Origin of the sequence: Fictibacillus solisalsi, assembly GCF_900103485.1 — a bacterium.
Classification (GTDB): domain Bacteria; phylum Bacillota; class Bacilli; order Bacillales; family Fictibacillaceae; genus Fictibacillus_C; species Fictibacillus_C solisalsi.
On the sequence record NZ_FNHW01000001.1, the window covers coordinates 3335829 to 3451171 of the forward strand.

Annotated in this window: 98 protein-coding genes, 1 pseudogene and 1 other annotated feature (2 of these 100 cut by a window edge); of the genes and pseudogenes, 24 read left to right on the top strand and 75 right to left on the bottom strand. The window is 46.2% G+C overall.

Going from position 1 to position 115343, the window contains the following annotated elements:
- The 14 genes from BLT53_RS16780 to BLT53_RS16845 form a co-directional block, all read right to left on the bottom strand.
- Nucleotides 1-683, bottom strand: partial view of a lactonase family protein gene (locus BLT53_RS16780; protein WP_090236422.1) — the 5' portion only. It extends 370 nt beyond the left edge of the window; 683 of the gene's 1053 nt are visible here — the first part of the coding sequence; it begins with the start codon at nt 681-683; its stop codon lies off the left edge, out of view.
- Between the two features lie 130 nt (nt 684-813).
- Nucleotides 814-2895, bottom strand: a complete 2082-nt coding sequence (locus BLT53_RS16785; protein ID WP_244520444.1) for a M28 family peptidase — start codon at nt 2893-2895, stop codon at nt 814-816.
- Between the two features lie 256 nt (nt 2896-3151).
- A complete protein-coding gene (locus BLT53_RS16790; RefSeq protein WP_090236424.1) occupies nt 3152-4198 on the bottom strand; it encodes a dihydrodipicolinate synthase family protein in 1047 nt (348 codons plus the stop codon).
- Nucleotide 4199: 1 nt separating this feature from the next.
- Nucleotides 4200-5216, bottom strand: coding sequence for an NAD-dependent epimerase/dehydratase family protein (locus tag BLT53_RS16795; RefSeq protein WP_090236425.1), 1017 nt, complete (start codon nt 5214-5216; stop codon nt 4200-4202).
- Between the two features lie 152 nt (nt 5217-5368).
- Nucleotides 5369-6130 carry an alpha/beta hydrolase gene (locus tag BLT53_RS16800; RefSeq protein ID WP_139168419.1) on the bottom strand — a complete coding sequence of 254 codons (762 nt, stop codon included), beginning with the start codon at nt 6128-6130 and terminating at the stop codon, nt 5369-5371.
- A 294-nt stretch (nt 6131-6424) separates the two neighbouring features.
- On the bottom strand, nt 6425-7102 hold the full coding sequence (locus BLT53_RS16805; RefSeq protein ID WP_090236427.1) for a hypothetical protein: 678 nt from the start codon (nt 7100-7102) through the stop codon (nt 6425-6427).
- A 151-nt stretch (nt 7103-7253) separates the two neighbouring features.
- Nucleotides 7254-8657: a DHA2 family efflux MFS transporter permease subunit gene (locus BLT53_RS16810; protein ID WP_090236429.1), complete on the bottom strand. Its 1404-nt coding sequence runs from the start codon at nt 8655-8657 to the stop codon at nt 7254-7256.
- Between the two features lie 137 nt (nt 8658-8794).
- Nucleotides 8795-9589 carry an endonuclease/exonuclease/phosphatase family protein gene (locus tag BLT53_RS16815; RefSeq protein WP_170834379.1) on the bottom strand — a complete coding sequence of 265 codons (795 nt, stop codon included), beginning with the start codon at nt 9587-9589 and terminating at the stop codon, nt 8795-8797.
- Between the two features lie 25 nt (nt 9590-9614).
- Nucleotides 9615-10946 carry a GGDEF domain-containing protein gene (locus BLT53_RS16820; RefSeq protein WP_090236432.1) on the bottom strand — a complete coding sequence of 444 codons (1332 nt, stop codon included), beginning with the start codon at nt 10944-10946 and terminating at the stop codon, nt 9615-9617.
- 19 nt (nt 10947-10965) lie between these two features.
- Nucleotides 10966-11967, bottom strand: coding sequence for a zinc-dependent alcohol dehydrogenase (locus BLT53_RS16825; RefSeq protein WP_090236434.1), 1002 nt, complete (start codon nt 11965-11967; stop codon nt 10966-10968).
- Nucleotides 11964-13385: an extracellular solute-binding protein gene (locus BLT53_RS16830; protein WP_090236436.1), complete on the bottom strand. Its 1422-nt coding sequence runs from the start codon at nt 13383-13385 to the stop codon at nt 11964-11966. The genes BLT53_RS16825 and BLT53_RS16830 overlap by 4 nt, the downstream gene beginning before the upstream one ends.
- Nucleotides 13386-13412: 27 nt before the next feature.
- Nucleotides 13413-14225, bottom strand: coding sequence for a carbohydrate ABC transporter permease (locus tag BLT53_RS16835; protein ID WP_090236438.1), 813 nt, complete (start codon nt 14223-14225; stop codon nt 13413-13415).
- A 13-nt stretch (nt 14226-14238) separates the two neighbouring features.
- Nucleotides 14239-15117 (bottom strand): carbohydrate ABC transporter permease, encoded by an 879-nt coding sequence (locus BLT53_RS16840; protein WP_244520493.1) that lies wholly within the window; start codon nt 15115-15117, stop codon nt 14239-14241.
- A gap of 134 nt (nt 15118-15251) precedes the next feature.
- Complete coding sequence (locus BLT53_RS16845) at nt 15252-16517, bottom strand: sugar ABC transporter substrate-binding protein (RefSeq protein WP_090236441.1); 1266 nt, start codon at nt 16515-16517, stop codon at nt 15252-15254.
- A 391-nt stretch (nt 16518-16908) separates the two neighbouring features.
- Between BLT53_RS16845 and BLT53_RS16850 the strand changes: the two genes are divergently transcribed.
- Genes BLT53_RS16850 through BLT53_RS16860 form a run of 3 tightly spaced genes read left to right on the top strand, consistent with a single transcriptional unit; the run spans nt 16909 to nt 23351 of the window.
- Nucleotides 16909-18891 carry an NHL repeat-containing protein gene (locus BLT53_RS16850; RefSeq protein ID WP_090236442.1) on the top strand — a complete coding sequence of 661 codons (1983 nt, stop codon included), beginning with the start codon at nt 16909-16911 and terminating at the stop codon, nt 18889-18891.
- A 28-nt stretch (nt 18892-18919) separates the two neighbouring features.
- The gene (locus tag BLT53_RS16855) at nt 18920-21427 is read left to right on the top strand and encodes a hypothetical protein (RefSeq protein ID WP_139168420.1); all 2508 of its coding nucleotides are present in this window, start codon (nt 18920-18922) and stop codon (nt 21425-21427) included.
- Nucleotides 21428-21458: 31 nt separating this feature from the next.
- Entirely contained in the window at nt 21459-23351 is a 1893-nt protein-coding gene (locus BLT53_RS16860) for a glycoside hydrolase family 84 protein (RefSeq protein ID WP_090236445.1), read from the top strand.
- A gap of 175 nt (nt 23352-23526) precedes the next feature.
- Here BLT53_RS16860 and BLT53_RS16865 read toward each other — a convergent pair whose 3' ends face one another.
- A complete protein-coding gene (locus BLT53_RS16865; RefSeq protein WP_090236446.1) occupies nt 23527-26205 on the bottom strand; it encodes a S8 family peptidase in 2679 nt (892 codons plus the stop codon).
- Between the two features lie 335 nt (nt 26206-26540).
- Here BLT53_RS16865 and BLT53_RS16870 point away from each other — a divergent pair, with 335 nt between their 5' ends.
- A complete protein-coding gene (locus tag BLT53_RS16870; RefSeq protein ID WP_090236448.1) occupies nt 26541-27290 on the top strand; it encodes a sulfite exporter TauE/SafE family protein in 750 nt (249 codons plus the stop codon).
- A gap of 43 nt (nt 27291-27333) precedes the next feature.
- On the opposite strand, the gene BLT53_RS16875 is transcribed toward BLT53_RS16870, so the two are convergent.
- A complete protein-coding gene (locus BLT53_RS16875) occupies nt 27334-28632 on the bottom strand; it encodes a S8 family peptidase (RefSeq protein ID WP_090236449.1) in 1299 nt (432 codons plus the stop codon).
- 296 nt (nt 28633-28928) lie between these two features.
- On the opposite strand from BLT53_RS16875, the gene BLT53_RS16880 reads away from it, so the two are divergent.
- Nucleotides 28929-29600 carry a YetF domain-containing protein gene (locus BLT53_RS16880; protein ID WP_090236450.1) on the top strand — a complete coding sequence of 224 codons (672 nt, stop codon included), beginning with the start codon at nt 28929-28931 and terminating at the stop codon, nt 29598-29600.
- Between the two features lie 90 nt (nt 29601-29690).
- On the opposite strand, the gene BLT53_RS16885 is transcribed toward BLT53_RS16880, so the two are convergent.
- Together BLT53_RS16885 and fdhF are read right to left on the bottom strand one after the other, a co-directional pair.
- Entirely contained in the window at nt 29691-30179 is a 489-nt protein-coding gene (locus tag BLT53_RS16885; protein WP_090236452.1) for a helical membrane plugin domain-containing protein, read from the bottom strand.
- Nucleotides 30172-33117: a formate dehydrogenase subunit alpha gene (gene fdhF, locus BLT53_RS16890; protein WP_090236453.1), complete on the bottom strand. Its 2946-nt coding sequence runs from the start codon at nt 33115-33117 to the stop codon at nt 30172-30174. The genes BLT53_RS16885 and fdhF overlap by 8 nt, the downstream gene beginning before the upstream one ends.
- 498 nt (nt 33118-33615) lie before the next feature.
- Between fdhF and coxB the strand changes: the two genes are divergently transcribed.
- The 4 genes from coxB (at nt 33616) to BLT53_RS16910 (ending at nt 38261) form a co-directional block, all read left to right on the top strand.
- A complete protein-coding gene (coxB, locus tag BLT53_RS16895; protein ID WP_090236455.1) occupies nt 33616-34620 on the top strand; it encodes a cytochrome c oxidase subunit II in 1005 nt (334 codons plus the stop codon).
- Between the two features lie 31 nt (nt 34621-34651).
- Entirely contained in the window at nt 34652-36598 is a 1947-nt protein-coding gene (locus BLT53_RS16900; protein WP_090236456.1) for a cytochrome c oxidase subunit I, read from the top strand.
- Nucleotides 36599-37204 carry a cytochrome c oxidase subunit 3 gene (locus tag BLT53_RS16905; RefSeq protein ID WP_090236457.1) on the top strand — a complete coding sequence of 202 codons (606 nt, stop codon included), beginning with the start codon at nt 36599-36601 and terminating at the stop codon, nt 37202-37204. It begins immediately after the preceding gene.
- Between the two features lie 175 nt (nt 37205-37379).
- On the top strand, nt 37380-38261 hold the full coding sequence (locus BLT53_RS16910; RefSeq protein ID WP_090236961.1) for an LCP family protein: 882 nt from the start codon (nt 37380-37382) through the stop codon (nt 38259-38261).
- Between the two features lie 195 nt (nt 38262-38456).
- Here the strand turns inward: BLT53_RS16910 and BLT53_RS16915 are convergent, their stop codons facing one another.
- The 7 genes from BLT53_RS16915 to BLT53_RS16945 form a co-directional block, all read right to left on the bottom strand.
- Nucleotides 38457-39347: an SMP-30/gluconolactonase/LRE family protein gene (locus BLT53_RS16915; RefSeq protein ID WP_090236459.1), complete on the bottom strand. Its 891-nt coding sequence runs from the start codon at nt 39345-39347 to the stop codon at nt 38457-38459.
- Between the two features lie 5 nt (nt 39348-39352).
- Nucleotides 39353-40369 carry a Gfo/Idh/MocA family protein gene (locus BLT53_RS16920; RefSeq protein WP_090236460.1) on the bottom strand — a complete coding sequence of 339 codons (1017 nt, stop codon included), beginning with the start codon at nt 40367-40369 and terminating at the stop codon, nt 39353-39355.
- A gap of 26 nt (nt 40370-40395) precedes the next feature.
- Nucleotides 40396-41094, bottom strand: coding sequence for a DUF421 domain-containing protein (locus BLT53_RS16925; RefSeq protein ID WP_244520446.1), 699 nt, complete (start codon nt 41092-41094; stop codon nt 40396-40398).
- A 57-nt stretch (nt 41095-41151) separates the two neighbouring features.
- A complete protein-coding gene (locus BLT53_RS16930) occupies nt 41152-41364 on the bottom strand; it encodes a hypothetical protein (protein WP_090236462.1) in 213 nt (70 codons plus the stop codon).
- 357 nt (nt 41365-41721) lie between these two features.
- Complete coding sequence (locus BLT53_RS16935) at nt 41722-42831, bottom strand: GerAB/ArcD/ProY family transporter (RefSeq protein ID WP_090236463.1); 1110 nt, start codon at nt 42829-42831, stop codon at nt 41722-41724.
- Nucleotides 42832-42851: 20 nt separating this feature from the next.
- Complete coding sequence (locus BLT53_RS16940) at nt 42852-44066, bottom strand: Ger(x)C family spore germination protein (protein ID WP_090236465.1); 1215 nt, start codon at nt 44064-44066, stop codon at nt 42852-42854.
- Entirely contained in the window at nt 44063-45670 is a 1608-nt protein-coding gene (locus BLT53_RS16945) for a spore germination protein (RefSeq protein ID WP_090236466.1), read from the bottom strand. Before BLT53_RS16945 ends, BLT53_RS16940 begins: the two co-directional genes overlap by 4 nt.
- A 121-nt stretch (nt 45671-45791) precedes the next feature.
- Here BLT53_RS16945 and BLT53_RS25870 point away from each other — a divergent pair, with 121 nt between their 5' ends.
- Nucleotides 45792-46016, top strand: a complete 225-nt coding sequence (locus BLT53_RS25870; protein ID WP_090236469.1) for a YczF family membrane protein — start codon at nt 45792-45794, stop codon at nt 46014-46016.
- A 25-nt stretch (nt 46017-46041) separates the two neighbouring features.
- Here BLT53_RS25870 and BLT53_RS16955 read toward each other — a convergent pair whose 3' ends face one another.
- From BLT53_RS16955 to BLT53_RS16965, 3 genes are all read right to left on the bottom strand, one after another.
- Entirely contained in the window at nt 46042-50148 is a 4107-nt protein-coding gene (locus BLT53_RS16955) for a phosphodiester glycosidase family protein (protein WP_090236470.1), read from the bottom strand.
- Nucleotides 50149-50339: 191 nt separating this feature from the next.
- Entirely contained in the window at nt 50340-51014 is a 675-nt protein-coding gene (locus tag BLT53_RS16960; RefSeq protein WP_090236472.1) for a DNA alkylation repair protein, read from the bottom strand.
- Nucleotides 51015-51109: 95 nt separating this feature from the next.
- Nucleotides 51110-52018, bottom strand: coding sequence for a DUF4405 domain-containing protein (locus BLT53_RS16965; RefSeq protein WP_170834380.1), 909 nt, complete (start codon nt 52016-52018; stop codon nt 51110-51112).
- A gap of 117 nt (nt 52019-52135) precedes the next feature.
- Nucleotides 52136-52343, top strand: a binding site (T-box leader).
- 41 nt (nt 52344-52384) lie between these two features.
- On the opposite strand from BLT53_RS16965, the gene argS reads away from it, so the two are divergent.
- Nucleotides 52385-54073, top strand: coding sequence for an arginine--tRNA ligase (argS, locus tag BLT53_RS16970; RefSeq protein ID WP_090236474.1), 1689 nt, complete (start codon nt 52385-52387; stop codon nt 54071-54073).
- A 246-nt stretch (nt 54074-54319) separates the two neighbouring features.
- Nucleotides 54320-55684, top strand: a complete 1365-nt coding sequence (gene brnQ / locus BLT53_RS16975; RefSeq protein ID WP_280138812.1) for a branched-chain amino acid transport system II carrier protein — start codon at nt 54320-54322, stop codon at nt 55682-55684.
- A gap of 198 nt (nt 55685-55882) precedes the next feature.
- Here brnQ and BLT53_RS16980 read toward each other — a convergent pair whose 3' ends face one another.
- The 13 genes from BLT53_RS16980 to BLT53_RS17045 form a co-directional block, all read right to left on the bottom strand.
- Nucleotides 55883-56332: a hypothetical protein gene (locus BLT53_RS16980; RefSeq protein ID WP_090236476.1), complete on the bottom strand. Its 450-nt coding sequence runs from the start codon at nt 56330-56332 to the stop codon at nt 55883-55885.
- Nucleotides 56333-57160: 828 nt separating this feature from the next.
- Nucleotides 57161-58669: an argininosuccinate lyase gene (argH, locus tag BLT53_RS16990; RefSeq protein WP_090236477.1), complete on the bottom strand. Its 1509-nt coding sequence runs from the start codon at nt 58667-58669 to the stop codon at nt 57161-57163.
- A 21-nt stretch (nt 58670-58690) separates the two neighbouring features.
- The gene (locus tag BLT53_RS16995; RefSeq protein WP_090236479.1) at nt 58691-60376 is read right to left on the bottom strand and encodes an ABC transporter permease; all 1686 of its coding nucleotides are present in this window, start codon (nt 60374-60376) and stop codon (nt 58691-58693) included.
- Entirely contained in the window at nt 60373-61485 is a 1113-nt protein-coding gene (locus BLT53_RS17000) for an ABC transporter ATP-binding protein (RefSeq protein WP_090236480.1), read from the bottom strand. The genes BLT53_RS16995 and BLT53_RS17000 overlap by 4 nt, the downstream gene beginning before the upstream one ends.
- Before the next feature lie 25 nt (nt 61486-61510).
- On the bottom strand, nt 61511-62599 hold the full coding sequence (locus tag BLT53_RS17005; RefSeq protein ID WP_090236481.1) for an extracellular solute-binding protein: 1089 nt from the start codon (nt 62597-62599) through the stop codon (nt 61511-61513).
- A gap of 67 nt (nt 62600-62666) precedes the next feature.
- Nucleotides 62667-65174, bottom strand: a complete 2508-nt coding sequence (locus BLT53_RS17010; protein ID WP_090236483.1) for a PIG-L family deacetylase — start codon at nt 65172-65174, stop codon at nt 62667-62669.
- A 15-nt stretch (nt 65175-65189) separates the two neighbouring features.
- Nucleotides 65190-66392, bottom strand: coding sequence for an ROK family transcriptional regulator (locus BLT53_RS17015; RefSeq protein WP_090236484.1), 1203 nt, complete (start codon nt 66390-66392; stop codon nt 65190-65192).
- Between the two features lie 374 nt (nt 66393-66766).
- Nucleotides 66767-67777 (bottom strand): 4-hydroxythreonine-4-phosphate dehydrogenase PdxA, encoded by a 1011-nt coding sequence (pdxA, locus tag BLT53_RS17020; protein WP_090236486.1) that lies wholly within the window; start codon nt 67775-67777, stop codon nt 66767-66769.
- Nucleotides 67761-69062, bottom strand: coding sequence for a four-carbon acid sugar kinase family protein (locus BLT53_RS17025; RefSeq protein ID WP_090236487.1), 1302 nt, complete (start codon nt 69060-69062; stop codon nt 67761-67763). Before BLT53_RS17025 ends, pdxA begins: the two co-directional genes overlap by 17 nt.
- Before the next feature lie 34 nt (nt 69063-69096).
- Nucleotides 69097-70077, bottom strand: a complete 981-nt coding sequence (locus BLT53_RS17030; protein ID WP_090236489.1) for a 2-keto-3-deoxygluconate permease — start codon at nt 70075-70077, stop codon at nt 69097-69099.
- 159 nt (nt 70078-70236) lie between these two features.
- Nucleotides 70237-71937: a sigma-54-dependent Fis family transcriptional regulator gene (locus tag BLT53_RS17035; RefSeq protein WP_090236490.1), complete on the bottom strand. Its 1701-nt coding sequence runs from the start codon at nt 71935-71937 to the stop codon at nt 70237-70239.
- 101 nt (nt 71938-72038) lie between these two features.
- Nucleotides 72039-72941: an AEC family transporter gene (locus tag BLT53_RS17040; protein WP_090236964.1), complete on the bottom strand. Its 903-nt coding sequence runs from the start codon at nt 72939-72941 to the stop codon at nt 72039-72041.
- Between the two features lie 229 nt (nt 72942-73170).
- Nucleotides 73171-73515 carry a winged helix-turn-helix transcriptional regulator gene (locus BLT53_RS17045; RefSeq protein WP_090236492.1) on the bottom strand — a complete coding sequence of 115 codons (345 nt, stop codon included), beginning with the start codon at nt 73513-73515 and terminating at the stop codon, nt 73171-73173.
- 319 nt (nt 73516-73834) lie between these two features.
- Between BLT53_RS17045 and BLT53_RS17050 the strand changes: the two genes are divergently transcribed.
- The gene (locus tag BLT53_RS17050; protein ID WP_090236493.1) at nt 73835-75046 is read left to right on the top strand and encodes an MFS transporter; all 1212 of its coding nucleotides are present in this window, start codon (nt 73835-73837) and stop codon (nt 75044-75046) included.
- A gap of 46 nt (nt 75047-75092) precedes the next feature.
- Here BLT53_RS17050 and BLT53_RS17055 read toward each other — a convergent pair whose 3' ends face one another.
- The 3 genes from BLT53_RS17055 to BLT53_RS17065 form a co-directional block, all read right to left on the bottom strand.
- The gene (locus BLT53_RS17055; protein ID WP_090236494.1) at nt 75093-76031 is read right to left on the bottom strand and encodes a pseudouridine-5'-phosphate glycosidase; all 939 of its coding nucleotides are present in this window, start codon (nt 76029-76031) and stop codon (nt 75093-75095) included.
- Nucleotides 76016-77119 carry a carbohydrate kinase gene (locus BLT53_RS17060; RefSeq protein WP_090236495.1) on the bottom strand — a complete coding sequence of 368 codons (1104 nt, stop codon included), beginning with the start codon at nt 77117-77119 and terminating at the stop codon, nt 76016-76018. Before BLT53_RS17060 ends, BLT53_RS17055 begins: the two co-directional genes overlap by 16 nt.
- A gap of 215 nt (nt 77120-77334) precedes the next feature.
- The gene (locus BLT53_RS17065; protein ID WP_090236497.1) at nt 77335-77700 is read right to left on the bottom strand and encodes a sigma factor; all 366 of its coding nucleotides are present in this window, start codon (nt 77698-77700) and stop codon (nt 77335-77337) included.
- Between the two features lie 257 nt (nt 77701-77957).
- On the opposite strand from BLT53_RS17065, the gene BLT53_RS17070 reads away from it, so the two are divergent.
- The 3 genes from BLT53_RS17070 (at nt 77958) to BLT53_RS17080 (ending at nt 78671) form a co-directional block, all read left to right on the top strand.
- A complete protein-coding gene (locus tag BLT53_RS17070) occupies nt 77958-78173 on the top strand; it encodes a DUF1659 domain-containing protein (RefSeq protein WP_090236498.1) in 216 nt (71 codons plus the stop codon).
- A 46-nt stretch (nt 78174-78219) separates the two neighbouring features.
- Entirely contained in the window at nt 78220-78438 is a 219-nt protein-coding gene (locus BLT53_RS17075) for a DUF2922 domain-containing protein (RefSeq protein ID WP_090236500.1), read from the top strand.
- Nucleotides 78439-78533: 95 nt separating this feature from the next.
- A complete protein-coding gene (locus tag BLT53_RS17080; protein WP_090236501.1) occupies nt 78534-78671 on the top strand; it encodes a YvrJ family protein in 138 nt (45 codons plus the stop codon).
- Between the two features lie 67 nt (nt 78672-78738).
- Here the strand turns inward: BLT53_RS17080 and BLT53_RS17085 are convergent, their stop codons facing one another.
- The 7 genes from BLT53_RS17085 to BLT53_RS17115 form a co-directional block, all read right to left on the bottom strand.
- Entirely contained in the window at nt 78739-80346 is a 1608-nt protein-coding gene (locus tag BLT53_RS17085; protein ID WP_090236503.1) for a catalase, read from the bottom strand.
- A 129-nt stretch (nt 80347-80475) separates the two neighbouring features.
- Nucleotides 80476-81351 (bottom strand): ROK family protein, encoded by an 876-nt coding sequence (locus BLT53_RS17090; protein WP_090236504.1) that lies wholly within the window; start codon nt 81349-81351, stop codon nt 80476-80478.
- 116 nt (nt 81352-81467) lie between these two features.
- A complete protein-coding gene (gene manA / locus BLT53_RS17095; protein ID WP_090236505.1) occupies nt 81468-82424 on the bottom strand; it encodes a mannose-6-phosphate isomerase, class I in 957 nt (318 codons plus the stop codon).
- A gap of 154 nt (nt 82425-82578) precedes the next feature.
- A complete protein-coding gene (locus tag BLT53_RS17100) occupies nt 82579-83088 on the bottom strand; it encodes a M23 family metallopeptidase (RefSeq protein WP_244520447.1) in 510 nt (169 codons plus the stop codon).
- 198 nt (nt 83089-83286) lie between these two features.
- Nucleotides 83287-84741 carry a sodium/pantothenate symporter gene (gene panF, locus BLT53_RS17105; RefSeq protein ID WP_090236507.1) on the bottom strand — a complete coding sequence of 485 codons (1455 nt, stop codon included), beginning with the start codon at nt 84739-84741 and terminating at the stop codon, nt 83287-83289.
- Nucleotides 84738-85016 carry a YhdT family protein gene (locus BLT53_RS17110; RefSeq protein WP_090236508.1) on the bottom strand — a complete coding sequence of 93 codons (279 nt, stop codon included), beginning with the start codon at nt 85014-85016 and terminating at the stop codon, nt 84738-84740. Before BLT53_RS17110 ends, panF begins: the two co-directional genes overlap by 4 nt.
- Nucleotides 85017-85143: 127 nt before the next feature.
- Nucleotides 85144-85557 carry a CHRD domain-containing protein gene (locus BLT53_RS17115; RefSeq protein ID WP_170834381.1) on the bottom strand — a complete coding sequence of 138 codons (414 nt, stop codon included), beginning with the start codon at nt 85555-85557 and terminating at the stop codon, nt 85144-85146.
- A gap of 357 nt (nt 85558-85914) precedes the next feature.
- On the opposite strand from BLT53_RS17115, the gene BLT53_RS24770 reads away from it, so the two are divergent.
- On the top strand, nt 85915-86076 hold the full coding sequence (locus tag BLT53_RS24770) for a Spo0E family sporulation regulatory protein-aspartic acid phosphatase (protein ID WP_170834382.1): 162 nt from the start codon (nt 85915-85917) through the stop codon (nt 86074-86076).
- Between the two features lie 29 nt (nt 86077-86105).
- On the opposite strand, the gene BLT53_RS17120 is transcribed toward BLT53_RS24770, so the two are convergent.
- The 3 genes from BLT53_RS17120 to BLT53_RS17130 all read right to left on the bottom strand — a co-directional run bounded on the left by BLT53_RS17120 (nt 86106) and on the right by BLT53_RS17130 (nt 88558).
- Entirely contained in the window at nt 86106-86507 is a 402-nt protein-coding gene (locus BLT53_RS17120) for a thiol-disulfide oxidoreductase DCC family protein (protein WP_090236511.1), read from the bottom strand.
- An 18-nt stretch (nt 86508-86525) separates the two neighbouring features.
- Nucleotides 86526-87296: a VOC family protein gene (locus BLT53_RS17125; protein ID WP_090236513.1), complete on the bottom strand. Its 771-nt coding sequence runs from the start codon at nt 87294-87296 to the stop codon at nt 86526-86528.
- Between the two features lie 65 nt (nt 87297-87361).
- A complete protein-coding gene (locus tag BLT53_RS17130; RefSeq protein WP_090236515.1) occupies nt 87362-88558 on the bottom strand; it encodes a M20 family metallopeptidase in 1197 nt (398 codons plus the stop codon).
- 154 nt (nt 88559-88712) lie between these two features.
- On the opposite strand from BLT53_RS17130, the gene BLT53_RS25155 reads away from it, so the two are divergent.
- Nucleotides 88713-88874: a hypothetical protein gene (locus BLT53_RS25155; RefSeq protein ID WP_170834383.1), complete on the top strand. Its 162-nt coding sequence runs from the start codon at nt 88713-88715 to the stop codon at nt 88872-88874.
- Between the two features lie 56 nt (nt 88875-88930).
- On the opposite strand, the gene BLT53_RS17135 is transcribed toward BLT53_RS25155, so the two are convergent.
- The 7 genes and pseudogenes from BLT53_RS17135 to BLT53_RS17165 all read right to left on the bottom strand — a co-directional run bounded on the left by BLT53_RS17135 (nt 88931) and on the right by BLT53_RS17165 (nt 96840).
- Nucleotides 88931-89887 carry an ABC transporter permease gene (locus tag BLT53_RS17135; protein ID WP_090236517.1) on the bottom strand — a complete coding sequence of 319 codons (957 nt, stop codon included), beginning with the start codon at nt 89885-89887 and terminating at the stop codon, nt 88931-88933.
- Nucleotides 89862-90812, bottom strand: a complete 951-nt coding sequence (locus tag BLT53_RS17140; RefSeq protein ID WP_090236520.1) for an ABC transporter ATP-binding protein — start codon at nt 90810-90812, stop codon at nt 89862-89864. The genes BLT53_RS17135 and BLT53_RS17140 overlap by 26 nt, the downstream gene beginning before the upstream one ends.
- A gap of 168 nt (nt 90813-90980) precedes the next feature.
- Complete coding sequence (locus BLT53_RS17145) at nt 90981-92987, bottom strand: beta-galactosidase (protein ID WP_090236521.1); 2007 nt, start codon at nt 92985-92987, stop codon at nt 90981-90983.
- A gap of 146 nt (nt 92988-93133) precedes the next feature.
- A complete protein-coding gene (gene galE, locus BLT53_RS17150) occupies nt 93134-94126 on the bottom strand; it encodes a UDP-glucose 4-epimerase GalE (protein WP_090236523.1) in 993 nt (330 codons plus the stop codon).
- The gene (locus BLT53_RS17155) at nt 94126-95304 is read right to left on the bottom strand and encodes a galactokinase (RefSeq protein WP_090236524.1); all 1179 of its coding nucleotides are present in this window, start codon (nt 95302-95304) and stop codon (nt 94126-94128) included. Before BLT53_RS17155 ends, galE begins: the two co-directional genes overlap by 1 nt.
- A gap of 5 nt (nt 95305-95309) precedes the next feature.
- Complete coding sequence (gene galT, locus BLT53_RS17160) at nt 95310-96287, bottom strand: galactose-1-phosphate uridylyltransferase (RefSeq protein WP_090236525.1); 978 nt, start codon at nt 96285-96287, stop codon at nt 95310-95312.
- Nucleotides 96288-96454: 167 nt separating this feature from the next.
- A pseudogene (locus BLT53_RS17165) lies at nt 96455-96840 on the bottom strand (VOC family protein).
- Nucleotides 96841-96968: 128 nt separating this feature from the next.
- Between BLT53_RS17165 and BLT53_RS17170 the strand changes: the two are divergent.
- The 3 genes from BLT53_RS17170 (at nt 96969) to BLT53_RS17180 (ending at nt 100556) form a co-directional block, all read left to right on the top strand.
- Complete coding sequence (locus BLT53_RS17170) at nt 96969-98168, top strand: ROK family transcriptional regulator (protein WP_090236527.1); 1200 nt, start codon at nt 96969-96971, stop codon at nt 98166-98168.
- Nucleotides 98169-98288: 120 nt separating this feature from the next.
- Nucleotides 98289-99857, top strand: a complete 1569-nt coding sequence (locus BLT53_RS17175; protein WP_090236528.1) for a hypothetical protein — start codon at nt 98289-98291, stop codon at nt 99855-99857.
- Between the two features lie 6 nt (nt 99858-99863).
- Entirely contained in the window at nt 99864-100556 is a 693-nt protein-coding gene (locus BLT53_RS17180) for an OmpA/MotB family protein (RefSeq protein ID WP_090236529.1), read from the top strand.
- A 40-nt stretch (nt 100557-100596) separates the two neighbouring features.
- On the opposite strand, the gene BLT53_RS17185 is transcribed toward BLT53_RS17180, so the two are convergent.
- Complete coding sequence (locus BLT53_RS17185) at nt 100597-101142, bottom strand: PadR family transcriptional regulator (RefSeq protein ID WP_090236531.1); 546 nt, start codon at nt 101140-101142, stop codon at nt 100597-100599.
- Between the two features lie 102 nt (nt 101143-101244).
- Between BLT53_RS17185 and BLT53_RS17190 the strand changes: the two genes are divergently transcribed.
- The gene (locus tag BLT53_RS17190) at nt 101245-101736 is read left to right on the top strand and encodes a phenolic acid decarboxylase (RefSeq protein ID WP_090236533.1); all 492 of its coding nucleotides are present in this window, start codon (nt 101245-101247) and stop codon (nt 101734-101736) included.
- Nucleotides 101737-101756: 20 nt separating this feature from the next.
- Here BLT53_RS17190 and BLT53_RS17195 read toward each other — a convergent pair whose 3' ends face one another.
- From BLT53_RS17195 to BLT53_RS17205, 3 genes are all read right to left on the bottom strand, one after another.
- Nucleotides 101757-102266, bottom strand: coding sequence for a GNAT family N-acetyltransferase (locus BLT53_RS17195; protein ID WP_090236540.1), 510 nt, complete (start codon nt 102264-102266; stop codon nt 101757-101759).
- A gap of 108 nt (nt 102267-102374) precedes the next feature.
- Nucleotides 102375-103034, bottom strand: a complete 660-nt coding sequence (locus BLT53_RS17200) for a class D sortase (RefSeq protein WP_244520448.1) — start codon at nt 103032-103034, stop codon at nt 102375-102377.
- An 18-nt stretch (nt 103035-103052) separates the two neighbouring features.
- Nucleotides 103053-104108: a processed acidic surface protein gene (locus tag BLT53_RS17205; RefSeq protein ID WP_090236542.1), complete on the bottom strand. Its 1056-nt coding sequence runs from the start codon at nt 104106-104108 to the stop codon at nt 103053-103055.
- 323 nt (nt 104109-104431) lie between these two features.
- Between BLT53_RS17205 and BLT53_RS17210 the strand changes: the two genes are divergently transcribed.
- Nucleotides 104432-104704, top strand: a complete 273-nt coding sequence (locus BLT53_RS17210; protein WP_090236543.1) for a hypothetical protein — start codon at nt 104432-104434, stop codon at nt 104702-104704.
- A 175-nt stretch (nt 104705-104879) separates the two neighbouring features.
- A complete protein-coding gene (gene asnB / locus BLT53_RS17215) occupies nt 104880-106700 on the top strand; it encodes an asparagine synthase (glutamine-hydrolyzing) (protein WP_090236545.1) in 1821 nt (606 codons plus the stop codon).
- 41 nt (nt 106701-106741) lie between these two features.
- On the opposite strand, the gene BLT53_RS17220 is transcribed toward asnB, so the two are convergent.
- From BLT53_RS17220 to BLT53_RS17265, 10 genes are all read right to left on the bottom strand, one after another.
- The gene (locus tag BLT53_RS17220; protein ID WP_090236547.1) at nt 106742-106948 is read right to left on the bottom strand and encodes a hypothetical protein; all 207 of its coding nucleotides are present in this window, start codon (nt 106946-106948) and stop codon (nt 106742-106744) included.
- A 227-nt stretch (nt 106949-107175) separates the two neighbouring features.
- Nucleotides 107176-107604, bottom strand: coding sequence for a 3-hydroxyacyl-ACP dehydratase FabZ (gene fabZ, locus BLT53_RS17225; protein ID WP_090236549.1), 429 nt, complete (start codon nt 107602-107604; stop codon nt 107176-107178).
- 138 nt (nt 107605-107742) lie between these two features.
- Nucleotides 107743-108051, bottom strand: a complete 309-nt coding sequence (locus BLT53_RS17230; RefSeq protein WP_090236550.1) for a DNA-directed RNA polymerase subunit beta — start codon at nt 108049-108051, stop codon at nt 107743-107745.
- Between the two features lie 14 nt (nt 108052-108065).
- The gene (locus BLT53_RS17235; RefSeq protein WP_090236552.1) at nt 108066-108887 is read right to left on the bottom strand and encodes a flagellar hook-basal body protein; all 822 of its coding nucleotides are present in this window, start codon (nt 108885-108887) and stop codon (nt 108066-108068) included.
- A gap of 15 nt (nt 108888-108902) precedes the next feature.
- Entirely contained in the window at nt 108903-109721 is an 819-nt protein-coding gene (locus BLT53_RS17240; RefSeq protein ID WP_090236553.1) for a flagellar hook-basal body protein, read from the bottom strand.
- A 112-nt stretch (nt 109722-109833) separates the two neighbouring features.
- On the bottom strand, nt 109834-110835 hold the full coding sequence (gene mreB, locus BLT53_RS17245; protein ID WP_090236555.1) for a rod shape-determining protein: 1002 nt from the start codon (nt 110833-110835) through the stop codon (nt 109834-109836).
- A gap of 189 nt (nt 110836-111024) precedes the next feature.
- Entirely contained in the window at nt 111025-111291 is a 267-nt protein-coding gene (gene spoIIID / locus BLT53_RS17250) for a sporulation transcriptional regulator SpoIIID (RefSeq protein ID WP_026677325.1), read from the bottom strand.
- A gap of 345 nt (nt 111292-111636) precedes the next feature.
- Nucleotides 111637-112512, bottom strand: a complete 876-nt coding sequence (gene spoIIQ, locus BLT53_RS17255) for a stage II sporulation protein SpoIIQ (protein ID WP_486599177.1) — start codon at nt 112510-112512, stop codon at nt 111637-111639.
- Between the two features lie 152 nt (nt 112513-112664).
- Nucleotides 112665-113687, bottom strand: a complete 1023-nt coding sequence (spoIID, locus tag BLT53_RS17260; protein WP_090236558.1) for a stage II sporulation protein D — start codon at nt 113685-113687, stop codon at nt 112665-112667.
- 134 nt (nt 113688-113821) lie between these two features.
- Nucleotides 113822-115343, bottom strand: the 3' portion of a protein-coding gene (locus tag BLT53_RS17265; protein ID WP_090236560.1) for a M4 family metallopeptidase. The gene runs 140 nt beyond the window's last position; 1522 of the gene's 1662 nt are visible here — the last part of the coding sequence; its start codon lies beyond the right edge, outside the window; the stop codon is at nt 113822-113824.

Genomic DNA, 115343 nt, shown 5'->3' on the forward strand with positions numbered 1-115343 from the left:
CTGCCATTCTCAGCATTATAGGACAACGCGATTACTTCCGAACTGAACTCCGTCATGAGGTATGCGATTTTTCCGTTTGGATGGAACTCCAGGTGGCGGGGACCGCTTCCCGGTTTTATTGACAAACTGCTTACTTCCTCAAGCTCGCCATGCTGAAGCTTGTAGGTGATCAGCTTGTCGATGCCAAGATCAACCACTGCTACAAACTGTTCATCCGGGGTAAAACCGGCATAGTGGGTATGCGGCTTTTCCTGTCTTTTGTCCGGTCCAGACCCTTCATGGTGGACGACGGACGAAGCCTGGTGCACACCGCCTTCTTCATTATCTACCTCAAACCGCTCAACTGTTCCTTTGTGATAGTTCGCAGTCAGCACATTGCGGTTTTCGCGGTCCACACTCACATGGCATGGAGATGCTCCTTCTGTGAGCTGGCTGCGCAAGTGAGAAAGCCCTCTGGATTCATTGGTAATCTCATAAGCTGCCACTCCGCCCATATCCCCGTCTTTTCTTACGGCATACAAGTACTGGTTGTCCTCTGAAATCGTTAAATATGTAGGGTTCCCCAGCTTGGCCTCAACTTTAATATCTGTAATTTTCTGTGCTTCTGTATCAAGGGTAAACGAGTAAATGCCTTCACTGTCACCTTTTGTATAGGTTCCGATATATCCTGCATACTTTGTCATGAATAATTCCCCTTTCTTCTATCATGTTTCTTAGATTTTACCACACGACACCTTTCCTAAACCCATGAGAACCCTTAGTGTTTACATAAAAAAAACAAGGTATTCATGAGGAATACCTTGTTCTTCCCACTTATTCGACCGCTTCTTCCGCTGTCCAGGTTGCTTTTGTCAGAGATTTTTCGAGCTGTTTGACGGCTTTGGCGAAGGCAGCGGAATCATTGGCCTGCTGGGCTTCCACTAAAGCAGGCAATGGCTGTGCCGCATAGCCAGTTGTAAGACCCGGTGCGTAAATTTGGTGTTTGTACCAGCCTCTGGAGGCAAGGCCCTGCGGATTGATCAGGTCACGCTCCTGCTGGATGAGTGCTTTATTTAGCTGCTTAAGCTGGTTTGGTTTCACCTTATCTCCGGCAAGCAGGTCCTGGCTGTAGGTTTCAAGGTTCTTGGACGCTTCTTCCCATGCTTGTGCCTTAGCTTTTACATTGCTCAAATCCACACCCAGCGTTCCATCCTTCTCCACGTCTGCCAGCAGTTTTTGTACAGACTGAGCATACTCGGAGTACTGGAATGGAAGCACTTGCGAATTGGCAAGGCGAAGTGCCATAAGACCGGTAAATCGGCCAGCTGCTGCCTGGTGCTTATAGCCAGGGTCAAACAGCCGTTCCACAGAATCGGTATTGTCATATGCGCTGTGATACAGCCCGCCGGCCACGCCAAAACCAATATCCGCAGAAGGAACACCAAGATGCTGAAGGAAGGCTGTGTAATCGGATCCGCTGCCCAACTGGTCAATCTCCTGTTCTTCTCCATTATTGCGAACGAGCATATCATCATAAACCGACAGCCCGGACCGAGGCTCGGTTACATTTTTCGCCACATCATAAATGAGATCATTCAGAGACGGAACGGCTCCGGCACCAAAGAATTGTCCGGCAATGCCATCCATGTTGATGTAGGCAACCGCGTTTTTGATCAAATCCTTTTGATGCTGCTCCGCATATTCCGTAGATCCGAGCAGACCGTATTCTTCACCGTCCCAGCCCGCCAAAACGATGGTACGGTCAGGGCGCCATCCTTGTTCATACAGCTTGCCAAGTGACCGTGCGGTTTCCATGATGGTCGCCCAGCTGGAGATGTTATCGCTTGATCCATAGGTCCATGTGTCCCTGTGGCCGCCGATGACGACTTTTTCATTCGGATACTTGGATCCTTTAAACGTTACGGTGATGTCGTTAATCGGCTTCGTTTCATACTTAATGTCGAGGTTGATGCGGGCTTTGGAAGCGGCACTGCCAAGGTGGTATTTAAACGGAAGGCCGCCCTGCCAATCTTTCGGCGCTTCCTTTCCTCCCATGGCCTGAAGCAATCCTTTTGCTTCCCCGTATGAGATCGGAGTCGTTGGTATTCTTGGAAGGGAATCCGCGTTCTTCGCCTTGATGCGGTTGACTCCGTTCACTGAGGCTTTGCCTGGTGTCAGCGGATCACCGGGATAATTATAAATGTAGAGAATGCTGCCCCGCTGGATGGCATCGCTCGGACGCCACGGGCCATCAGGATAAACCGGTCCTTTTACATAGCCATCGTCCTTCGGATCAGAGTAAATGAGCACTCCTTTTGCGCCGTTCTGGGAGGCGAGGTCAGGCTTTACGCCGCGAAAGTTTTTACCATAACGAACAATGACAATTTTGTCTTTCACAGACACACCCTGCATTTTCAATGTTTCAAAGTCTTCTGGCGTTCCATAGTTGGCATACACCAGCTCCCCTTCTACATTTCCTGAAGGAGAGTACGCATTGTAGCCCTCGACGACTTCGTTTTTAAACGGGGTGTTCCTTTTCAGATTTTCCATGACGTTCAATTTTCGTTCAAATGGTGCGGTCTGGGTGACGGAAACGCTGTTGGGGTGGGAGAGGTAAACATCGTAGGTGTGGACTTTGGGATCCAGTCCTTCTTTTCTCAGCTGGTTAAGTGCGTATTTGACACCGGCATCATTGCCTTTTGTACCGACAAGTGCCGGACGCTTGCTTAATGCTCTGCTGTAGGTTTTGATCTTATTTTCCTTGATTCCATTCTTGAGCTGTTCCTCAAACTGCAGCTGCTTTTCGTACGTTCCTTTTGCAAAGCCTGTGAGATCCTGCTGCTTTGTTTCGGCGCTGGCATGAGTGAACGGCAATGCAACCGATGCCAGCAGGGCAAGCGCCATACTTCCTGCCATGTACTTCGTCCTAGAACTCCTGGATTTTTCATGTTTTCCCAATCATAAAACCTCCCTCGCTTTTTGACTATATTAGTAGAAGTCTGTAAATTCAGTCAATTTATTAAGTTCCATTTGAAGGAAAATGAATCTTTTGTCTTGTGTTCCTTTGATTAAGCTATTAAAGGACCTCTTTTCGGCACATGTCAAAAGGAGGAGGCTTGTTTTCCGGACATAAAGAAGGAATCCCTTGTGAAAAGGGATTCCTCCTTTTACTTTAGTAAGACTGCATGCATGCCTTAACGAACTCATCATCGTTTAAATCAGGATAGTCTCTATAAACCCTGTCGATTTCCGCAGACTGGCCGGGACTTAACTGCTCTTTTTCAAGCAGGCACCAATTGCCCTGTATGAGCCCCTGACGGGCGAGCACTTCATTGATGCCGGCAATACATCCTTTAAAACGATTTGCTGCATCAAAAAAAGCGGCATTCGCATCTGTAATTTCAAGGCTTTTCTGCAGCAGCGAAGCAGGAATACTGGCACTGTTACGCACCTGCTTGATCTCATCGAACAGTTCGACCGCCTTTTTCGTCCAAACTGCCCAATGTCCAAGCAGGCCGCCTGCAATTTCTTTTCTGACTGTCTGTCCTTCCACATTGATTTCATAGGAAGTGAGAAGGTCTTGAACGATATTATCATCGTTTCCTGTGTAAAGAGCGATCTCATCCCGCCTCTCGGAATGGCAGACCGCCCGGATCACATCCAGCGTCTGATATCGGTTGAAAGGCGCCATCTTGATCGCATGTACATTGGGAATGTCAGCAAACGCCCGCCAAAAGTCGTATGAAAAGACGCGGCCTCCAACAGAGGGTTGAAGATAAAAGCCAAACACCGGCAGAATCTCTGAAACCCTCCTGGCCCTCTCGAGCATCTCAGCCTCTGTTAAGTCATTCAGTCCGCCAGGGCTAAGCAGACCGAGATCATAGCCCATAGATCTTGCAATGAACGCCTCTCTCTCGGCCTGTTCGGTGCTACCGCAAATTCCGGCGACTTTGATAAACGGGTGCTGCAGTTCTCTTTTATCTACTTCTTCTGCCGCAAGCCGCAGCACTTTTTCATAGAGATTAAACATTGGATCCCTGATTTCAAATTGGGTCGTATGAACACCAACCGCTATTCCACCTGCACCGGAATCCATATAATAGTTTGTAAGTCTCCTCTGGCTCGTTTCATCAAGCTGACGGTTCCGATTCAGGGCCAAGGGATGGGCTGGAATGACCGTTCCATCCAACAAAAGCTTCTTAACCTTTGGCTCCAGCATATTAAAATGCTCCCTGCCTTTCCTGAAAATGGGTTGGTTTATCAATTGTCTGACCGTCCCCCTTTATCCAATCTGCGGTCCAGGCGATCATAGTATTTAAGGACACAGAAGGATATCCAAATAAGTGATGCGCCTTGGAAGAATTATTAAGCAGAGCTGTTGGCTGCTCTTCTCCGACAAAGGTGACCGGCTTGTTGAACCGTGCTGCAAATTGCTGTGCCAGCCAGCGGATGGACACCGTTTCAGGACCCGTGATGTTCAGAACAGCAGGTGGGCTTTCACTTAGAAGCAATGAACGAAGCGCATATTCGTTAGCGTCTCCCTGCCAAATCACGTTTACATGGCCCATCCTCACATCGACCGGCTTTTCTTGATATACCTGTTTGGCAATTTCCAATAGAACTCCGTATTTCATATCAATGGCATAGTTCAGCCGAAACAACGTAACCGGTGTGCCATTCTTGCGGGAGAAGTAGGAGTAAATTCGTTCTCTGCCAAGACAGGACTGCGCATACTCACCGACAGGATGGACAGGATGTGTTTCATCGCACCCTCCCTGTGCCAAGGGAACAAGGGGATATACATTTCCAGTGGAAAATACCACATGACGTGCATTGGGAAACCGCTCCGCCACACGGCCGGGCAAATACGTATTCATCGCCCACGTGTACTGTTCATTGCCGGTTGTGCCGAATTTATGGCCTGCCATATAAATCATGTTCTCCGCCTCTGGCAGCCTTAGCAAATCCTCTTCTCTCAACAGATCTGCACTGATGGTTTCAATTCCCGCCTCCTCCAGTTCCGTGCGAAGCGTGCCGGAAGAAAAGCGCGAGACACCGATTACACGCTTTGATAGATTTCCTGCGTCAATGGCCCGTTTGGCAAGCTTCGCCATTGACGGCCCCATCTTCCCTCCAATTCCTAAAATCATAATATCTCCATTAAGCTGTTTTATATCTTCAATCAGCCGCTCTGACGGCCTTGTCATCACTTCTTCCAGTTCCTGCATGGTATTCATGATTTCACCTCATTTTCAGTTTTAATTAGAGCGATAATATTCCTTCCATACTTTCATGATATAATGCACCATCCTGTAAAAAAACGACATAAATCCGTCCATAATTCATAAAAAAAGCCAGGCACCGCTTCATACGATGCCTGGCTTAAAATTTAATTTTTTAAAAAGAAACACAGTGCCCGCGGAAGGTCCTCTTTCCAAAAGACCCATCTGTGTTCCTCATCCTCGACATGATAATCGAGGGAAAGCCCCTTCTCCTCAAAAACCTCCATCATGCGCTGATTGCCATCGTAGATGTGGGCAATCTCTCCCGTCACCGGGGACTTGAAATTGTTTTCCCGCTGACCGACGACCTGATAGATTTTCCAGTCCGGGTGCACGATCTGCCGTTGCGCTTCCTCTGCCATTTCTTCATCAAATGCTGAAGACTGCAAAAGAAGGTGCGACCAGCATTCAGGTTTTTGCATGGCAAGGTATAAAGAAATAACCCCGGCCAGTGAATCACCAATCAGGCCCATCTTCACCACATTCATATTGATAGCTTTGAGCTTTTGCTGTACATCAGGAAGCACTTCTTCATAAAAGAATTCTGTGAAATCGTTAAAGTGCTCCCCATGCGGATGGTAAACCTCCCGCCGTTGTGAAGGAGAACCCGGACTGACGGTAACCATCACAAGGTTGGACGCCAGCTCAGGCTTTTCCTCCAATAACTTTTCAAACGTTTCCTGAAGCCCTCCGAGCTTCATGTAATAATACCCGTCCTGCACGAAGAGGAGCTGCACATCCCCTTCCTGCAGCTGGTCCGAAAACAGCCATTTCACCTCGATATCGCGGTTCAACTGTTTGCTGTGCATGCGGTTTTCATTGATTAACAGACTAATGGGTACCCCTCCTGACTGCTCTATGTTATCCACCGTTTATCATAGCATGAAAGAGTTACTCTTTTAAAATATCCTTTATAAGAACAGTCTAAATGGTATAACCAGGAAAAATGACAAAGGGTATAGAGGATGTTAATGAAAAAAGAATATACCTATTACAACACAGGCCCAGAAGACTTAGTCGTTCAATTTTTACCCATATCCATTGTGGTTGCTTGGTTCTGTTCGTCATATTTATCATTGGTTTTTTTATTAAATTTCTTCGAAAGTAAGAAAAGCATATGACCCTTATGGGTCATATGCTTTCGTTTATAGAAACTAATTGAATTAGCCTTCCCAACTAATCTTCCACTTTTTGATAATAGACTCCCCTTTTGCATAACTATAGGATTTATTTATTAATTTCTTTGTTGTACCTTTTGAAAAATTAAAGCTATATGTAAAAATGGTCCATTTGCCTGTATCATTATTGTAAGAAGCTAATTCATATTTATTCTTTCCAGCAATATGAGGCCTTTTTGTATACCAGAATTCTTTTTTTATTTTAGAAAGCTTTCCATTCTTTACATAATAAAAGGTTATGGATTCGAAGTTAGAGCTTCCTGTCTCCGCAAATCCAAATAAATCTGGCTGCCCTTTATATTTTGAGGGAATATAATAGATCATTTTTTTAGTTTTGTTGTAAATGTAATTGTTTTTATGAACCTTTGTATAGGATGGTTTTTTGTTGCCCGACTTTAAGTAAACTTTATAATTTCCTTTGTACAATTTATCTCCTTTATTGACCCCGGCCCAAGGACAATTCCAACTGCATTTATCATAGCTTCCCTTTTTAAAACTCTCCTTTGATGCCTTTATATAAATCCTATACTTTTTTCCTTTTGAGTCTAAAACCGTAAATGACATCCTACTGTTTTTTGTATTTACTCCTTTGGCTGAAACACTGCTGGCCATACATGTTACTGTGACTAGACAAACAATAAATAACAACAAGTACTTTTTCATTCGTTATCTCCCTTTTATAGAATCTTTCAACGAATGTAATATCGACTTATTAGTTTATATTTTTACTGATTTAAATTTAGAAAAACAAAAAAGCAAAACCCTTATAATTATGGATTTTGCTTCTTACTACTTTATACTGCTTGCAAGTTCCTTATCTCTCTTCGATCGGCTCTTCTGCCATGCTTCGGTCCTTAATGAAGAACGTCAGGGCAAGTGCAATCAAGGAAAGCGCAGAGATGACCATAAAGGCCATGTTGGCGCCATAAATGTCAGCATGCTTCACACCTGGTGCCGCATTCGACTCGGCTGTCGTCATGACGGTGACAAGGATAGCCGTTCCGACCGAAGCCGCAATCATCCGCATCGTATTATCCATAGCTGCTCCATGCGGAATGAGCCGTTTTGGCAGCTGATTCAGCCCTGCTGTGGAAGCTGGCATCATGACCATGGATAAACCAAACATCCGCACACTGTACAAAATGGTGATGTACATAAACGAGGTGGATGGATTCAAAAAGGACAATCCGAGAGAGGTGGCCGTAATAATCACCAGGCCGGTAAACGCCAGCCAGCGGGCACCGATCCGGTCAAAAATCCTTCCTGTTATCGGTGACATCAACCCTGAGATCAAAGCACCCGGCAACAGGGCAAGGCCTGCCTCAAACGCAGAGAATCCCCTCATATTTTGCATGAACAATGGAATGATCGTTTCCGAACCAATCAGCCCCATGAACGTGATTGCTCCAATCATTACCGTAAAAGGAAAAATCCCTTTCGTAAACACCCTGAATTCCAGCATGGGGTGGTTCATTCGCAGCTGACGTGTGATGAACAACAAGAGAGCAAGCGCCCCCAAAGCGAGTGATATGAGCGTAATTTGTGCCGACCAGCCGTTATTCCCTGCACTTGTAAATCCGTACAGCAAACCGCCAAAGCCGAGCGAGGAAAGAACAATCGACAGGACATCCACCTGCGGCTTCGTCACTTCGGTCACATTTTTCAAAGTAAAATAAGCCACAACGATATCGATCAGAGCGATTGGCAAAATGATAAAGAATAATACCCGCCATGAATAATGGGAAGTAACCCAGCCGGATAATGCAGGGCCGATTGCCGGCGCAAATGAAATGACGAGACCAATCAGTCCCATCGCGGCACCGCGCTTATTGACCGGGAAAATCATTAAAAATACGGTCTGCATGAGCGGCAGCATCACACCGGCTCCGCTCGACTGGATGACCCTTCCCAAGAGCAGCATCTCGAAATTGGGAGCCATACCTGCCACCAATGTGCCAAAAGCAAAAACGCTCATCGCCGTAATAAACAACTGTCTGGTTGTAAAACGCTGCAATAAAAAGGCGCTGACCGGGATCATAATTCCATTCACGAGCATAAACACAGTAGTCAGCCATTGCGCGCTGTTCGCTGTAATATGCATTTCCTCCATGACCGGAGGGATTGCCGTAATCATGAGCGTTTGGTTGAGAATCGCAATGAACGACCCCGCAAGAAGAAGTGTGACAATGGTAGACTGTTTGTAACTTGTAGTTTCCATCTATATTGACCCTCATTTCCTTTCTAAATTAATCCGATAAACCCCATATTACCTGAAAGAAAATGGGATAGCTAATGACGTGCCTCGAATTTCATTAGATTTTTTCATATAAAAAGGCTTGAACGGACCCAAGCCGCTCAAGCCTTTTGCTGTTCCAGATTCACAAACACCGGAGAATGATCACTTGCAAACCTTCCATTCATTCTGCCGTCCACAATCTCGGCACTTTTCACTTTCCAATGGTCGGTGACGAGCACCCAGTCGATCCGGTTTTCTTCCCCTCCACCTTTTTCATCTGTATAGTCCGTAAATGTCCCAAGACCACGGCCCTTCTTTTCTTCTGCCTCGGTCCAAGTATCCTTAAAGATACTGTTCTCTGTTAATATGCCGTAAGCCTCACTAGCGGGAGAGCTGTTAAAATCGCCAGTTAGCACCAAGGGAGCCTGTTCAGAAAGGGCACCTGCTCTTTCCAGCAACAGATGAGCCGCGTTTTGGCGTGCGTCCCCGGAGATATGGTCCATATGGGTGTTCAACACGTAAAAGGACTCTCTGGTGTCCCTGTGTTCAAGAAGAACCCAAGTTGCCATTCGCGTACAGGCGCTCCCCCAGGAAACCGATCCGATCACTTCCGGTGTTTCAGACAGCCAGAAATGGTCGTATGCCACCACTCTATATACGCTGCTTTTATAAAATATTGCCATAAACTCACCATTGGATCCGCCTTCCCGCCCAAGGCCTATGTATCGATAATCCGGCAGATCCTCCTCGAGCCCCAAAAGCTGGTTATATGTGCCTTCCTGCGTGCATAGCACATCCGGTGAATACTTCTGCAGCACCTTTTTCATGACGGGCCGCCGCTCCTCCCAGGCATGTTCTCCTGTATCATGCGGACCAGCAACCCTTATGTTATAGGTCATCATCGACATCGACATCTTCATCACCCCTTTGTCCCTTTCCTTACCCTTTTCCCGACAAATAATCCTCGATAAAATGAAAGGAGTAGATTTGTCTTGGCCGCCCTTTGGATGCCAGTTTTTCTTCCCCTACGATTTGAATCAGCCCCGCATCCAGACATTGTAAAAGAATGCGGTGTGCGCTTCTTATGGTAACCCCAAGAATATCCGCAATTTCTTGTGCGGTGTAGGTAATCCGCTCACTGCGTTTAATCTGGGCAAGCATTTTACCAAGATAGGCGGCGGTCATGCCTGTTTTTTCAGCCTTCAGAAGGAGTATAGAATCAGTCACCGATAAGCTGTAGATTAAAGGATTGGACATCTCCACCGGCCCGACCACACTTTTATCTTCGCGGACAATGAAGCACTGGTTACTGCCAAATTGCATGGACTGGCGCAGCGCAATCCAGGCATGATTCCCTGCATCCTTGGCTGATAATCCAAATCCAACGCCCACCGAAAGAGAAAGCTCCATATCGTCTTTTAAAGATTGAAGAAGCGGAATACTTTTATAGCCTTCGGATACGCGTTCGAAAATGCCTCTGGTGGTGACCAGTAAAAACTCATCCTCTCCTACACTCATGAGATGAGCTTCAAGTGCCGCTGAATAGTCGCGGATCAATTGACGGATAAAGGATTTTTTCTTTTGGATGCGGTGGCCGTCCAGCTCACATTTCTCCTCGAAGCAGGGGACGATTCTGATCCGGCCCATTACGATTTGCGAGTCTTTATTCTGCCTCTTTTTGCATGACAGCAATGCGCGTTCCATGGCGTTGATTATGTCCTGCTCAGTCGGCGTAATCCATTGATTGGGAACACCCAGCCTTTCAAGATCTTCAGCGATTTCTTTACTTCCCGTCAGCGCTCCTTGTGATTTCCCCTCAATAAAATACTGCTGATGCCGTTTGAGAATTTGGGAGGTGGTCTGGAACACCCTTTCCTCTTGGACAGGAATGACTGCGATCTCTTCTTCAACTTCCGAAAGGACATGGCTCACATCACGGACGGATAATGTGTCTACAGAGATTCCTTTCACCTCAGTATGTTTTCTCATCAGCCGGTAGAGTGCGCTGTATAGCCCTGAAGCTTTTAAAGGGATATAATGGGCGGGCACCTCAAAATCGATATGGTTCTTCACCAGCTTATAAACCTCATAGCTTGAAAATAGCAGAACGTCCACTTTATCTGCTAACTCCTTGGTGAGAGTGACGACATCCGACATATCCTCGGAGACTTGCAATACGAGCGTGAAGGTCGGAAACCCCTTGATCACTTTTTGAATCCTCCGGGCAATAACACTCGGTGCAATCACCCCGATAAAGATTTGCCCTGACATTGCTTTTTCACCTCCGTTTTCAGTTATATTCAATCACCTTCGTAAGTACACTTGTGTTTTCCTGCTGCAATTCCGAGTACGCTTCTGAAATATTGTCGAACAGGACCGATTCCTGAAAATAGGCATTCACCTGAATACGTTTTTCGCTGAGCAGCCTCAGGAACTCTCCCATATTACGGCCCTCTGTCCACCGGACATACGCATACGGATAATCGACTGCCGCTTTCTCATATACCGGGTCATATCTTCCAGGACCACCGGCCCGTGAAATTAATATCTGTGCTTCCTTGCCAAACATGAGACTTCGTTTGAAATGGGGCTCAACATCACCGACAATTACAATTTTCCCCTTGTCTCTCACCCATTCCAGACTTTCATTCGTAAGCGGTGAGTGGCCTCCCCCCGCACACAGCAGGACAGCATCAGCGCCAAGGCCGTTCGTCTTTTCTTCAATGCGTCTGTTCAGGTGTTCATTTGATGTGGCTACTTCAACACCTGTGAACGATTGGAACAATTGGGCCCGGCTCTCATTCACCTCATATGGAATGACATCATAGGCGCTTGCATGCGAAATCTGTGCGATAATCTGACCAAGCACACCAAGCCCTGCGATGACAACAGATTCACCAAATTGCAAATTGGCCATTCGGAGAGCGTGAATGGCTATAGCACCTACTCCCGCAAACGCTGCCTCCTTCGCCTGTACATTGTCAGGGACTGGGCTGCAAAGCGTTTTGGGAACAAGCAAATATTCAGAGTGTCTGACGTAAGGAACACCATAGCACGCGACCAGTTGGCCTTTTGTAAATGGCTTCGTATCACCGCCGCATTCCACAATCGTTCCGGCAGCACTGTACCCGAGATAAGCGGTGCGGTTTTGGCTGGAACGGATCACTGACAGCTCAGTTCCTGTACTGATGACGGAATGTGAGGTTTTCACCAGCAGATAATGCTCTTGAACCTTAGGGATTTCGCTCTCGATCATTGTTATTTTTCCTTCCTTTGCCGCTACACTTTTCATTGCTCTTTCCCCCTTTCACCAGCCATTAATGGAACAGCTCGCGACAGCTTCGTTTCTATTCTCTTTATGAGCAGTGATTCATCCAGCAGACCAGACAAATAAAGGCGAAGCTCATCACGAATTTCCTTCAGTTCTTTAAAGGACAATCCCAGGTCACTGTACAAACGGAAACTCGGCACAATTTCACGGAACATTTTAAAGCGGGATGGAAGACTGACGGTTTCGCCGCCCGTCTTTTCGGCTGTTTTTTTGGCAGCAGGAAGGCTTAACGTATTCCTGCGGATTCTTTCCTGGCTTTCCTCTGACCCCAGAAAGTCGACCAGCAGCTTAGCGGCATCCTTCTTCATGGATTGCTTATTCACTGCAAGCCCGATCATAAGGAGCATCGTCCGTGCATCTCCAGAATACGGAAGCGGAGCAATATCATATTCAATGGCTGAATCGATCATCTGATTCAAACTGAAATAAGAGCACATGATCATGGACGCCTTTCCCGCCTTAAACAGTGCTTCCGTGTCCTGGTCGCTGTCCGACAGATAGTTCACCCCCGCTTTTTGCTGCTCCACCACATGTTTAAACTGCTTGATGCTCCTGATAAAACGCACATGATCAAAATGTGTTTCCCCGCGTTCGCCCCATGAAAAGACCACCTGATTCTGAAGGAGGAAAATGGGCCATCTATTCAGGGATAGAGGATGGAAATAGAACCCGCAGCGTATCGCTTCTTCATCTCCCCCAGTGAGCCTCTCCGCCGCATCCAGGGCATCTTCCCACTGCCACCCGCTATCCGGCAGGGCAATTCCCGCCTCTTCAAAGTGTTTGACATTGTAGCAAAGAATGATCGGTGAAAACAGGAAGGGTCTTACATAAGTATTTTGTGCAGCAAACCCTTTATTCAGAAAGGGGTATACTTCATCATTTTCTGCCAGGGGCTCGAGCACTTCGTTGTGGCAGGGTTCTAAATCCAAAAAATCATTGTAGTTAACCGTAACCACGTCCACCATGTCATTTTGAAAAAAATCATAGACCGTCTGGCTGTAGTGATTATATGGAAGATTGATGGTTTGCACCTTGATCAATGGATATTTTTCTTCAAACCTCGCAATCAGCTCCTTCAGCACAGCTTCGTTTTGAATGCTGGGATAATAGCCAAACTTTAACGTCAGTGGCTCAAATGGCATGGCAGCGGCTACCATATTCCCGACCCTTGATTTTTTAACGATCAGTCCTTCCCTCACCAGCTGATCGAGTCCTCTTCTGACCGAATTTTTACTCAGGTCATATCGCTCGGCAAGTGTAAGCTCTGACGGCAAGTAATCACCCACTGCCCATACCCCATCCTTGATTTGCTGTTTAATGGAATCAACAAATTGGTCAAATTTTATTTTGAATTGCTCTCGGTTTGTTTTTTCGCTCATAATACGTCTACCATCCTCTGAAAAGTTTTACTTTAGTCCGGACAACGCAATTCCTTTAACAAAATAGCGCTGGAAGAAAAGAAAGATTAAGAAGGTTGGAATAAAGGACAGCACAGAGCCTGCCATCTCCACCCCGAAGTTTCCTTCCTTTGTCAAAAGAGAAGCCAATCCTACGGTTACCGGAAACATATCTTCACTTGTTGTAAAAATTAGCGGGGTCAAAAGGTCATTCCAGTTGGAGATAAAAGCAAAGGTCCCAACCGTTGCGATAACCGGCTTTGACATGGGAAGCATAATTTTAAAGAAGACGGTAAAATCGTTTGCGCCATCCATGTGCGCCGCTTCCTCAAGGTCTTTGGGCAACGTTTGCATATACTGCCGCACAAAGAAAACGCCAAGTATGCTCCAAATTTCCGGAACAATCAGAGGCCAGTATGTGTTGATCCAGCCAAATTCGCTGAACATAATGTACCTTGGAATGATCAGCAGCTGGCTTGGAAGCATGATGACTGCCATCATGACCCAAAAGATAATTTCCTTGCCCGGAAACTGCTTTTTCGCAAAGATATACCCAAGCACAGCGGCAAAAAACATCTGAGAAAATACCGGAATAATTGTAATGATCAAGGAATTGAGGATCCATTTTGTAAACTTCGCATTGACCAGAATGTACATAAAATTGGAGAGGGAAACGTGTTCCTCTGTTATCCATAAAAAAGGGTTGCCGCTGGGAACTTTCATGGGAATAAAGGAACCGCCCAGCATAATCAGAAAGGGGATAATAAACAATAGCCCCAGCAAGGCAAGAGGAACATATGTCCACCGGGAAACTTTATTCATGGTGCACCTCCTTTTATTTGTAGTTCACTTCTTTTCCTAATGCTTTCTTTTGGATCAAAGAGATGCCAAATACGATAAAGAACAGGATATAGGCCAGAACACTGGCATATCCCAGACGCAAAGAAGTGAATCCTTCCTGATAGAGATAATACACAATGGTAGTAGTTGAGAAGTTCGGCCCGCCGCTTGTTAATAGAAAAGCAGAATCAAAGATTTGGAATGAACCAATTGTCGTAATGATCGCGACATAGAAATGGATAGGCATCAATAGCGGAAACGTGATTTTCCAGAACAAATGCCATCTGGAAGCACCATCAATCCTTGCTGCCTCATAAAATTCATCAGGGACCGACTGCAGTCCCGCGTAATAATAAATCATTGTGCTGCCACACACTTTAAACACACTCAAACCGGCAAGCACCATCATCGCCTGTAGCGAATCGGACAAAAACAACTGGGGCTCGATACCGAATAAGCCAAGGAATGAATTGATAAACCCGCTATCGGTTCCTTTGAACAGCCACGCCCAAATACCGGAGATCACCACAAAGGATGTCACCACAGGCAAAAAGTAGATTCCCTTAAAAAATCCGGTTCCCCTTTTCCCGGTATTGATCAACAATGCCAAACACAATCCAAGCGCCATAGTCGGGACAATATAATAAAGTGAAAAGAGAATCGTGTTCCAGATGGCTTTCCACGCCAGCTGATCAGAGAAAAAGTTGATCCAGTTCTTCAAACCGATAAATTTCGGATCACCGATGATCGGCCAGTCCGTAAACGTGATGTACAAACTGAAAAGGATCGGAAACAGATGGAAGATACTAAAATGAACAAGGATGGGAACTAAAAAGATATAAATCATCGCGTATTTGTTCCAATGCTTTTTCATTTTAAAAGCACGCGTTGCCGGCCGGGCTGCTGGATGAGGAGCAGTACCGCTTACTGACAAGTTGGAATTTCCCATAAACTCACCTCCCGATTTAGAAAAAGCAAGGAGGGGAGAGATGCCTCCCCTTCCCTGCACTATTTATTCATCTCTTCCTGTATCGCCTTGGCAGCGCTATCTGCCGCCTGTTGCGGTGTCTTCTTCCCTTGCATCATTTCCTGAAGCTTAGCCTGTATTTGCGGCATGACCGAACGGGAAACAGGGTGAATTACGCCGGGCTTCGCGTACTTTGCATATTCCGTTAATATTTTCATGTCCTTGTCTTCATTGTAAATGGATGCTGCTGATTTTCTTGGTGGTACATATTTGGTCAGCTTGTTGAATGCTTTCAGGCTTTCCGTGCTTGTCATCGATTTGACGAGCTGTGCAGCCAGTTTTTTATTTTCAGAGTTGCCGGAAACAACGAACATTCCGGTTGTTCCAAAGGTTGCTATCTCTTTATTCTTAAGCGGTGAACCAATCGCATAGTCTTTAAATCCTTTTTCTTTCATCGTGGCAAGAGAAGCTCCGGTTCCCCAGTATGCCAGAGACTTTCCTTCCAAAAACAGTGGAAGGTGGTCGATGGTATTAATGGAATCTTTCGGGATCATCTTGTTTTTATACCAGTTATTGACCAGTTCAAATCCCTTGACGGCATCCGATTTGTTGATGGCGATTTTTCCATCATCGGTAATGACCTGACCGCCAGCCTGCCAGACATAAGGATAAAGCGTGGCATTTGGCGTATTTCCGCCTTCGTAGTTTCGTGCATAATATCCTTTCTTCACAGCCTTTTCAGCCAAAGCATTGAATTCATCCCATGTTTGCGGCAAATGGTTTGGATCCCCGCCAAGCTCCTTCAGGATCTTTGTATTGTAGAAGTAGGTTTGCACCTCTTTTAATAAAGGAAGACCATACATTTTATCTTTGTACGTAACCGCTTCCAATGACGTTTTGTCAAAATCGTCCTTGCCATAGTCGCCAAGCAGATCATCGATTGGGGCGAGCACGCCTTTGTCTGCAAACTGTGCCATCATGTCCGGAATGAGGTAAAAGACATCAGGACCCTGTTTCGCAGCGAGTGCGGTCAGGATTTTTTGCTCCCGGTTCGCCCATGGAATTTCTTCAAACTTTACTTTTACATTCGGATACTCTTTCTTGAACCGTTCACCCATCTCTTTGAATACTTCGTTTTGCTTGCTCTTCAGTTCATCACTCACGTACGGATGAATCCATACCGTTAATGTTGCTGATTGTTTCTTGTCCGTGCTTCCTCCCGATGCGGCCTCGTCCTTGGAACAGGCAGTAAAAAGTAATAGCAACGCACATAAAAGAACAATGACCCCGCTTTTTTTCCAGAACATCTCAACTTCCTCCCTTTTTCTGGTTCATAACTGGTACTCAAATTCAGAATAAGTGAGGTCTTTTTAAGTGTCAATATATTCTGTATTTTTGGACACTTTAAGGACATTGCCCAATAATTGGCATCTCCATTCCTCACGAAATCTCTCCTATTATTTATCGTCACATTAAAGACAGCCCCGAGTTTCCCGAGTGAAAAGGCATTTATCACCTGCACTGCCTGAATTCTTCGGCACTGTACCTATTGGTATATGAATGGAGTAAGTTTCTATTTAACTGAATTTTCTAAAATATTATTGGAGAAGGAGGGGTATTTTTGTATCATTAATAACGAACCAGATATGACCCAAATAAATACTGCTGTGTTTAATCCTTAAGAGGAGGTTTTTGCATGTGAAAAAGTGGTATATGAACCTGCTGCTCTGCTGTTTGCTTGCCGCGTGCCTTTTTCCATTTTCAATGCAAGCACATGCTGCCGGTCACACAGAAAGACTTGGAACGGCTCACTTTAACATCGGCATTCATTCAAGCGCTTATGGAAAAGGACCAGATGGAAACCAGGTCATCTATGCAGCGGCCAGCGGGACCCCGACGATGCTGAACATTATTAATCCTGTCGATGGTAAAAAAATAGCCAGTCATCCATTGAATGGTGCAGCTTCAGCCTGGGGAATGGTTGTTGATCCAAATGGACTTGTCTACATTGCGGGAGGTTCTTTTTTATACCGGTACGACCCCAAAACAGATACCGTAACCAACCTTGGAAAACCCGTTGAGAGTGAAACAGCGCTTTGGAGGCTGCAGAGTGACCATTTGGGACGCATTTTCGGCGGCACCTATCCAAACGGAAAAGTGTTCATGTATGACCCAGAAAAGAAGTCATTTACAGACTTCGGGCAAGTGGCCCAAGACCAGGGCTACACACGAAGTGTCGCTGTAGCCCAAAGACATGTATATGCCGGGACAGGTGTAAAAAAAGCGCAGTTGATCGAAATCATGCCGGAAACCGGAAAGAAGAACAACATACCGCTTCCCGAAAAATTTGCCAGCGAGCAGGATCTATATGATCTTGACGCCTATCGCGGTTTCCTTTTTGCCCGGCTTACCCCGTCCAACACAATGCTTGTCTACGATTTAAAGAAGAAGAAATGGGTGGATGAAATTGAAAATGTGAAAGGCTCTCGTGTGTCCCCTCCAGACGCTAAAGGCCTTGTCTATTTCAATATTGGAGATGAACTCTATTCGTACAGATTAAGTGACAAGGAGCTCACGCCGACCGGATACAAAGAGAGCTGGAGCAATAAAGGATTCGGGTGGATGAAGCTGCCCGGGGCAGGACTTAAAGGAAAAAGCCTGGTCAGTATGCGGTATAACGGCAGCTTCTGGATATACAATCCAAAGACAGGACAATCAAAGAGCATTGAAGCTGACATTGAAGGACAGCCGGTTGAAATTCAGTCGATTGGCAGAGGGCCTGACGGAAACATATACACGAGCGGTTACCCGACCGGAGGATTTTCCAAGTATTCTCCCGAAGACCACGAGTTTACGAGATTCAGAGGCTTCGGGCAGGCGGAAAACATGCTGTCAACGGACAGGTTTCTTTATTTGGGCGTGTATACCGGCGGAGTGATTTATAAGTATGATCCTGAAAAACCGTATGACCATGATCCTGTAAATGTTCCGAAGGCCACTAACCCACGGGCACTGTTCTCGCTAAAAAGTGAGAGCCAAGACCGGCCATTTGGCTGGGCAAAGGGAGACGGAAACCTATTTATCGGCACAGTTCCTGACTACGGAAAACTTGGAGGGGCACTGACGGTTCTTAATGAGGAAACTGAAAGCTATGATGTTCACCCCAACATTGTCAGCAATCAAAGCATTATTTCCCTCTCTTATAACGGCGGTATTGTTTATGGAGGAACGAGTGTATTTGGCGGACTTGGTTCAACACCTACAGAATCGGAAGGCAAACTGCTTGCCTATGATCCTGCTGCCAATAAAAAACTGTTTGAAATCTCACCGCTTCCTGGTGAAAAAGCCATTGGTGCCCTCTCATTCGACAAGAACGGTTACCTGTGGGGCATGAGCCCCGGCAAAATTTTCAAATTTGATCCTGCCACCAGGCAGGTGATCGGGTCCAAGGAACTCTTTCCGTTCAGCTGGAGCAGCATCGGCCATTATTGGAGAGGTGTATTCCTCGATTATGATGCAGATGGAAACTTTTACGGAACGACGCTTGGCAAACTGTTCAAGTTCAATCCCGAGACATGGGAAACAGAAATTCTTAATGAGGATGCTTCCCTTTATGCGAAGGATCGGAGTGGGAACTTTTATTTTTCAAGAGGAACGGATTTATACCGGTACAGCCGGTAAGAGGATGTAAAAAAGGAGGAGATTTTTGTTGAAAAGGTGGATTTCACTCTGTTTATGTCTTGCGATTCTGTTTGGTTTAGGTCTTGGATTCAGCCAACAGGCCTCCGCCAAAGGTTCGAGTAAATTAGCGAGGACCTATTTTGGCGAACCTCAGAAACTGACTGCCCCTCTGAACCAGGCCATTTCCATTTTTAACGGCGCTGTCGGAACAGAAGACGGGCATCGTGTCATGTATACGACAACCAAAGGCTTTCCCGCCAAATTAAACGTGCTTGATATTGAAGACTACAAGCTAAAGCGGGTCATCGACCTTGAGGATTCAGAAAACTCATGGGCTCACGAAGTCGTCCCGAACGGTGACCTCTACGTTGCCACCGAGGGCGGCGGAGCGAAATTATGGAGATACTCTCCTGTCACCAAAAAGGCAGAATTGGTTTACAAGTTTCCCGGCGAATCGTTTGCTTTCTCCATTACTTCCAATGAAGAAGGAAAAGTATTTGTTGGAACCTACCCAAGCGGTAAAGTGTTTAAATATGATCCGGAAACCAAAAAGGTAACGGATTACGGAAGGATGATTGGAGCTGTATCCCAGGAATATATCCGTTCACTTGCAGTGATCGGCGATAACATTTATTCCGGAACCGGGCATGGGCAAATCGTCCGCTACAACATGAAAACTGGCGAAAAGGAGGACATCTCCAAGTCCATCGGGGAACCCGGGCATATCTATGACCTGGAAAAAGTGGATGACCGCTACCTGTTCGCCCGCTATGAGCTTTCCAGCAACGGTTTTATTTATGACACACAGGAAAAGAAATGGCTCGATGTCACCATTCCGAATGTTCGCGGCTTGCATGTAGAAGAAGAATCGCTCAACAATAAAGTCTACTTTATGACTACGGACAATAAATTGAGGACAGTTGATCTCGGCACCTTAAAAATTGAAGACACAGGCATCGAGTACGAAAGTGGGTTCCGAGGAGTGGATTGGGTGGAATTCAATACGCCTGAGCTCCCAGGGAAAAGCCTGGTGACCATCAACTTCAGCGGGTATGTCACCATTATTAATCTCGAGACCAAAAAGGTGACACGTCTTCCTTCTCTAGTTCAGTCGACTCCGACAGTCATGCAGGCGATCGAAAAAGGACCAGACGGCAATTTCTATATCAGCGGCATGCAGACATCAAAAGGCGCACAGTACAACCCGGTGACTGGAGAGATCACTCCTTTTAATCTTGGACAGGGAGACAGCATGGCACCGCTTGGGAATAAAATGCTCATGGGTGTTTATCCGTCAGGTGATATCCGCGCCTATGACCCGGCTCTCCCGCCCTCCAACGACAATCCTGAAAAACTGTTTGTGCTCGGAGAGTCGCAGAACCGGATTAAAACGATCTCCACAGGCGGAGGGAAAGCCTTTATCGGCAGTATACCGTTTTACGGGGAACTTGGCGGTGCACTGACCGTTTATGACCCTGAGGCGGAAGGCGTGAAATATAAGGTGTTCCGGAATGTTGTTCAGGACCAAAGCGTTGTTGGCCTCGCCTATAAAGATGGGCTAGTCTACGGCTCGACCTCGATTACAGGGGGTCTTGGAGCTGATCCTACAGCTGAAGAAGCAAAGGTCTTTGTATGGGACGTAAAAAATGAAAAGAAAATCAAAGAAATATCATTGAACATCGAAGGAATTGAAAAACCCCATCTGATCGGAGAGCTTTCCATTGGACCAGACGGACTGTTATGGGGTGCTGTAAAAAATGCCATCTTCGCCCTGGACCCAGAAACACTTAACGTTGTTAAAAGCAAGAAGGTTTATCCTGATGGCGTACTCCCTGAGGATGCATGGGGATCCATCGATTTAAAATGGTCCGGCGGCCTGCTGTTTGCCAATTTCACGGGCGGCAATTTGACTGCCATCGATCCTGACACCTTAGACAGCCAAAAGATCACAAACGCTTATTCATTTTCCATCGGTGATGATGGAGATATTTATTACTCCTTGGCTTCCAACCGCACCTTACTGTATAAAATTGAGGTGGATCATATTGCAAAAGTAAAATCTGTTCATCTGACAAACAACGGATTTGAAATCCCCATGGTGGATGACCGTGTGCCAGGATGGGCTTCCATGTTTGCCACTGACAGCGAAGTTCAGTTCAATTTAACCAATGAAAAGCATAAAAAGGGAAGAAACAGCTTAAAGCTTGTTGATGCTTCCCGCAAAAAGTCCGTAGCGCTGATGAGCCATCCGGTAAAGGTCGAGCCTGGCCAGGTCCTCAAAGCACAGACTCAGCTTTATTTAAGAGAAGGCCTTTCAAGCTTTATGCTGCGGTACTATGACAAAGATGGAAAAGAAGTATCCTCCACACCTGTTCATACTGAATCCGGCTACAACCAATGGCAAAAAGTAACGGTGACCGCAAAAGCTCCAGAAAAAGCAGCCACCGCCAAGGTGCTGGCGTATACAACCGCTTATGCGATGACTACATCTTATTATGACGACATCAAGCTTTCTAAATTAACGCTGGAAGAATAATGCCCATAATAGCAAAAGGAGTGGGTTAACTATGATCCGTCAGATACCGGAAAACGAAAGCAGCCTTTTATCCCCTGTCCCACAAGTCGTAAAAATTCACGAAGACGGCTTTGCCCTTTCACCTGTCGTATGGCTTGTAACCGGTGTGGACACTCCCCCTGCGGCATTGCTGCACGTCGAAACTGCACTCTATCATGCAGGGGTAAAGGAAGTGGAAATCAGAAGCACGCCCCCGGAAGAAGGCTTAGCTGCCACAGCCATGCCAGTCATGATTTATATGGGGGAATTTCCGTCAAACCAGGCCGTTTCTGATGCGATAGATCTTCTTGGAGCTGCACCTCCTGAAGGTTTGAATGCTGAAGGATATGTGCTGGCAGCCGGCTCAACGGCCTCCGGCACCCATATGATTGTTTTGGCCGGAAGGGATGAGAACGGTACCTTTTATGCCGCTCAAACCTTCAGCCAGCTCATTATTAAGAAAGACCCTCTCGGATGGATCCCTTCGGCAGTTGTGTATGATTGGCCGTCCATGCCTGTCCGGGGTGTGATCGAGGGATTTTACGGCCCGCCCTGGTCTCATGAAGAACGTCTGAACCAGCTTTCCTTTTACAGCAAGCACAAGCTGAATGCCTATGTGTATGCACCAAAAGATGACCCCTACCACCGTGAAAAATGGCGAACCTCCTATCCACAGGACAAAATGGAGGAAATCAAGCAGCTGGTTGATGCAGCAAAAAGGAACCATATAACTTTTACATTTGCCATCTCACCAGGCAACAGCATCACCTTTTCAGATGATACGGAATTTCAGGCTCTCATGAATAAAGCGCAGGCAGTCTGGGATATTGGCGTGAGGTCATTTGCTCTTTATCTGGATGATATTGATCCCGCACTCCACTTTCCAATGGACAAAGAAAAATTCGGAGAAGATCATAATCCTTCTGCCGCAGCCCAGGCTTTCCTTCTCAACCGTTTTAATGATGAATTTATAAAAACACATCCTGGGGCAAAGCCGTTAATCACCGTACCGACCGAATATTATGAAGAAGGTACTTCTCCTTACCGGGAACGATTTGCGGCGCTCCTGCAGCCGGATATTATCGTACAATGGACCGGCATAGGTGTAGTCGCTCCATCCATCCGCGTCACGGATGCCCAATTTATTCATGGTATCTTCCAGCATCCGCTTTTAATATGGGACAATTACCCCGTAAATGATTTTGACCGCAACCGGCTTTTCCTTGCGCCGCTTTACGGCAGAGACGTGGAATTGTATAAGGAAGATGAAATCATCGGGATGACAGCCAATCCCATGAATGAAGCAGAGGCTTCAAAAATCCCGCTGTATACCATGGCAGAGTACATGTGGAATCCCTCGGGTTATGAGCCCGAAGCGTCGCTGCAAAAAAGTCTTTTAGAGTTTTCTGGCGGCAGAGAAATGAAAGCCCTGAGACTGTTTGTTGAAAGCTGTTATGGCAGTCTATTAAATAACCATAAAGAGCCGCTATCTCTACGGCTGGAGCCACTCGTGGAAACTTTTTGGGAACAGAAGGAAAAAGGAGCTGTAGCAGCGGAGGCAAAAGAGCTTCTTCACCAATTCGTTGAACTGAAAAATGTACCAGATCAGCTCCAGCAGCTGGATAATCCGAATTTCCTTAGAGAAGCAGAGCCCTATTTACTCAAATTGTCCTTGTATGGTGCCGGGGGAGAAGCTGCGGTGCAGCTGGTTCAGATGGAGATAGAGGGTGATGCTTCCCAGGCGGATAATCAGAGAGTCATTCTTGAACGTCTGGTCGAACAACTGGCTTCCATTCCGCAAAAACTGAGTTTAAGCGTACTAAATTCGTTCATAAACAGGGTTCTTGGCCGTGATGCATTGACTGAAGGCACAAAAGCGGACTCTCCGGCACCTACCATTTACTAATCGAGGGAGTTAAGGTCAATGACCCTCAACCTTATTTTCAAAAAAGGCGGTTTTATTTTCAAAATCAGCCGCTTATTTTCAAACCGTTTAAGTCCATAAGGAGTCGACGTTATTCGACTTAATCAAATGGAAAAACCCCCTGTACGCACCGTGTGCTACAGGGGGTTTTTTCTAGTTACTTCACTGTCACTTTGGTGGCTTTGCTTTCACGCTTGGCAAGGTCGGTTACGGTGACGTAAAGAACGGTGCCTTTCTTTTGTTTCTTGATTTTTGCGGAGAACGTGCCTTTTGAGCTGACTTTGGCGGTAGAAATTACTTTTTTCTTATTATCTTTTACTTTGATGGTTCCGTCTGCAACTGAATTTCCTTTGACAGCGACAGACTTCGCTGTCACTTTGCTTACTTTCGGCATTTCAGGTGCCGGTGCTTTTTTGACCACTGCCTTCAAGGCGGTATTTGCAGCACCTTTGGCAATTTCTACATGAAGCACCTGGTTGGCTTTTTGAACCGGCACGTTGACGGCGAATGTTCCTGTTTTTGAAACGGTTGCCTTGCCTAGTGTCTTGCTGCCGTTTTTCACGGTTACTTTTGAACCGATGCTTGCGACTCCGGATACCTTGTTCATATTATCAAGAACCGGGTCCACTTTTGCGTTTAGTTCTACGGCGCTAAGCGCTTTAAAAGCATTGAGTCTGCCATGTCCGGAAGCTGTGTCATAGCCCGGAACCGGTTTGGTTGGTTCTTCGTATTCATCTCCTGGATTATCCACTTCACCAAATGCAATGTCATCGGAGGTCTGTGTTAAAATCCGTTCAACATCCTTCGCTTTGAGACGAGGATTCTCAGAAAGCAGCAATCCTGCCGCCGCAGCAACATGCGGTGTGGCCATGGATGTACCGGACATGAGCGTTACATTTCCGTTTGGTACAAGACTCGGTATATTAGAGCCCGGTGCAACAAGGTCCAGCCCGGATCCGTAGTTCGAATAGTCGGCCACAACGTCCAATTTATTGGTTGCACCTACACCAATCGCATATTTTGAAGAGCCCGGGTAGCTCACTGCCGATGTTCCATCATTACCGGTTGCCACCACGATGGTCGCTCCTTTGTCGGAAGCATACTTCATCGCATATTCAAGGACCCGGCTGTAGCCTCCCCCAAGACTGAGGTTAATGACCTTCGCGCCTTTATCCGCGGCATACATGATGCCCATGGCGATTTGCTCGGTATCACCGGAACCAGAAGCATCCAGCACTTTTACCGGAAGGATTTTCGCTTTTTGGTCAATGCCGGTCATTGAATATCCGTTATCTGCCTGTGCCGCGATAATGCCGGAGACGTGTGTTCCGTGCCCCATATCATCCAGCGGTGCTGCATCTGGATTAACAAAATTCTTTCCAATATCGCTTCGTACTTTATTGCTCAAATCGGCGAGTGTGTAATCCACCCCGGTATCTACAACCGCGATCAATGTATCATTCGCTTTAGGGTCCACCAGTTTGGACATTGATTCATAGTTAATGTCGGCTCCCTTGATGCCTCCATCTTCACCTTTGTTCTTTAGTGACCATTGATATGGATACTCTACGTCATTGGCCAGAGAGTGGTAACGCTGCACAGGTTCGGCAAATTCGACGCCAGGCTGTTTGGAAAGGGCAGCAGCTGCAGCCTTTGCAGAGGTTTTTGCGCTTGTAGAGGTTGCGCTGTATGTGCCGGAAGCTTTTGCTCCATCCACTTTAACCACGTACATGTTGCCATTCATTTTCTTTTCAGATTGAAAGGCTGAACGGGAGATGGACTCGATGCCGTACGTTTGCAGTTTTTGATTCAATGATTTGCTTGTGTATCCGTCTTTCATTTTGACAATAAGCTTGCTTGTTACATCTTTCGTACTCTCTGGAACAAGGTTATTTTTTTCCAGCAGGTCGGAAAGCTTTTTGCCTTTAAGCGTATTAATGCCTGCCTGCTTGCCAATCTTTTCGATATCTTTTTTATACTTTTCCGGTGAAGCGTCCAGGGCGATTTTGTAGAGCGACTGAATGGCCGTCTGGTCCTTGCCGGATAACACGTATGTGCTTTCTGCTCCATTCTCGGCCAATTCATTGAATAAAGGCTTAAGCGTAACAAGGTGGTTGTATACATCTTCGCGAAGATCTTTGTGAAGCATCATTTTTCCTACAAGAAATGGTGCGGTTTTGTAATATAACGAAGAAAGTGACTTTCCTTCGTCGGTTTGTGACAATAAGCCATCACGAAGCTGGCGGAGCTGGGTCAGCAGCGCGGATCCAGACTTTTTCTGGCCGGCACTCATTTCAACGGGGCACTCTTCCCCTGCCTGTTCAGTGGCAGGCGGATGCTTTACGCCTTTATAGCCAATCGTGTAATTGACCTTTTCCTGCTCATCGGCAGCAGGTGGTTCCTCAGTTTCGGGATCTTCACCAAGGGATTCCACCTTTATGTAATAAGGTCCCTTCCAGGCATGCGGCATTTCGAGTGTTACCGGCTCATCCGGAGTGGTAAACCCGCGATACATATCAAATGTTTGGTCATTAGCCGCATTTTCAATGCTGGAATACACGGAAATGTTGAGGCTGCCCCCACTCGCAAGCGAGATTTCCATATGGGAGTCCTTTTGGATCTCATCGTTTTCCGGGGTAATTTTGTACCATTGTGTTTGTTCAGGTGCATCAAAGGAATTTTCAACGTCTTTTCCTTTTGTCAGTGGTGCTGCATTTTCAAGCGATGTCGAACCTTGGGCATTGGCCACTTGTCCGGATGCCGGTGCAAAAAATCCTGCAACCAGCGCAAAGACGAGCAGCAGCGCTGTCCATTGTGCCGTTTTTTTCGCGTTCATTGCGTTACCTCCTCTTGTTTGGTGTAAAAAGGAACAGGCCGGATTTGGCCATAACGCTATTAAAACATATTTTCCTAGCTTAATAGGTAAATTATTCAAAAAACGCCAGAAAAGCATTCGAAGGTCCCGAACAAAAAATACGATACATTTTTTTCTGGTAGTTCCCGCCTAAAAGATTGCCAGAACCAGTCAGCAGGATGACCCCTTAAAAGTTTCCAGTTGAAAGGATCCAATAAAACCCAACCATTGATTTCTTCGGTCGTTTTGCTTTAGTATAATAAAGAAAGAACATCAAGAATGACGGATATTCCGCCAAAGAAAGGAATCCTTTTAACGTGCTTATTACCTTAACCATGCTTGTCATCGGGCTGATCTGTGGATTTATCGGTGTTGGTGGAGCAGGTTTTATCATTTCAATCCTTGTCCTTTTTCACATACCTATTCATACGGCACTGGGAACTTCCCTTGCCGCCATGGCCTTTACGACGCTGTCAGGAACGTACAGTCATATGAAGGAAGGCAATATCGCCCTCCGTGCCGGTGTTTGGACCGGCGGGTTTGGCGCGATTGCAGCGTACTTCGGCTCAAGGCTGTCCTCTCTTATACCCAGCGAGCATTTGCACTATTTAACCGCAGGAATGCTGTTGTTATCCGCTGTACTGCTCATCGTCCGCTTCTTTATTACAAAAGGGAGAATCGAAGAAACCATCAACGAGAAACTGGGCTATCCCTCACTCCTCATGAAGGCGTTGATCCTTGGGATGACCACCGGACTGTTGTCAGGTGCGTTCGGCATCGGCTCTGCACCGTTCATTCAGATTGGACTGCTGCTCATTTTCGGCCTTTCCATCCGGCAATCGATCGGGACGACCATGCTGGTTATTCTTCCTATTGCGGTTGGAGGCGGCTTCGGCTATGTGATGCAAGGCTATCTTGACTATATGCTGCTTCTGCAGGTGCTTGCCGGCACGATGATCGGCGCGTATCTTGGGGCAAAACTGACAAAATTCGCTCCACGGCCTTTGCTGAAGACAGCTATGGTGGCAACACCTGTTGTTGCCGCATTGCTGATTTTATTTGAATAGCACTAAAAAGAGGAACTCGTGGGAGCTCCTCTTTTTTGGCTTTTTATATCAACTTGCTGACATTGAGGTAGCCGTGTCCTTGTGAGTTGGCTGGCAGTCCCCAGTCTTCTGCTGCGCTGATCAGTTTTTCTTTTACCTGGTCCGGCGTAAAATCCGGATTTTGCTCAAGTACGAGGGCGGCTACGCCTGCACAAATGGGAGTGGCCATGGACGTTCCAGAAAGCGAAAAGTAATCGTTTGCTACACGGCTGTCCTTGGATATCTTGTCCAAATACGAGCCGGGAGAACGCAAGGATACAATGTTAACACCAGGTGTTAGAATGTCAGGCTTGGTAATACCATCAATGGTCGGTCCGCGGCTGGAAAAGCTGGCAATCTTATCGTCACTGCGATCAACCGTATTTTGATCATCGATCGCTCCTACTGTTATGACCTTCGAACTGATTCCCGGACTTGAAACCGTATTGTCATCCGGTCCTTCATTTCCGGCCGCCACGCAAACCACAATTCCATCTTGCCAGGCTTTTTCCACGGCTTTTACAACCGGATCATCTGCTGCAGGCTGGCTAGCGCTGCTGCCAAGTGACATGGAGATTACTTTAATGTTGTATTCTTCCTTGTTATCAATACACCACTGCACACCAGCAATCACGGTCGATAATGAACCTGAACCCATTTTGTTAAGCACTTTTACGCCTACAAGATTTGCTTCAGGCGCAGGCCCTCTGTACTTGCCGTCTGACAAGTCACCGTTACCCGCTGCATCCCCTGCGCAGTGGGTGCCATGTCCGTTGTCATCATAGGCTTCCCTCTTCTGGTTGACGAAATCCTGAAATCCGATAATACGGTCTTTTATGTCTGAGTGCGGATAAATTCCAGTATCAACGATAGCAATCGTGATGTCCTTTCCTGTCACCCCTGATTGATTCAGTACATCTGCATGAATCGAAGATGACGCTTTATCCAGCAATGCTTTTACTTCACGGTCGTAATGTATTTTTTTGATATGGGTGCAATTGGTTAACAGATCTTCTACCGCATTGGCGGTTAAGGTGGCAGAGCAAAACGGGATACTGCCAAACTGGTGATGAACCTTGCACTTGCGGTGTGATGCTATGAGCTCATGAACCTGAGTCGCTCCAAGCATAAATGCTTCCTCTTCATGAAATTCAATCAACACCTTCATTTTATTCCGCTTTTTCAGCCATTTTTCTATGCTGCTGTGAAGAAAACAAGGTACCTTGCGCATCGGCCGGTACAAATTCACAAGTTTCGAGCGCATATGAAGGTCCAGCTTATCTGCATGCTGGCGCACTACTTTTATCATTGAAAATCCAAACACCGAAATTCCCCCTTTTTATTAGAGTTGTTCTATTCTATGAAAATAGCGGGAGCGTGCGTTGGTGTTTGTCCCGTGTATTTGCTAGATTCAACAAAAATGATAGATTTGCCCATAAAAAAACGGCCCTCCTTGGAGAGAGCCAAAAAACTGGCCTCCTTGGAGAGCCAAAAAACTGGCCTCCTTGGAGAGCCAAAAGCAGGCCTCCTTGGAGAGCCAAAAGCAGGCCTCCTTGGAGAGCCATCCTGATGTTATATTTCTCTCCCACTTGTCAAAAATGATAAAAAGGAGAGATGTTCATGAGTGCATTTGAATTAATTACCCGTGTGGTGATTTCTTATATTTTTTTATTGCTGCTAGCGAGGCTGATGGGCAGGAAAGAAGTCAGCCAGATGACGTTTTTTAACTTTATATCCGCGATCGTTTTCGGTACATTGGGCGGTACAATGATTACTGATCCCTCCATGAGCATTCGCAACGGGTTACTTGTAGTTGCCTGCTGGGGAGCCATTACCATTGCAGCCGGCTACCTGGATCTCAAATCCAAAACCGCGAGAAATCTAATGACCGGGGAACCCGTCATTATCATCCGTGACGGATTAATTATGGAGAAAACATTAAAACGGGTACGCCTGGATATCAACTCGCTCATGGCACAGTTGCGGGAAAAAGAAATCTTCTCCTTATCCGATGTCGATTACGCAATCTTTGAAACGGATGGAAAGCTTTCTGTTATGAAAAAAGAAAACGGACAACAACCCCCTCCCCCTGGACCGGCGATTTTCCCGCTACCGACTGAAGTGATTTCCGATGGTAACATCAACACAGCGAATTTGGATAAACTTCAGCTTGATGAAGCATGGCTTCGTCAGCAATTGCAGCAACAAAGCATTACATCGATCCGTGACGTATTTTATGCAGAAGTGCAAAAGGACGGAAAGCTGTATGTCGACAAACGGGATGACCGCTAACCCGCTATCGTTACATCGAATTCTTGGCGCCCTCCTTCATAAAGTGATTGATTGGAAAAGCGGCTCCATAAATGAGCCGCTTCTTTTCCTTTATTTTTTTTCATCGGAAGGGCCATGCCCAATCCCACGGAGAAGCTGCAGCATGATATACACTCCGCGGCTGACTTCCGGATCTTTTAGCGTTTTGATCAGTTTAATGAATCCAACATCCTCTGCACTCGGCACCTCTGTTCCTTCTTCCTTTTGCTTACGCGTGTACCGGGTGGTCAGTTCGTCAATGCCTTCAAGGTTCAGCATACCCAGAAATTCGATTAACCGGGTAAAGTTGTGGAGAATGGTTGAATTCGGCTTATTGTTGGCTTCAAAGGCGAGATTCCCCATAATATGCTCCTGTTTGGCAACCATCGCATTCATCATGGCAAGGTTGCCGCTCTCATGCAGGAGACTGAAAAAACGGACGGTCTCAAGCATCGCCTCTTTATTTTCAGACAACACATCAAGCAATTCACCCAGGTTGTCCTGTTTCACCTTTTCCTCGGGTATCTCCATGCGCTTTATATCTTTGATCCGCTCAGCCATCTTGTTTTACCTCCTCATTACCAGGAAAAATGTAATCCTCCCGATCCCACTTCTTCTGTACATCCACGCCATACTGCGGATTGCGTTTTCCTCTTCTGTAGTTGTACAGCGGGAGCGGTGAATCTCCTTTTTTGTCCAACACTTCTATTTTGGCTGGCACTTCTTTGTAAGCAGGGGTATTGGTATCTTTGTCCGTAACATTGCCCGTTAAATAATTGATGGCGCTTTTGCCGTTGTCATTGAGCGGAAGGTACGCCTCCTGCCCGAACACTTCCTTTGAAATATGCACTTGGGTAACCGCTTCACCATTTTCATTGGAAATTTTTATCTTTGAGCCTTCTTCCATTCCATACTTTTCTGCCGCCTCCTCTGACACCGCAATCCATGAATTTGGCACTTTTGCACGGATTCCTTTTGTATGGTACGTCATATTGCCTTCATGGAAATGCTCCAGGATACGGCCATTGTTAATATGGAGATGGTGTTCCTCATCAATATGATAGTGGCGGGCAAAGTTAACCGGATGCAGCTTCGCTCTGCCGTCAGGGAACGGGAAACCGTCCGTGAATAAAAGAGGTGTATCATTTCCCTCTTTATTTACCGGCCACTGCAGGCTCTCAAAGTTCTCGAGCCGCTCATAGCTGACACCGGCAAAGATCGGTACCAGATCTGCCGCTTCCGCCATGATATCGGCAGGAGAAGAATAGTTCCAATCAAACCCAAGCCGTTTGGCAATCTCACAATAGATTTCCCAGTCCGGCTTGGATTCACCAAGTGGTTCCATGGCCGGATATAACCGCTGGATTCTTCGCTCGGTATTCGTGAAGGTTCCTTCTTTTTCAAGACTTGGAGAAGCTGGCAGCACAACATCGGCATATTCCGCTGTGTTGGTTAAAAAGAGATCCTGCACCACAAAGAAATCCAGTTTTTCAAACGCCTTGGTCACATAATTAATATTGGAGTCCACCACACCCATGTCTTCACCGGTAACATAGAGAGATTTCAGCTTGCCGTCATAGATTCCCTGTACCATCTCATGGTTATCCATTCCTTCATTCGTGGACAGCTGGACTTGCCATGCCTGTTCGAATTTCGATACCGCGTCACGATCGCTGATTTTCTGATATCCGGGCAACGTGTTCGGCATGCTTCCGAAGTCACTGGCCCCCTGCACGTTATTATGGCCGCGCAGCGGGTATGCACCGGTTCCGGTACGGCCGTAATTGCCGGTAACAAGCAACAGATTGGAGATGGCAGTGGACGTGTCCGCGCCGATCTGGTGCTGCGTGATCCCCATCGCCCAGCAAATGCATGTTTTGTCTGAATCCCGAATGGCTTCTGCCACCTGAATCAGTGTTTCCTTTGAAATTCCCGTAATCTCTTCAGCTGTTCCTAATGTAAAAGGCTTGAGGCTTTCAACATACTCATCAAAATGATTCACTTTTTCTGCTATAAATGCTTCATCATGCCATCCCATGTCAATGATGTATTTGGCAACGGCTGAAATCCACACCAGGTCTGTTCCGGGCTCCGGATGGACGTAAAGATCCGCTCGTTCTGCCATTTCATGCTTCCGGAGATCAGCAACAATCAACTTTTGCCCAAACATTTTGTGAGAACGTTTGATTTTGGAGGCAAGCACTGGATGAGCCTCTGCGGTATTGGAGCCAACAATAATCACGAGCTCTGCTGCTTCCAGATCATCCATGGAACCGGCATCTCCTCCGTACCCGACTGTCCGGTTAAGGCCTTTCGTGGCCGGGGACTGGCAGTAACGTGAGCAATTATCAACATTGTTTGTTCCGATGACCTGGCGGGCGATTTTCTGAATAAGATAGGATTCTTCATTGGTCGCTTTGGACGAGGCGATAAAACCGAGAGCATCAGGGCCATGTTTTTCCTTAATTTCCTTGAACTTATCCGTAATGTAGTCCAAGGCTTCGTCCCACTCCACTTCTTTAAAATATTCCCCTTCACGGATCAGCGGACGGGTCAAACGGGCTTCGCTGTTAATGTGGCCCCAGGCGAATTTCCCCTTGATGCAGGACATGATGCCGTTGGCCGGCGCTTCCGGGACCGGATCCATCTTAAGGATTTCACGGCCTTTGGTCCAGGCTTCAAAGCTGCAGCCGACCCCGCAATACGTGCAAACCGTTTTTGTTTTCTTGATTTGGTCTTCTCTCATCTTCGCTTCAGAATCCGAAATGGCAAATAGAGGTCCATACCCTGTTTCGGCTTCCTTTGTCACATCAATCATGGAACGCAAAAAGTCGGGGCGGATATCGGTCAAGAAACCGGCTTGGCCCTGCATGCTGTTCTCCATCAACGCATTGCACGGGCAGACGGTTACACATTGTCCGCAACTTACGCAGGAGGATTCCTCGATCGGAACATTGTCATCCCAGATCACCCGTGGCTGCTGCAGGTCCCAATCAATGGAAAGCGTTTCATTGACTTCAACCGTCTGGCATACTTCCACACATTGTCCGCACAAAATACACTGATCAGGGTCGTATCTGTAAAACTGCCCTTTATCGAGGTCGTACCCTTTGACTTTAAAATTTTTAATTTGATGTTCCAGCCCCATGTCCTTCACGGTATTGTGAATGGTGCAGTCACCATTGTTGTTGTCACATACTGTGCAATACAATTCATGATTTTCAAGGATATTGTCCATCGCCTTAAACTGGGCATCCTTCACTTGGGGCGTATCCGTCCGGATTTCCATTCCTTCCTTGATAAACGTGCCGCACCCTCGAACGACTTCACCGTTCACAAGAACCGCACACGTATCACATGTTTCAATCGGTCCAAGACTCTCCTGGTAGCAAACATGAGGAAGATAGACATCTTTGTCCAGCAATACCTGCAGAACACTTTGTCCCTGTTCTGCCTCGAATTGATCCCCGTTTATGACAACTGAAAGTTTGTTTTCCATCTGTCTCCTCCTCCACCTGGTTTAATGCGAAATAAAAAGTTTTACTATCCATTTTTTTAAAAGGACTGGGGTACCGTACACGAAGTTAATTCCTTACATTGTAAAGTTTTATACAGAGAAAAAAAGAGTGGCAGGCAAACCGGCCACGAACAAAAAACAGGGCTTGCTCGCCGTTCTGTAGGGGAACAGAAGCCGCTGCAACAGCATTACTCCTGGTTTTTCAACCATGGATTCACCTCACTCTTCCCTCTTTGGTTGCTTATACGTATCTTTTATTTTCTTCCCTGATTTACCTTAAACATAAACCTCACGGCAGGAATTTTCTATTTTTTTTCATAAACTCAGGAAGATGATTACGTTTTAATCTAAAAAAAAAGGGGATTACATCTAAAAGAACGTTTACATACCTGCAGCTGAATTTATGTTCTGCTGCCTTTTGCCATCCATTTCAAACAAGTTTTTTTGGATTTTCAAAAAAAACAGCTAAAAGGAGAGACTATGAAAAAGATTGTGGGGATCTGGGGCAGCTGCCTTCTTTTATTGTCCGGTTGTTCAGCCATCCAAAATATGGACGTCCTGAACCCTGCCGGCAGCCAGGCAGCGGAACAATATTCGTTAATCAAGCTCAGCATGTATATTATGTTAATCGTCATGGTTACAGTGGTTGTTCTTTTTGTCCGCTTTGTTCATAAATACAGGGCAAGGCCCGGCTTTACACCCGAAAAGCATCAGGAAAACCGTAATAAAAAACTGGAGCTCACCTGGACCATCCTTCCCTTTGTCCTTCTGCTGATCCTGGCTGTTCCGATGGTAAAAAGCGTATTTGGAGAGGAAAAACAGGACAACACGGGAGCAATGAAAGTGAAAGTCACCGCAAGTGAATACTGGTGGAAATTCGAATACCCGGAAGAGGGCATTGTCACCTCCCAGGAGCTTCATCTGCCCAAAGGAAAGCGAGTGGTCATTGAACTTCACTCCAAGGATGTGATTCATTCGTTCTGGGTACCTCAATTGGGAGGAAAACAGGATTTAATTCCGGGAAGAACGAACAAAATGGCCTTAACTCCCGAGAAGGTTGGCACCTATCAGGGGAAATGCGGCGAATTTTGCGGAGCGGGCCATTCCTTTATGCGGTTTCTGGTGAAGGTAGACAGTCAGCAGGACTACCAGCAATGGGTAAATCAAATGAAAAAAGAAAACACTTCATCGAAACTCAGCGCCCAGGAATCCGAAGGGCAAAACGTCTTTAAAAACAACTGTTTGAGCTGTCACGCGACAAGCGGCGTTGCAAGCGCGAACCAGGGAAAAGAGGGTCCTAACCTGGCTGGTTTTGGCGATCGTGAACGTGTGGCCGGCTTCATGCCCAACACAGAAAAAAATGTGTTGAAGTGGCTGAAGGATCCAAAAAAAGTAAAGCCTGGCACTGAGATGCCAAAAGCTAAGGGGCTCAGTAAGGATGATTACGCTGCTCTTTCCGCTTACTTGAAGGCGCTGGAAAAGTGAATAAGCTACAACCAAAGCTGGGGGGATAGATATGTCATTTTTTAATACACAAATCAAATTCGCTTCTGACATTGTCGCCGCTAATATTTCCATTATTGTCATTCTGGTCGCTGCGGTAATTTATATCTCTTTGGCTAAAAAATGGAAGGTGATATGGTCGCTGATTCGTACGATGGATCACCGCAAAATCGGCATCCTTTACATTGCCTGGGGATTCATTTTTTTCCTTCGCGCCGGTCTCGACGCCATGCTGATGAGAACACAGCTGGCCTTTCCAAATTTCCACTTCTGGGTTTTTCAGGGGGATAAGTATGATCAGGTCATGACGACGCATGGGACTCTCATGATCTTTTTTGTTGCAATGCCTTTTTTGATCGGTCTAATGAACATCGCCGTTCCTCTGCAGATCGGAGCGAGAGACATCGCCTTTCCTTTTTTCAATTCATTGAGCATGTGGCTCTTTGTAATCGGCGGCTTGTTGATCAACATGAGTTTTGTGATGGGCGGTGCGCCTTCCACAGGATGGACTTCTTATGTTCCGCTCGCGGTGGGAAAGGATATTGTGGGGAACGGGACAGCCTTTTATGACATGGGTGTCCAGGTTTCCGGAATCGGTACCATTATGACCTCGATCAACATGATCACCACCATCTTAAAGCACCGCGCACCCGGCATGGGATTCATGAAGATTCCACTGTTTACCTGGTCGGCCTTGATCACCTCGATCCTTATTCTTTTTGCCTTCCCGGTGCTCAGTGCAGCTTTACTGATCCTGCTGTTTGATAACCAGTTTGGCACGCAAATTTTCAGTGGCGAACACGGTAACCCTGTCCTTTGGCAGCACTTGTTTTGGGCCTTTGGCCATCCGGAGGTGTACATTGTCATTCTTCCGGCTTTCGGGGTCTTTTCCCAGGTCATTTCCACATTCGCTTCCAAACGGATCTTTGGCTATTCCTCCATGGTTCTTTCCATGCTTGCCATCGGGTTCTTAAGCTTCATGGTTTGGATTCATCACATGTTTACCGTCGGCCTTGGTGCTTTTGCCAATGTGGTATTTGCCATTACATCCATGCTGATTGCCGTTCCTACCGGGATAAAGATCTTTAACTGGCTGTTTACCATCCGGGGCGGCTCTGTCCGTTTTACCACAGCGATGCTCTATTCGCTTGCCTTTATTCCTTCATTTGTTATCGGGGGTGTAACCGGCGTCATGCAGGCCGTCGTGCCGGCCGATTACCAATACCATGACTCTTACTTTGTTGTGGCTCATCTGCATTATGTTATGGTTGGCGGTACGGTGTTTGGCGCCTTTTCCGGTTTTTATTACTGGTGGCCCAAAATGTTCGGATATCTTCTCAATGACAAGATCGGTAAATGGCAGGCCTGGACGTTCATTATCGGTTTTCATATGACATTTTTGCCGATGCACCTTTCCGGTCTGCAGGGGATGCCCCGAAGAACTTTTACCTACCTGCCAGAGGACGGATTGTTCGAATTTAACTTCATCAGTACAATGGGCGCCTATCTGATGGCCTTCAGTGTCCTTCTTTTCATCTGGAATGTGTTTTACAGCTACCAAAAAAAAGAACGGTGGGGTGTGGCCGATCCGTGGGATGGACGCACCATGGATTGGGCGGTTCCTTCCCCTTCCTCTCATATACGCTGGCCGTATTTGCCTGTCGTCAGGGATTTGGAAAACCTTTGGTATGCGAAGGAACATGGAGATGGCACCCTGCCGTTTTCCCAAAAAGAAGAGAAGCGGATTGTCGTCGAGAAGCCAACCATCATTCCTCTGTTACTGAGCGGCGGATTTTTCACCATTTCCTTTGGACTGATCTTCGCGGTGCCGCTCATCACGGTTGCCGGATTTATGGGGACACTGCTTCTGATGGCCTGGCGCTCCATTACGTATGAGCGGAGCATTGATCTTTATACGAGTGCCCAGCTTGAAGAAGCCATTCGAAGGGAGGAAGAGTAAATGGGAGTGGAAAGCAACGTAGAAAATTCAACCGAAACCCTTCTCGAATATTCATCGCCAAGGAAGACAGCCATGTTCCTGTTTATCTGTGCGGAGGCTGTCATTTTCGGATCCTTGTTTGCCACCTATTTTGTTATGCTCCACCATTTGGGAGACGGTCCCGGACCGAAGGAATTTTTTAAGTTCAAGGAAATGATTCTACCAACCATTTTGCTTCTTTCCAGCAGCCTGACCTGGTACCTTGCGGAAAAAACCTTGCATGTACGGGAGAAAGGGAAAACCTTGTTTTTCATCGGACTGACCGCCCTTCTGGCCCTTGGCTTTCTTTCCCTGGAAATGATAGAGTTCCTAAAAAATATAGGAGATGGATATACACTGGGCAGAAGCCCCTTTATTTCCTCCTACTACCTGCTTGTCGGACTGCACGGATGCCATGTGCTGTTCGGCATCCTGTGGATGGCCCTATTACTTGTGCATGTCAAGACAAAGGGCTCTACTGTCGCTAACCACGGCCGGTTTGTTTCATTTAGCATCTACTGGCACTTTGTCGATTCCGTCTGGGTTTTTATCTTTTTATTGCTCTATGCTTTAGGTCAGTTTTTATAGCTTTAGCTGCCCTCTTTCTTCAAGAAAGAGGGCTTATTTTAGTAGAGTAGAATTACATGTTACAATATAGGCAGCAACCAGATTGATAGATAGAAAATAATAAAAGCGGGGGTAGAAATTGGCTCGAGTACAAAGACGCAGAAAGAAGAAGTTCCGCTGGGGACGTTTTATTTTGATGATGATCCTTCTCTTGATCTTGGCCGGGGGAGCATACAGCTACTACCAATACAAACAAGGTTTGTCCCAGGCAAGCGATGGAAAATTTGAAGACGATAAGAAAAATGAAGAACAGTTTAAAGGCGATTTGCCCGAGAACGGTAAAATAAATGTCCTTTTGCTCGGAAGTGACTCCAGAGGGGAAGACCATTCCCGTACGGATTCCATTTTAATTGCACAGTATGACCAGAAGAGCCATCAGCCCAAAGTGGTATCCATTATGCGCGATACGTATGTTACTATTCCGGGCCATGGCATGCAAAAGATTAATGCGGCCTATGCCTTCGGCGGTCCCGAGCTGCTGCGGCAAACCATTGAACAAAATTTCGGGGTGGATATCAACTATTATGCGGTCGTTGACTTTCAAGGGTTTTCCAAAATTGCCGATACAGTCGCTCCTAATGGGGTTAAAGTTAATGTGCCCCAGGATCTTATTGACGATATGAAGCTGGATCTGAAGCCCGGATACCAGACTCTACACGGAAAAGAGCTGCTCAGCTATGTCCGTTTTCGCCATGATGCTCAAAGTGACTTTGGCCGGGTCGCCCGGCAGCAAGAAGTGCTGTCCAAATTAAAGGAAGAAGCCACCAGTATCAAAAATGTATTTAAACTGCCGAAAATCGTTGGCTTGCTGGATCCTTACATTGAGACCAATGTCGACTCCAAATCCAAGCTGATTGTCGGCAAAGATTTTATTACCGGCCAGGCTCACAACGTCAAAACGCTCCGTATTCCATTGGATAATTCCTTCCAAAATGAACGCCACAATGTCGGAGATGTGCTCAGCATCGACCTTGAGAAAAATAAGGAGGCGCTGCAGGAGTTTTTATCCGCGAAATAATGTCTTTTAGCATATAAAAAGGCCGAAATCACAGAAAGTCATGTGATCTGGCCTTTTTTTGTTGAACTAGAGTAATTGGCCGGAGCGTTAGTTGCGGTTCGACAAGCAATACTTGCATATCATATCATTTTCATTTTTCGACAATAAAAAGCACTGCTCCCTCAATCAGCAGTGCTTTATTGTACGTATTTTGTCTTATTCCCCGGCATACCGGAACGATGGCCGGCCCGCCACACCCGGGCGATAGCGGAAGAGACCGCCGGCATGCGGCTGTTCCTTCAAGTCACTCTCGCTGAGCTGCTGCCTGGCGGTTGTGATGTACAGCTCATCCAGATTCTCTCCTCCAAAAGCACAGCACGTCACATTGGAAGCAGGCACGTCAATTTTTTGCAGCACCTTTCCGTCCGCCGGATCGATTTGGACAACACCCCAGCCGCCATACAATGCCACCCAAAGCATTCCTTCTTCATCAATGGTCATGCCGTCCGGTGCTCCCAGTTCATCGGTGAAGTCTTTTACGACTCTGCCTTCCCCCACTTCTCCAATATCAAGGTTATAGGAGTAGGCCTTTACCTGCATGGTTGGCGTATCAATAAAATAAAAAACCGTGCCGTCGTCACTCCAGGCCATGCCGTTGGAGATCGTCAAATCGCTCATCAGTACATCCACTGTGCCATCCAGATTCAGCCGGTACAAGGATCCTGCCCCTTTATCCTCCTTTAAGGAAAGCGTTCCAGCCAAAAAGCGTCCCCGCGGGTCACATTTGCCATCATTAAAACGATTTCCCGGGAGATGCTCCTCAGGATCTGCAATTTTCTCCAAAGTGCTGGTGCCATCTTCATTTAACCCCAAGTCGTAAAAACCGTGCTGGGCGGCTAAAACAAAATTGCTATCATCCTTCAGTGCCAATGTCCCCGGATACTGATCAAGCCCATAGACCTTTGTGTTTCCTGAACGTGGATCAAATGACTGGATCTTTTTTCCAAGGATGTTCACCCAATAGAGCTTCCCACTTCGCTCGTCCCAGATCGGGCCTTCTCCGAGTATCGCCTTTGCATCATGAACCAATTCAACTTTATCTGTCATTTTCTTCACCGTCCTCTTTGTATTTCAGAAAGCTCGATCCGCCGGCCTTCACGGTGAGAAAGCGCTGCCGCTTCATTAACCAGTGTCAGGTTACGAACATCCGCTTTATGAATAGAAGGTATGCTGTGATTCAAAATAGCATCCACCCACTGTTCCATGGCAGAAGGCAGCGCTTTTGGAAGCTGATCTGACATAATAAGCGCATCATCTTCCACCCTGCTTGAGATAAGCTCTTTAGGCTGGCGGCTTTCAAAAAGAAGTGTGCCTTCCGTGCCGTAGAGTTCAAGCTGATCGGGACAGCCGTACGACAAAAAGCCGGTCTCGATGATTCCGAGAGCTCCTGATTCAAATTCAACAATCATCGCCGCATTGTCATCCACCTCATGGCCTTTCGTCTGTTGCAGCCGTGCGGTGACCGCTTTTACTTTTCCTCCCAACCGGTTGGACAAGTAGATGGGATGGGCACCAAGATCGATAAGGGCCCCGCCTCCCGTTTCTTCCCGTTTAAAAAATTGGGAAGGCAGCCAGCCATGCTCGCTTTCTTCTGTCGGAACGGCACCATTATGGGCCACACGGCAACGGATGGATGTCAGCTCGCCCAACAGGCCCTCATCCAGTACTTTTTGGGCATACAGGTAAAACCGCTCAGTCAGGCGGGGCAGTGAAACCATCAGCTGCACATCTGCTTCCTCCATGGCTGCCAGGATTTCATCACATTCCTTCAGGGTGGCTGCCAGCACTTTTTCTGTAAAAACATGCTTCTTGTGCCGTGCACAAGCAACAATTACTTCCTTATGTATTGAGGTGGGAGTTGTGACAATCACCCCGTGAATGTCCTTGTCAGAAAGAACGTTTTCAAGGTCAGCCTCAAAGGGCACGCTCAACTCCTTTGCCCATTTCCTTCCGCGCTCCTGGTCTTCATCCCAGACTTTCATAATGTTGATTTGTTTATTTTCACTGGCTTCCTTCGCATAATCCTTTGCGTGGACATGCCATTTGCTCAACAGTGCAACATTCAACATACACTCCGCTCCTCTGTTTGATTAATCTATACTGTCCGGCTCATTGCCACTGCTTCTTCTTCAGCTGTCAGGCAATGCTCGAACTTCTTGACAAAAAAGCCATCCGGTTTGGACCATTCCGCATAATAGATATCCTCAATGCGGTGCACGCCTTCTTGTTTCAGCCCTTCTTCAAGCCAATTCCTATCTTTCCCGATGAGCCGGAGGTTTCCTTTATGGACTCTTCCCTCATTCACGAGCAAAATGGAAGGTTCTTCAACAGGGGGCATATCAGGATACTTCAATACCGAAATCTCACCACTTGTCTCGAGAAAAATGTAACGAACTTCTCTTAACGAAAAAACATCTTTTTGCCGCAGCATGCCCCTAAGCTGTTCAAGCTCCAGGTTTGCTTTTTCCAGCTCCCTGATACTGACACTTCCATCCCGGATGAGAATCTGGCTTGTTCCTCTCAGCGGAGCTCTCAACCGGTCAAATTTCTGAACGATTTTTTCAACCGCAAACATCAGCCCCGACCATATAGCGATGGAAAAAAGCATTTGTGGAATCGTATGATCCTGATGGTAAATGGTTTCTTCAACCGTCCCGCCCAGAATAAGCGCATAGACAAAATCCAGCGGTGTTACTTGTGACATTCGGCTTTTACCAAGCAGTCGAGTCACAAAAACTAGCGCCGCCAACCCGATAACAAGCTTTAATATGATGGAAAAGTACAGCATGGGCATTCCGGCCTCCTCATAGGTTCTATGCCGGAATATTCCCCCTATCGTTTGATCAAAAACTTATTTATCAAGCTCTTTCAAATGCTTTTCCACTTGAGCAACAAGCAGAATAATGACAAGGGTCATTAGACCCATCACACTGAACACAGCCCCCAATTCCTGTTTGACAATGATACTGCAGAGGATTTCGATGAGAGCCATTGCGATGCCATAGCGAATGAGAAGAACAGCGGAATACGCGTTGGCTTCCCTCCAAAACACTTCAATCTTCATTGACCCAAAATGTCCGGTAGCTGTTCAGCACATTGATTTTGACTGGAGGCTTGTATTTCAGGAACAAACCGGCAGCAATAAAGAACAGACCGGTCGCTAAACTAAGTATAAGCTTCCCATCATACGCATCCCTCCCCTTCCTAATTCTAAATAAACTTCAACTCTCCTTTTATTTCATCATAAAAAAGGATGACACCTATGCGCCATCCTTTCTTTTATTTTTACTTTTGCCACCATTTTTCTTTCACGTGGCGTTCAGAGAGACGAACGATCGCTTTGGTAGCATCTTGTAAAGAAATCGTTTTCTTCAGCATGTGATCTCCCAGGACGACAGGTCGTTCGTGCTATCCATATTAGTTAGCCGGTACCTTGTTTTTTATGTTTTCTGTTCTTCAAGTAGGCCATTCCGAGAAGCAAGACAGGGAAAATGATCTGGAATGGCAGATGAAGGAGGAAAGGTACGATGCTTATCCCTTCTTTTAGATGCTCCGGGAAATTGCTGGCCATCGTCATGGACAATAATAGAACAACAAGCCCTATAGGATAACACAGCCGAGAAGGAGGTGTAACGGTAAAGATGTTCGCTGTTCCTATGACAGCGGCATATATAAATAAAGCGACTTTAAAAAATCCGCCAACTATCAAAGCAATCATAAAGTAAACATCAAGACGCTCAAGAAAATCAGCCACCTGTATCGTTTGAATGGTGGTGAGTAATGGGAACTGTGACCGTTCAGTAAGTTTCACCCCGAGGATGCTGATGTTGAACACCATCACAAGCATAAGAGAGATTCCGCTTACAATAATACCGATAATGCTTACATTTCTTACCTTTTTAGAATCCCTTAAATACGGAATGATCATCGTAAAGACAATCAGTTCCCCGAATGGAAAATAAATCGTTTCTTTAACGGTCGATTTAATAATCGGTTTCCATCCGTTCTCAAGAACAGGCTGAAGGTTATGCAAATCAACCACGCCTGAAAACAAGACAAGCAAGACGCCTGAACCCGCCAAAAAATAAATAAATACGAGGAACAATTCTCCGGTACGCGCCAACACTTCGATTCCTTTGGAGACAGAATAGACAATGACGAGAATCATCAGGGTGTTGGCTATAAAAAGCGGAGTTTCTATGTAAGCAAATGTCAGAAGCATGGCCCCAAAGTCTCTGAGAACTCTGGCCGCCAAATACACAAAGTACAGCATGTATAAAAAAGAAGCAGACTTCCCGAGACCTTTCCCCATAATTTTTTGTAGATATTCCGTAGGTAAACAATCCGGATAAAAGCAATAAAGGCGATAACAGACAAAGAATATCAGCAATCCTCCAATCATTCCCAAAAGAATAACAATCCAGGCGTCCTGCTTGGCTTCAATTCCTAACGCCACAAGAAGGGCGCTCCCCAGCTCGAATAAAAGAACTAAGGCAAACAACTGGTATGCCGTTATTTTCGCTTTTTCCATTTGTCTGCCCCTCTCGCTAATTATTTGGCCCCGGATAAAAAGGAATTGTTCCTAAGCCCTGTTCTTCTTACAAATACATCTACTTTTACCTTCACGTTTGCCTTGGCAAAATAGTCTTCATCCCAATTTTTTGAAATTCTTTTCCACGTTTCTGGTTGTGACCGATGAACGGCATCTCCAAAGCCAAAAATATCCGTTTTCTTCGCCTGTGCTTCCTTAATCGCTGCTTTAATTTCCGATTTCACCTGTTTTTCAAAACCCTTCTCAAGGTCTGCGATAACGTGCGGATCCTTAAGATTCACAGGCACTTTCGTCTCACCAATATTCCCCTCCGTTTCCACTCTTACGTTCAGTTGTGCAGTTCTATTTTTAACCGAAGTTGATATGGAGGTATTTTGGCGAATCACTTCCAAAGCTATGGCTTCTTTTCGGCCCTTTTTATTAATATTGATTTCTGTTTTTTTGATTTTGTTTAAGGTCCAGACCGCACCCCTCGCCTTTTTGCCATCGATCCAGCCCACAAGCTTCCCATGTTTAAAAAGGGCCAGGCCGTCAACCACCGGAGCGGCTTGAGGAGTGGACTGCATAATATTTGAAACCTTTTCCCCTGTGGAACTGGACCCCTTCAGGTTGAAGCCGCTGATTAAAGGCTGTTTCCCGTCATCCGTAAGGTCTTTAATGACATCGATCATCATGATATTTAAAGATGCTCCCCAAACTCGTTCCGAAAACCTTAACAGTTTGATGACTTTGTTCGCCGGTAATTTGTCAATGGCCGTCAGCGTTTTGATCAAGTCTGCGGCTTTTGCATCGTGAGCAATAACCACTGTGGCCGTATTACGGAACGTGGCATCCCTGTCAAATGCGTCCAAGATGGGAAGAACCCCTTTTTTCTTCGCCAGTTTGTCACTGATCACGACTAGATTCGCATGGGCATAGTAAAGGTTCCGGGATACTTTGGTCGCCATTCGGCGGCTGATCTCATCGATGTTATCTCCTGTGGCTGAATAAACGGAAACCGCATTTCCCTGACCTCCTCCTCCTCCTTGAAAACTCCCTGTTACGTTTCCGGGGTTTACAAATTGAAAGGTGCCTACATACTTGCCTTGCTTATTCAGATCAAGACCGACTGCTGATACAAGGGCAAGATCATTCAGTTCTTTTTTACTCCAGCAGCCAGTTAACAGCAGCAACTGAAGACAAACCATCAGAAATATCCCTATTCGTCGTTTCATTGCTGGTCACCTTCCTGATCCGTGACCATTTCACTGCTTTGCTCCGGCTGCGGACGGCCAGTACTTTCACTCTGCCGCACGTTGTTTGAGCCACTAATAAATGCCGGCCGTTTCCTGTCTGCCCACAAAGGACCGCGCACAAAGGTATCATTCAAATCAGCCGGGATAAACGGAGCAAGCGGGGACATGTAAGGAACTCCGAACGAGCGCAAACTGCACAAATGAACGACCAAAATAATAAACCCTAAAATCATGCCAAAAAAACCAAATGTGGCTGCGCTAATCATAAATAAAAAACGGAGAAGGCGGGCAGATATTGCAATGGAAAATGATGGAGTCGCAAAGCTGGAAATGGCCGTAATCGCAACAATAATAACCATCGCCGGTGATACAACCCCTGCCTGAACCGCTGCCTGTCCGATAACCAAGGCTCCCACAATGGAAATGGCCGACCCGATGGCTTCTGGCATCCTGATGCCCGCTTCCCGCAGAATTTCGAAAGTCACTTCCATAATCAGCGCTTCAACAAAACTGGGAAACGGGACCGATTCCCGCTGTGCGGCAATAGCGATCAGGAGCTGGGTGGGAATCATTTCCTGATGAAAAGTGGTGGCAGCAATATAGGTCGCCGGTCCGATGAGAGATATAAAAAAGACCAGCACTCTCAAAAAGCGCAGAGCAGTAGAGATATAGAAACGTTCAGTATAATCTTCAATGGATTGAAAGAACTGAACAAACACCACGGGGCCTAGCAGGACAAAAGGCGTGCCGTTCACAAAAAGGGCGAACCTTCCTTCCAGCAGATTTCCTGCCACCGCATCAGGGCGCTCCGAGTGGTAAAGTGTCGGGAATGCTGAAATGGATTGGTCTTCAATGTACTGCTCGAGAAAACCAGACTCGAGCACTCCGTCAATATCTATCTTTTCAAGCCGTTTCCGGAGCTCTTCAATGATGTCGTCTCTCGCAATTCCCTTCAAGTACATGATCGTCACTTTGGTTTTGGTGACTCTTCCTATGGTCATGGTTTCCGTCCAAAGAGAAGGATTTTGGATAATCCTGCGGACCAGCGATATATTTGTCTCTATGGATTCCGTGAACCCTTCTTTGGACCCGCGAATGGCCCGCTGGGTTCTTGGCTCCTCAACAGCCCTTTTTTCTCCGCCTTCTGTTGCTGAACTTATGGCAACTGAGTAGCCATCTACGAAGATAATCGTATGGCCTGACATCAAAGCTGGGAACAGGGCGTTCCAATCCTTTATTTGTTCCATATTGCCCAATGGAAGATAACCTTCAATCATATCTTCCATGCTGATGGGATCTGATTCCGCCGGGTTCGATTTCATCAAGGGTTCAATCAGCAGCTCCTGCACCGTCTGAGAATCAGTCAGCCCTTTTAAATAAACGATGGCAGACTTCGTGTTAAAGCGTGGAGAATGCTTAAAACTGCGAATAACAATATCTGTGCTGTTGCCTGTCTGAGTTTTAATATATTCAATGTTTTCCTCTAAAACAGCAGAAAGAGGAGAAGAAGAGTACTCTTTCTTTTTCTCTTGACCTGTCTTTTTATTATATGAAGATGATTTTTTTTTAAAAAAAGAAGGCATGAGGACACAAAACCTTTCACATTGCTTTTTTTTTAGCGTTTCCGGCAGCTGCCTTCATTATTCCTTCGTATCATGATGAATATATTTCATTTGGGGATACTATTTATCGGAGCGTGATGATATGAAAATACTCCTGATTACCCTTTCCATGTTTGTTTTGTTAACCATTTTTTCGTTAACTTTGGATCTGGCACAAGGTTTTGAGCCGCGAACGGTCTACCTTAATGTTATGTCTCCATTTAAAGTCATGGAGCTGATTGAGAGTTTTGTTTTTGTCATCCTTATTGCTCTCTTTTTTCTCCAATCAGTCTTTCAACTTTTCACAAAAAAAAGAAGCCCGAAATAGTTGGGCTTCTCTTTCCTTGAATCTTTTATTTGCCTTCATACTCATTATTTTTCACCGTAAACTCATCGATTTTCTCGCCACCTGACGTGATGGCCGAAATTGTCATCACATCTTTCTCCACTTTGGCCTGAAGGGAAATGGCGATGTTGTCCATGTTTACATATTCAAACTTTTCGTCAGCGACGGCATCATAATGCTTGTTTCCTGTCGTGCCTGCCACCACATAGACCGTTCCGTTGCTGTCTTCCTTTCCGGCTTTCAGCTTTTTTGTCCTTCCGTAGGAATGGTCATGACCGGAAAATACCATATCGATACCGAGTTCATCTGCGACTGGAGGAATTTTCTTTTTTATCACCTCGTTCCCGCCAAAGGGATTCGTGTAATATGGCGGCTGATGTGTGACGAGAATTTTCCAGGGTTTATCGGTACTTCTCATATCTTGTTTCAGCCACTGGAGCTGTTGTTCCAATATTTCCTTTTCCGAGGTAAAACCAAGAACGGCGATGTGCATGTTGTTATAGTCTGCTGAGTATGTTCCGCCCTGATCTGCTTGGGGCCCGCTTTGCGGAAGTCCTAATATGGATTTGGCCAGGTCCGCCTTGTTGTCTCCCATATATTCATGATTTCCGAGCACAGAAATCATATCGGTACTCTGAATGTTTTTATATTTGTTTACCACACCCAACGTATCATCCCATTGTTTGAACTTGGATGCTTCATCGATCAAATCACCGACATGGATGATAAACGGCATCTTTTTCTCATTGAGATCTGCGAGGATCTTGTCAAAATGACTCAAATCCGAAGGCGACTGTGTATCTCCAAGGACCGCAAACTCAAACATTTTCTTCGGGCGCTGGGTCTCAAATTCCTGAAGCTTCGACCAGGCTGTCCCATTGCCTGTACGGTACACGTACTCTGTGCCCGGCTTTAATCCTTTGAGATTTACGGTATTAACGCGGATGATCCCGTTTTTCTTTAGATCAAGCTCTCCATTGAACACGTTGTCTTTATACGATCCGGCACGCTTCCTGAAGGCTGCCTCCCCTTGTCTTTCATAATCCGTCTTCGTCGCATACTGTACATATGGAGCCTTTTCCTTTCCAAGCGGGCTCGACATCCAGGTCAATGTTTTCACCGTTAACGGGTTGGCTGATGGAGCAGCATGGATATTTTTGAACTCCTCTTCCTTGACCAGCGGTTGATACGACTGTGTCGTCAACGGAAAAGAATATCTTCCATCCTTTACGGTATACAGTGAGATCGCATTGACTTCATTTGTAATGGAATCAACCGTCAATTTGCCGTTTGCGTCTGTTTGTCCAAGAAGGGTCGGTTCCTTACTTTCGCCAATTATGGCATAAATGTCTGCTCCGCTTACTGCTGAATCCTTGTTGTCTTTTACAGATAGTGTTGCTGGTTTTCCGATGAGAATCGGCTCAGCATTTAACTGGTAAGCTGCTTTTACCGGCACTTTTGCGGGTTTGGCAGAAAAGGTAGGATTGAACGTTCCTTCCACTGGCTTCTGATAGCTGATGGTTCCTTCCAGCAGTTCAACCATCATCTCGCTTCCTTCTTTTAGATCCGAAGGAACGGCTGTATGAATGGCTGCCGCATTCAGGGTTCCAGCCCCGGTGCTGTTTTTCAGGTTGAGGGTAAGTATCCCTGTATTTTCGTCATAGCTTGATGAACTATCCGAAAAACCATCCGCAAACTCTACATCTTTTACAGGAAGATTCTTATCCATCTGAAGTTTTACTGCAGATCCGGTGATCTCCTCCGCTTTTGTTACGTTAAGATCAATAGTATACGTTTCTCCTAAATAGGCTTCTTTTTGGTCTGTTGTCAGTTCTATTTTCGAGCCATTCGTATTGACTGTGAAATAGCTCGTATGAATCGACTGATTTCCGAATTTATCCGGAACCATAAACATGACTTTGTGGGTTCCGTCTGCCCACTGGTAACCAGTTAATGACACCGAACCATCCATATCATACGAATAGTGGCCTTCTGCCTTTGAATAATCCTTTCCGTCAACAATGACACGGATTTTTTCCCAATCGATGCCCGTTTTAAAAGGATCCTCCTCGTATTCATGAACCTTCGCCGTGAGATTTACCTCTTTCGTGGTATAGCTTTTGTCCTCCGTGCTGACAGATTCAATGACCGGGGGATTCAGATCGTCCACTTTTTCTCCGTACACCGCCCGTATGTTGTCCACGTACAGCGTTCCTTTTGTCATGGGTCCGGTAATGCCTGATTTGGTAGACATCATGCGGATGGCCTGTGAGCCGGACAGCTTAAACGGACCGGTAAAGGAGGAGGGAACTTCTGCTTCGATATATTTCCAGCCCGTCCAGTTGATTCCCGGGCTTTCTTCTGTGAGATTGATTGTCTGGTTCTTGCCATTTCCGTCTACAAGATACATTCTCAGCCAATACCCTTGCGCTTCAGGCGTGCCATATACCCACATGCCGATGCCAGTTGGATTTCCATCAATCTCAGTTGGTGTCCCTGGTCCGGCATATACGCCAAGGGTTGTCCCGCTTTGGGCATTCGTCAGGTCAAAATCAAGCCTTAGAGCTTTATCTCCAAAACGTACAGGTCCGGGATAGTGGGATTCCGACAGGGTTCCTTTTTCTCCACGGTTGGCGGTGGAAACTTTCCAGTCGTCCGCTCCCTGTTCAAAATCATGAAGAATGACCGGAAGCTGTCCCACCGAAATATGAATTTTTGCTTCTAAGTTGGTGTTTTTGAACCTTGCCGTAATCGTCCCTTTTACGTTTTGACTGCCTGTATGCAGAACTCCATCCTCATCAATGGTTCCCATTCCCTCAGGGAGATCAAATTCCACATCATTTCGGTTCCAATGCAGTTTTCTTTTATGAAACTCAGCCACCAGATCCAATTTCGTTTTACTGTTTCGCCCGACCGTTAATTCAGTCGATGAGAAATACAGCTGGTCCGGCGATTCAATTTCAATCGGGCTGCGTCCCACCTCTTTCCCATTATGCTTGGCAATAATGGAAAGTTGTCCGGTCTTGCCGTTCGAGGTAAAAATCCCTTTTTCGTCAATATCACCAAAAGAAGGATCGGAGAGCTCCCACGTCATACCGCTTGTGGGAAGCGTTGCGGAGGCCAATGATTTATCCCTTCCTTTTGCCTCAAAATCAACCACGCTTCCAGGGGTAAAAGACGCGTCATAAGGCTTGATAGAGGCGGAATGGAAAATATGATCCGAAGGTTCTGTGGTCGCCACAAGCCAGGTGTTGGCGACACTTCTCTCGTTTCTGTCAGACGGCAGATTATCCACTTCCAGTGTATCTCCGCCAAGCTCCCGGGTGGCAAATGTCGACGAGCCTCCCCCATCAAGGTTAAGTGCCTGAACCGCCCCGAGGTCCATCATGAGCTGGGCCAAATCTTTCATCGTAATTCCCGCAGAGTAGGGCTCTTGACGGCCGTCAATCACCGCAAAGAAAACATCTCCGTCTTCTTTAATCCCTACAGCGGTCCTGGGCTCCAGGTTCTGCCCGGTTTGGGGCGTCTGATAGATTTGTTTATTTTTCACCAGGATGGCATTGCCTCCAAGAGCTTCCTTTAGTTCACTCTTCAATCCTTCGTATTCGGAAGCACTCCCAATAATGGCTTCACCATTTTTCCTGATGCCAAAAAAGTTCCATCCGTTCATATTCCTTTCTTTAACAGCTCGTCCATCTTTGTAGATCACACCATGCGGTTCACCGGTAGCCATGTTGTAAAAGTCGGCATTAACGGCGGCAACAACTTTATGATTCTCTGAATCGGCAGCCTTGGCCTGTGCCCTGACCGGCTGCAGGCCATAAGCATCTTTGTCATTTGGCGTTCCGGCTTCCACCGATACACCGGGATGTTGAAGGTCGACATCGACAACAAAGCTTTCAATCTTCTTTCCTTCTTGATTTTCATAACTGTAATGTTTTTCTTGTACACCAGGGGCCAAATCTGCGGTGTACTCGTTGATCGGTGTTTTAATCAGAGGTGAGGTCAGATGAAATTCTCCAAGGGCAGTAACAGTATCAGGAATGATGGCAGGGGAGATGAGTGCCAGAGCTAAAGCGGAAGGGGCCATTTTCCTTTTCCAACGTATCTTCATTAAGATCGCTTCCTCCTGTGAATATATTTAGGCATACAGGAATACAGTAATGGAAAATTATTAAACGAATGTTAAAAATATGTAATATTGTTATATAGTTATACTAAATAACTAGAGTACGAGAAACAATAGGCCGAAAGTTGTTCCACTTGTAGGCCTTCCATCCTGTATGCCTTATCGTTCAAGGAGAATCAGGTTAACTGCAGGTTCTTAAGCGCTTCTTTTCGGCTTAACGGCTGCAGTTCCGTGCGATCTACAAACCGGACAACAAAGTCCCGATTGGTTTTTGCGTATTCCCGCAGTGCCCAGCCAATGGCTTTCCGGATAAAAAACTCCTTGTTCTCTTTTTCCTGCTGGATCACATAGGCAAGAATTTCAGTATCCGTCTCCTGTTTATAGCCAAGCTGGTAAAGAATTGCTGTCCGCTTCAGCCACATGTTCGGAGAATGAATCCATTTCTCTGCTAATTCCTTTTCTCTGTGCTTATAGGTCTGGATGTAGTGCCCCATATGATGCTTCGCGATATGATCCACCGTATCCCACCATGACTTGTTCGTTATGGTTTGCTCCAGTGCTTCCAGATCTTCCTCCCGGATCGTTTTCTTCATCTTGTCCACGAGAAACATGCCCGCATACTGCATTTCCCTTTCTTTGTAGTCCCAGCTTGCTTTTGTAATCTCGGGGATGCTCATTTCCGGCAAGCCGTACGTTTTCACATGATTTTTCATTACGTCTTTTAGAATGGGAGACTTTAAGCCGGCGAAAGGAAATTTGTTTTTCATGTATGCGGCCATTTTTAGAGCGTCTGCCGGGTTTTTGCGGCTTCGAATTTCTTCATGCAGCGTTTCAAGGTATGTCATTGCCATGAGTCATCCTCCTAAGAAAAGCATTTTTTCTAAATTATAACAAATAAAAAAATGCCAGACACCTTCTGTTGGTGTGCCTGGCATAGTGGCGAACTTTATTCCGTTTTTCTTTTTCTTCTGGACATCCATTGGGTGAAATAGTATGCAGCGATCACGAATACGGCCATGATTCCGGTGTACGTAGCAATCACGGACAACGGACTTACGTTTCCGCCAAATTCATGCCCGGGCTCGCCAAAGCCTTCCCCTCCTCTTTGTCCCTCGCCGCCAAAAGCTGGCCGTTCATGCTGGAAGGAGCCTTGTTCAGGTGGTCCTTGGCCCTCACTTTTCTCACTTGTGCCGTTGTTCTGATCATTTTGAACCGGTCTGGTAAACGGTTTGCCACCCTCTCCATCCCTATCCATTCCTTTGCCAGCAGCAAAAGTATTTCCTCCTACCAAGCCGAAGGGGCTGGCTGCCCGTGCCATGAATCCTGTTTCATAGATCTGAAAGAGGCCAAACACCAGGACCACCGCCATCACTCCTTTGGCAGCCCAGTTCATCCAGGACCTCGGTTCCTTAATGGACAACATTTTGTTCCAGACGTTGATGACCCATTTCCAATGCATTCCCACATGGATTCCAACCATGATTAAGGTCAGAAAAGACAAGGAGATGTGAAGCATTTTGAACGAGCCTTCATTTCCTATGTTCACGTTTGGAAATAGTACTCTTGATACAAAAATTCCGCTGGCCATGATCGTTGCCATACAGATGAGCAGCAGTAAATTCAAGCCGAAGCTGAAACGCGTTTTACCCGGAAGCTTTTTATCAAATAGTTTACGTGTTACGTTTTTGATCCACTTCCAATTCAATGCCAGGTGGGTTAAAAAGGCAACCCCGATGGCTGTACCCGCCACTTCATGAAACGTCATGCCGCCAAACACCCTTTTGTTAAACAAAAGCACGAACGCAACTGCCATGATTACATCAATTGCAAACTTTACGTAGTTGATTTTCTTCATCTCTACACCCCTGTACATAGTTTCTGATTTTAATGTAATGGGGTTTCCTTAAGAAAATCTTAATTTTAAAAATCAGTTACTTTCTCATGGCGGCTTCTATATAATCACAAAAACAATATCTTTTCGATGAGGAAGAGAGTACTCTTTTCTGCAGATAATAGAGAGCCAGGGATGGTGGAAGCCTGGCAGAAGCACAAAGAGGAAGCGCACTTCTGAGAAGCATCCTGAACAATAAGTAGGGCATGCCGGAGAAAATCTCCGTTATCCAGCCAAGTGGTTCAATTTGAACAATAAGAGTGGTACCGCGGACTACCCCGCCTCTAATTAGAGGCGGGGTTTTTTTATATTTAAAAAGGGGTTGAAAGTATGGTAAAGCTAAAAAAACAATTTGCAGCACTACTTGCACAGCCTTTGAATGGGGAACTTTCCATCCAGGAGATTGAAACACTTGTGGAAATACCGAGGCACCCTTCACAGGGCGACATTGCATTTCCCTGTTTTGCACTGTCCAAAATAAGAAAGCAGGCACCGCAAACAATTGCGGCAAAACTCGCTTCTGACCTTCGTTCTTCTCTTTTTGAAAAAATCGAAGCTCAGGGTCCATATGTAAATGGTTTTTTCAACAGGGAAGAACTAAGCAAACAGGCTCTTGTGAACATTTTAAATGAGGGAAATTCTTATGGATCGGCAACTGTTGGCAATGGGGAAAGCATCACCATCGACCTTTCATCACCCAACATTGCCAAACCCTTTTCCATGGGCCACCTCCGTTCAACGGTTATCGGGAACGCAATCGGCAACATCGCAGAGAAATGTGGATACCAACCAATACGCATCAACCATATCGGGGACTGGGGGACACAATTCGGTAAACTGATCGCCGCTTATAAACACTGGGGTGATGAGCAAACCGTAATCTCCAACCCGATTAAAGAGCTGTTAAGCCTTTATGTAAGATTTCATAAAGAAGCAGAAACACAGCCAGAACTGGAGAATGAAGCGAGACGCTGGTTTAAAAAACTGGAAGAAAAGGACGAAGAAGCCACTGCCCTGTGGAAATGGTTTCGAGAGGAATCACTGAAAGAATTCTCCAAAATTTATTCACTGTTGGATATTGAGTTTGATACGTTCCATGGTGAAGCCTTCTATAACGATAAGATGGAAAAAACGGTGGAGCTTTTAGTAGAAAGAGGGCTGCTCACTGAATCAGATGGAGCAGAGGTTGTAAGATTGGATGAGCATGATCTTCCTCCATGCCTCATTAAAAAATCCGATGGCGCCACTCTTTATGCCACCCGGGACTTGACGGCCGCTCTCTATCGCCAGAACATGTACCACTTTACCAAAAGCCTGTACATTGTCGGACATGAACAAAGCCTCCATTTTCAACAGATTTTTCTTGTTCTTCAGAAGCTGGGCTGCCCATGGGCAAAGGAAATGGTTCATGTTCCGTTCGGCTTTATATTAAAAGACGGAAAGAAAATGTCGACGAGAAAAGGCAAGATTGTTCTCCTCGAAGAAGTTATCCAGGAAGCCATCACGCTTGCAAAACAAAACATCGAAGCAAGGAACCCGGAACTTTCCGATAAGGAAGAAGTCGCAAAACAGATTGGGGTAGGAGCCGTTATCTTCCATGACTTAAAAAACGAAAGATTGAACAATATCGAGTTTTCTCTCGAAGACATGCTGAAGTTTGAAGGCGAAACGGGGCTGTATGTACAGTATACTCACGCTCGCGCATGTTCTATCCTGAGAAAAGCCAAAAACGTAAACGGATTGGAAAAAGGACTGAACGACGACTATAGCTGGCAGCTGATCAAAACATTGATGAGCTTCCCGGAAGTGATTCAAAAAAGTTTTAACCGATACGAGCCTTCCCAGATCGCCAAATACTTAATGGATGTAGCCCAGGAATTTAATATGTTTTACAGCCATGTGAAAGTGCTTCAGGATGATAATCGCCTGGAAAGCCGTGTATCGCTTATAAAGGCGGTTACCATTGTATTAAAAGAAGGATTACGCCTTCTCGGAATTAAAGCACCACAACAAATGTAATTGGGTCCCTCTTACTGCCGATGTAAGAGGGCTTTTTATGTGAAAAACTGATTCAACCGTTTAAGAATTAAATAGAAAAGGCTTTCAAAAGAGAAAAGTTTAAATTTACTAAATTCTTTTTGAATTTTCCCCTTGATTTCTTCTGTGAGCATGTTATCATCGTATATTGTATTCGACAGTTTGGTCGACAAAAATCGACATGGTATAATATAAATATTCACAATATTCTTATTCGGAGGGTTGTTTGTGTTTAACAACAAGACTCAGTCTTCACATACATTGGTTATTGGCCTTATGTTATTCGCTCTTTTCTTTGGGGCGGGTAATCTTATCTTCCCGGCAATGCTCGGACAAAGCGCCGGAAGCAACGTTTGGATTGCCAACGCTGGCTTCCTCATTACTGGTGTTGGCGTTCCGTTGCTTGGAGTATTTGCTTTCGGAATTTCCGGAAGCAACGACTTACGCGATATGGGAAACCGCGTTCATCCGTGGTTTAGTGCTCTTTATACTTTTGTTCTGTACCTGGCCATTGGTCCCCTGTTTGCTTTGCCGCGTGCAGGCAGTGTTTCATTTGAAATTGGGGTAAAACCGTTTTTGCCGCACAACAGCGGGCATTTGCCACTGCTGATTTTTACCATCGTATTTTTCAGCATCACCTGTTTGCTTTCGCTTAACCCTACAAAGATCGTTGATATTGTAGGTAAGATTTTAACGCCGCTGAAATTGACGTTTATCGGTATTTTGGTCATTGCCGCATTTGTTCATCCAATTGGGCCAATCCAGGCGCCGACCAAGGACTTTGCAACCAATTCCTTCTTCAAAGGGTTTCAAGAAGGCTACTTGACGATGGACACACTCGCTGCCTTTGTTTTTGGCATCATCATCATCAACGCCATTAAAGAAAAAAGAGGCAGTGACAAGAAGATTATCGCTGTAACCTGTGCGAAAGCAGCACTCATTGCAGCTTCCGTTCTCGCAATTGTCTATACCTCCCTTTCCTACATGGGAGCTTCAAGCGTTTCAAAACTTGGCCATTTGAGCAATGGCGGTGAAGTTCTTTCCGCTGTAGCCAACTATTATTTCGGCTCGCTCGGAAATGTATTTTTAGGCTTAATGATTACGGTGGCTTGCCTGACCACAAGTGTGGGTCTGGTGACAGCCTGTTCATCCTATTTCCATAGCATTTTTCCAAAACTATCGTACAAAGCACTCGCGATTTCACTTTCTGTTTTCAGTGCATTGACCGCTAACCTGGGGTTAAATGAGCTAATCGCCATTTCGGTTCCGGTACTGACTGCCATTTATCCGCTGGCGATCATGCTTATCGTTCTAAGCTTCGCACACAACCTGTTCAAAGGACGCAGGCAGGTTTACCAAATCAGCTTGCTGTTTACATTTATTGTTTCTGTATTTGATGGTTTAAATGCAGCCAAGCTTTCCATTCCGGCTGTGAATTCTTTTTTTTCACACGTGCTGCCGCTCTATGATGCAGGACTCGGCTGGGTTGTCCCTGCCATCGCCGGAGCACTCATTGGGTACCTCCTGGGATTGATTTTGGGAGATCAATCGCTACTGAGTGCCGTCCAGCATCGTGACAGGAAGGTTTCTTAACGATTATTAACTTTTTATATCTTTAAACTGATAAAACTCTTTCGTTGCTCATAAGCATCGGAAGAGTTTTTTTACTCCGAAATGAAGTTTAAAAATGAACTGGAATTTATAACAAAGAAAACCCGCCAGCCCACTTTGAGGCGAGTTTTGCTTTGTTATATGCCATATACGCTGACAAAAGGGTTGGCATGCACCTTTTTACTGTCTCCGGTTCACCGCACCGTTCAGATAATCCGAGGTGATAAACGCTCCTACAGGCGGTATCTGGCTTTGGCCTTGTGGTGTTCCGCCTCCCTGGCCCAACGGCGCATTAGTGGAAGCCACCCATGTTCCATACTCACCGGCCATCATGGACGTTTGCTTCATATGCAGCCGTCCGTTAATCAGAAAATGCCGGGTATTGATGGAAGAATCGTCATAAATGGAAAGGTTGCCTGAAAAAGCGGCATACGGTGAATCAAACATAAGATGCCTTGTGTTCTCCGTCCAGTAGCCATGAATGGGAATAGGCATACCCCTGAAATTGATGCTTCCTTCAATTTTTTGATCCATGATCGAATGGATTTCCACCGTTCCCCAGACAAGCGGCCTGCCGCCGACATCTGCACTGATCCCCCATCGGGATGGAACGGGTAATGTGATATTCATTGCTGTCCGCTCCCCTTTTAATATAATTTGAGCCTGCTTACCAGTATATGTAGCCTTCTTAAGAAGGGGTCCGGAAAGGCGTATCCTTCTTTTAGACGCTATAACCCTACTATCAATCGGTTCTTTTATGCTAAATTAGGCAAAACTTGTTTACAGGAAACCAGGACTATTGTACGGTTACATTATCCTAATTTCTTTGCTCAAACTCATGAGCAAGAATTCCTTTGACCAAGGGCTACCCTCCTTTGGTCATTTTTTTTATTATAAAATTTTTAACTTACCTTCTATTTCATACTCTTCTTCCATTTTACTATACATGGATTTGTATTCTCCTTTATACCGATGCATCCGGCTCTGGAACGGGACAAGGTTGCCGATTCCCTTTCAATTTGACCCGTTCATTTACACGTAAATAAAAAAGCCCCTGCCAAGAAAGGGACTCCGATGTGCTATGAAACCTTATGTACAGTCTGAACTCGCCGAAAAACAGTTCTTTTTGCGTGCGGAGAGTTTCTATAATGTGGCGACGAACATTGAAGAACTGGGCAATGAACCGGGATTTATATTCTAACACGAGCCGGAAGCTGCCCTGTCCCCCCTCAGGCAGCTGTCCATAGTTTCCAGGGGTCACGAGCGTCAATGACCATTCGCAATTTACCATTGCCACCCACTCGCCCATTATGATGGCGTATTCTTCAGCCAAAATCGTGGACCTGACAGAGATGGGATGCAAGGGGTGAACTTGGGGGAACCCTGCATTATCAAATGATGAAGCAACTTTTTGATGATCCTCTCCGGATGGTGCATCATGTACTTAAGCCCTGAATCTTACTTACCTGTGATCCTGTCTAGAACGGCTGTATCCAGCAGCTGGCTGCACTGATTTAGATAGGAATGTTCGTCTGCCACTCTTTGGACCAGCTTCTCATGGGTCTTTTTCCGTTCGGAGATCATTCTGCTGACTTCCTTGGGGTTGGTGCCTCCCCGAATCTTTCGCCGCTGCACAAATTCCAGCGGGTTTGTGATTGCCGTCCACTCTTCGCTTGTTAAAGTCACATCAAAGAATGGTTTGATCCACTCGTTTACCGTTTCTGCTGAAACTTCGTACAGCTCTTTACCAGCCGCTGCGCAATGTTTAGAAACCTCACTCGCAAGTTTGTGGGCTTTACGGAAAGGAACCTCCTTGTCCCGGGCCAGCACATCTGAAAGTTCGGTGATTGTAATGAAGGACTGGCCTGCCCGCTCTTTCATTTTTTCCTCATCCACCTCCATCGTTGTGATTACAGCCTTCATGAGCTTAAGGACGCGGGAGGCTTTTTCATAGCTTCTGTACAAGTGAGGCTGCAGGTCATCCTCTGTATCAACGATATCTCCAAACGGCGTATTATGGATCATATGAATGGCGGTCATCGCTTCGGCAGCGGCGGAACTGGCCAACGAGCGGGAGTGCTCGATCGATACCGGATTTCGTTTTTGCGGCATGATGCTTGAAATCTGAACATAGGCATCAGCTACCCGAATGACGCCAAACTCCCGGGTAGCCTGTTGAAGAAAATCCTGAATCCAGCGGCCGGTATCGGTCATGAGGATCATTACAGCAGCCGCCGTCTCCAATAAATAGTCTCCACCTGCAATGGCATCATAGGAGTTTTCAACAATACTCCTGAATCCGAGGAGTTCACGGACCCGGTCCCTGCTGATGGGAAAGCTTGTTGTAGAGAGTGCAGCGGCGCCCATTGGAGAAGCGTTAACCGTGTGATAAGCGGACCAAAGCCGGGAGATGTCCCTGTCCAGGATGTCGTAGATGGCCAGCAAATAATGGCCAAGTGTGGTGGGCTGAGCCGGCTGGGTATGTGTATAGGCGGTCATTACGGTTTCAGTATGTTCTTTCGCCTGTTCCAACAATGCCTCACCAAGCCCGAGTGCATGGTCAATGAGTGTTAAAATATGACGCCTTAACACGAGCCGGTACATCGCTACACCCATATCATTCCGGCTTCTGGCGATGTGAACTTTCCCAGCCAGGTCCGGTCCTATTTCATCGGCAAGCCTGCTTTCCATCATAAAAAACAAGTCTTCAAAAAGAGGATCATAATTCAACTGGCTGCAGTCAATTCCCCTAACTTTTTCCACACCGGCCAGGATCTCCGCTGCTTCCTCTTGATTAACGATATTCTGTTCGGCAAGCATTACTACATGCGCCCTGTGAATGGCAAACATCTCGGTAAACAGGTAATCTCGCTGATCATTGAACACATGCTTTAGTAAATGTTCCGCATACGTTTTCCCCGGAAATGTTCGTCCTTCTTCCTTTATAAATGCTTCCTTAAATTCCATTTTCAGTGTCCTCCTTCTGCATTAGAGGGACCGCTCGGCTTTAATGCCGAAAAACTTGTTCGAAATGAACAACACCAGGCCGATGAGGCTGATTTGAATCATTCCATAGGCGGCCGCCTGCCCCATATTGAACATACGGAGCTGGTTCATAATTTCAATCGAGATCGGACGGTTGCCGAGCGTATACAGCAAAACCGACGTGGGGAATTCGCCGACCGCTTCCACAAAAGCCAGCAGCGTGCCGGCCATCACTCCCGGCATCACAAGTGGAAGCACGACTCTCCTAAACAGATAAAACCACTTGGCCCCAAGGTTACGGGCCGCTTCTTCAAGCGAATCATCCAGCTGTTCGAGTGTAGCGTTAGTGGAGCGGACAACGAGCGGGATATGCCGGATAAAATAGGCAAGCGGCAAAATCCAGAACGTCCCCACCAGGATATGGCCAAACGTAAATACGGAGGATTCATTAAACGCAAGTACGAGATTCATCCCCACCACCGTGGCAGGCAATGCCCACGGAAGCATCACCATAATATCCAGCATATTCTTGCCAACAAACTTTCGTTTCACCAGGACGTATGATGTCAGCACGCCAAACACCAGGTTGCCGAGTGTGGCCAGAAACGCCAGAATCAAACTGTTCCGCACCGGATCCCAGATTTTTGGCTCCGTAAATAAAAATAAATAATTTTCCCCATTAAAGACCGAAGGATAGGTTTGATACGTCCACGTGCCATCCGGGACAAGCGACAGGATCAAGATGGTCATGTGCGGAAGAAGAAGAATGATGACACCCACAACCCCAACCGCAACCATCAATCCTTTTAAAAAGGGATTTTTAATTTCACTGCGGTGAGCTCCGATCCCTTTGGTGGCCATCCTGTAATCTCGCCGGTTCTGGTACCATCTCATAAACAACAGGAATGAGATGGATACGATGGATAAAATGACAGATTGCGTGGCAGCCATGGACAGGTTGCCATTTACTTTTGAAAAATAGATTTGCAGACTGAGCACCCTGAAGCCTCCCGCCAACAGAAAAGGGGCACTGAAAGAAGCCATGGAGGTCATAAACACCAACAGCGATGCTCCCACAATAGCTGGCGTCAAAAGGGGAAGCGTCACCTTTGTGAACACGGTCAGCCGGCCGGCACCAAGATTGTATGCCGCTTCCTCAAGGGACGGATCGATGCTGCGAATTGTACTTGAAACAGTCATGTAAAAGTAAACATACATCGTATAAGCATGAACGATAAGGATGCCGGACACACCGCCGATTTTAAACGGTATATTTGTCAGTCCGAACAAATCTTTAATCGCATTGGGAACAAGCCCCGACTCCCCGTACAAAAACATGAACGCCATCACTCCGACAAGCGATGGAAGCACAATCGGAAGGATAGCAGCGCTTGAGAAGAAGCTCCTGCCCGGAAATTCATATTTGTTAAAAATAAAGGCAAGCGGAACACCGATCAACGCTGAAAAGAAAACACTCAAGAGAGAAATATAGACCGAATTCCACAGCGCCTGCAGGTTGGACCGACTTTCAGATCCGAAGAAATCTGCGTAATTTCCGCCGCTCCATCCTTCCTTGTTTTGAAAGCTTTCGATCAGGGTACGCAGCGATGGATAAAGAACGTATGCCACAAGAACAAGAACGACGGGAATCAAAAGGAGAAGTGTGAAACGATGGTCGCGGTTCTTCATGAAATCCTCCGTCCTTCCTTTGGCTCCATCACACGCGGAACTACGCGCACACGGAATTCAGGAAGCCTTACCCACACCCGGTCGCCAGGCTCGGGCTCCGGGTGTGCCATGGTGTTTAGCACCATCGCCTGCACCACTTTTCCACCGAGTGAGATAAAGAGGTTAAGAGAGGCTCCCGTAAACTGGGCCAGCTCGATGGTTCCCTCATACACGTTTTGCAGATTTACAGGAGGTTCTTCAAACACCTCCACCGCCTCGGGACGGATCGAAACAGACAAGAGCTCTTCTTCAGAAAAAGCAGCCGGCCGCTCTGCCATAAGCTTCTTGCTGTTGTCCTCCACCCAGGAAAACTGCAGTGTACCTCCTTCCCTTCCCTCCAACTGGACCGGAATCAGGTTCGTCTCACCAATAAAAGAGGCCACAAAGTCATTGGCCGGTTCATTGTAAATTTCTTTGGGTGTTCCGATTTGCTGGCATTCCCCCGCATTAAACACAGCGATCCGGTCACTCATCGAGAGTGCCTCGATCTGATCATGTGTAACATAGATGGTGGTGATGCCATAATCGCGCTGCAAACGCAAAATTTCTGTTCTCATCTCATCTCTGAGCCGGGCATCAAGGTTGCTCAGCGGCTCATCGAGCAAAAGGATTTCCGGTTGAATAACCAGAGAGCGGGCGAGGGCCACCCGCTGCTGCTGGCCCCCGCTCAGCTGGCTTACCTGCCGCTTGGTAAAAGCATCCAGTCGGACCTTAGCCAGCGCTTCCTCTACTCTCTTTTTCACCTCGGCCGAAGCCAGCTTCCGGACCTTCAAACCGAATGCCACGTTTTCAAAAACGGTCATATGCGGAAACAGGGCATAATTTTGAAAAACCATACCCGTATTGCGCTTTTCCGGTGCGACTTTCGTCATCTCCCGGTCCCCGAAGAATATGGAACCCGTCGTAGGATAATAAAACCCCGCAATCATCCGGAGTGTCGTCGTTTTTCCGCAGCCGCTTGGACCAAGAAAGGTAAAGAATTCCCCTTTTTGAATGTCCAGACTGAGTTCTTTTACTGCCTGAACGGTTTTAAATGACTTTGTGATGCTTTTCAGCGTTACGGATGACATGTCCAGCTCCCCCTCTCCTCAAAAACTACTCTTTTTGTTCTTTTTCTTTACTTTTTATGTTGTTATCCCAATATTCCATCCACCCGTTGGACTTGCTTTCAAAGACTTTCCAGTCGATGTCCATCGGCTTGATTTTTGTGTCTTCGATCCATTTAGGCAGGTTATCAATGTCGGTACGGGTCGGAATGCGGTAGTGCTTCTCGGCCAGAATTTTGTTGGCTTCTTTGGAGTTTACAAACTCATAGAACGCCTTTGCCGCTTTTGGATGTTTGGCATTTTTCACAAGAGCGATTCCTTCGGTCAGTACAGGCGTGCCGCTTTCGGGAATGACAAAGTCAAACGGATAATTTTTTTCTTCCTTCAGCATGACAACGTCCGGCATATCCCAAACCGATACGGCACCCTCCCCTTTGGCCACTTTGCTGTACATGATTTCAGGGTTGGCGGAATACTCTTTTGTGTTGGCATCAAGCTTCTGCAGCCACTCATAGCCTTTTTGGGGATCCTTTGAATCTTTGTAATCACGGTAAATCATCGCAGAAAAAATGGTATTCATCGTTCCGGATGCGAGAGGATAGCGAATAATGATTTTATCCTTCCATTGCGGATCCAAGAGGTCATCCCAGTCCTTTGGCGCCTCGTCCTTGGACAGCTTCTTGCTGTTGTACATGATTACCTCGGGCGTTTGGCTCGTTCCGCTCCATGCCCAGTCCTTGTCATGAAACTCCTCGTTCAATGCCTTTGCATAAGTTGGCTTATACGGCTCGAGCAGTCCCTCCCCCTTCGCCTGGTTAAACATGACAGAAGGAGCGCCCCACCAAACATCGGCCTGTGGGTTTTTCTTTTCCGAACGAACACGGTCGAGCACTTCCTGAGATCCGATATCGAGCCATTCCACATCGACATCCGGATTTTTCTCTTCAAACTTTTTTTCAAATTCCTGCAGAATATCCTTGCCGTGCGGTGAATAGATGACAACCTTTTCTTCCAGGTTGCTCTTGCTTTTATCCCCGCTCGCTTTATCTGTCTGGCTGCCTGCCATGCATCCGCTTAAGAGCAGCGATAAACTGAGAACAGCACCTGCTGTACAGGATAGTGCTTTTTTTCCGGCCATTACGGTTCACTCCTTCAAAAATAATTAGGGAAAACAGGAGAGGCACCGCTCTCCTGCTTTTAGTTCCTTACTGCTCTTTGGAATAGTCAATTAAATTCGTAAAGATCCGGTATCCGCCCGGTACATTGTTTTGAATTTGGCGATACCATACAAGATTGGTATACAGATAGCTTCCTTTTCCATAGTCCGCCATCAAAATGCCGCCGGTAAACGGCTTCTCGCCGGGGTCCGCCATGCTGACAAACGTCTCAAAATGGTCGTCCCAATCACTTGTGTAATAGAGGCCCCGCTCTTGCACCCAATGATCCCAGTCGCTGTCGGTGATCTTGTTTGGCGTATTAAATAAAGGATGTTCCGGCTTTGTCACCGTTACCTTTGCATTCTCATCCGTCACCCTCCAGCGGATGGACGGGCTGCCGATCACGAGCTTGTACGGAGCTGATTTTTCAGCCTCCCACTTGTCTTCCGGCTTGTGGTATTGAACCACCAGATGACCGCCGTTTTTCACAAAATCAAGCAGCTTGCTGTTATTTTGAAGTAAATCCTCTCTCGATAGGTATGCCCTTATGCCGACCACAATCGTGTCAAATTGGGAAAGGTCCGCAGATTCCAGCTTGCCTTTTTCAAGGGAGACGACGTTCATTCCTACCGCACGCAGCTTATCGGACACGCTGTCAAATCCGCTTTCCACATAGCCGATTTTTTTGCCAGCATCAAAGTGCAACGGAAAAGCGGTTGCTTTCGTTCCCGCATCGTATAAATAATAGAAGGTTCCAATATGAGGATACGAGATATCCTGAACCGATGTGCTCAACTGTTTCCCGTTGACCCTGACTTCCGGCTTGAGGGTGTAATCATCCTCTTTTACCGAATGAGGAAGGTCTACAGTAAACGTGGCATTTTGGACTTCGCCTTTCTTCTGGAAGGTGATCTCCTGATCATTGTTGGTCACGTTCCAGCCTTCCGGGGCATTAAGATGCAGCACCGCTGTTTCTTTTCCGGCGGTGTTATTTTTCGCTTCCACCTTCACCTGGATGGAATCTTTAAGATCTGCGGTATTGACCACCAGGCTCTCCGGATCATTTTTGACTGATACATCCGGCAAGACTGCTGCTGTCTGTTCAGGTTCATACGTTTTTTGAGCGGTTGTGCCATGAACCTTATAGCTAATACTCGCCGAGATGACAGAAGGATCATACGGCTGATAATAAGATGCATTCTTCGCAACCTTGATGCCATACGTGAATTTTTGCGATTGGCCGCGCTTCAGTTTCGTTTTTGGTACATGCCCCACCTGTTTCCAGCCAGTTGGCAAGTGAAGGGCTGGCATCACATGTTTGAGCGTTTGTTTTCCGTTATTTTGTACAGTGACGGTGACTCTCGCAGAGCCGCCCTGAACAAGTACAGGCTGGTTGAGATCCACACGCACATCAATCTTGGAAGCTTCTGCAGCTAAATCCATAAGCTGTTTTTCTTTCCTATCGAGACGGAAAAGCAAATCACTCTTTGTCTCTGTTGGCAGCGAGCTGTTTTTTACAAGCTTCTCCAGCTTTTCGGTCTGTTTGATGGCTGGATATACATCCTCGGCAATCGCCGCTCTGTTCGGATATTCCTCAATCATTCCCTCGAACTCTTCCTGCAGCTTTACCAGATTCTTCTTCACACGCTTATCATTGACCGTGCCGGCATACTCTTTAAAATCATAAGGAATCTGATCAAACAGGGTTTGTTCTTTTCCCGGTGTCCCCACTCTGGATTTCTCGAGCTTTAAATTGATGGTTCTTGGTGCAGCTGGAATGTCCTGGCCCATCCCCTGGCTTTTGTGAAGAAAACGGGATTCTTCCCCAATTTGCGGATAGGTTTTGCCATATACGTCATCCATCATGCCGATTTCAAAGGAAGTGGTCGCATTTTTCTGGTCGGAAGGCAAATAAAGCTTCTTGATGGCCCATGGCTTGAGCCCTTCTTTCAGCTGCTCCGGAAACACACTGGGATCTGCAGCATCCTGATAAGCCTTGACCGTCAGATAATTCATTGTTCTGTGGTGGCCGTGCTCCGTATCCACATCCAAAAACGAAGGCATGACAATATCCGGACGGTATGTACGAATCATGCGGATGACCCGTTCATAGGCGGTTTGTTCTCCCCATTTCGCCAGCGTTTCTTCTTTTGATTTGGAGAATCCAAAGTCGTAAATCTCATCGCTCGGTTTGCGGCTGAGGTGGTAAACCGTTACCCCTGTCACTTTTGAGGCTTCAATCAGTTCTCTTGAACGAATGATGCCGAGCGCATTTCCGAGCTCGTTACCGATTTCATTCTGTCCCCCTTCTCCCCGGTTCGCGATCAGGCTCGCAGTCCTTACCCCTTTTCCACGGGATAAGTAGGCAAGCAGGTCGCTTCGCTCATCGTCCGGGTGGGCACCTGTATTGAGGAAACTGATGATGGTATCAAGAGGTTTTAACGCACTCCATAGATCTTTGGGCTTTTCACTTGCTTTTTGTTCCTGTGCACTTGCAGGTACCATCAGGGCAGAGGTCAGCAGGACAGACATTATAACTGCCATGAAACGTTTCATGAATCCATCTCCTTTTTACAGCTCTTTAAGTACACTTTCCGTTTCCCTAAGCACAAGCGATACAGCACCGACAACCCCGAGGTTTTCTCCCAAAGCTGTGGGAAGCACCGGGGCCGATACCGAAGCAAAATCTTGGATCGTCTTCTGGATCCTGGGCAAAAACCAATCTGCACTTCTTGAAATGCCACCTCCTAAAAGAACAACTTCAGGATTTATAATTGAAATCATGTTGGCAACAGCAAATCCAATATGATCAATTACCTCGTCAATGACCCTTACCGCCGCCTGGTCTCCATCCTTTGCCTTTTGAAAAACATCTTTTGCGGAAAAGTTATTTGGAAAGAGCGGCTCTGGCTGGCCTTTCATTTCCTGCTTCATGCTCTGAACGATTCCGGCTCCCCCCACATATTGTTCTAAAAAGCCGTATCCCTCATGTGGTGGCGGAAGGTCTGCACTTCTCGCTTTAGCCATATCCGTAACCATATAGCCGATTTCGCCTGCAGCCCATGTAGCTCCTCGGTATAGCTGGCCATTGATCAGCATGCCGCACCCCACTCCAGTACCAATGGAAATGAGCACTACATGTTTCATCCCTTTGGCGGCACCCAGCCATTGTTCGCCAAGGACAGCCACATTCACATCGTTATCCACCATGACCGGCCAGGGAAATAAAGCCTCTGCCTCTTTTTTTAACGGGTACTGGCTCCAGCTCAAACTAGGAGCATCAATTACTACTCCTCTATCTGCATCCGTCATCCCGGGCGCGCCAATGCCCATTCCCAGGATGTCATCAGGCTTGAGGGCAGCGTTTTTCAAAAGCTTGTCTACATTTTGTTTCAATGCTTTCAAAAGTGTTTTCTTTTGGGTTTGCGTAGGAAATTCATCGACGGCAAGCGGTTGACCAATGAGATCACAGATGCCTGTCCTTACCTTCGTGCCCCCCATATCGATTCCGATGACGTGAGCTGCCCTGGAATTGAACACAAGCTGGATGGGCTTCCGCCCGCCGGCCAGGCCTGCACTTCCCGGTCCGACTTCTTTCAGCCAGTTTTCCTGAAGAAGTTCCTCCACAAGGGCAGAAACAGTCGGTTTGGACAGATGAAGCTGATCTGCGACCTCAGAGCGGGAGATCGGCCCATTTTCTTTTACACAGCGGAGAACATTTCGTTTGTTCTTTTCCTTCATTATGGCGATCCCGCCCTTGTGATTGGATTTCATCACTTCTCTCCTTTTATTTGGTTTTCTTTTTATAAATGGGATGATGCCTCTTGATGTGGAAGTAAAAGGGGATAAAAAAAATGGTTAGTTAGTAAAGATGCCTAACTTAGCGTTTATTGTAAGAGACGTATTCTGAAAATTCAATCATACGGACCCCGTTTTACCAAAATGAGGAAATGGTCGTGGGTGTTCAGAAGGGGGATATAGATATGAAGCGGGGTGGCATAGGAAGTTGGAACCAAGGTGGGTGATGGGCGGAACTTGCAGATTTAGCTGCGGTTCGAAAAAAATAGTTGCCTATCACATCATTTTCCTAAAGACCAACAAAAAAAAGAGAAGACATCCCCTGCCTTCTCTCTTCTCTTTCAATATGATTAAACTCTTTTCGGAGCCAGTTCAACTGCCTGGCGAAGCGCCTCGGTCATGCTTTTTTCATCCGCAATACCTTTTCCGGCGATATCAAAGGCCGTTCCATGATCCACGCTCGTACGGATGATTGGAAGCCCAACAGTGATGTTGACGCCCGCATCGAGTCCAAGCACTTTTACCGGTCCGTGTCCCTGATCATGGTACATGGCCACGACGATATCGAAGTCACCTCGAACGGTGCGGAAAAACAAGGTGTCAGCAGGAAGCGGGCCGACGGCTTTAATGCCTTCTTCCTGTGCTTTTCGTACTCCGGGGATTACTTTTTCCTCTTCTTCTCCATAGCCAAACAGTCCATTTTCCCCCGCATGCGGGTTAATGCCGCAAACCGCGATTCTTGGTGTTTCAATTCCCGACTTTTTCAATGTATCATGAGCCAGTTTGATGACACGATACACTCGTTCAGGATTGATCATCTTCACCGCATCCAGGATACCAACGTGAGTGGTCACATGGATGACTTTTAAGTTCGGTGCAGAAAGCATCATGGAGAATTCGTCAGTGTTGGTCAATTCGGCAAGGATTTCGGTGTGGCCAGGATACTTGTGGCCGCCTTTATGCAATGCCTCTTTATTAAGAGGTGCGGTACAGATGGCATCGATTCTCTTTTGGTTGGCAAGATCGATGGCTTTGCTTAAATATTCGAACGCCGCATGTCCTGCGATGGAGGAAACTTCTCCTACCGGCAAATCTCCAGGGATAAGATTGAGATCAAGGCAGTAGACAGTCCCAAACTGAAAATCAGGGTTATCCAGTTCTTCCTCTGTGATCGTTTGGACGGCAAGCTCGCTGTTCACATAGCCTTTTGCACGTTCCAGTATTTTTGCATCACCGATAACAAACGGTGCACAAAGATCATAAATTTCCTCGTGAGCGAGACTTTTTAAGATAATTTCCGGTCCAACCCCCGCTGCGTCTCCCATCGTGATTCCGACAATACTTTTATGATTTTGACTCATATTCCAGCACCTCTCCTGTCATGTATTTCAATGCGTGCACCAAAGACTGTTCATTTCCAAATCCGCCAGCCTTGGTGACCGCCCAATATTCACTGTTTTCGTTGCTTAATTTGCCGATCGGCAATCCTGCCTCTATTTCGGAGCGGAGCTCCATCCTGTCCATGCCGAGCTCTGAGCATACCGCCTTGGCTGTATCTCCTCCAGTTAGGACCAGTCCCTGTATAGCAGGGAACTCATTTAAAAGGCTTCGGGCAATCCGGCCAAGCTCTCTTGAAATGGCTTCACCAATCTGATTCTTGTCCATGTTCAGCTGAACACTGAGTTCTTCTGCCGCTTTTCTATTCTCCTCGCAGCTGTCCACATAAAGGAGTAAATGCTTTTGTTGCTTCTTTTGCTTGACCTCATCCACAATCGTCTGCACATCATATGTTTTTTGGATAAGGTCGGCAGGATCCATTTCGATCCTTCCAATGTCATTCATTTCTTTTACCCTGGAAAGCTGGGTTTTTGTTGTCCCCGACAGGCTGGCAGAAACGGTCAGGGTTTGCGCGATTTCCCTTGCTTCTTCATTCGCTTCTTTTGGAGGTTTCAGGCCAAGCGCATCCGGGAGGTATTCAATCAATCCTGCTGATCCCGCCCATAGCGTCTTTTTTTGGAAGGAAGCAAAGACAGCTGCTGTTTTCTTTAGATGCTCTTCGGTTTTTGCATCACAGACAAACCATGTTTTCTCTTCATCCAGCGCTTGAGCGACAGCTGCTTTGACCTCAGCAAACGGTCGGGATAACAACTGTGTATCGACCGTTTGAACCTGACCAGTGGCATGCCCCTGAAGGAGCGTGGGAATATGGCTCTCGGTCACTGGCGTTTTTGGGTCTCTCCCAAACTCCGTTTTTTCCACCGGCTGTCCGCCAACAAACAGAGTGCCGTTGATCGTCTGCCTTTTGAGCTTCGGGAAGGCCGGGGAAATCACCACTATTTCCGGCCTGTAGCCGTCACTTACGGCTTTCAGCTCGGATCCAATATTCCCCCTGAGGGTAGAATCCATTTTTTTATATACATGAACATCCTCCCTGTTTTCAAGAAAGGAAACTGCCTGCCGTGCGCGGTCATATGCTGTTTTTTCCTGTATCGCCCGGCTGTCCGTATCATAAATCACCACATCAGCCGGATCTTCTTCTCCCCGGGAGGCATCAAACCAAACGTTGGACCGAAAGCCCTGTTTTGACAATTGCACACCAGAATCATTTGCGCCCGTGAGATCATCCGCCAGTATAAATAATTGCATGTAAGAAAACCCCTTTTTAAAAACTTTTTAATCGTTAATGTGAGACGTTGACTTCTCGCCGGGTGTTTTTCTTTTGTGTGCGTTTAGCCAGCCATGCGGTCAGGATTGGCGTAAGAATAGCGGTTACAACAACCGCTGCAGTCACCTGCAGTGTCGCAACAGCCGCAACCTCTTTATATCCTGTAAATACGGCAGCCACTGCCAATGGCACCGCAGAAGCGTTGCCGGCTGTAGATGCAGCTGCTACCCCTGCTACCCCATCGCCGCCGGTAATACGGTCTGCTAAGAAAAGAACAATGCCTGTGATAAGAACAACACCCAATCCAAGGATAATTCCGGATGCTCCGGCCTGGACCACCTTGGTTAAATCAATACCCGCACCAAGTGCAAGGGAAAACAGTGGAATAATTACATCTGAAGCCTTGCTTAAGAATGTACGCATGTCTTCGTCCAGATTTCCAAGGATCATACCGAGAATCAACGGAAGGATGGCAAAGACAAATGCCAATAACGGGAAGCTGGCGAGACCCGCCACCCCAAGAATCAACATCGTAAAAAATGGTCCTGACTCCAATGACATAATGGAATAGGCTGCGACGTCTTCATTTTTCTTGCCGAGCTGGCCCATTAATGCCATGTACAATCCACCATTTGTATCCGAGAAAGCGGCTACAATCGCAAGCGCGGAAAGTCCTAGAAATAAATGATTCTGATCAGGAGCGAGAGCTTTGATCAGCAACGCCACTATAAGAGCGGTTCCAATTTTACCAACCCATAGGGATACTCCCTTTTTCAATATATAGCCAGTTGCCTCAAATCGAATGGTTGAACCGAGACACACATAAAACGCTGCCAATAACGCCGAAGTTCCTGTTAATAATCCACCCGTAAAGGAGCTTTTGAATTCCGGCAAATCAAACAGTTCCGGGAAAAATGTTTTTATTAATGCACCAATAAGCAATGGAATCAACATCATGCCGCCGGGAATGCGTTCAATCGTTTGTTTAATCTTCATGTTGTAACCCCGCCTTTTCTATAGTTTAAATTTTAAACAATTAATTTTTATAGAAAACGTTTTCACCTATGATAATAAACCTTATGCATAAAAAAATGCAAGAGCAATGTTTAAATTCAATAAAAATAGTTTAATTTTTAAACAAAAAAAGAAGCTGAATTATTTTTTCAGCTTCCTCCATAAGGTGGCACGGGTAATTCCCAGACGCTTGGCGGCCCGTGTTTGATTATATTCTTCTTCTTTTAAGACGAGATGAATGATTTTCTCTTCAATTTCATTCATGGTTCCCTGCAGCAGATGAGAGACATCCTTCTCATCACTTGCCTCATTCTGCCTCAATAATCCGAGAACTGCTTTTTTTTCCAGACTGTAGCCTTTTTCTTTGACTACCGCATCCTTAATCAGGGCCTTAAGCTGTGACACATTTCCTCGCCAGTCGTACTGCACAAGCTGTGAAAGGGCATCTTCTTTGATCCGGATGGCTGTCGTACCCATTCTCTGGTGAAAACGGGCCATAAAATAAGAGACAAGTTCGGGTATATCCTCTCTACGTTCCCTGAGGGCCGGTACCCTTATTCTGTTAAGGCTGTCATGATACAGCAGGCTGCTCCATCTTTCTTCGTTCGAGGTCAGGGAAGCAATAACCAAAACCCCGGATTTGCTGATCTCCATTACCTTTTGAATGAACGCTTCAGCCTGGATTTCATTCAGCCTGTGAATCGAATGGATATAAACGGTCGCGATAGCGTGATCGAGTGATAATTCCTGCAATGTCAAAACATCACTGGCGGAAATGGATGAGAACAATCCTTGAGATCCAAATTGCAGATAATGAACATACTGTGCCAGCAGCCTTTTGCCTGTCCCTCTTTCTCCAAGCAGCAGCAGGGGGTGAGAAGATTTATACGACGAGGCTTGCTCCACACATTCCATCATCGCCTGACTTTGATGAATCAGGAATGGCCGGTGAGCAACGGTTTGAACCTCCAACTGGTTTTTGCCACTCGAGGATGTTGTCCGTTTCACCAAAAACAAGAGAAATTCTTCCTCTCCGATTGAGATGAAATGAACCGAAAGATGCAGCTGTTCTTCCTCCTGCTGAAGAATATGGTGATAGGTTTTACCAGGGGTATATTCCGGCGCCTGCAAGCTTTCAAGCAGTTGATCGCTAAGTGGACGAGCAGAAAATGTATCCCAGTTTTCATATAAAATGGCGCCTTCTTTTGATAGAACCATCCAATCTGGCGCAGCGAGCGTGAGGACCGCCCGCTGCAGCTCTGTTTCCTGAATTTTTTTCTGCAGCACCTGATGCATGGTGCTGGCCCTCCCGAAAGCATCCATAATGGCTTCCTTGCCAGACTGGATTAAAATCCCGGTTATTCCATTGTGTGCAGCCGCATTGACAGTTACCACATCCCCCATGATCAGCTCATACCCTTCCCGCTTCAGCCGCTGTACAAGGGGAATGGTCTCCTTTTCTGTTTCAATGGTGAACACTTCAATCGAAATATCCAGCACGTCTGTGATTGCCCTGGCACCGAGTGTAATGTTTGAGAAGCCGACAATGGCTTTTTTTCCGTTAAAATCATTGGCCAATGTTAATACGCGAAGCATGTCGTAACCGGAAACGTGAACATCGATAACAGGAATCCCCACTTCGTCCTGTATCAGTTTAGCCGTGCCTCCACGGCTAATGATCACCTCATAGCCTTCCTTTTCAGCCTTCCTGGCGATTTCCACACCTTCATGCAAATTTCCGATTTCAATATGTACATCCAGCTCATCCTGCTCGCTGGCGCTGTTTTCTATTAAATTTTTCATGGTGGCATACGGAGCCACGAACAGTGTTTTAATTTTCATTAGGCGACACCCGCTGTTTGTATGATCATATTCCTAGTATAGCGTAAATCGGACGAAGGTTATAACCAGATCACTGGTCGTCAGGGCAGAGACCATGCAGGCTAAACCATAAAATACAGAAAAAACGGCAGGGTAACAAGACTTAAAAGCGTGCTTACAAGTGTGGCACTCGAGACAAATTCAGGTTCTGTACCATATTGAAGCGCATAGATGGTCGTGTTGGCAGCTGTTGGCATGGCAGCCATTAGAATCATGATGGATTTCAAGAGATTGTCAACGGGGAGAGCAAGCGTGATCAAAAACGCAATAAAAGGCGACAATCCAAGCTTGATGGCAATGGAAAGCGAGATTTTTTCCATCTGAAGCTTTTTGATGGAGATGTTGGCCAATGTCATGCCAAGGACAATCATGATCATAGGAATCGTTGCATTTGCAACAAGATCGATAGCTTCTGACATGGTCTTACTCAATGAAAAAGGCAGCAACTGAAGGATTAAACCGGCCACAGCTCCATACACAATGGGTAAACGGACGACGGCTCGCAGCGCAGAGCGGAACCCGTCGCTGTCAGGACTTCCTTTGGCAGCAAAGTAAACCCCTACGGTACACATGACAAGCTGCTGGGCAACCATAAGAACAATGGCATAATCCAACCCTGCAGCGCCAAAGGCAAACAGCGCAACCGGTGTACCGTAGTTTCCATTGTTCATAAAAGCGGATGCCAAGATCATTCCACAGGCCTGACATTGGTTGTATCCCCGGATAAAACTAACAAGATAGGCCGCTCCGATTAAGACAAAACATAAAGCAAAGGTAAAGATAAACATGTACACATGGGTGTGGGTAAAATGTGTTTCATAAAATGTACGAAACACCAGAAAGGGCGACAATAAATACACCGACACTCTGGACAGTGATTTAGGATCCAACCCAAGCGTTTTTTGCCCGACAAACCCAATGCCGAAAATAAAAAAAACCGGCAGCAATATCCCCAGTAATTCCATCGTCTTCATCCCTTATCATGTTTTGAATTCATTATAACACCTCCATCTGAGAGACTGGACCAATAATTTCCCAAAGTATGGATTTAAACAAAATGACGATCCATGGCTTCAGCTTTTCGTTGCTGTTTTTCCAGGTACTTTTATAGGCCCCTTTTCCAATCCGGCAAAAAGGTTAAAAAAACGGCGGACTTTTTTAGGCTTATCAAACCATGAAAGTCTGCCGTCTGTATTATCCCTCCACTAAAACAAGGGATTTATCTTCATAATTTCGCTCAATGTGTTTTTCTCCCCATGCACAGAGGGAATCAAGAATTTCCTTGAGCGACCATCCGTATTCAGTAAGTGAGTATTCCACTTTTGGAGGAATCTGCTGATAAATCTTACGTTCGATCACGCCGTCCGCCTCAAGCTCACGAAGCTGCTGGGTCAGCATTTTTTGAGTAATCGTGGGCATGGAACGCTTTAGCTCACTTGTTCGTTTTGTTCCTTTGATGAGATGGCATAAAATCACGACCTTCCACTTTCCCCCGATGACTTCCAAGGCAGCCTCTACAGGAATGTTATACTTCTTCACTTTATTTCCTCCTTATGGTTACTTTTTTGTTCCTATATATCATTTTTAACTCTATATATTTTAATCAACCGTATAAACCTTTCACATCATACCATAAGATTTAAGGTGTTTCAATATCGCAGGTACAGGCACTTTAAAGTACCTATTGCACTTATTGGTTCCTATAGAACCCGGGAGTGTCTGCCGCACTTTAAAGTACGTACTTCTCAATGCGTCAGTTCTCCCCCATAATAACCCTAGTCAGCGGCACAGATATCCGGGCCCATGTGCAGAACAAGCTGATTTATTACGGTTTAAAACTTTGAAAGGAGAAATTCTTATGTCTTCACATACAGTTACACAACAAACACAAACAGCAGAGAAGAAAGGAGCGTTTGCTCTGTTGGCACTGGCGATCAGTGCTTTCGGCATCGGCACAACAGAGTTTGTGCCGGTTGGACTCCTCTCCTCTTTGGCCGATGACTTATCGGTTTCCATTACCCTTGCCGGCCTTCTTATTTCAGGATACGCGCTGGGTGTTGCTTTTGGCGCACCCGTCCTTACAGCGCTCACCAGCCGGTTGAACCGAAAAACGCTATTATTGCTTTTAATGATTGTTTTTATCGTAGGAAACACGGTCGCCTCGCTTAGCCACAGCTTTGCTTTGCTGCTTATCGCACGCGTAATCACGGCATTTTCGCATGGTGTCTTCTTTTCTATCGGATCAACAATCGCTGCGGATCTCGTTCCGGAAAACAAAAGAGCCAGTGCGATTGCCATTATGTTTACTGGCCTCACTGTGGCAACCGTCACCGGAGTGCCGCTTGGAACATTTGTCGGTCAAACCTTCGGCTGGAGAGCGACATTTGCCGCAGTAGCCTTATTAGGTGTAATTGCCTTTTTCGCCAGCTTGTTTCTCATACCAAACCATTTAAAAATGGGAACAAAATCTTCCATCCGTGACCAGGTGAAACTGGTGACAAACGGCAGACTGCTTCTTGCCTTCGCCATTACTGCACTTGGCTATGGCGGAACCTTTGTCGCCTTTACCTTCCTGGCACCGATCTTAGAGAACATTACCGGTTACCAGCCAAAGACCGTCAGTATCATTCTGCTGGTGTACGGAGCAGCCATCGCGATTGGCAATACGATTGGGGGAAAAGCTGCCAATACAAACCCGATCAAGGCGTTGTTCTGGATGTTTGTGGTTCAGGCAATCGTCCTCTTTATCCTGTCCTTTACAGCACCCATGAAAGCAGTAGGAACCATCACGATTGTGATTATGGGACTCTTTGCCTTTATGAACGTACCGGGACTGCAGGTGTATGTGGTTCAGCTTGCTGAAAAATACGTCCCATCTGCGGTCGATGTTGCTTCAGCGATCAATATTGCCGCATTTAACGTGGGGATTGCGATTGGAGCCTATGTTGGGGGCATTGTCGTTGACTCCATCGGGTTAATCCACACTCCATGGGTAGGCGGACTCATGGTCGTCGGCGCCGTTCTTCTTACGGCATGGAGCCGGGTACTGGAACGAAAAACAGCTAAATAATGATAATAGAATAAAAAAGGGATGCGGACACGCATCCCTTTTTTATTTATACAAACCCCATTTGTGCCCTCGGCTGCTGCTTCATAAAGGCAACGGCGATCTTAGCCGCCACTTCGGCATTATGCTTGATTAGTGCGATATTGGTTTCCACGCTTTTCCCGGCAGTGAGCTGTTTGATGCTGTTCAGCAAAAACGGCGTGATGTTTTTGCCCGCTATGTGCTGTTCATCCGCCTGATGAAGTGCTTTCAGAATCACTTCTTCCATTTTGTCATGATTCATCGCATATGCTAAAGGCACCGGATTGGCAATCACAGCACCACCTTGCAGGTTAAGCTTCCACTTGATTTGCAGCATACGTGCAATCTCTTCAGGAGTATCGGTCCTGAAATCTACGCTAAATCCACTTTCTCTTGAATAAAAGGACGGAAATTCATCGGTTTGGTAGCCCACGACCGGTACACCCTGTGTTTCAAGGTATTCCAGTGTTCTCCCGATATCCAGTATGGACTTTACCCCTGCACAGACAACGGCAACGTTGGTTTGAGCAAGCTCTTTCAGGTCCGCCGAGATATCCATCGAATCTTCCGCCCCTCGGTGCACGCCGCCAATGCCTCCTGTTGCAAATACAGAAATACCGGCCAAATCGGCGGCGATCATCGTGGCTGCGACGGTTGTGGCCCCTGTTTTCCCAGAGGAAAGGATATAAGAAAAGTCCCTGCGGCTTACTTTTTCCACCTCCCCTCTCTCTGCAAACTCCTGCAGCTCTCCGTCATTTAAGCCGATCTTTATTTTTCCATTCATGATACCGATTGTTGCCGGCACTGCTCCATTGTCTCTAATGATCTGCTCGACATCCCGGGCCATCTGCACATTTTGCGGATAAGGCATGCCGTGTGAAATAATGGTGGTCTCCAGGGCTACAACAGGGCTTTTGGCAGCAAGAGCCTGTTTCACTTCTTCTGTATACGTTAAATAGAAACGCATTCGTTTTCCTCCATTAGCTTCGTCATCCTCCCAGCGGTAAGATGCGGGTAAACGGATAATCCGGTCTGCAGGGTTAAGGAGGCCAGTGCGAGCCCATATTGGCAGGACTGAACAAAGTCCTTTTTCTCCGATAAGCCAAACAGATAGCCCGCTGCAAAGGCATCTCCGGCACCAGTTACATCAACCGTTTTTACCTGAAAAGCAGGCAGGTGAACGGCTTCCTGTCCGGATGAGGCAAACACCCCCTGGCTTCCGAGTGTGATGATGACATTTTTCACGCCAAATCCGTGAATTTTCCGTGCAGCTTCTTTGCAGTCCTCCAATCCATGAATCTCCATGCCGGCGATGGTCTCTGCTTCCTCCTTATTCGGCAGTATAGTGTGAATGCCGGTTAGAGATTTCATCAATTTCTTCGATTTGATTGTGGAAACCGGGTCAACAATCACCGGTATGTTTTCCAGCTTGCAGCGTTCCGTAAGATAAAACAACGTCTGTTCAGGAAGGTTCGTGTCCAGTACAACCAGGCTGGATTGGGCGATGTGGGGCCATTTTTGCATAATGAACGGCACGGTCAACTGTTCATAGATGTTCATGTCGGCAACGGCAACGGCCATATTACCGTTTTTGTCCAAGAGTGCAGTGTAAGTACCTGTTGTCTGTTTCTTATCTTTGTGAATCTGGCTCGTATCCACGCCGTATTTGCCAGTATTCTTAATGACCCATTCTCCTTCTTTATCATCGCCCACAGTACTGATCAGGCTTACGAATACCCCGAGCCGGCCGAGATTTTCACTTATGTTTCGAACGACACCGCCGCAGGTTTCCGTCATGGTCACCGGGTTGGAGGTTTCATATTGGATCGTTTCTCTGCATATGGCTTTTCTGTCCATATGGGCCCCGCCAATACAAGTAACTCCTTTTGGCTCCGGCAAAATATAGGCACGCCCTTTGATCCTGCCGCTTTTTATCAAGCTGGTAATATAACCGGACACTGCGGAGCGATCCAAATCTAATTCATCTGCGATTTCTCGTTGGCTGATGAAGGGGTTCCGTTGGATCATACCAAGGATTTGAGACTCCTTATCCATAAACTACATCCTTTCCCAACCATTTTTTACTAAATTAGTTTTAGTTTAAACGTCAGTTAAGAGGTCGTCCACTGATTTCTGAAAATTAAAAAACATTATCCCCCTGCAACCTGCGTAGTTTGGCGAGTGCCTGTTTTCTCCAGGATTTAACGGCGCTGATGCTTACCCCCTCCTCATCCGCAATCTCAGTCTCTTTCATTTGATGAAACAGCTTTTTACACGACCCATGTCCTCTGTCTGGGAGTAAGGTGGGACAAATACATCTCCAATACCTCTTGTTCAAGAGGTAGGACACCGCCTTCATAAGGGATCGTTTCTGTCAGTTCCAAAGAGAATCCCACATGGACGGCCTTAAATTTCGTTTCTTTTTTCAATAGTTCCAGCATTTTTCCCCGTACCGTTCTGTAGACATAGGGCCCAAATTCCCCCTTGCTTTCCTCAAACCTCAGGCTTGCTTCCCACAGGCCAATCAGCCCGGCCTGATAGTACTCATCAAAGCGGTTGGCCACCCCAAGTGTACGGATCTGTGATTTGATCAAAGGCTCGAACTGTTGAGCCAATTCTTCAAACGTCATGTGCATCTTCCATAATCCTTTATCAGACACGTGCCTTCATTTATTCCGCCGGTACCTTAAAACTACTGTCTGATACAGCGCCTGTCATATCACCAAAACCAGTAAATAGTGGGGTGAAAGCCCTCGGAAAACCGATTTTCGCTTTATGAAACATGAATTATGAAGGTTTTTGAATGATAAAAAACAATAAAGGAATCTTTTTTCGTGAAGATGCCTCCTTTTTCACCAAACGGTCTACTTATAGGTGAAAGGAGGTGAACGAAATGGCCACAACAGCAATCCTGAGCACACAGTTTCGAATGATTTTTGACGGAGGAATGGATGGCGACAGGCAAATTTACAAGAATAAAAATTTCTCCAACGTAAAAACGAGTGCAACCCCGGATCAGCTTTATGCGGTAGCCAATGCCCTTGCTCCTTTGCAGCAGCTGCCATTGCTCTCGGTGGAACGCAATGATTCTCACAGCATCTATGCATAAGAAGATGCACGCTTAAACCATGTAAAAAGAAAGGAGGCTTTTATCCATGGCAAAAACATTGGAACTTCAATTTATCAATGAACAGGACAAAACCGTCACCATCTCCCTTGACTCACCGGCAGAACCGGTTGATCCGGCAGCGGTTAAAGCTGCGATGGACGCTGTTATCGCTCAAAACATCTTTGTTTCCACTGGCGGCGATTTTGTAAAAAAGAAAGGCGCGCGCATCACGGACCGCTCTGCCAGTGACATTGTCCTTCCCTAATCGAACATAACATGAAATAAGGGCTGTTGACCTCTTGTGTCAGCAGCCCTGTTTATTAAAAAGCAGGTGATCTTGTGCAAAGGAGGAAGCGAAAAATGGAACCATGGCTCTCTTTCGTTAGCGATGTTGGCTTTCCAGTCGTAGTGACGTTGTATTTACTGCACCGAATAGAAGGCAAACTCGATACATTGAACCACTCGATCCTATCGCTGGCAGAACAGATCCAACGATAGCAAAAGAAAAGGCCAGGCACTCTGCTTCATAGAGTGTCTGGCCTTTTTTGATGCCTTTTATCGTTGATCAATAAGGATCTTCGGAATGTCCTTTTTCTTCTGCTTCCTTGACCGCGCCGGCTGCTCCCTCCGCCCCAATCGGTTCCTGGGTGGAGTTGTTGCCGTCAGATGCCATGCGAAGTCCTTCTTCCAACCTTTTTCCGTAATCTTCATCGCATTGGTGACACATTTCTATCATTTTGCTTTTGATGCGTTCATCACAAGGAGCAAGTGTATTCACCAGGTTGGTAATGAGTTCCTCGCGCTCCCATTCTTCTAAATGACGGTATGTATCACCCGCCTGTCCAAAGTTATTCGGCCGGTCAATGCTTTCCCGCACAACATGGCCAGAGGCAAACGGTGTATGCTCTTTGCCGCTTTGCTTCGCCTCTTTTAGTCCATCCGTTGTGGAAGGTTCATAGTTCACATGCGGATTTTGATTTTCGCCAAGGTCAACCTTATATTGCATTTGGCCACCCCGCTGATTGGTCGCCACCCGCTTTTTCGGAGCATTGATCGGCAGCTGGAGGTAATTGGCCCCAACCCGGTAGCGCTGTGTATCGGAATAGGAGAAGGTGCGTCCAAGCAGCATTTTGTCATCTGAAAAATCCATGCCGTCCACAAGCACCCCGGTTCCGAACGCCGCCTGTTCCACCTCAGTAAAATAATCCTCCGGGTTGCGGTCCAGAACCATTTTTCCTACAGTCAACCACGGAAATTGGTCTTCCGGCCACAGCTTGGTATCGTCAAGCGGATCGAAATCCAATTCGGGATGCTCGTCATCACTCATAATTTGAACAAGCAACTCCCATTCCGGGTACTCTCCTTTTTCGATATGCTCATATAAATCCTGTGTCGCATGGTTGAAATTCTTCCCTTGAAGCTCTTCTGCATCTTTCTGCGTCAGATTTTTGATGCCTTGCTTCGGCTCCCAGTGATACTTCACCAGCACAGCCTCGCCCTCTGCATTGACCCAGCGGTATGTATTAACCCCTGACCCCTGCATCTGCCGATAGTTGGCCGGAATGCCCCACGGAGAAAACAAGAACGTAATCATGTGCATCGCTTCAGGGGTGCTTGAGATAAAATCAAAAATCCGCTGTCCGTCCTGAACGTTCGTCACCGGATCCGGTTTAAAGGCATGAATCAAATCCGGAAACTTAATGGCATCACGAATAAAAAAGATTTTCAGGTTGTTTCCGACAAGGTCCCAGTTGCCATCTTCGGTATAGAATTTGACCGCAAATCCACGCGGGTCACGCAAGGTTTCCGGAGAATGAGTTCCGTGGGTAACGGTGGAAAAGCGGACAAACAACGGCGTACGCTTTCCTTTTTCCTGAAACAATTTAGCTCTTGTATATTTGGAAGGATGTTCATCCCCTACTTTTCCATACGCTTCAAAGTAACCATGGGCTCCTGCCCCTCTGGCATGTACCACTCGTTCCGGCACACGTTCACGGTCAAAATGACTGATCTTTTCCAGAAAATCGTAGTTCTCCAGCGTGGCTGGCCCACGATTGCCTACGGTCCGCATATTCTGGTTGTTGGTTACAGGATGTCCCTGACGGTTCGTCAGCGTTTGGTCATTTTCGTCTTTAGACTTTTTTACATTCGGGTTGGACTGATCTCTATTCACGTTCGTACCTCCCTGGGAATATGTAGTCACGATACCTACCTTTCCCTTTAACTGGTAAAAAAACACCTCTTTCCCAAAATTAGATAAAATAGTGAAAAGGCCGCCTAAAAAAAGGCGGACCTGCTAAACTTAAGATTTGAGCGTTTTGGCTAGTGCCAATGCACCGCAAAGGCCGGCATTGTCACCAAGCGCCGGAGGAACAATATAATTTTCGATGTTATCCTCTGTGAGCTGGCTGCGCTGCACATAACCGTTCAGCTGGCTGATCACCTGCTGGCGTACCATTGGGAAAAGATGCTCTTGTTTCATTACGCCACCGCCGATCACCATCTTTTTCGGCGACAGGATGAGAATATAGTTTACAAGGGCTTGTGCCAGATAGTACGCTTGCAATTCCCATACTTCTGGTCTGTCGGCAAGTTCAATTCCTTTCTGTCCCCAGCGCTTTTCAAGCGCAGGACCCGCCGCCATGCCTTCAAGGCAATCCCTATGGTATGGACAGTTCCCTGCAAAGCTGTCTTCCGGATGACGCCTGACCAGGATATGGCCCATTTCAGGATGCGTTAAGCCATGCAGCAATTTGCCCTCGGTGATGGCTCCCACGCCGATTCCTGTTCCGACCGTCATATAAATACAGCTGTCCAGTCCTTTGGCGGCTCCCCATTCCATTTCTCCCAGTGCGGCAGCGTTTACATCTGTATCAAAAGCGACCGGTACTTGAATGTGCTTTTGTATCTCTCCAACCAGGTTGCATTGAGCCCAATGCGGCTTTGGCGTGCTGGTGATATATCCGTACGTATCACTGTTTTTATCCAAATCTACCGGTCCAAACGAACCGATTCCCATCGCGTTAATTTCTTTGCTCCGAAAAAACTCCAGTACCTGTCCGATCGTCTCATCCGGTGTAGTGGTCGGGATGCTGATCCTCTCCATTACCTTGCCGTCCTCATCTCCAATGCCGCAAATAAATTTAGTTCCTCCCGCTTCAATTGCCCCAAGCTTCATGCTGAATTCCTCCTTACATTCAGTTCTTTTCTTGTTTAATGTACCATATTCACCGACCGCCAGCCGTACTTTTTCACGGTAAAAAAAATACAGCCTCCCTAAAGAGACTGTTGAATTTATTTTGTGCTGTGCGAAGTGATGAAGGAAGCATTTCCTTTTAAAGAAAATTTCTTTACTGTGGAAGGAATAATAAAATGGTCCCCCTTCTTGAATGGCGAAGATCCGCTTTGCGTTTCAATCTCACCTTCACCGTCAAGCACACTGACAAGAAGATACATCGGGTTCTCCAGGTTCTCTGCTTTTCCGTCCAGGTTCCAGTGGTAGACGGTAAAATAGGATTCTTTAATCAGCTTTTTGATCTCCAAACCGTCCTGTTTGTCTTCAACCGGCTGAAAATCCGCATCCTGGTGGGGAATCATCGCTACCTCAATCGACTGTTTGATATGAAGTTCCCTCGTATTTCCCTGATCATCCTTACGATCATAATCGTATACACGGTACGTGACGTCCGAACTCTGCTGCGTTTCAAGGATCATCGTGCCAGCTCCAATGGCATGAATGGTACCGTTTGGAACATAAACAAAATCCCCAGGCTGAATTTTAACTTTGCGGAGAAGCTTGTCCCATTCTCCATCGTCGACCATCCGCTGAAACTCACTTTTCGATTTGGCATGATGGCCGTACACAAGCTCAGCGTCTTCCTCGCAATCTATAACATACCAGCATTCGGTTTTTCCAAATGGCTCGTTCTCTTCTTGTTGCGCATAGTCATCGTCAGGGTGCACCTGAACTGACAGATTGGTCTTGGCATCCAGAATTTTCACGAGTAATGGAAAATCGTTTCCTTCCTGTCCGGCGAAAAGTCCTCTGTGCTTTTGCCAAGCCTGATCAAGCGTCATACCTTGAAGCGGACCATTAAGTATCGTGCTTGGACCGTTTGGGTGGGCTGAAATTCCCCAGCACTCCCCGGTTGTATCAGATGGAATCTCATAACCGAAAACATCCCTGAGTTTCGTTCCTCCCCAAATCCGGTCTTTAAATACAGGCTGCAAAAAAATTGGTTCCGCGTACATACCAACATCCCCTTATTATTTTCATCCACTATAAAAGATACAGCTTCTATTTTACCTTATTACCATAAGATAGTGAAACCGTGGACAACGGAATCTTTTGTGGCAAAACTTCAAAAATTTTGCTTCCCTTAAAAGATAATGAAGGACTGTGCCTTTAGCTTCGGTATGTCATACTTCCCCAGTAAAAGATGCTGTGCCCTTTCCATCTGATCTGCTGGGCTTTGCCATTGTATCGCTGTTCATAATGAAGGTGCGCCCCTGTGCTTGCCCCGCTGCTTCCCACAGCGCCTATTTTCTCGCCGCGCTTCACTTGTTGTCCGAGCTTAACTTGAACACTGCTCAAATGGGCATAGAGCGTCTCCCATCTGCCTCCGTGTGAAATTATAATATACCGGCCATAACTTCGATTTCCCAGGTTCCTGATTTTTACAACCTTTCCTGGTGCCGATGCGATCACCTCATCCCCCTCGTCATGAAGCCGGTTCAAATCCACAGCATTTTGGGGATTATGGTTCATCCGTGTCTGGCCAATCCACACTTGTCCCGGGGGAAAGGGAATCTGGAAAACTGGGGATGCCGCCGCTTTTTCAAACGGACGATCCAGCAGCACCACCAAGCTGATCAAGAACATCCCACCGAGTAAAAACATTTTGTATCGATTCAATGACATTACCTCCCTGAAGCAAACATGATATATTTATTAGCTTGCTGGAAAGTAGTAAAAATACATATGGGAAAAGGTGTAAAAATTGATTACTTGCCACGTTAGTTGAGGTTCGACAAAAAACAGTTGCATACCGCATCATTTTCATAATTGGAGAAGAAAAAACAGTGCCTCCGTATGAGACACTGCCTGACAAAACTACATAATATTTTGCCTTGAAAGCTCGTTTTCCGTATTTTTCTGAAACAGCAGGCTAAGCACGATATAGGCGGCGAGTGATATCACAACCGGCAAAACGACCGTATGCATTCCCCACAGGTTCGGGGCAAGCTGGTCCAGAAGGATATAGGACACTACGCCTCCCACAATCGATCCGGCAGCACCTGCAGCATTTCCTTTTTTCCAATAGAGTCCAAGAACCACCGGCCAGATAAACGCAGCTTCCAGTCCTCCAAAGGAAAACAGGTTCAGCCAAATCAGAAGATCGGGCGGATGAAGAGCTACAAGGAATACAAGCACCCCAATAATGGTGGTCACCGAAAAACTGAGTCTCTTTACGGATTTCTCGCTTGCATCCGGTTTAATGTAGTTGATATAAACATCCTTCACGATGGAGGAGCTGACAATCAACAGAATCGAATTCACGGTAGACATGACCGCAGCCAGCGGTGCTGCCAGCACGATTCCGGCGAGCCATCCCGGCAGTACTTTCAATGCAAGAAGGGGCATGACTTTGTCTCCCACTTCAATTCCCGGAATCACCACACGGGCAAAGACACCTGTCAGATGCATGCCAAGCATGATGAATCCAACGACAAACGTGCCGATGATCATCGCCTGATGCATCGCTTTGGAATTACGGTAGGACATCGCCCTTACCGTAATTTGCGGCAGCCCGACAACACCAACCCCAACAAGAAGCCAAAAGGAAGACACATAAAGCGGCGTTAACGATTTGTCTGCGCCAAATGGCGTAATTAAATTCGGGTTCTCTGCCGAGAGTGTCGAAATAATATGGGGAACACCCCCGCCGGCAACTATGGTTCCGGCAAGTATGATCAATGTTCCGATGAACATCACAATGCCCATTAACGTATCGGTAATCACGACGGCCCTGAACCCCCCGGCTACCACATACACCAGAACTGAAAACGAAAAAATAATTAAGGCTGTTGGATAAGAAACACCGGTAAATGATTCGATCAGCCGGCCGCCGCCTACCCACTGTGCTGCGGTGGAGGAAAACAAGAAGATGCTGATGCTTGCAGCGGCAAAGATCACTACCCATTTATTTTCATAGCGGGCTTTCAAAAAATCGATAAGGGTCACCGCATCAATTTTCCGGGCCACAATGGCAAATTTCTTCCCAAGGACCGCCAGGGTAAAGTACCCCGTAACCAGTTGGGCCATCGAAAGCAGCACCCAGCCAAGGCCGAGGTTATAGGCGATCCCTGGTCCTCCGATAAAACTGCTGGCACTTCCGTATGTAGCAACCATTGTCAACGCCAGAACAAACCCGCCAAGATGCCGTCCGCCCAAAAAGTAATCTTTAAGAAACCCCGGCCCTTCTGTCACTTGGCGGGCTGTAAAGATTCCTGCCAAAAACATAAGTATTAAAAAGCCGATCAAAGGGAGGAGTACTTCCCAGTTCATTTTTCCTCCCCCTTTGTCTCTTGACAGGTATCTTCTTCAAAGGGAACGTCTTTAAAGAAAACCTTAACCATAACGTAAACAAGAATGGAAAAGACCACGAAACCGGCTACACAGCTGTAGAAAAACCAGGCAGGCAATCCCCATATGTACTGATATTCTTTAACGGGTTTTCCTCCCAGCCCATAGGCAAACGCGTACCACCAGAGAAAATTCAGAACTGCAAGACCTATTCCCATGAGTGCTTCACGGTTGGATACTTTGAAACGAGGATCCATCGAAACAGCTCCTTTCACACCGTCACTATAACTCATCATGGTGTCTATTATACATAAGATCACAGACAAAATCTAAAAGTGGAAAAATAAAACAGCCTAGCTGGGTGAAGCTACGCCGTTGATATTTTTATTTAATTGGATCAATCTGGCCGCGCAGTTCCCCGCCCGTGCAGAATTCGGAATACACATTTACATAAGCGTTTCCCGCGTTTATTTCTTCAATAAGTTTGGATAAAGGCATACCTTGAAGTGGCCCAATTAAATCTTTACTTGTGATATTGCCTGTTACAATCCCGGTGTTGATGCTGATCCCAGGCTTGCTGTAACCAAATAAATTCGCTGCCACTGGACCATTTTTTCCAGCTCGTCCAATATGAATGCGCACTTGGGTCAATTTTCTTACATTGTTGACTTGAATACGGTAATGCAGTTTGTTGCCGTTGGAGCTTAGGACAAATTCGGTAGTGCCAGATGCCCGGGTAGGAACAGGCGAAACTTCATTATCGCCTTTTAACCTGCTCAAAAAATGTTTTAACAACAATCCAACCACTCCTTTCCGATAGCTATTGACAGTATATTCGGGAATGGAAAAGAGGCTTGTTTATTTATCTAGCTTTTAGAAAAATAGTGTATTTCCCAAGGAATTATTTTTCTATAATTCCCAAGGAATTTTCTTTGAAAATTCTAGGAATTATCGCAAAATAACCATACATTTTTTTACAAAAATGAACAAATCGTGAATTTTTCCATAAAAACTACGAAAATGGCCTAAAAATATACTATATATTGTGAAAATTTAATAGACATCATTCTATATCTAGTATAAAATGGGAATATATAGTGATACATACTTGGGGTGTGCAGTTATAAAACATTTTTCTGTATAGGGGGAATGGATATGACTCAGCAGAACATGGTTACGTTAAAACTTGAGATCGATGCCATCCGCTTAACAATGTACGTAATGAGCACCACTGTAACCAACCTCGCAGACCCGCTACTTGTACAGTTAAGCCAGTTGCTTGACCAAAAATTAAATGAACTTCACAATTGCGCTTAAAGCTGTCCCCTTGTTTGGGGACAGCTTTTTTAATCGATGAACCGCTGACGCACTTCCGGTGAAGGAATCATGCACTGGTCTTTTTTTCCGAACCATTTATATCGGTTTCTAGCAATCCATTCGTAGAGTGCATCACGGACCCGGCGCGGAATGAATTTGGCCGGAACGGCAAATTTCCACATGCCTCCAAGGTCTCTAGCAATCTCCAGGACCGCATCTGACTTTTGGTAGGATTGGCCGTTTTTTATATAAACCACACTTTCAAATGTATCAGCAGGAAGACGGAACTGATGCAGAATCTGCTGCCCGGCCTCTGACTGCAGCGAGCCATACGAAATACTTCCCTTTTTGTCCTGCCTGATTAAAAAGTTTACGATACCGTTGCAGAAGTTGCACACGCCGTCAAACAATAAAACCGGGCCATTGCGCATAACGCTGTCTCTCCTTCCTTATATCATCTTCCCGTTTGATAGCACGAGCTTATAGGGCCGCTCTCCTCTCTCCTCCAATAGGCGCTGCGCCTTGCCTTCAGAGGATGGCGAACAAAAATGAAGCTCGCAGCCTTTTAGTTTCAATACAGAGCAATCGGCTTCGAGAGCAGAATCGTGATACGATTTCCCAGCAGGAAGGTCCAGCCATTCTTGCCACAAGGAAGAAGACGCTTTACTGTTCTCTACCAAAATTTTCAGATGTTCCATAGTCAATTCCCCGGCTGGATGATTCCCAATCATTCCGCTCTCCTTCAGTTCCCTTTCCCTGTTCTCCTCAGGCTTCAGCCAATCTATGAAAAAAGGAGGAGCTAATGTACCCTCTGCTGCATCATGCTCCAAGAAAAGGAGTTTCCATTCCAGGGTGGACCCGTCCTCTCTCTTCCGGCTTCCGGGAAACAGCCTGATCTTCATTCCTTTTTGCTTAAAATGATTTTTCACCTCTTCAATTCTGTCTGTACGAATGGCAAACTGTCCGGGGCCCTCTTTATCCGGAAGGTCACGCAGCAACTGGCCAATCAAAGGATTTTCTGTCGCTTTTTGCGCAACCTCCTGTTCTTTTACCGCTAAGTATTCAACATAACTGAGGCCAAAATAACACAATGCATTGTGGGTTCCCCAGCTCTCATGGCTCCCTCCGAGTACCGGATAAAGCCTCTGACTCTTTAATTCTTCCATATGGGCATCCAGTGGGCGGCCGGTGAAATACACCAGGTGATCAAAGGCATACATCTTCTTTCTCCTTCCTGAATTAGTAAAAAGGCAGCAATGCTATTCCATTGCCGCCCGTGTAGTTTTTATACAGTTACTTCATTCCTTTTACCAAGCATTTTTTCCGCTGTCCTGACAAACATGGCCACTCCCCGCTCAAGGGCATCTTCATCGATCGTAAAACGGGCATGGTGGTGCGGATAGGTAATGCCTTTCTCCTCATTTCTGGCACCCGTAAAGAAAAAGCAGCCGTCGGTTTGCTGTAAAAACGCTGAGAAGTCTTCTCCCACCATCGTAGGTTTCATCTGTTCCACGTTTTCTCCACCGTAAAGTTCCTCAGCGGTTTCATGAAGCAGACGTGTAACCTTATCTTCATTAATGACGGCACGGTAGCCTTTCTCATACCTAAACTCATAAGAAGCACCGTGGGCTTCCGTAATTCCTTTGATGACCCGCTCCATGAGCAGGGGAGCCTGGTCCCGTATAGCAGGATCAAAGCTTCTGACGGTTCCGCACATTTCCACCGATCCCGGGATAACATTATGAGTGGTCCCCCCTGTAAACTTGGTAACGGAGATTACCAGCTGCCCGAGGGGATCAATGTTGCGGGATACAATGTGCTGCAGGTTGGTGACCACTTGTGAAGCGACCGCGATGCTGTCAATGGTCTGATGCGGAAGCGCTGCATGTCCGCCTTTTCCTGTAATCGTCAGGAAAAAGGTATCTGGTGCAGCCATCATCGGCCCGTAAACGATTCCTATTTTGCCAACTTCAAGTGGTGACCAAAGATGGGTTCCAATGACTGCATCGACGCCATCCATGACACCAGCCTGCACCATTTCCTCAGCCCCGCCCGGGAATACTTCCTCGGCATGCTGAAAGATAAACCGGATTTCCCCCTTCAGCTCATTCTCTTTTTGTGAAAGGACCTTGGCCGCTCCCAAGAGCAACGCCGTATGGCCATCATGGCCACAAGCGTGCATTACACCAGAATTTTGAGAGATAAAATCAAAGTCGTTTTCTTCCGTAATGGGCAGGGCATCAATATCTGCCCGAATGGCAAGAACACGGCCCTTTTCGCTCCCAGTCAACTTTGCCATGACACTGTTCTTTGTGGGGCGGGAGATCGCCAGGTTCCCAAACGACTTAAGGGTTTCGTATATAAATTGCGAGGTTTGTTCCTCGTAGAATGACAATTCGGGATTTCTATGCAAATGCCGGCGCCATTCAATGACCTGATCCTTCAGTTCTCTGCTTTCTTTCACCGGGGGTAATTCCTTCATGACTCGTCACTTCCTCTGTGTATATGGTGGTCATTATATAAGAAACGAAATAATTTGAAAAGATTTAAGATAATGACACTTATTTAATTTTAAAAAAACACTTTAATAAAAGTGCCTCCCAGGGAAAATGATAAGATAAAAGGAGGCGTGAGCCATGGAGCAAAGGAAAGAAGGAATCGGGCAACCATCTGAAAGCAATCGTGAGGATGTGTCACCTGATGAAGTATATGAAGAACTGGAGTTCTCTGATCAGGCAGTAATCAGCGGCATCGTTCATCATCTTGCTCACCCAGATGAAAAAGAAAAAGAGTGCTGATCAACAACAAAGAGCCAGTACCCGTGCACACAGCATAAGGTACTGGCTCTTTACGTTTAGGCTTTGACGTCGCGCTTTTGAAAAACGGCGAAGGTAATGATCAAAAAGAGAGCTGAATAGATCGCAAGCATCCCAAGCGAAAAGGGTAAAGACATCCCCTTTACCACTTGAAGCCCTTCATCCAGGTACTGGGTAAGATCCATGTTCGGAAACAGCGTGTATTTCGCCCAAGATTTACTGCTGATAAACAGGACGAGCGCATTTCCGGCAAACGTAAGAAACAAGGAAATCCCGATGGCTACAGAACTGCTATAGAAAAGCGTTGAGACCATAAAGGCAAGAAAAACCGTAACCGCAAACTCGATAAACTCCAATCCCATGTTGGCAAGCACGTATTCTGAGATGAGCTTTTCATGAATTTTACCGTCAACCATCGACAAATACGGCTGATCCATACCGCCAAATCCGTAAAAGATACTGCCGAAAAGCCATGTGGCTGCCACCAGAATCACCCATAGAAAAAAGGCAAAGGCCAGGGTAGCGACCAGCTTGGAAAGAAGAACCTTCCATCTGCTGTATGGTCGGATGAGCAGCATTTTGATCGTCCCTTTAGCAAATTCTCCGGCCACAATGTCACTGGCCACCACGATTACGAACAAGCCAAGCAGGGAGGAGAGAGGTGCCATGTCTTTCATGAACTTCCAGCTTGTCGTTTCATAAGGAGAAATATCTTTTTTCAATGCGTATTGGTTTTGTTTATACTCGTTTTCGAGCGACTCAGCAACGAATTTTGGACTGCCGTCCTTTTTGGCTTCAGCAATCTGGTTCTTTAAGTCTTTATTTTGTTGAGTGACTTCCTGCTTCCAGTTGGATTTTACAGTGTCGTCTTCATTCACTTTTCCGTAAATGGCCACGCCCAATACGATCAAAATAGGAAGCGCGATAAATACCCATGTCCGGGTTCTGCTGAAAATCTTGATCCATTCATTACTGACCAGCGACAGAAACTTCATTCAGATCCCCTCCTTTTCCAGTCATTTCAAGGAAGCGTTCTTCCAACGTTTTCTTTTTCAGCTGAATTCCGTACACCAAAAAACCGGCTTCGACGAGCCTTTTGTTGATATCGCCGATTTCTTGAGTTGTGTTTGCTTCTACAATCAGTTCCTTATCGGACACCTCCGCTGTTTTTTCCGGAAAGTGTTCAGCAAGAAGAGATTTGGCATCGTTCAGACTGCCCTGCAACAGGAAGTGCACCCTCGCCTGCGCCTGATCGGTTACATTCGTCACATTATCAATGCGGATGAGTTTGCCATTTTGAATAACGGCCACTCTGTCACACATCAATTCCATTTCGGCCAGAATATGACTGGATACGACGATAGAGGTTCCCTGGTCGGCAAGCAGCCGCAAATAGTTTCTTAGATCGTGCATGCCCTGCGGATCGAGTCCATTGGTCGGTTCATCCAGAATGAGGAGAGATGGACGATGCAACAGAGCCTGTGCAACACCCAGCCGCTGCCTCATGCCGAGAGAGTAGGTTTTTACCTTTTTATGAATAGCCTGCTCCAGCTCCACCAGCTTTACCACTTCATCAATCCGCTCCCTGGTGACGCCTGGCATAATGCGCGCATACTGCATAAGGTTCTTGTATCCAGTTAAATAGTCATACATCTGAGGATTTTCAACAATGGCTCCAATCTGTTCCATTGCTTTTTCATAGTTTTTGCGGATATCCAGCCCGTTTACCAGGATTTCGCCCCCGCTCATGGAAATCAAGCCCACGATCATGCGGATGGTGGTTGTTTTACCTGCCCCGTTTGGGCCGAGAAGTCCAAAGATCTCCCCCTTCCTTACCCCAAAGGACAGGTGGTTCACCACATTCTCCCCTTTCATCTTTTTCGTCACTTCTTTTAACTCCAAGGTATGTACAGTTTCCATACTTCCTCCTTTAACTTTTTACACTCTATAAAACTTTTCCAAATACTAACATATTACACAATATAATACGGGTCAATAGCTGGAGAGGTTTCAGCTATTGGCAGGAATAAAAAAACTCCTTTATGCGCGACTGGCCATAAAGGAGGAGAGGTTTGTATTTGATTCAATCTATTGCATAAGGACATAGGAACCCAGTGAGGGCAATCGTACCACCCCATTAAAGATTTCCCCTGTCATAACATCCTTCCAGTGGCCCTTAGGCAGCGTCAGCCTGTGGCTGGCGGTGGTGGAATGATTCAATAAGCATAAAAATTTCTTACCGCCTGTACCTGTGCGGACGACCATTTCCACATCATCAGGGAGTTCAATCATTCCAACACCGGCCTCTTTAAAAATATCTTTATAAAGACGCATCAAAAAGTATTCTTCAACCGCAGTGCCAATGTAATAAACAACGCCTTTTCCGTATCTGTTTCTGGTTATGGCCGGTTCGCCTTCATAATAGGCATCACGGTATACACCGATTACGTCTGCTGATATGGACTTAATGATGTCACACCATACCGTTGCCGGTGACAATATGTCCTTAATATTACCCGTGGTGCCTCTTATCCTTGTTTGTTGACCGGGCTGAAGGGCTTCGAACTCTTCAACGTGAATGCCCGCAAGTTCTGCCAGCTCCCCTGGCAAGGTTAGCTCTGTCAATGCATTGCTCGGTTCTTTCAAGCCCGAACGGTAGGAAAGAACTGCCGTCCCTCCCTCCGCCGCAAATTTCTTCAATTTGTCTGTAAAATCGGGATCTGTCAGGAAATATACGGGAACAATGACGACTTTCAGACCATCAAGGGTGCTTTTCGGTGATACGATGCATGTTGCACTGTTGAGATGATAAGCACCATAGTAAAAACGAAGAAGCTCCTGTTTGTAATCAAATGCCCTGCTTTGCGGCTGAATCCTCCAGGCCCAGGCATTTCCTACCTCGTAATACATCCCTACTTCAGGGATATAATCAGAAGCAACCCATTCATCTCCGAACGTTTTCAGTGCCGCAATGGTTTCTTTCACCTCTTCAAATTTCCGTTTTGGTTTTCCGTCATGACCAAGGATACCGTGGCTGAATTGCTCTGTACCAAATCGGGAAGAACGCCACCGGAAATAAAGAATTGCTTCAGCCCCGCGTGCAATGGCCTGATACGTCCATAGCCTGATCTGCCCCGGCCGTGGAAGGTAGCCGGTATGATTCCAGCCTTGTGCCCCCGTAATCTCTTCCATAACCCAAAAGCCCTTTCCTTCCTTTGTTGAACGGCAGATGTCATGCTGCATGGCTATGGATGCTGGTGTGGCTGGTTCGGGGCCGCTTCCCCAAGCCGGATAGTTGCCGGAAGACACAAAATCCAGATTTTCGGCAATATCTCTCTGGTTGATGGCCTGTTCATTAAACACAAAATTATGAGTTATAAATTGGTGATCGGAAATCGTTTCCCGCAATAGATCAACCTGCAGCTTGCTGTAGGCTGTATAACCCGCTGCGCAAAAACGGTCAAAATCAAGAAGCAACCCGGGATTATGCTGCTGATACACGTTCAATGGCAATGGTATCTGCTCCCATTCCGTATAAGTCTGGCCCCAAAAGGCGGTTCCCCAGGCTTCATTTACAGCCTCAAGGCTGCCATAACGATTTTGAAGCCAAAACCAAAAGGATGTACGGTCCTCATTTCCATAACTGCGGTCTGACTTCTCATGGCCAAATTCATTATCAATCTGCCATCCGATCACATCCGGATGATGACCATATTTTTCAGCCAGTTTACGCACTACTTTTTCCGTAAACCTTTGATAGACTTTACTGTTGACGGTATAGTGGCGGCGTCCCCCAAAAGAAATCGGACGGCCGTTACGATCTGCCGGCAGAATGTCCGGATACTTCTGAACCATCCAGGCAGGAGGTACGGCTGTCGGTGTGCCCAGTACGATTTTAATTCCATTTTCGGTTAATTCATCAATGATTTCATTCAAAAGACTAAAATCATAAACGCCTTCCTCCGGCTCAATCAAATGCCAGCCGTATTCCGCCATACGGACAACATTGACACCAAGTTCCTTCATCAATCTGATATCTTCTGGCCATCTTGATTTTGGCCATTGTTCAGGGTAATAGTCCACTCCCAAATACAAGCTGAATCGCTCCTTTTGTCTGCAGGCTAAAGATTTCTCCCACGTGCTTGGTGCTTTAACAACAGGGGACATGATTCTTTGTTCATGTCCCCTGGATGTTAATTTTCTTTCAGTTGTAGAATACCCTTTTTACCAGCCGCAAATGCCTATTGAGCGGAATAACCATCCGGATGATTTACATGCCAATTCCATGCATGCTTAACGATTTCCCTCAAATCCGGATATTGAGGAATCCACCCCAGTTCATCCTTTGCTTTCTGTGACGATGCGATCAGGACAGCCGGATCACCCGCTCTTCTTGGCGAGGAGACCGACTGAATCTCCCGTCCAGTTACTTCCCTGCATGTTTCAATCACTTCTTTTACAGAAAAACCGGTACCATTACCAAGGTTGTAGACGCCGCTCTCCTCTGTGCGTTTGAGCTTTTCAAGGGCCAGATAATGAGCATCCGCCAAGTCCATCACATGGATGTAATCGCGAATGCATGTCCCGTCTTCCGTTTTGTAATCCTCTCCGAAAATCGAAACATACGGCCGTTTGCCGAGTGCGGCTTCCAGTACGATCGGAATAAGGTGGGATTCCGGTGTATGGTCTTCGCCAATTCTGCCTTCAGAATCCGCCCCTGCAGCATTAAAATAACGAAGGGCCACCGACTTCAAGCCATAGGCCTGATCCGCCCAAAAAAGAAGTTTCTCTATAGCCAGTTTGGTTTCGCCATACGGGTTTCCTGGAACCGTACGATCACTTTCCGAAATAGGAACCGTTTCAGGCTCACCGTATACAGCAGCAGTGGATGAAAAAACAATGTTTTTCACCCCGTTTTTCACCATACGGTCTACTAGATTCAAAGATCCTGCTACATTATTTTGATAATAAGAGATTGGATGTTCTACACTTTCTCCGACCAGTGAATTTGCTGCAAAATGGATAACTGCTTCAATTTTATTTTCTGAAAATACGCGGTCAAGCAGATCACTGTCATGAAGGTCTCCTTTGTAAAAGGAAACACCTTCCATAACCGCTTCCCGGTGGCCTTTTTGCAGGTTATCGAATACAACTACTTTTTCCCCTTTATTCAGCAGATGCAGCACCGTATGACTTCCAATGTAACCTGCGCCGCCTGTGACTAAAATTGCCATTATCGTTTCACCCCGTTAAGTTCTTTCACTCCGTCTCCAATTTCACAAACATAAAAGTCAGGCACTAAACCTGTTTTTTCCGTATATCGGCCCGCTACGTTTTCTTTGAAATCTTCCACTTGCTCCTCTTTGACAATAGAAATGGTGCAACCGCCGAAACCAGCACCGGTCATTCTTGTGCCAATGCAGCCGGGCTGTTCTTTTTGAAGATCAAAAAGCGTGTCGAGCTCTGTACCTGTCACTTCATAATCATCTCTTAGTGACAGGTGAGATTCATTCATATATAAACCAAAGGCAGTGATATCTCTGTTTTCAAGCGCTGCGACAGCCTTATGCACGCGGTCATCTTCGGTCACCACGTGTCTTACCCTTCTCTTGATCACTTCATCCTCTATATACTGTTCTACTTTTTTGAAGTGAAGAGGAGTAAGCTCACCGAGGGCCTCTATATCTTTCAAATGCTGCTGAATGACTTCGAGCCCCTGCTCGCATTGGCTTCTTCGCTCATTATACTTGGAATCGGCGAGCCCCCTGCGTTTATTGGTGTTGGTAATCACAAGCTTGTAACCTTCTATTTCAAGCGGAATCATCTCATATTCATAGGTTTGGCAATTGAGAAATACAGCTTCATTCCTTTTGCCGAAGCCGACAGCAAACTGATCCATAATTCCGCTGTTTACCCCAATAAATTCATTTTCCATGCGTTGGCACAGCTTGGCAAGCTCAAGCATATCGACTTCGCTGTTTTCAATTGCTGAAAAAGCAAAACCACTGACCATTCCGACGGAGGCGGATGAAGAAAGACCTGCACCATTTGGAATATTGCCATGATAGAACACATCGGCTCCGGAGAGGGAAATTCTGCTTTTTTGCAGCTGTAAAAGAATACCCTTTGGATAATTGGCCCAGTCATCTGCATCATTAAAAACGATGGGCTGATTAGCATCCACAGTTACGTCCTGTGAGAAATTTTCACTCTTCAAACGGTAAATGCCATCTTGTCTCTTGCGCACGGCCATATATGTGCCGATTGAGAGTGCAGCAGGAAAAACAAAGCCACCATTGTAATCGGTATGCTCCCCAATCAAATTGACCCGTCCTGGCGCAAAGAAAAGTCGAACTTCGTCGGTATTTCCCGGAAAATAGTATTGAAATTGCTCTGCGAGCCGTTGCTCCATTCTTATTACCCCCTCTTTTCATGATATCGCTTTATACAGTTCCGCAAGTTTTCTGCGTTGTTTTCTACTTTTGTCGGATTGGCTGCCGCCCATCCCCCGGTTTCAGAGGAAGAATTGTATTTTATTTTATCACTTGCACGAAGCGGAGGATAAAATTCAATATGGAACCGGTAAAAATCGTTATATTCATCCTTTCCGTCCGAAGGCCGCTGATGCATGACCATCATATACGGAAATAATTTATCGTAAATTAAATCCATGCCGCCAACGAGTTCTTGAAGCATATCCCCAAGTTCCATTTTTGCTTCTTCAGAAAACTCCGTGATGGCTGTTTTTTCATCTTTGCTGACAATATAGGCGCCATAAGGATAGTCTGTAAAAAACGGAATAAATGCGATAAAATGCTCGGTTTCCAATAACACCCGCTCACCAAACCTTTTTTCCTCAGCTACGATATCGTCAAACATGTTGCGCTTGTTCTCTTCGAAATAATCTTTGCAGGCATTGAGCTCTGTTTTTACTTTTAACGGAATGAATGGATAAGCATACACTTGCCCATGAGGGTGAGGCATGGTTACCCCGACTTCTTCTCCCCGGTTTTCGAAAATCATGACATATTCGTGGTTCGTATCTTGCTCAAGCTGCACGAATGTGTCCGTCCACAGGTCCATCAGCTTCTTCATATGCTCCCGTGAAAGATCCGGGATGGTATCATAATGCCCGGGTGAATACAGAACCACTTCACATTTTCCGTACGCTTCTCTTGTTTGATACAGGCTTTCACCAACTGCATCCGGCTGTGGCGGATTTGGGGACAGCACCGGGAAGTCATTGTGATACAAATGAACATCATAGTGTTCAGGAACTTTTCCGGAACCCGGGCAAAACGGGCAAAAGTCCTTCGGCATGTGCGGTCGGTTCTGCCTGCTTGCCGCTACCATCGTCCAGTCTTTTAGTAAAGGATTATAACGTAACTCAGCCATTGTTGCCTCCTAGAGTGTATTTATGAAGTGTTGTAAAAAATCTCACATATCCATCGAACTTTGTTAAATTAAATTATTAAGTTGATACCAGATTACCACAAGTGAAAAGGTTTGCATACCCGGATATATCATTTTCACAAGAAAAACCGGGAAGCTCTTCCCGGTTTTCAGCCTTCGATGTAATTGGAGATTTCAATCAGGTTCTCATCCGGATCCCGAATATACACAGAAGTGATCGGCCCCTCTGCCCCCGTTCTTTCCACCGGTCCTTCGAGCAGAGGAACTTCATGATTTTCCAGGTGTCTTATCACTTGGTTTAAAGGGATATCCGTGATAAAACACAATCCGCAGATCCTGGCAAAGGAATTGCTGCTTTTGGTTCAAACTCCCGGCCCGCTTTATGAAGATTGATTTTTTGGTTCCCAAACGCAAGAGCCTTTCTTCCCTGTCGATAGGTCTCCACCTTCATTCCCAGAACTCCGGAATAAAAATCACAGGCTCTTGCTATATCCTTAACCGTCAAAACCAGATGATCCAGCCGCTGAACTTTCAACTTCCGTCCTCCATTCCATTGAAGATCTTTTAATTGAATTTTATCAAACCCATTTCTTTCTATCCATATTGAGAAAAAGAAGGTATACTGTATATTAATTAATTAAATTAACTTGAGGTGTCATAACCATGCAACGTGGTACGTTTCAATTCATGAAATCCTTGAATCGAAGTATTATTTTAAATCGAATCCGTCTGGAGGGACCGATCTCCCGAGCACAGATTGCCAAGGATACCAAGCTGACGCCTCCAACTGTCAGTTCCATCGTAAAAGAACTGATCGATTCGGGTCTTATAAAGGAAAGCATTCAGGGAGAATCACAAGGCGGACGAAAGCCGACCATGCTGATTATCAATGAAAAAGGCTTTTATGTCATTGGGCTCGACGCAGGACCAAAAGATATTAAAATCATACTGTCTGATTTAAATGGCGGCGTCCATCATTTTAGTAAAAAGGCCCTTTTGCTGCCTGTCACGGCGGATGAGCTGTTAAAAATGATGAAATCAGAGATACAGGGGCTTTTGGATCAGTACAAAGAGGAAGAAGATAAAATCATCGGCATCGGTGTGGCCATGCACGGCGTTGTGGATGTTGACCGGGGAATATCGCTCTATGCCCCGAATCTTCATTTAAGAAATATTCCTATAAAAGAGCAATTGGAAACAACCTTTAACCTTCCTGTGAAGGTGGAAAATGACGCAAAAGCGATTGCCTTGGGCGAGGTATGGTTCGGCAGCGGAAGCGGCGCATCCAGTGTGGTTGCTGTAAATGTCGGCAGCGGAATTGGGGCAGGAATCGTCATAAACGGACAATTGTTTCACGGGGAACATTTTATTGCTGGAGAAATCGGTCACATGACGATCGATATTGGCGGAAAACGGTGCAGCTGCGGAAATTATGGCTGTTTGCAGACGCTGGCTGCAGGTCCTGCGATTGCAGAAAGGGCAAAAAAAGAACTGGCCATCGGTAAGGAAAGCCGGTTAACTGAATTGTCGGGCGGGAACCTGGAACGTATCACCGGGCGCCTGGTCCACAAAGCCGCCTTGGAGGGAGATCAATTGAGCAGGGACATTTTGCACTCTGCAGGGATTTACCTCGGCATCGGCTTGACCAACCTGATCCACCTGCTTAATCCCGAACGAATTATTATTGGCGGAGGTGTAGCCAATGCCGGTGAAATTCTATTGGACGGGGTAAAAGAAACGATTGCAAGGATGGCGTTGACCGAACGTGCAAAGCAAACCGATATCCGGCTCTCGAGTCTCGGAAATAAAGCTACTGCTATCGGCGCAGTTTCCCTGCTGCTTTCTGAGCTTTTCTCCATATAGTAAAATCGAAAAGGTGCCCGTTGCCTGTCCCGACAGGCAACGGGCTTTTGTATACAAACCCGGTGTACTAGTCAGGGCCTGCCCTTCATATGCTTGTATGGAAACGGAGGGGTGGACAGCATGGATTTTTTAACAAGTGCCGTTGTTGGATTGATTGGTATTTTGGTCCTTACCGGACTGATTGGTTACACCCAGACAGGGTACCGGCTAAAAAAATGGATCAGAGAGCTGCAGGAGCTTGAAACCCAGACTGCTATGCAGCCGCGTTCCCGCTGGATCCAGCGTATATGTTCCGATTATCGCCAATATCATTTGTCTGGTGTATCGTCGCTGAATACACAAGCTTTAATCGAAAAACATCTTTTCCAGGAGCGCATTCCCGTGCTTGGAATCATGCGTGTTCCTGTGGGTAATATTCAAAAAGTCATGCAGCAGCTTCCCGCTTTTACAATCATACTCGGAGTGCTGGGTACTTTTATCGGCCTCACACTTTCCCTTCTTTCCATGCAGGATACACTGTTCCGTCTTGGAAATGCCGCGAGCGGGCCAACCATGACCATGAATTCGATCATTTCCTCGTTAACTGCTCCGTTTGAAGGAATGAGCGTTGCTTTTATTACGAGTATCGCAGGAATCGGAGGGGCTCTGATTCTCAACATTCTTCAAACCGGGTTCCTCTCCCGCGGCTCTTCCCTTACGTACCTTCAGGGAAAAGTCATGTCGGACTGTGAGGTTTATCTAGATCATGCCTTCAACAGCCTGTTATTGCAGGAAAAGCCCCAGGACTCAGCTGAACGTCTGCTCGACCGGCTTGCAGTGAAAATCGAGGAAAGCTTCCAGCGAAGTGTGGGTGAATTCGGCAGCTCCATGACCGAATTTACAGCCGGGCTGAAAACGGCCATGGAGGATGTAAAAGGCATTCTGCATGCGCAGCGGCTGCACAGCGAGTCATTTGCTGCTTCCACCGGCACACTCGAGCAATTCAGCTTTCAATTTCAAAAGACAATAGACAAACAAGACAGCATGCATAAGGCGGTGGATCAAAGCATCGGTGTCCTGACAACACAAATCAAATCATTTGAACAGCAGTTCCAAAAAGGGGTCGAACGCCAAAATGCGGGGCAGCAAAAGTTCGAGCAGCTGATCCAGCGATCGGATAAAATGCTTATCGAATCCCAGCGCCGTTCGGAAGAGTTCGCCGGCAACCTCACCAGGGTGATGCAGGAGCAGCTTCAGCATTATGTCAGTCAGCATGAAAACCTGGAAAACCGGCTCGGCCAGAAACAGGAAGAATGGTACTATCGGTATTCTGAAAAGCAAGGAGAGTACGGCAGAGCTGCCGCTGATTTTGCCTCTTCTGTACAACAGCTTGAAAAAGGATTTTATAATGCAGTTGAACATATCAAGAGAGATTTTGTGGAACAGATCCGCCACGTACTAGAAAGGGAAAGACAGCTCAGCCAGCAATCACAGCCTCAGCGCAATGACGACATGCGGGAGCTTGCCCGAACACTGGAGAACCTTTTTCATGGATTGTCACGTGACTTTACCAGCAGTAATCGGACGCTTGCGGACATGTACCATCTTCTTCAGCGTATGTACCAGGCAGCCGTGGACAATCAGACGGTCTATGATAACCGGGAACATGATGCAAGGCTCATCAGCTCGCACGAACCAAGAAGGCGGTGATGAATCATGCGCGCCCGTAAAGATGTTTTTGCTGAACAGCACCAGGAAGAAATCTATTGGCCCAGCTTTACCGACATGATGGCCATGATGGTGCTTATTATGATTTTCATCGCCATTCTTGCGTATGTCCAGAGCATATATAATGCGTATGACCAATCTCAGATCAAACAGGAGCTGCACCAGGTGGCCGATGTGAAAAAGCACATTTCGGACTTGATCGAAAAACAGCTTGAAAAAAATGTAGGGAAAGATAAAGTGGTCCGGGGACCGAACAATACCATTTCAGTCGAGGGCAATATTCTGTTTGATACAGGAAGCGCAGAGGTCAGCGATAAGGGGAAGAAGGTTCTTAACCCCCTGGCTGATGCGCTTGCGGCGATTATCGATGAAAAGGACATGAGCAAATATCTTTATATTATTCTGGTAGAGGGCCATACCGATTCCGTTCCGTATGACAACTGGTCCCTCTCTACAGAACGCGCTGTCGCCGTTGTAAAATACCTGGCAAAAGCCAACCCAAAACTTTCACGCCTTCCATATGCCCAGTATCTCGCCGCCACCGGATATAGCGAATATAAACCGATCGCCAAAGGCAGTTCACCTGCCGCTCTGCAAAAAAACCGACGGATCTCATTCCAGATCATTCTGGACGATAACAAATGGCAAAATAAACTCAAGGATATCGTGAATCAGCAGTAACCAAAAGCGAAAGGCACAACTGTCTTTCGTTTTTTTATATTCAGCCTCCGATTCGCTTAATCATCCTTTCAAGCCATGAGATATAACTTTTCTCCCGTTCCAGCGCCCGGCTAAGAACGAGATAATGGCCGAAATCCGGAGAAGAAAAGGAGATCGGCTCCTCTTTCCCTTCAAACTCCTGAAACCGTTCCTCCAGAAACACCACCGTTTGTTTCCTTTTCTCCAATTGATCTTCAAACAGCTGTTTGGCTTCTTCTGGTGACATGGAAGAAACAAAATATGCCTTCAGCATAAATTCATCTTTTTGCGTCTCCGGAATGGGGCTGTATTGGTTCATCCACTCATGCAGTTCCGTCTTCCCAAGTTCTGTAATGGAATACACTTTCTTTTCCAGCTTAGTCCCCTGGATGACGATTTGATATTCGACAAATCCCTCTTCTGTCAGCTTTTTCAATTCAGGATAAATCTGACTGTGTTTTGCGCTCCAAAAATGTCCAATCTCTTCTTTAAACTTACTGGTAATGTCATAGCCGCTTAGCCGGCCTTTATCCAATAAACCCAATATGGCGTATTTTAGCACTCTCATATTAGCCTCCACTCAAATGATTGACACTATTATACCATAGCGTTATATTTAATATGTAAATAATTACATGTTTATTAAAACGTAATAATGGAGTGCTGTTTTATGGATAACTTTATTGGAAGTCATATGATTTACACCTATGAAAACGGGTGGGAATATGAAATGTATATTAAGAATGAAAATACGATCGACTACCGTATTCATAGTGGAATGGTTGGCGGCCGCTGGGTCAGAAATCAGGAAGTCGGCATCGTTAAATTAACAGAGAATGTTTACAAAGTGTCATGGACCGAGCCGACGGGTACAGATGTAGCGCTGAACTTCATGCCAAAAGAAAAACGAATGCACGGGGTCATCTTCTTCCCAAAATGGGTTCATGAACATCCAGAAATTACGGTCTGTTATCAAAACGATCACATTGACCTTATGCATGAGTCCCGTGAGAAGTATGAAACCTATCCAAAATATGTGGTTCCTGAATTTGCAGATATCACATTTATTGAAAATGCCGGCGTAAACAATGAAAACGTGGTAGCTCAAGCTCCATACGAAGGAATGACTGACGATATTCGTGCCGGCAAACTTAACTGCTAAAATAAAAAAAACGAAGGGTGCTATCCCTTCGTTTTTTCTGTATTCAATATAAGCTGATAAAAGTGGACATCCTGCCACTGATCAAATTTATACCCTACTTCCTTCAAACAGCCAACAAATTCAAAGCCGAATTTTTTGTGCAGGTGAACACTTGATTCGTTTCCTCCCGTAATTCCTCCGATCACTGTATGGTAACCAAGATTGCGGGCCCTTTGAAGAATTTCCTTCATTAATTCTTTCCCAATTCCCTGGCCCCGAAATTCTGATGAGATATACAGAGACACTTCTGTCGTACGGGCATAGGCTTCCTTATCTCTGAAAGAGCTGAGAGAGCCATAGCCGGCAACCTTTCCGTCCACTTTGGCAACGATCAGCGGGAAGGCACCTCCGTATTTTTCAAACCATTTTTTTCGTTGCTCCAATGTTTGCTCCTCCAGATCAAAGGTAGCCGTCAATGTCCGGATGGCTTCATTATAAATATCCAACAACGCGGGTAAATCGCGAAGAAGTGCATCTCGAATATGTACCATGGTGTTACCTCCTGTGTAGAATCTTTCGCATCTCTATTACTTTATCAAAATTTACTTTTTCCAGACAAAATAAAAAGCGAAGGGAAATGATACCACCCCTCGCATGCGTTAAGATTTGTTTACTTGTGATGAAACCAAAAAGGCCTCCAGAATATATCGCTTAGGTGCTGAACCAATGTAATTAAACGGGTAGCAGGTGCTGACCGTCAAAACGGCACGCGGCTTCGGCACAATGATCGTCCGATCGTCTTTATCAACGATCCTGACCTTTCTTACTTTATAGGTGAAGGTGCCGGCAAACGTTGTCACTTCCAGCATATCTCCTTTGCCGACCTTTCCCAGGCTGCGAAATACCGTGTCACGGTGTCCTGACAAAACAGAATTGTCTTTTTCGCCGGGGAGTACACTTCCCTTATAATGTCCGACTCCCTTGGCCAGTTCATCCTCGTTTGTTCCATGGTAAATGGGGAGCTTGGCTTCAAGCTTTGGTATATAAAGAGTACCCATCTTCTCTCCGATTTCAGGTCTCTTTTTATATAGCGGTTTTTCTTTGGCAGGGACCGGATCATCCTTCATCACCTTGTCCGATTCCTTCCCCGTGGCAGCTTCCTTTTTATGCTGGGCATATGCTTTGGGCTCTACTTTTTCACCAGCGAAATATCCTTTGGAATACTCTATGAGGTATTTCGAAAAGATTCCGACACCCAGTATTATCATAATGATTGAAAAAGAAAGAAGAAGCCCTTTTTTCCGGCGTCTTCTTCCCATTTGATTTCTCCCGGTCATTTATGACAGCCTTGCTCTTCGGTATAAAAATAGTCCCGCTCCAATAATGGCCAGCCCTGCCAGCGCGCCATCCAGGTTGTTGGAATCCGTTTTAGGCAATTTTCCGCCATTTACGGTACGCGGTGTTTTGGCACTTGGTGCTTTAACCGGCTTTTGTGGTGCCGGTGCCATTGCATTTTCCACCGTTTTTGATACCTTATCCACTGTGCCTGAGCTTCCGGCTACCTCATCTGAAGTAATTCTCATATCTGCCAAAAGGTTGCCTTTCAAGTCATAAAGCTCGATTAAAAGGTAATCCCCCTCCAGCACGGTCATCTGCATAAGTTCCGCTGCCGTCACAGCTGTTTTCTTGTTCCCATCAACAATATAAAACTTGGCGTTCATTTTAAAGATGGACAGCAAATCTTCAAATGCCTGTCCAACCTGCTGAATCTGCGCCTTTGTTGGATGATCCGGATCAATGGCAGCCATCCGGTCCATTATGGACATTAATTGTTTTTCAGTTTCCGGGTTATTGAGATCCTTTTCAAGGGAAAGCAGATGGTTCATCAAATTATCGACCTCTTTTGGCGTCAGGTCAATTTCTGCCAAAGCATCCTGCATTTCCTTTTCGATGGCTGCAAGATCTTCTTCGCTTGGCATCTCATCTGAATCGGAGGAATCATCATACGCAAGAGTAGAGACAGCAAAATCAAGATCATCTACATAAATGTAATCTTCAATTTGTTCGCCATTCTTTGCCAACAGATCCTTTAGCTTCTGTTCGTTCAAATCATATTCGCTGTAGATTTCATTAAGGTTGCTGTTGTCGCTTTTGATCACAGGCCCCAAGAAATTTTTTAGTTCTTCCACTGTGTTAAAATCCGAAAGGCTGCTGTCGGCATAATCGGAAAGGTAGTTCTCATAGTCTTCTTTGCTAATTTCATAGCCGCGTTCCTTGCTTATTTCTGCTAGATAGGCCGTAAGATCTGTATCCTTTACCGCCGCAAATGCATTTGCAGGCAAGAAGTAAAAGGTTAAGAGAACAGCCAGCATGCTTAATAAAATCTTCTTCATTCGTTCCTCCTGAATATGTTTTAGTTTCCTAATCCTAGTATAGATTATTACAGTTTTATTACATGGTTCTTTAGACCTATTTAATAGGTAAATGCTTGGTAAAATAAGCCAGGAAGGAACCTTGAAAAAGGCAAAAAAAAAAGCCGCCTCTTAAGGAAGCGGGGACAAAAAGATATATAAAAAAGGGGGTACTTCTATCATTCCCGAAATCTCGTTTTTTATCCCTCATTTTAAAAAAAGTTTTATAGTTTTTTTATGTCTTCAAATCAGGCAAACCGGGTATGACTAGTAAGGCAGGCAGTGGATAGAAAGGAGAATGTTCGTTGCGTTATTTTATTAATATGAATAGAGAGTTTAAAGAGGAATTCGGCAGAGTCTATACCTTTGATCCCACCCAATGCCGGGAAAAGGAAGAAGAAATTGAATTAATGAACGAGCTGGATACCAAGGACATTGGCAAGCCTTATATCTTTCCCAAGAATTCAGTTGCGGAAATTACAAAGGATGAGTATGACCAGTTGATATCAGCTATACAGTCAGGAGTGGAAGGTGCCGACACCCGTGAGGAAATCCTCGCCAAATATTCAAGAGATTGACCGCTTGCAAGAGCGGTTTTTCTTTTTCCTCACATCGGACTATTGCGGAGTACAGCACAAGTATGGCAAACATGGTTTTCAATCCATAAAAATAGTTCTTAGCTCACGTTTACGTAAACGTTAATAGATGGTACCATTGCACTTGCATCATTAAATCATGCAAGGAGATGTTAGTATGTGTGGTATTGCAGGCTGGGTTAACTGGTCAGAAGATATTTCTCAACAACAATCCATTTTGCGGGATATGACAGGAGCGATTGAACATCGCGGACCTGATGCAGATGGTTTTTGGTTTTCACCTCGTGCCGTTTTTGGCCATCGACGCCTGATCGTTATTGATCCAAAAGGCGGACTGCAGCCGATGCTTCATGAGCAAGGCAATCAAACCCTCGCGTTAACCTATAATGGTGAGATTTACAATTTTCTAGAGTTAAAAAAGGAACTGGAGGGACGCGGGCATTCCTTCCGCACCCAATCCGATACAGAAGTTCTCCTTCATTCTTATATGGAATGGGGAGAAGAATGTGTGGATCATCTGAATGGAATTTTTGCATTTGCCATCTGGGATAAAAAAAGACAGAAACTTTTTTTGGGCAGGGACCACCTTGGTGTGAAGCCTCTCTTTTATGCCCAAAGAGGAAATTCCATTATTTTTGGTTCCGAGCTGAAAGTGCTCCTCGCCCACCCGGACATTCAGCCGGAGGTCGATAAACAAGGCCTTGCAGAAGTGTTTGCCCTTGGACCTATGCGAACACCAGGTGTGGGTGTCTTTAAAGATGTAAAAGAAGTACGTGCGGGGCACAGCATCACATTTACAAGCAATCAAACGGAGGTACGCCAATATTGGAAGCTCGAAAGTAAAGAGCATACCGATACTGTAGAAGAAACCGCCGAAAAAATTCAGGCCTTGCTGGAAGATACGGTAAACCGCCAGTTGATTGCAGATCTTCCGCTTGTTTCCATGCTTTCGGGCGGACTGGATTCCAGCGGTCTGACCGCATTGGCAGGAAGAGATTATAAAGAGGCAGGAAAAATTCTTCACACCTATTCGATCGACTTTGCCAACAGCGCAGAGCACTTCCAAACGGATCTTCTCCACCTGGGACTTGATGAACCATGGGTTAAACGTGTTTCAGAGCACGTAGGAACTGAACACCATTCCACTGTCCTTGGCGCCAATGATTTGCTTGATAACTTCTTAAAACCGATGTATGCAAGGGATCTCCCAGGACTCGGAGAAATGGAGACGTCTCTCTACTTACTGTTCAGAGAGATGAAAAAGGATGCCACGGTTGCATTATCCGGTGAATCCGCAGATGAGGTCTTCAGCGGGTATCCCTGGTTCCATCAAGATGAATTCCTGAACGGCACCACGTTCCCCTGGCGCCAGAGCAGAGGCTATTTCTCCAACATTCTTTCAGACGAAGCCACTCGTGCCATTCAGCCCGAGGCTTATGCAGACCGCCGTTATCAGGAAGCGCTGGCCGAGGTTCCGGCACTGGAGGGTGAAAGTGAAATCGGCGTCAAACAGCGCCGGATGTCATACCAGTTTATCACCCGCTTCCTTCCGTTCATGCTCGACCGTAAAGACCGCATGAGCATGGCCGTCGGTTTTGAGGTGCGTGTGCCATTCTGTGACTATCGTTTGGTGGAATATCTTTGGAACGTTCCATGGGAAGTCAAAAGCGTGGATAATATCGAAAAGGGAATACTTCGCCGTGCGTTGAGAGGCTACCTTCCAGATGATGTTAGAAACCGCCGGAAAAGTGCGTATCCAACCGCACAGGATCCTGTTTACTTTGGAGGAATCAAGAACTGGCTGCTGGACATCGTAAATGACAGCAATTCACCGGTTAATTCCCTGGTTGACACTTCGAAAATCAGAGCCATTGCAGAGGGAAAAACAGGGATCAGCGAAGGTCAGGCCACGAAGCTGATGGAATATATAATTCACGTCAACACATGGCTGAAAGACTATCATATCAAGCTTGTATAACGGTAAAAAGCACGCCCGCAAGGGGCGTGCTTTTTTATCAATTATTGATCAGACTTTTCAGCATCTGTACCTGTTTCTTTTGTTTCGCTGTCAGTGCTTGTCTGGTCTGCCTTTTTCTCGTCATCTACCTTCTGTTCTGTTTCTGTGCTGGAATCCTGTTTTTCGGTGTCGCTGTTGCTGTTACAAGCTGTCATTAACATAATCGCCAAAAGAGAAGCCCCAATTTTCATTAAAAAGCTTTTGTTCATCCCATCGTTCTCCCTTCGATCAGTTCAGATTGGAACCGCCCCGCCACACCTGATCATCAGCGGTTCTATCCTTACTATATCAAGAAAAAACAGGGTATAAGCCCGATTTACCAATACCTTACACAGGCTTTACAGTAGGTTAAAGTTATTGATACGCGCTTAAAAAAAGGCGGCAAAAAAGGCCGTAAACCGCTGTTTAACAATTGTTTACCGGCCCCCTCTTTACTTTATCTCCCCACTGCAAATGTTATCTCAGCATCCATGGCAAGTTCTCCGTCAACAGTAGCTGTCACTTTGCCTTTGCCGATTCCCCTGCGGATTTGAAGCAGCTCCACTTCCATTAAAAGCGTGTCTCCCGGTCTTACCTGACGCTTCCATCTCACTTTATCTGCCCCGGCAAACATAGCAATCTTACCTTTGTATTCTTCCATGGAAAGAAGAGCAACCGCACCTGTTTGCGCACAGGCTTCCAATGTCATTACGCCGGGAAAGATATTATAGTCCGGGAAGTGACCATTAAAGACTTCTTCATTCGCAGTGATGTTTTTCTTGCCGACCGCGCGTTTTCCCGGCTCCAGTTCTTCAATCGTATCCAGCAATAAAAACGGATAGCGGTGGGGAATGATTTCTTTAATTTGTTCAATGTTTAATTTCATGGAAATGACTCCTTTACCTCTACTTACGTAGTTAGCTTTCTATGTGTCTCTGCACATTATACATGATTGAAAAAGGTTAATCCAATGGCTCAAAAAAAGAGGGCTCACAGCCCCCTCCTATCTTCTATGTGTCACTTATTATTTTTTTTGGTTAATCAAATCGGAAATATGCGTCCAGGTTTCCTTCTTGAAGACATCCCCAGCTTTCCCGTCGCCTACCACGGAATAGCCGATAATTGCCCCAGCCACAAGACAAACCACCATTAAAGCAGCAATAACAATCAAGCGAAGCCAAATCGGAAAGTGCCGTCTTCTTGATTTTACGGTTTCCGTCTCTTGCTTCTTGCTTTCTTGAGGATTAGGTTTCTTTGCCTTTACCGCTTCCTTCTGTTTGGATTCTGCTATTTTATTTTTACGGTACTCTTCCCTGCTGAGTTCGTTTGCCATCTTTTCATCACCTGTTAACGAATTCCGTTGACCAGTCCCATCATTTGATCCGCCATTGTAATGGTGCGGGCGTTAAATTGGTAGGACCGCTGCATATTGACGATCTCCGTCATTTCATTGCCTACATTCACATTGGACATTTCAAGAGCGCCCTGCTTCAAGGCCGTGTTGCCCGGGTTTGCAGCCCGTACCACTTGATTGGTGTTTACACCAGCCGGAATTCTAAAATTATGCCCCGCCGCGATAAACTGCTGGGGATGGACGGCTTCAACCAGTGCCAATCGGCCGCTGTTGATGATCCTTCCATTATCTAACGTTACCGAAAGATTCCCGTTTTGTCCAATAGAAATTTCTTTATAATTCTCAGGAATACGAATCGGCCCATTTTGGCCGATCACCGCATTGCCGTCTGAAGTAACCAGATCAAGCTGCCCCTTGGCGCTGCCCGGCTTCAGATAAAACGCTCCATCCCTCGTATATTCAATACTGTCTTCACCGTCCGTAACCGGCCCCTGAACTTGAAAAAACAATTCGGGTCTTATCAGTGCAAGATCAAGCTGGCGGTCTGTTGTTTTCAATGCCCCCATCTCAAGATTTAATCCGGTAGTGCCAACTCTTGCTCCACTGCCCGAGCGGATTCCTGTGGGTGTAAGCCGTCCCTTTTCATTCCGTCCGTCGAGTTTATTGTTGATCTGCTGAAACAACAGGTCGGAAAACTGAACATCTCTTGATTTAAAGCCCGTGGTATTGCTGTTTGCCATATTATCGGCTGTTGTATCCAGTTTGTGCTGAAGCTGCCCCATCGTTACCGATGCATTAATCATGGATGTGTTCACTAACGTATCCTCCTATCAGATTCTCCCTACTTCATTTGCCGCTTTTTCCATGCTCCGGTCATATGCCTGAAGTACTTTCTGATTGGCTTCAAATGAACGGTACGCCGACATCATATCCGTCATGGCCTGCTCAGCGTCCACGTTGGAACGCTCAATAAACCCCTGCTTAACCTGAAAGCCTGTCCCCGTATATACAGCAGCTGAACCAGGCTGTGTAAGCCTGAACAGGCCGTCTCCCTCCTTAACGAGGTCCATTGGATTCGAAATCAGTGAAACACCAATCCTGCCTGCCTTACGGCCCTGATCGAAGATCGTTCCATCCGGGCTGACCGTGAAATTCTCACTTGATACTGAAATCGGGTTTCCTTTCTCATCCAGTACAATGTTCCCCTCTGCAGTCACCAGTTGATTAGCGGTATCCACCGTAAAATGCCCGTTTTTTGTGTATCTTGTCTCTCCGTCTTTCGTCTCAATGGTATAAAACAGCGAGCCGGGTTTTCCGGTTTGCCGGTCCACGGGCAAGGAGCCCTGCAAAATGGCGAGATCGGTCCCTACACCCGTTTCCTGCAGATCTCCCTGAACAAAATTAGGTACTGCCTCTTGTACATAAACACCTGTGGCCAGGTTCCCAATCGGCCGTTGCCCAGCCTTTTGGCCTGCCACGCCCTCAGTGCCTCCCATTTGCTGCAGCAGCATAGTTGGAAACGTCCTCAGTGATGTTTGGTCGGCTTTATAGCCAGGTGTATTCATGTTGGCAATGTTGTTGCTCAGCATTTCCTGCCGCCGCTGCTGAGCAATCATACCGGCCGCTGCTGTATAAAATCCTCTCAGCATACTCGAGCCTCCTCTTTCCGAACAATCTGTATACGTATAGTATCGGCAGGTTTTTTTCAATGTGAAGGAAAATGACAAAAGCCCGCCTTTTTTGGCGGGCTTACATTGTCATTTATTTAAATCTTCGTTTTGGCAATTTATCCATATGTTCGAGCATGAGCCCCGTTCCATTGGCCACCGCTTTCATCGGCTCTTCCGCGATAAAAATCGGAACCCTCAATTCTTGTGCAAATAATTGATCAATTCCGTGCAGCAGAGCTCCGCCGCCCGTCAGAATAATACCGCGGTCAATAATATCCGCTGATAATTCAGGCGGTGTTTTTTCAAGCACACTTTTTGCCGCATGCACCATCATCATAACCGGCTCAAGCAGCGCCTGGGTAATTTCTTCCGAGCGAATGGTAATGGTACGCGGCAGCCCGGAAACCATGTCCCGGCCCCGGATATCCATTTCTTCATCCCGTGCTCCAGGGAATACAGTAGCCACATTCAGTTTAATGCTTTCCGATGTTCTTTCCCCGATCAGAAGCTTGTATTCTTTCTTTATATAATTCAAGATTTCGCCGTCCAGCTTGTCCCCTGCCATTTTTAACGAAGAGGCAGTGACGATATCCCCCATGGACAAAACAGCCACATCCGTTGTTCCTCCACCGATATCAACGACCATATTGCCGCTTGGCTGAAAAATGTCCATTCCAGCACCAACAGCTGCCACTTTTGGTTCTTCTTCCAAATAAATCGACTTGCCGCCGCACTTCTCGGCTGCTTCCCGTATCGCTTTTTGTTCTACAGAGGTAATGTTTGCAGGGGTGCATATCAGTATTCTCGGTTTAGTAAACATGCCCTTTACATTTATTTTATTAATAAAATGTCTTAACATTTGCTCTGTTACTTCAAAATCAGCAATCACGCCATCTTTCAACGGGCGGATGGCCACGATGTTGCCTGGAGTACGCCCCACCATTCTTCGGGCTTCTTCACCGACAGCCAGCACTTTTCCCGTGTTTGTGTCGATGGCAACCACAGACGGCTCATCCAGTACAATACCCTTGCCTTTTACATAAATCAATACATTGGCCGTACCGAGATCAATACCAACATCCCTTGAAAACATTCATAAATCCTCCCTGTAGGTTTCAACCATTACATTTTACAAATTTCGTCAATTTTCGAATTTCTATCCAATAAAACATTCTATCATAACTTTTGTTGAACCGGGAAAAAATATGTTAATTTTTTAAGACATTTTCTTTTGCATAACTCAGCGGCATGCAAGATGCATGCCGCTTTCAGGTGAGCCTTCTTATTGGACGACTTCCTCCGCTCCTTTTTTGTATTTTACTCGTGTTGCCTCACCGCCCCGCAAATGTCTGATGGACTTGTGATACTCCAGAATCTCTTTTACATTGTTGGCCAAATCCGGATTAATCTCAGGTAATCGTTCCGTCAGATCTTTATGAACGGTGCTTTTCGAGACACCAAATTCTTTTGCGATCATACGCACGGTTTTTCTTGTCTCCACGATATACCTTCCTATCTTGATGGTTCGTTCTTTGATGTAATCGTGCACACCACTCGCCTCCCCAAATTGGATGTGAGAGATGCGATAGAGACTTCTATGTTCAAGCTACGCGACCTGTCCTTGTGTGTGGTTTTCATGATGTTTAGAGTGTCCCGTCCCCTTCTCACCGCAGCCATACTACGTCTTCTCACCGCTCACCCTCAAAAGAATTGTAGGTTTTGTAACATCTTATTAAGACGAACGGACATATATGCCAAAATCTCAACTGGGACAAGGAGAAAAGCTGAGGCAGGCGTTAAGAGGCGATCAGCATTGGAAGGCTTTTTCATAATCGCAGGACTGCCAAAGCAACAAATAAGCAGCCTGCGCTAAGCAGGCTGCCTACCATTTTCCTCAATTGTCATTGGCTGAGGATTCTTTTGTATTTTCGCTTGTCGAAGAAGATTCTTTTTCTTTGTTTTGCTCAGGAGCTGCGCTGCTGTCTTTTGCAGCATCCGACTTTCCTTTTTCAACGGAAGCTTTTTCATCTTTTTTGCTTGCTTGTTCTTGCTTGTCCACTTGCTTCTCGATTTGGGAAGCAGACTGGTTCCACGCTGATACGGGGTCAACGGCGATTCCGTCTTTGCGGATTTCAAAGTGAGCATGGATTTTAGCATCCTTGTCATACAGGTTCTGGCCGGCAGCACCAACAACTTCACCTTGATTTACCATGTCGCCTTCTTTTACCTTAACGGAAGCAAGCGAAGAGTAGTGGGTGATTAAGCCGTTTGCATGTTCAACCTCTACCACATAGCCAAGCTCAGGGTCTTTCACCGATTTTGTAACATTACCACTCATTGCAGCAGTGACATCAAACGTTTTTCCGCTCTCTGTAGCCAGGTCGATTCCTTTGTTTTGGTAGTAGATATTATTATAAAATACGAGAGCAGCTTCTTGTTCTTTTGCTGATGCATCCGGGTTAAAGAATTCCTTTTTGATGGTTACGCTTTTTGGATCCTTGGCCGGCATTTTGAAAACTTCCTTGGAAACGCTGACCGGTACTGCTTTATCATTATTTTGGAAAGCACCATTCGGCGTCTCTTTAGAATTGGAAGCATCGTTTTGATACCAAAGCACAGAAGCCAGAACGACAGCAGCAAATACGAGATAGATTGCGGGATATACCCAACGTTTTTTCATGAATTTCCCCATTCTCCTCCCTTTTAGAGGAACTGTTTTTTGGGTTTGTTTTTCTTCATCTTTCATTTTTATCATCACCTCAGCAATCATTCTGAACAGAATTCAGAAAATATATACTTTGGCATGAAAAATTTTGGGGATTTATTTTTCGACAAAAGGAAGAAAATTATTCATGTCTTTTTTCACCCCTCTTTACTTAAGGGATGTACATCAAAAAACCCGGCCAACTGAGCCGGGTTTGTTTACTTTTTTACGGTGGATTGCTCTTCCTGGGGATGATAAGCGGTGATGGCGACACCTTTATAATAATACTTGACGATTTCTTTATAATTTTTGCCGTCCTTCGCCATTCCGTTGGCACCATATTGACTCATTCCTACGCCATGGCCAAACCCTTTGGTATCCGCGATTACCTTGTTGCCCTGTTTCGTCAGGGTGAAATCTGATGAACGGAGTCCCAGTTTTTCCCGGATGTCTTTTCCTGTAAAGGTTTTACTGCCAATGGTGATGCTGGCAATTCTGTTACCCTCGGTTCTGTTGGTTACGTTGCCAATTGTTCCGTTTTCTTTAATCCCAACTCCCAATTTTCTTTCCACCTCTGAAAGAGGAATCTCCTGCTTCTGTGAAAACTTGGGGGTGTTTTTGTCCCAGGGGCTTTTCACACTTTTGAGATACGGATATTTTGTGCCCCAATAATCCTCACTGTTCTCAGTATACCCGTTGCTGGTCGAGAAAAAGCTGGCGAAAATGGGCTGCCCCTCGTACGTTAGAATATCTCCCCGGGTTTCCGCTACGGCTTTGGTGATTTTCTGCATCTTCTTCTTATAATCACTGCCCCAGAGCTTTTTTAGCTCATCATCGCTCTTATACACCTGGTAGAGAATGGAGTCAGTGACCGCTGCTCCGCCGGGAAGGTTCACATCCTTGTTATTCGCAAGCATACGAGCGATATAGGTTCTCGCTGTCAGCGCCTGTGCTTTTAAGGCTTCCATTTCAAAATCAGCAGGCATTTCCGAAGCGACAACCCCTTTTACATAGTCTTCGAGCGGCACCTTCTCTACCTTTTCTTCCGCTGTCCGGTATACCGGAACAGCCAGGGCAGAGGAAAGCGCTTCTACGGATTTCTGCTGCATTTTCTTTGGCTTTGTTTCTAGCAATTGCGGTGCTTTGGAAGAATAGGGAAGCACGACGAGAGCTGGAATCAGAACAAGAACCAGTACAAAAATAGAGAGGAAGAAGCTGATCGGCTTCAGTCGTATGAACATTCAGGCTGGCCTCCACTGATTTGATTAGTCTTTACAATTTATGGAGTGAGGCAACCTATTAGAACTTGTTTTTTACTCTATCGTTTTGCTTCATAGAAAAAACCCTGCAACCATGGCAGGGTTTTTTATGCATTTTAATAGACACCTACAGCATCAAATGATTTGTTTACCGCGTTCACTTCTGCTGATCCAGCCCCGTAAAGATCGACCGCTGATTGAACAAGAGCCGCTCTAGCCTGGCTGAACGTCGCATTTGCCGTAAGATATACCGTGTTGGCACGATAGTACAGGGCTCCCAGCTTGCTGTTTCCAATGCCGGGAACGGTTACGCCATAGTGGGTTCCCCCAACAGCGAGCAAGTAGGCTTGCTTATTGATAATTCCGCTGTTTGTGTGTACGCCTCCGTTATCGCTTGTGCCTGTGTATCGCTTGGAATAATGATCTGGATCACCATACTTTGTTGGATCACTCATCGAGCGGAGTGCATCGTTTGCAACCTTTGGCGTATAAATATCTTCACCAATTTCATAATCGGGATTGCGGTTGTCGTAATATTCGACAAGTGTGCCAAAGATATCAGAGATGGCTTCATTTAATGCACCTGATTCATTTTGGTACACCAAATCCGAGCTGGTGTCTGTAACCGCATGGGTTAATTCATGGGCTACAACGTCGATACCTCCGGAAAGAGGAACAAAAGTCGTTCCATCCCCGTCACCGTAAACCATTTGAGATCCGTTCCAGAACGCGTTATTATAATTGCGGCTGTAGTGAACCGTTGATTTTAAAGCGCCGCCTTTATTGTCATAGGAGTTCCTTGCGAATACATTTTTATAATAGTCGTACGTGACGCCCGCATAATAGTGAGCATCCACAGCAGGGGCATCGTATGTGGCGTTATAAGCATTATCCGCATCGACCCATAAAGAGCCTGGCAGAGACTGGCGGTTCTTTCCGTCATATGTAAAGATGCCGCTTCCTCTCGTGTTATCCTGCAAGTAATACGCAGAACCGGACATTAAAGTTCTCAATGTTTTGGAATCACCCAATACACCTTTTCCTGTTCCGGTAACATTGGTTCCTGTCAGTGTTCCACCGGGCTTGCCGGCAGCCTGCTGTCCGTGGGCTTCATCAATATCGTTATATTTATTTATAATTTTCCCTGTCGCTGCTTCCACAAAGTAATTGTAGTTCCCCGGTTCAGGAGAAAGGAAGTTTAAATTAACTAAATAGGCATAGACCGCTTCATTGCCGGATGTAAAAACAACGAGGTCGGCAGTCGGTGCTTTTTCATAATCAGGCTTGTACCCTAAATCGCTTACAGCCTTGGCAATGGCTTTTTTGGCCGTAATCTTTTTCGTATTCTTGAGGCCGCTCTTTTGTTCAAGATTTGGGACCACCGAACCAGAAACCGCTTTTAAGATACCATCCTTGTCCACTACTGCCGCCTGTGTAGAACCCCAGACCGGAACCCCTTTATACACTTGCTGAAGACGCAGTACCGTTGATCCCAGCTTGTCCTTCTGTTGGGACGCAACAGTAAAAGAATCCTCAGCCTTTTGTGACCCCAGTTTATAGGCACTCTTCTGCTGATTCAAATATCCCAGTACAACCGCTTCCGCTTTGTGCCCTGAAGCTTTTGTCAAACTGCCTGAA

What these genes read in the sequence shown, in the direction of transcription:
- BLT53_RS16785 (WP_244520444.1), bottom strand. Translation starts at nt 2,895, where the DNA reads ATGGCAGGAAGTATGGCGCTTGCCCTGCTGGCATCGGTTGCATTGCCG.
- BLT53_RS16790 (WP_090236424.1), bottom strand. Translation starts at nt 4,198, where the DNA reads ATGCTGGAGCCAAAGGTTAAGAAGCTTTTGTTGGATGGAACGGTCATT.
- BLT53_RS16795 (WP_090236425.1), bottom strand. Translation starts at nt 5,216, where the DNA reads ATGAATACCATGCAGGAACTGGAAGAAGTGATGACAAGGCCGTCAGAG.
- BLT53_RS16805 (WP_090236427.1), bottom strand. Translation starts at nt 7,102, where the DNA reads ATGAAAAAGTACTTGTTGTTATTTATTGTTTGTCTAGTCACAGTAACA.
- BLT53_RS16810 (WP_090236429.1), bottom strand. Translation starts at nt 8,657, where the DNA reads ATGGAAACTACAAGTTACAAACAGTCTACCATTGTCACACTTCTTCTT.
- BLT53_RS16815 (WP_170834379.1), bottom strand. Translation starts at nt 9,589, where the DNA reads ATGTCGATGTCGATGATGACCTATAACATAAGGGTTGCTGGTCCGCAT.
- BLT53_RS16820 (WP_090236432.1), bottom strand. Translation starts at nt 10,946, where the DNA reads ATGTCAGGGCAAATCTTTATCGGGGTGATTGCACCGAGTGTTATTGCC.
- BLT53_RS16825 (WP_090236434.1), bottom strand. Translation starts at nt 11,967, where the DNA reads ATGAAAAGTGTAGCGGCAAAGGAAGGAAAAATAACAATGATCGAGAGC.
- BLT53_RS16830 (WP_090236436.1), bottom strand. Translation starts at nt 13,385, where the DNA reads ATGAGCGAAAAAACAAACCGAGAGCAATTCAAAATAAAATTTGACCAA.
- BLT53_RS16835 (WP_090236438.1), bottom strand. Translation starts at nt 14,225, where the DNA reads ATGAATAAAGTTTCCCGGTGGACATATGTTCCTCTTGCCTTGCTGGGG.
- BLT53_RS16840 (WP_244520493.1), bottom strand. Translation starts at nt 15,117, where the DNA reads ATGAAAAAGCATTGGAACAAATACGCGATGATTTATATCTTTTTAGTT.
- BLT53_RS16845 (WP_090236441.1), bottom strand. Translation starts at nt 16,517, where the DNA reads ATGTTCTGGAAAAAAAGCGGGGTCATTGTTCTTTTATGTGCGTTGCTA.
- BLT53_RS16860 (WP_090236445.1), top strand. Translation starts at nt 21,459, where the DNA reads ATGATCCGTCAGATACCGGAAAACGAAAGCAGCCTTTTATCCCCTGTC.
- BLT53_RS16865 (WP_090236446.1), bottom strand. Translation starts at nt 26,205, where the DNA reads ATGAACGCGAAAAAAACGGCACAATGGACAGCGCTGCTGCTCGTCTTT.
- BLT53_RS16880 (WP_090236450.1), top strand. Translation starts at nt 28,929, where the DNA reads ATGAGTGCATTTGAATTAATTACCCGTGTGGTGATTTCTTATATTTTT.
- BLT53_RS16885 (WP_090236452.1), bottom strand. Translation starts at nt 30,179, where the DNA reads ATGGCTGAGCGGATCAAAGATATAAAGCGCATGGAGATACCCGAGGAA.
- fdhF (WP_090236453.1), bottom strand. Translation starts at nt 33,117, where the DNA reads ATGGAAAACAAACTTTCAGTTGTCATAAACGGGGATCAATTCGAGGCA.
- coxB (WP_090236455.1), top strand. Translation starts at nt 33,616, where the DNA reads ATGAAAAAGATTGTGGGGATCTGGGGCAGCTGCCTTCTTTTATTGTCC.
- BLT53_RS16900 (WP_090236456.1), top strand. Translation starts at nt 34,652, where the DNA reads ATGTCATTTTTTAATACACAAATCAAATTCGCTTCTGACATTGTCGCC.
- BLT53_RS16905 (WP_090236457.1), top strand. Translation starts at nt 36,599, where the DNA reads ATGGGAGTGGAAAGCAACGTAGAAAATTCAACCGAAACCCTTCTCGAA.
- BLT53_RS16910 (WP_090236961.1), top strand. Translation starts at nt 37,380, where the DNA reads ATGATGATCCTTCTCTTGATCTTGGCCGGGGGAGCATACAGCTACTAC.
- BLT53_RS16915 (WP_090236459.1), bottom strand. Translation starts at nt 39,347, where the DNA reads ATGACAGATAAAGTTGAATTGGTTCATGATGCAAAGGCGATACTCGGA.
- BLT53_RS16920 (WP_090236460.1), bottom strand. Translation starts at nt 40,369, where the DNA reads ATGTTGAATGTTGCACTGTTGAGCAAATGGCATGTCCACGCAAAGGAT.
- BLT53_RS16925 (WP_244520446.1), bottom strand. Translation starts at nt 41,094, where the DNA reads ATGCCCATGCTGTACTTTTCCATCATATTAAAGCTTGTTATCGGGTTG.
- BLT53_RS16930 (WP_090236462.1), bottom strand. Translation starts at nt 41,364, where the DNA reads ATGAAGATTGAAGTGTTTTGGAGGGAAGCCAACGCGTATTCCGCTGTT.
- BLT53_RS16935 (WP_090236463.1), bottom strand. Translation starts at nt 42,831, where the DNA reads ATGGAAAAAGCGAAAATAACGGCATACCAGTTGTTTGCCTTAGTTCTT.
- BLT53_RS16940 (WP_090236465.1), bottom strand. Translation starts at nt 44,066, where the DNA reads ATGAAACGACGAATAGGGATATTTCTGATGGTTTGTCTTCAGTTGCTG.
- BLT53_RS16945 (WP_090236466.1), bottom strand. Translation starts at nt 45,670, where the DNA reads ATGCCTTCTTTTTTTAAAAAAAAATCATCTTCATATAATAAAAAGACA.
- BLT53_RS25870 (WP_090236469.1), top strand. Translation starts at nt 45,792, where the DNA reads ATGAAAATACTCCTGATTACCCTTTCCATGTTTGTTTTGTTAACCATT.
- BLT53_RS16955 (WP_090236470.1), bottom strand. Translation starts at nt 50,148, where the DNA reads ATGAAGATACGTTGGAAAAGGAAAATGGCCCCTTCCGCTTTAGCTCTG.
- BLT53_RS16960 (WP_090236472.1), bottom strand. Translation starts at nt 51,014, where the DNA reads ATGGCAATGACATACCTTGAAACGCTGCATGAAGAAATTCGAAGCCGC.
- BLT53_RS16965 (WP_170834380.1), bottom strand. Translation starts at nt 52,018, where the DNA reads ATGAAGAAAATCAACTACGTAAAGTTTGCAATTGATGTAATCATGGCA.
- argS (WP_090236474.1), top strand. Translation starts at nt 52,385, where the DNA reads ATGGTAAAGCTAAAAAAACAATTTGCAGCACTACTTGCACAGCCTTTG.
- BLT53_RS16980 (WP_090236476.1), bottom strand. Translation starts at nt 56,332, where the DNA reads ATGAATATCACATTACCCGTTCCATCCCGATGGGGGATCAGTGCAGAT.
- argH (WP_090236477.1), bottom strand. Translation starts at nt 58,669, where the DNA reads ATGGAATTTAAGGAAGCATTTATAAAGGAAGAAGGACGAACATTTCCG.
- BLT53_RS16995 (WP_090236479.1), bottom strand. Translation starts at nt 60,376, where the DNA reads ATGAAGAACCGCGACCATCGTTTCACACTTCTCCTTTTGATTCCCGTC.
- BLT53_RS17000 (WP_090236480.1), bottom strand. Translation starts at nt 61,485, where the DNA reads ATGTCATCCGTAACGCTGAAAAGCATCACAAAGTCATTTAAAACCGTT.
- BLT53_RS17005 (WP_090236481.1), bottom strand. Translation starts at nt 62,599, where the DNA reads ATGGCCGGAAAAAAAGCACTATCCTGTACAGCAGGTGCTGTTCTCAGT.
- BLT53_RS17010 (WP_090236483.1), bottom strand. Translation starts at nt 65,174, where the DNA reads ATGAAACGTTTCATGGCAGTTATAATGTCTGTCCTGCTGACCTCTGCC.
- BLT53_RS17015 (WP_090236484.1), bottom strand. Translation starts at nt 66,392, where the DNA reads ATGAAATCCAATCACAAGGGCGGGATCGCCATAATGAAGGAAAAGAAC.
- pdxA (WP_090236486.1), bottom strand. Translation starts at nt 67,777, where the DNA reads ATGAGTCAAAATCATAAAAGTATTGTCGGAATCACGATGGGAGACGCA.
- BLT53_RS17025 (WP_090236487.1), bottom strand. Translation starts at nt 69,062, where the DNA reads ATGCAATTATTTATACTGGCGGATGATCTCACGGGCGCAAATGATTCT.
- BLT53_RS17030 (WP_090236489.1), bottom strand. Translation starts at nt 70,077, where the DNA reads ATGAAGATTAAACAAACGATTGAACGCATTCCCGGCGGCATGATGTTG.
- BLT53_RS17035 (WP_090236490.1), bottom strand. Translation starts at nt 71,937, where the DNA reads ATGAAAATTAAAACACTGTTCGTGGCTCCGTATGCCACCATGAAAAAT.
- BLT53_RS17040 (WP_090236964.1), bottom strand. Translation starts at nt 72,941, where the DNA reads ATGGAATTACTGGGGATATTGCTGCCGGTTTTTTTTATTTTCGGCATT.
- BLT53_RS17050 (WP_090236493.1), top strand. Translation starts at nt 73,835, where the DNA reads ATGTCTTCACATACAGTTACACAACAAACACAAACAGCAGAGAAGAAA.
- BLT53_RS17055 (WP_090236494.1), bottom strand. Translation starts at nt 76,031, where the DNA reads ATGCGTTTCTATTTAACGTATACAGAAGAAGTGAAACAGGCTCTTGCT.
- BLT53_RS17060 (WP_090236495.1), bottom strand. Translation starts at nt 77,119, where the DNA reads ATGGATAAGGAGTCTCAAATCCTTGGTATGATCCAACGGAACCCCTTC.
- BLT53_RS17065 (WP_090236497.1), bottom strand. Translation starts at nt 77,700, where the DNA reads ATGCACATGACGTTTGAAGAATTGGCTCAACAGTTCGAGCCTTTGATC.
- BLT53_RS17070 (WP_090236498.1), top strand. Translation starts at nt 77,958, where the DNA reads ATGGCCACAACAGCAATCCTGAGCACACAGTTTCGAATGATTTTTGAC.
- BLT53_RS17075 (WP_090236500.1), top strand. Translation starts at nt 78,220, where the DNA reads ATGGCAAAAACATTGGAACTTCAATTTATCAATGAACAGGACAAAACC.
- BLT53_RS17080 (WP_090236501.1), top strand. Translation starts at nt 78,534, where the DNA reads ATGGAACCATGGCTCTCTTTCGTTAGCGATGTTGGCTTTCCAGTCGTA.
- BLT53_RS17090 (WP_090236504.1), bottom strand. Translation starts at nt 81,351, where the DNA reads ATGAAGCTTGGGGCAATTGAAGCGGGAGGAACTAAATTTATTTGCGGC.
- manA (WP_090236505.1), bottom strand. Translation starts at nt 82,424, where the DNA reads ATGTACGCGGAACCAATTTTTTTGCAGCCTGTATTTAAAGACCGGATT.
- panF (WP_090236507.1), bottom strand. Translation starts at nt 84,741, where the DNA reads ATGAACTGGGAAGTACTCCTCCCTTTGATCGGCTTTTTAATACTTATG.
- BLT53_RS17110 (WP_090236508.1), bottom strand. Translation starts at nt 85,016, where the DNA reads ATGGATCCTCGTTTCAAAGTATCCAACCGTGAAGCACTCATGGGAATA.
- BLT53_RS24770 (WP_170834382.1), top strand. Translation starts at nt 85,915, where the DNA reads ATGACTCAGCAGAACATGGTTACGTTAAAACTTGAGATCGATGCCATC.
- BLT53_RS17120 (WP_090236511.1), bottom strand. Translation starts at nt 86,507, where the DNA reads ATGCGCAATGGCCCGGTTTTATTGTTTGACGGCGTGTGCAACTTCTGC.
- BLT53_RS17125 (WP_090236513.1), bottom strand. Translation starts at nt 87,296, where the DNA reads ATGTATGCCTTTGATCACCTGGTGTATTTCACCGGCCGCCCACTGGAT.
- BLT53_RS17130 (WP_090236515.1), bottom strand. Translation starts at nt 88,558, where the DNA reads ATGAAGGAATTACCCCCGGTGAAAGAAAGCAGAGAACTGAAGGATCAG.
- BLT53_RS25155 (WP_170834383.1), top strand. Translation starts at nt 88,713, where the DNA reads ATGGAGCAAAGGAAAGAAGGAATCGGGCAACCATCTGAAAGCAATCGT.
- BLT53_RS17135 (WP_090236517.1), bottom strand. Translation starts at nt 89,887, where the DNA reads ATGAAGTTTCTGTCGCTGGTCAGTAATGAATGGATCAAGATTTTCAGC.
- BLT53_RS17140 (WP_090236520.1), bottom strand. Translation starts at nt 90,812, where the DNA reads ATGGAAACTGTACATACCTTGGAGTTAAAAGAAGTGACGAAAAAGATG.
- galE (WP_090236523.1), bottom strand. Translation starts at nt 94,126, where the DNA reads ATGGCAATTTTAGTCACAGGCGGCGCAGGTTACATTGGAAGTCATACG.
- BLT53_RS17155 (WP_090236524.1), bottom strand. Translation starts at nt 95,304, where the DNA reads ATGGAGCAACGGCTCGCAGAGCAATTTCAATACTATTTTCCGGGAAAT.
- galT (WP_090236525.1), bottom strand. Translation starts at nt 96,287, where the DNA reads ATGGCTGAGTTACGTTATAATCCTTTACTAAAAGACTGGACGATGGTA.
- BLT53_RS17170 (WP_090236527.1), top strand. Translation starts at nt 96,969, where the DNA reads ATGCAACGTGGTACGTTTCAATTCATGAAATCCTTGAATCGAAGTATT.
- BLT53_RS17175 (WP_090236528.1), top strand. Translation starts at nt 98,289, where the DNA reads ATGGATTTTTTAACAAGTGCCGTTGTTGGATTGATTGGTATTTTGGTC.
- BLT53_RS17180 (WP_090236529.1), top strand. Translation starts at nt 99,864, where the DNA reads ATGCGCGCCCGTAAAGATGTTTTTGCTGAACAGCACCAGGAAGAAATC.
- BLT53_RS17185 (WP_090236531.1), bottom strand. Translation starts at nt 101,142, where the DNA reads ATGAGAGTGCTAAAATACGCCATATTGGGTTTATTGGATAAAGGCCGG.
- BLT53_RS17190 (WP_090236533.1), top strand. Translation starts at nt 101,245, where the DNA reads ATGGATAACTTTATTGGAAGTCATATGATTTACACCTATGAAAACGGG.
- BLT53_RS17195 (WP_090236540.1), bottom strand. Translation starts at nt 102,266, where the DNA reads ATGGTACATATTCGAGATGCACTTCTTCGCGATTTACCCGCGTTGTTG.
- BLT53_RS17200 (WP_244520448.1), bottom strand. Translation starts at nt 103,034, where the DNA reads ATGGGAAGAAGACGCCGGAAAAAAGGGCTTCTTCTTTCTTTTTCAATC.
- BLT53_RS17205 (WP_090236542.1), bottom strand. Translation starts at nt 104,108, where the DNA reads ATGAAGAAGATTTTATTAAGCATGCTGGCTGTTCTCTTAACCTTTTAC.
- asnB (WP_090236545.1), top strand. Translation starts at nt 104,880, where the DNA reads ATGTGTGGTATTGCAGGCTGGGTTAACTGGTCAGAAGATATTTCTCAA.
- BLT53_RS17220 (WP_090236547.1), bottom strand. Translation starts at nt 106,948, where the DNA reads ATGAACAAAAGCTTTTTAATGAAAATTGGGGCTTCTCTTTTGGCGATT.
- fabZ (WP_090236549.1), bottom strand. Translation starts at nt 107,604, where the DNA reads ATGAAATTAAACATTGAACAAATTAAAGAAATCATTCCCCACCGCTAT.
- BLT53_RS17230 (WP_090236550.1), bottom strand. Translation starts at nt 108,051, where the DNA reads ATGGCAAACGAACTCAGCAGGGAAGAGTACCGTAAAAATAAAATAGCA.
- BLT53_RS17240 (WP_090236553.1), bottom strand. Translation starts at nt 109,721, where the DNA reads ATGCTGAGAGGATTTTATACAGCAGCGGCCGGTATGATTGCTCAGCAG.
- mreB (WP_090236555.1), bottom strand. Translation starts at nt 110,835, where the DNA reads ATGTTTTCAAGGGATGTTGGTATTGATCTCGGTACGGCCAATGTATTG.
- spoIIQ (WP_486599177.1), bottom strand. Translation starts at nt 112,512, where the DNA reads ATGATTGCTGAGGTGATGATAAAAATGAAAGATGAAGAAAAACAAACC.
- spoIID (WP_090236558.1), bottom strand. Translation starts at nt 113,687, where the DNA reads ATGTTCATACGACTGAAGCCGATCAGCTTCTTCCTCTCTATTTTTGTA.